This window comes from Micromonospora sp. PRAS1 (assembly GCF_059553435.1).
This window is the reverse complement of record NZ_JCANNB010000001.1, coordinates 225,677-338,914: the sequence shown is the minus strand read 5'-3', so window position 1 is coordinate 338,914 and position 113,238 is coordinate 225,677. Positions and strand designations below refer to the sequence as shown.

107 protein-coding genes, 2 pseudogenes and 1 riboswitch (2 of these 110 only partly in view) are annotated in these 113,238 nt (G+C 71.3%); of the genes and pseudogenes, 76 read left to right on the top strand and 33 right to left on the bottom strand.

The features are described 5' to 3' along the window. On the top strand, positions 1–20 hold the end of the coding sequence (locus AC507J_RS01590) for a helix-turn-helix transcriptional regulator (RefSeq protein WP_341718489.1). 181 nt of this gene lie to the left of the window's left edge; only the last 20 of its 201 coding nucleotides appear in the window; the start codon falls outside the window, past its left edge; its stop codon occupies positions 18–20. A gap of 93 nt (positions 21–113) precedes the next feature. On the opposite strand, the gene AC507J_RS01585 is transcribed toward AC507J_RS01590, so the two are convergent. Next, positions 114–656: a helix-turn-helix domain-containing protein gene (locus AC507J_RS01585; RefSeq protein WP_496287220.1), complete on the bottom strand. Its 543-nt coding sequence runs from the start codon at positions 654–656 to the stop codon at positions 114–116. A gap of 54 nt (positions 657–710) precedes the next feature. On the opposite strand from AC507J_RS01585, the gene AC507J_RS01580 reads away from it, so the two are divergent. Then, positions 711–1,967 carry a benzoate/H(+) symporter BenE family transporter gene (locus AC507J_RS01580; RefSeq protein ID WP_496287219.1) on the top strand — a complete coding sequence of 419 codons (1,257 nt, stop codon included), beginning with the start codon at positions 711–713 and terminating at the stop codon, positions 1,965–1,967. Between the two features lie 46 nt (positions 1,968–2,013). Here AC507J_RS01580 and AC507J_RS01575 read toward each other — a convergent pair whose 3' ends face one another. From AC507J_RS01575 to AC507J_RS01555, 5 genes are all read right to left on the bottom strand, one after another. Next, the gene (locus AC507J_RS01575; protein ID WP_496287218.1) at positions 2,014–2,550 is read right to left on the bottom strand and encodes a VOC family protein; all 537 of its coding nucleotides are present in this window, start codon (positions 2,548–2,550) and stop codon (positions 2,014–2,016) included. A 92-nt stretch (positions 2,551–2,642) separates the two neighbouring features. Further along, positions 2,643–3,002, bottom strand: a complete 360-nt coding sequence (locus AC507J_RS01570; RefSeq protein WP_496287367.1) for a hypothetical protein — start codon at positions 3,000–3,002, stop codon at positions 2,643–2,645. 139 nt (positions 3,003–3,141) lie between these two features. Further along, on the bottom strand, positions 3,142–3,378 hold the full coding sequence (locus AC507J_RS01565; protein ID WP_496287217.1) for a hypothetical protein: 237 nt from the start codon (positions 3,376–3,378) through the stop codon (positions 3,142–3,144). A gap of 82 nt (positions 3,379–3,460) precedes the next feature. Beyond that, the gene (mscL, locus tag AC507J_RS01560; protein WP_496287216.1) at positions 3,461–3,922 is read right to left on the bottom strand and encodes a large conductance mechanosensitive channel protein MscL; all 462 of its coding nucleotides are present in this window, start codon (positions 3,920–3,922) and stop codon (positions 3,461–3,463) included. Between the two features lie 39 nt (positions 3,923–3,961). Then, positions 3,962–4,675, bottom strand: coding sequence for a FadR/GntR family transcriptional regulator (locus tag AC507J_RS01555; protein ID WP_496287215.1), 714 nt, complete (start codon positions 4,673–4,675; stop codon positions 3,962–3,964). A 50-nt stretch (positions 4,676–4,725) separates the two neighbouring features. Between AC507J_RS01555 and AC507J_RS01550 the strand changes: the two genes are divergently transcribed. Next, complete coding sequence (locus tag AC507J_RS01550) at positions 4,726–6,027, top strand: MFS transporter (RefSeq protein WP_496287214.1); 1,302 nt, start codon at positions 4,726–4,728, stop codon at positions 6,025–6,027. A 31-nt stretch (positions 6,028–6,058) separates the two neighbouring features. Here the strand turns inward: AC507J_RS01550 and AC507J_RS01545 are convergent, their stop codons facing one another. Continuing rightward, positions 6,059–6,415 (bottom strand): STAS domain-containing protein, encoded by a 357-nt coding sequence (locus tag AC507J_RS01545; protein ID WP_496287213.1) that lies wholly within the window; start codon positions 6,413–6,415, stop codon positions 6,059–6,061. A 164-nt stretch (positions 6,416–6,579) separates the two neighbouring features. On the opposite strand from AC507J_RS01545, the gene AC507J_RS01540 reads away from it, so the two are divergent. From AC507J_RS01540 to AC507J_RS01510, 7 genes are all read left to right on the top strand, one after another. Further along, the gene (locus tag AC507J_RS01540; protein WP_496287212.1) at positions 6,580–7,437 is read left to right on the top strand and encodes an STAS domain-containing protein; all 858 of its coding nucleotides are present in this window, start codon (positions 6,580–6,582) and stop codon (positions 7,435–7,437) included. Further along, complete coding sequence (locus tag AC507J_RS01535; protein ID WP_496287211.1) at positions 7,437–7,850, top strand: STAS domain-containing protein; 414 nt, start codon at positions 7,437–7,439, stop codon at positions 7,848–7,850. Before AC507J_RS01540 ends, AC507J_RS01535 begins: the two co-directional genes overlap by 1 nt. Continuing rightward, positions 7,847–8,266, top strand: coding sequence for an anti-sigma regulatory factor (locus tag AC507J_RS01530; RefSeq protein ID WP_496287210.1), 420 nt, complete (start codon positions 7,847–7,849; stop codon positions 8,264–8,266). The genes AC507J_RS01535 and AC507J_RS01530 overlap by 4 nt, the downstream gene beginning before the upstream one ends. Further along, positions 8,254–9,276 carry a SpoIIE family protein phosphatase gene (locus tag AC507J_RS01525; RefSeq protein WP_496287209.1) on the top strand — a complete coding sequence of 341 codons (1,023 nt, stop codon included), beginning with the start codon at positions 8,254–8,256 and terminating at the stop codon, positions 9,274–9,276. The genes AC507J_RS01530 and AC507J_RS01525 overlap by 13 nt, the downstream gene beginning before the upstream one ends. Further along, on the top strand, positions 9,273–10,622 hold the full coding sequence (locus tag AC507J_RS01520) for a sensor histidine kinase (RefSeq protein WP_496287208.1): 1,350 nt from the start codon (positions 9,273–9,275) through the stop codon (positions 10,620–10,622). The genes AC507J_RS01525 and AC507J_RS01520 overlap by 4 nt, the downstream gene beginning before the upstream one ends. A gap of 1 nt (position 10,623) precedes the next feature. Then, the gene (locus AC507J_RS01515) at positions 10,624–12,159 is read left to right on the top strand and encodes a SpoIIE family protein phosphatase (RefSeq protein ID WP_496287207.1); all 1,536 of its coding nucleotides are present in this window, start codon (positions 10,624–10,626) and stop codon (positions 12,157–12,159) included. A 75-nt stretch (positions 12,160–12,234) separates the two neighbouring features. Beyond that, on the top strand, positions 12,235–13,437 hold the full coding sequence (locus tag AC507J_RS01510; RefSeq protein WP_496287206.1) for an MFS transporter: 1,203 nt from the start codon (positions 12,235–12,237) through the stop codon (positions 13,435–13,437). Positions 13,438–13,534: 97 nt separating this feature from the next. Here AC507J_RS01510 and AC507J_RS01505 read toward each other — a convergent pair whose 3' ends face one another. Continuing rightward, positions 13,535–14,347: a DUF6597 domain-containing transcriptional factor gene (locus AC507J_RS01505; protein ID WP_496287205.1), complete on the bottom strand. Its 813-nt coding sequence runs from the start codon at positions 14,345–14,347 to the stop codon at positions 13,535–13,537. A gap of 31 nt (positions 14,348–14,378) precedes the next feature. Here AC507J_RS01505 and AC507J_RS01500 point away from each other — a divergent pair, with 31 nt between their 5' ends. From AC507J_RS01500 to AC507J_RS01485, 4 genes are all read left to right on the top strand, one after another. Beyond that, on the top strand, positions 14,379–14,951 hold the full coding sequence (locus AC507J_RS01500; protein ID WP_496287204.1) for a TIGR03086 family metal-binding protein: 573 nt from the start codon (positions 14,379–14,381) through the stop codon (positions 14,949–14,951). A gap of 77 nt (positions 14,952–15,028) precedes the next feature. Beyond that, on the top strand, positions 15,029–15,565 hold the full coding sequence (locus AC507J_RS01495; RefSeq protein WP_496287203.1) for a PadR family transcriptional regulator: 537 nt from the start codon (positions 15,029–15,031) through the stop codon (positions 15,563–15,565). After that, positions 15,562–16,266: an ABC transporter ATP-binding protein gene (locus tag AC507J_RS01490; protein WP_496287202.1), complete on the top strand. Its 705-nt coding sequence runs from the start codon at positions 15,562–15,564 to the stop codon at positions 16,264–16,266. The genes AC507J_RS01495 and AC507J_RS01490 overlap by 4 nt, the downstream gene beginning before the upstream one ends. Next, positions 16,263–17,792: an ABC transporter permease gene (locus AC507J_RS01485; protein ID WP_496287201.1), complete on the top strand. Its 1,530-nt coding sequence runs from the start codon at positions 16,263–16,265 to the stop codon at positions 17,790–17,792. The genes AC507J_RS01490 and AC507J_RS01485 overlap by 4 nt, the downstream gene beginning before the upstream one ends. A gap of 10 nt (positions 17,793–17,802) precedes the next feature. On the opposite strand, the gene AC507J_RS01480 is transcribed toward AC507J_RS01485, so the two are convergent. Both AC507J_RS01480 and AC507J_RS01475 read right to left on the bottom strand, forming a co-directional pair. Continuing rightward, positions 17,803–18,456 carry a response regulator transcription factor gene (locus AC507J_RS01480; protein WP_496287200.1) on the bottom strand — a complete coding sequence of 218 codons (654 nt, stop codon included), beginning with the start codon at positions 18,454–18,456 and terminating at the stop codon, positions 17,803–17,805. Next, complete coding sequence (locus tag AC507J_RS01475) at positions 18,453–19,736, bottom strand: sensor histidine kinase (protein WP_496287199.1); 1,284 nt, start codon at positions 19,734–19,736, stop codon at positions 18,453–18,455. Before AC507J_RS01475 ends, AC507J_RS01480 begins: the two co-directional genes overlap by 4 nt. Positions 19,737–19,869: 133 nt before the next feature. Between AC507J_RS01475 and AC507J_RS01470 the strand changes: the two genes are divergently transcribed. Further along, a complete protein-coding gene (locus AC507J_RS01470) occupies positions 19,870–20,616 on the top strand; it encodes a DUF998 domain-containing protein (RefSeq protein WP_496287198.1) in 747 nt (248 codons plus the stop codon). 123 nt (positions 20,617–20,739) lie between these two features. On the opposite strand, the gene AC507J_RS01465 is transcribed toward AC507J_RS01470, so the two are convergent. Further along, positions 20,740–22,836, bottom strand: coding sequence for a S9 family peptidase (locus tag AC507J_RS01465; RefSeq protein ID WP_496287197.1), 2,097 nt, complete (start codon positions 22,834–22,836; stop codon positions 20,740–20,742). An 82-nt stretch (positions 22,837–22,918) separates the two neighbouring features. Here AC507J_RS01465 and AC507J_RS01460 point away from each other — a divergent pair, with 82 nt between their 5' ends. Then, on the top strand, positions 22,919–24,265 hold the full coding sequence (locus AC507J_RS01460) for an FAD-binding oxidoreductase (protein WP_496287196.1): 1,347 nt from the start codon (positions 22,919–22,921) through the stop codon (positions 24,263–24,265). Positions 24,266–24,457: 192 nt separating this feature from the next. Here the strand turns inward: AC507J_RS01460 and AC507J_RS01455 are convergent, their stop codons facing one another. Further along, the gene (locus AC507J_RS01455) at positions 24,458–26,563 is read right to left on the bottom strand and encodes a SpoIIE family protein phosphatase (protein WP_496287195.1); all 2,106 of its coding nucleotides are present in this window, start codon (positions 26,561–26,563) and stop codon (positions 24,458–24,460) included. A gap of 154 nt (positions 26,564–26,717) precedes the next feature. Between AC507J_RS01455 and AC507J_RS01450 the strand changes: the two genes are divergently transcribed. Both AC507J_RS01450 and AC507J_RS01445 read left to right on the top strand, forming a co-directional pair. After that, positions 26,718–31,088, top strand: a complete 4,371-nt coding sequence (locus AC507J_RS01450) for a hybrid sensor histidine kinase/response regulator (RefSeq protein WP_496287194.1) — start codon at positions 26,718–26,720, stop codon at positions 31,086–31,088. Continuing rightward, a complete protein-coding gene (locus tag AC507J_RS01445) occupies positions 31,085–31,645 on the top strand; it encodes a response regulator (RefSeq protein WP_496287193.1) in 561 nt (186 codons plus the stop codon). Before AC507J_RS01450 ends, AC507J_RS01445 begins: the two co-directional genes overlap by 4 nt. Positions 31,646–31,651: 6 nt before the next feature. Here the strand turns inward: AC507J_RS01445 and AC507J_RS01440 are convergent, their stop codons facing one another. Then, a complete protein-coding gene (locus tag AC507J_RS01440) occupies positions 31,652–31,987 on the bottom strand; it encodes an STAS domain-containing protein (RefSeq protein WP_496287192.1) in 336 nt (111 codons plus the stop codon). A 137-nt stretch (positions 31,988–32,124) separates the two neighbouring features. On the opposite strand from AC507J_RS01440, the gene hemL reads away from it, so the two are divergent. From hemL to AC507J_RS01405, 7 genes are all read left to right on the top strand, one after another. Further along, entirely contained in the window at positions 32,125–33,462 is a 1,338-nt protein-coding gene (gene hemL, locus AC507J_RS01435) for a glutamate-1-semialdehyde 2,1-aminomutase (RefSeq protein WP_496287191.1), read from the top strand. A 2-nt stretch (positions 33,463–33,464) separates the two neighbouring features. Beyond that, a complete protein-coding gene (locus AC507J_RS01430) occupies positions 33,465–34,112 on the top strand; it encodes a histidine phosphatase family protein (RefSeq protein WP_496287190.1) in 648 nt (215 codons plus the stop codon). Then, complete coding sequence (locus tag AC507J_RS01425) at positions 34,113–34,691, top strand: TlpA family protein disulfide reductase (protein WP_496287189.1); 579 nt, start codon at positions 34,113–34,115, stop codon at positions 34,689–34,691. Then, positions 34,691–35,707, top strand: a complete 1,017-nt coding sequence (locus AC507J_RS01420; RefSeq protein ID WP_496287188.1) for a cytochrome c biogenesis CcdA family protein — start codon at positions 34,691–34,693, stop codon at positions 35,705–35,707. The genes AC507J_RS01425 and AC507J_RS01420 overlap by 1 nt, the downstream gene beginning before the upstream one ends. Continuing rightward, positions 35,707–37,380 (top strand): cytochrome c biogenesis protein ResB, encoded by a 1,674-nt coding sequence (locus tag AC507J_RS01415; RefSeq protein ID WP_496287187.1) that lies wholly within the window; start codon positions 35,707–35,709, stop codon positions 37,378–37,380. Before AC507J_RS01420 ends, AC507J_RS01415 begins: the two co-directional genes overlap by 1 nt. After that, positions 37,380–38,402: a c-type cytochrome biogenesis protein CcsB gene (gene ccsB, locus AC507J_RS01410; RefSeq protein ID WP_496287186.1), complete on the top strand. Its 1,023-nt coding sequence runs from the start codon at positions 37,380–37,382 to the stop codon at positions 38,400–38,402. Before AC507J_RS01415 ends, ccsB begins: the two co-directional genes overlap by 1 nt. An 83-nt stretch (positions 38,403–38,485) precedes the next feature. Further along, positions 38,486–39,967, top strand: a complete 1,482-nt coding sequence (locus tag AC507J_RS01405; RefSeq protein WP_496287366.1) for an ATP-binding protein — start codon at positions 38,486–38,488, stop codon at positions 39,965–39,967. Between the two features lie 22 nt (positions 39,968–39,989). Here the strand turns inward: AC507J_RS01405 and AC507J_RS01400 are convergent, their stop codons facing one another. Further along, positions 39,990–40,478 carry a MarR family winged helix-turn-helix transcriptional regulator gene (locus tag AC507J_RS01400; protein ID WP_496287185.1) on the bottom strand — a complete coding sequence of 163 codons (489 nt, stop codon included), beginning with the start codon at positions 40,476–40,478 and terminating at the stop codon, positions 39,990–39,992. A 63-nt stretch (positions 40,479–40,541) separates the two neighbouring features. Here AC507J_RS01400 and AC507J_RS01395 point away from each other — a divergent pair, with 63 nt between their 5' ends. Then, a complete protein-coding gene (locus AC507J_RS01395; protein ID WP_496287184.1) occupies positions 40,542–41,102 on the top strand; it encodes a carboxymuconolactone decarboxylase family protein in 561 nt (186 codons plus the stop codon). Between the two features lie 3 nt (positions 41,103–41,105). Here the strand turns inward: AC507J_RS01395 and AC507J_RS01390 are convergent, their stop codons facing one another. Further along, the gene (locus tag AC507J_RS01390; RefSeq protein ID WP_496287183.1) at positions 41,106–41,990 is read right to left on the bottom strand and encodes an alpha/beta fold hydrolase; all 885 of its coding nucleotides are present in this window, start codon (positions 41,988–41,990) and stop codon (positions 41,106–41,108) included. 172 nt (positions 41,991–42,162) lie between these two features. On the opposite strand from AC507J_RS01390, the gene AC507J_RS01385 reads away from it, so the two are divergent. From AC507J_RS01385 to AC507J_RS01375, 3 genes and pseudogenes are all read left to right on the top strand, one after another. Beyond that, entirely contained in the window at positions 42,163–43,623 is a 1,461-nt protein-coding gene (locus AC507J_RS01385; protein ID WP_496287182.1) for a menaquinone biosynthesis decarboxylase, read from the top strand. Positions 43,624–43,748: 125 nt separating this feature from the next. Beyond that, positions 43,749–44,642, top strand: a pseudogene (gene mqnP, locus AC507J_RS01380) (menaquinone biosynthesis prenyltransferase MqnP); the annotation flags it as partial. Between the two features lie 15 nt (positions 44,643–44,657). Then, positions 44,658–45,287 carry a UbiX family flavin prenyltransferase gene (locus tag AC507J_RS01375; protein ID WP_496287181.1) on the top strand — a complete coding sequence of 210 codons (630 nt, stop codon included), beginning with the start codon at positions 44,658–44,660 and terminating at the stop codon, positions 45,285–45,287. 97 nt (positions 45,288–45,384) lie between these two features. Here the strand turns inward: AC507J_RS01375 and AC507J_RS01370 are convergent, their stop codons facing one another. Beyond that, positions 45,385–45,651 carry a BldC family transcriptional regulator gene (locus AC507J_RS01370; protein ID WP_111245928.1) on the bottom strand — a complete coding sequence of 89 codons (267 nt, stop codon included), beginning with the start codon at positions 45,649–45,651 and terminating at the stop codon, positions 45,385–45,387. Positions 45,652–45,920: 269 nt separating this feature from the next. Between AC507J_RS01370 and AC507J_RS01365 the strand changes: the two genes are divergently transcribed. Both AC507J_RS01365 and cds1 read left to right on the top strand, forming a co-directional pair. Then, positions 45,921–46,379: an Lrp/AsnC family transcriptional regulator gene (locus AC507J_RS01365; protein ID WP_496287180.1), complete on the top strand. Its 459-nt coding sequence runs from the start codon at positions 45,921–45,923 to the stop codon at positions 46,377–46,379. Positions 46,380–46,400: 21 nt separating this feature from the next. Further along, the gene (gene cds1 / locus AC507J_RS01360; protein WP_496287179.1) at positions 46,401–47,492 is read left to right on the top strand and encodes an L-cysteine desulfhydrase Cds1; all 1,092 of its coding nucleotides are present in this window, start codon (positions 46,401–46,403) and stop codon (positions 47,490–47,492) included. Positions 47,493–47,573: 81 nt separating this feature from the next. Here cds1 and AC507J_RS01355 read toward each other — a convergent pair whose 3' ends face one another. The 3 genes from AC507J_RS01355 to AC507J_RS01345 all read right to left on the bottom strand — a co-directional run bounded on the left by AC507J_RS01355 (position 47,574) and on the right by AC507J_RS01345 (position 50,448). Continuing rightward, on the bottom strand, positions 47,574–48,200 hold the full coding sequence (locus tag AC507J_RS01355; RefSeq protein WP_496287178.1) for a putative glycolipid-binding domain-containing protein: 627 nt from the start codon (positions 48,198–48,200) through the stop codon (positions 47,574–47,576). Positions 48,201–48,269: 69 nt separating this feature from the next. After that, positions 48,270–49,868 (bottom strand): DEAD/DEAH box helicase, encoded by a 1,599-nt coding sequence (locus AC507J_RS01350; protein WP_496287177.1) that lies wholly within the window; start codon positions 49,866–49,868, stop codon positions 48,270–48,272. A 223-nt stretch (positions 49,869–50,091) separates the two neighbouring features. After that, positions 50,092–50,448 carry a hypothetical protein gene (locus tag AC507J_RS01345; protein WP_496287176.1) on the bottom strand — a complete coding sequence of 119 codons (357 nt, stop codon included), beginning with the start codon at positions 50,446–50,448 and terminating at the stop codon, positions 50,092–50,094. Between the two features lie 25 nt (positions 50,449–50,473). On the opposite strand from AC507J_RS01345, the gene AC507J_RS01340 reads away from it, so the two are divergent. Continuing rightward, on the top strand, positions 50,474–50,914 hold the full coding sequence (locus tag AC507J_RS01340; protein ID WP_496287175.1) for a hypothetical protein: 441 nt from the start codon (positions 50,474–50,476) through the stop codon (positions 50,912–50,914). 748 nt (positions 50,915–51,662) lie between these two features. On the opposite strand, the gene AC507J_RS01335 is transcribed toward AC507J_RS01340, so the two are convergent. Further along, positions 51,663–53,192, bottom strand: coding sequence for a C40 family peptidase (locus AC507J_RS01335; protein ID WP_496287174.1), 1,530 nt, complete (start codon positions 53,190–53,192; stop codon positions 51,663–51,665). A 277-nt stretch (positions 53,193–53,469) separates the two neighbouring features. On the opposite strand from AC507J_RS01335, the gene mqnE reads away from it, so the two are divergent. The 8 genes from mqnE (at position 53,470) to AC507J_RS01295 (ending at position 61,600) form a co-directional block, all read left to right on the top strand. Beyond that, complete coding sequence (gene mqnE / locus AC507J_RS01330; protein ID WP_496287173.1) at positions 53,470–54,639, top strand: aminofutalosine synthase MqnE; 1,170 nt, start codon at positions 53,470–53,472, stop codon at positions 54,637–54,639. Between the two features lie 206 nt (positions 54,640–54,845). Continuing rightward, positions 54,846–55,319 (top strand): hypothetical protein, encoded by a 474-nt coding sequence (locus AC507J_RS01325; protein ID WP_496287172.1) that lies wholly within the window; start codon positions 54,846–54,848, stop codon positions 55,317–55,319. Between the two features lie 58 nt (positions 55,320–55,377). After that, the gene (locus AC507J_RS01320; RefSeq protein WP_496287171.1) at positions 55,378–55,803 is read left to right on the top strand and encodes a hypothetical protein; all 426 of its coding nucleotides are present in this window, start codon (positions 55,378–55,380) and stop codon (positions 55,801–55,803) included. Between the two features lie 110 nt (positions 55,804–55,913). Beyond that, complete coding sequence (locus AC507J_RS01315) at positions 55,914–56,240, top strand: DUF4229 domain-containing protein (RefSeq protein ID WP_496287170.1); 327 nt, start codon at positions 55,914–55,916, stop codon at positions 56,238–56,240. 197 nt (positions 56,241–56,437) lie between these two features. Next, positions 56,438–58,315 (top strand): M14 family metallopeptidase, encoded by a 1,878-nt coding sequence (locus tag AC507J_RS01310; RefSeq protein ID WP_496287169.1) that lies wholly within the window; start codon positions 56,438–56,440, stop codon positions 58,313–58,315. A gap of 216 nt (positions 58,316–58,531) precedes the next feature. Continuing rightward, positions 58,532–58,591, top strand: a riboswitch (cobalamin riboswitch). Between the two features lie 110 nt (positions 58,592–58,701). Continuing rightward, on the top strand, positions 58,702–59,637 hold the full coding sequence (locus tag AC507J_RS01305) for an ABC transporter substrate-binding protein (protein WP_496287168.1): 936 nt from the start codon (positions 58,702–58,704) through the stop codon (positions 59,635–59,637). A 74-nt stretch (positions 59,638–59,711) separates the two neighbouring features. Beyond that, entirely contained in the window at positions 59,712–60,806 is a 1,095-nt protein-coding gene (locus AC507J_RS01300; RefSeq protein ID WP_496287167.1) for a FecCD family ABC transporter permease, read from the top strand. After that, the gene (locus tag AC507J_RS01295) at positions 60,803–61,600 is read left to right on the top strand and encodes an ABC transporter ATP-binding protein (protein WP_496287166.1); all 798 of its coding nucleotides are present in this window, start codon (positions 60,803–60,805) and stop codon (positions 61,598–61,600) included. The genes AC507J_RS01300 and AC507J_RS01295 overlap by 4 nt, the downstream gene beginning before the upstream one ends. Before the next feature lie 83 nt (positions 61,601–61,683). Here the strand turns inward: AC507J_RS01295 and AC507J_RS01290 are convergent, their stop codons facing one another. The 4 genes from AC507J_RS01290 to AC507J_RS01275 all read right to left on the bottom strand — a co-directional run bounded on the left by AC507J_RS01290 (position 61,684) and on the right by AC507J_RS01275 (position 66,278). After that, positions 61,684–62,451, bottom strand: coding sequence for a VOC family protein (locus AC507J_RS01290; RefSeq protein WP_496287165.1), 768 nt, complete (start codon positions 62,449–62,451; stop codon positions 61,684–61,686). Positions 62,452–62,548: 97 nt separating this feature from the next. After that, a complete protein-coding gene (locus AC507J_RS01285) occupies positions 62,549–63,286 on the bottom strand; it encodes an ABC transporter permease (protein WP_496287164.1) in 738 nt (245 codons plus the stop codon). A gap of 13 nt (positions 63,287–63,299) precedes the next feature. Then, positions 63,300–64,190 carry an ABC transporter ATP-binding protein gene (locus tag AC507J_RS01280; RefSeq protein WP_496287163.1) on the bottom strand — a complete coding sequence of 297 codons (891 nt, stop codon included), beginning with the start codon at positions 64,188–64,190 and terminating at the stop codon, positions 63,300–63,302. Positions 64,191–64,250: 60 nt separating this feature from the next. Next, positions 64,251–66,278, bottom strand: a complete 2,028-nt coding sequence (locus tag AC507J_RS01275) for a HelD family protein (protein ID WP_496287162.1) — start codon at positions 66,276–66,278, stop codon at positions 64,251–64,253. Between the two features lie 181 nt (positions 66,279–66,459). On the opposite strand from AC507J_RS01275, the gene AC507J_RS01270 reads away from it, so the two are divergent. The 3 genes from AC507J_RS01270 (at position 66,460) to AC507J_RS01260 (ending at position 69,424) form a co-directional block, all read left to right on the top strand. Next, positions 66,460–67,041 carry a helix-turn-helix domain-containing protein gene (locus AC507J_RS01270; RefSeq protein ID WP_496287161.1) on the top strand — a complete coding sequence of 194 codons (582 nt, stop codon included), beginning with the start codon at positions 66,460–66,462 and terminating at the stop codon, positions 67,039–67,041. A 41-nt stretch (positions 67,042–67,082) separates the two neighbouring features. Next, on the top strand, positions 67,083–68,447 hold the full coding sequence (locus AC507J_RS01265) for an MFS transporter (RefSeq protein ID WP_496287160.1): 1,365 nt from the start codon (positions 67,083–67,085) through the stop codon (positions 68,445–68,447). Positions 68,448–68,572: 125 nt separating this feature from the next. Continuing rightward, positions 68,573–69,424, top strand: a complete 852-nt coding sequence (locus AC507J_RS01260; RefSeq protein WP_496287159.1) for a menaquinone biosynthetic enzyme MqnA/MqnD family protein — start codon at positions 68,573–68,575, stop codon at positions 69,422–69,424. A gap of 216 nt (positions 69,425–69,640) precedes the next feature. Here the strand turns inward: AC507J_RS01260 and AC507J_RS01255 are convergent, their stop codons facing one another. Continuing rightward, entirely contained in the window at positions 69,641–70,585 is a 945-nt protein-coding gene (locus AC507J_RS01255) for a serine hydrolase (protein ID WP_496287158.1), read from the bottom strand. Continuing rightward, positions 70,585–71,562 carry a hypothetical protein gene (locus AC507J_RS01250; RefSeq protein WP_496287157.1) on the bottom strand — a complete coding sequence of 326 codons (978 nt, stop codon included), beginning with the start codon at positions 71,560–71,562 and terminating at the stop codon, positions 70,585–70,587. The genes AC507J_RS01255 and AC507J_RS01250 overlap by 1 nt, the downstream gene beginning before the upstream one ends. 362 nt (positions 71,563–71,924) lie before the next feature. Between AC507J_RS01250 and paaA the strand changes: the two are divergent. The 28 genes and pseudogenes from paaA to AC507J_RS01110 all read left to right on the top strand — a co-directional run. Next, positions 71,925–72,968, top strand: a pseudogene (gene paaA / locus AC507J_RS01245) (1,2-phenylacetyl-CoA epoxidase subunit PaaA); the annotation flags it as partial. A 98-nt stretch (positions 72,969–73,066) separates the two neighbouring features. Beyond that, the gene (gene paaB, locus AC507J_RS01240) at positions 73,067–73,357 is read left to right on the top strand and encodes a 1,2-phenylacetyl-CoA epoxidase subunit PaaB (protein ID WP_496287156.1); all 291 of its coding nucleotides are present in this window, start codon (positions 73,067–73,069) and stop codon (positions 73,355–73,357) included. Between the two features lie 55 nt (positions 73,358–73,412). Then, complete coding sequence (gene paaC / locus AC507J_RS01235) at positions 73,413–74,138, top strand: 1,2-phenylacetyl-CoA epoxidase subunit PaaC (protein ID WP_496287155.1); 726 nt, start codon at positions 73,413–73,415, stop codon at positions 74,136–74,138. Positions 74,139–74,169: 31 nt separating this feature from the next. Continuing rightward, the gene (gene paaD / locus AC507J_RS01230; protein WP_496287365.1) at positions 74,170–74,640 is read left to right on the top strand and encodes a 1,2-phenylacetyl-CoA epoxidase subunit PaaD; all 471 of its coding nucleotides are present in this window, start codon (positions 74,170–74,172) and stop codon (positions 74,638–74,640) included. Beyond that, positions 74,637–75,752, top strand: a complete 1,116-nt coding sequence (gene paaE, locus AC507J_RS01225; RefSeq protein WP_496287154.1) for a 1,2-phenylacetyl-CoA epoxidase subunit PaaE — start codon at positions 74,637–74,639, stop codon at positions 75,750–75,752. Before paaD ends, paaE begins: the two co-directional genes overlap by 4 nt. 191 nt (positions 75,753–75,943) lie before the next feature. Beyond that, positions 75,944–76,744 carry an SGNH/GDSL hydrolase family protein gene (locus tag AC507J_RS01220; protein WP_496287153.1) on the top strand — a complete coding sequence of 267 codons (801 nt, stop codon included), beginning with the start codon at positions 75,944–75,946 and terminating at the stop codon, positions 76,742–76,744. A gap of 109 nt (positions 76,745–76,853) precedes the next feature. Further along, a complete protein-coding gene (locus tag AC507J_RS01215) occupies positions 76,854–77,306 on the top strand; it encodes a DUF5753 domain-containing protein (RefSeq protein WP_496287152.1) in 453 nt (150 codons plus the stop codon). 6 nt (positions 77,307–77,312) lie between these two features. Then, the gene (locus AC507J_RS01210; protein WP_496287151.1) at positions 77,313–77,582 is read left to right on the top strand and encodes a DUF397 domain-containing protein; all 270 of its coding nucleotides are present in this window, start codon (positions 77,313–77,315) and stop codon (positions 77,580–77,582) included. An 845-nt stretch (positions 77,583–78,427) separates the two neighbouring features. Beyond that, positions 78,428–79,621, top strand: a complete 1,194-nt coding sequence (gene mqnC / locus AC507J_RS01205; RefSeq protein ID WP_496287150.1) for a cyclic dehypoxanthinyl futalosine synthase — start codon at positions 78,428–78,430, stop codon at positions 79,619–79,621. A gap of 320 nt (positions 79,622–79,941) precedes the next feature. Further along, positions 79,942–81,102, top strand: a complete 1,161-nt coding sequence (locus AC507J_RS01200) for an LPXTG cell wall anchor domain-containing protein (RefSeq protein ID WP_496287149.1) — start codon at positions 79,942–79,944, stop codon at positions 81,100–81,102. Between the two features lie 150 nt (positions 81,103–81,252). After that, positions 81,253–81,963 carry a demethylmenaquinone methyltransferase gene (locus AC507J_RS01195; RefSeq protein ID WP_496287148.1) on the top strand — a complete coding sequence of 237 codons (711 nt, stop codon included), beginning with the start codon at positions 81,253–81,255 and terminating at the stop codon, positions 81,961–81,963. Positions 81,964–82,021: 58 nt separating this feature from the next. Further along, the gene (locus AC507J_RS01190) at positions 82,022–82,231 is read left to right on the top strand and encodes a hypothetical protein (RefSeq protein WP_496287147.1); all 210 of its coding nucleotides are present in this window, start codon (positions 82,022–82,024) and stop codon (positions 82,229–82,231) included. Between the two features lie 201 nt (positions 82,232–82,432). Further along, the gene (locus AC507J_RS01185; RefSeq protein ID WP_496287146.1) at positions 82,433–83,707 is read left to right on the top strand and encodes a geranylgeranyl reductase family protein; all 1,275 of its coding nucleotides are present in this window, start codon (positions 82,433–82,435) and stop codon (positions 83,705–83,707) included. Between the two features lie 99 nt (positions 83,708–83,806). Next, positions 83,807–84,172, top strand: coding sequence for an NADH-quinone oxidoreductase subunit A (locus AC507J_RS01180; protein WP_496287145.1), 366 nt, complete (start codon positions 83,807–83,809; stop codon positions 84,170–84,172). A gap of 13 nt (positions 84,173–84,185) precedes the next feature. Next, complete coding sequence (locus AC507J_RS01175) at positions 84,186–84,863, top strand: NuoB/complex I 20 kDa subunit family protein (protein ID WP_496287144.1); 678 nt, start codon at positions 84,186–84,188, stop codon at positions 84,861–84,863. Continuing rightward, complete coding sequence (locus tag AC507J_RS01170) at positions 84,860–85,591, top strand: NADH-quinone oxidoreductase subunit C (RefSeq protein ID WP_496287143.1); 732 nt, start codon at positions 84,860–84,862, stop codon at positions 85,589–85,591. The genes AC507J_RS01175 and AC507J_RS01170 overlap by 4 nt, the downstream gene beginning before the upstream one ends. After that, positions 85,588–86,913 carry an NADH-quinone oxidoreductase subunit D gene (locus AC507J_RS01165; protein WP_496287142.1) on the top strand — a complete coding sequence of 442 codons (1,326 nt, stop codon included), beginning with the start codon at positions 85,588–85,590 and terminating at the stop codon, positions 86,911–86,913. The genes AC507J_RS01170 and AC507J_RS01165 overlap by 4 nt, the downstream gene beginning before the upstream one ends. Continuing rightward, a complete protein-coding gene (gene nuoE, locus AC507J_RS01160) occupies positions 86,910–87,944 on the top strand; it encodes an NADH-quinone oxidoreductase subunit NuoE (protein WP_496287141.1) in 1,035 nt (344 codons plus the stop codon). Before AC507J_RS01165 ends, nuoE begins: the two co-directional genes overlap by 4 nt. After that, positions 87,941–89,257, top strand: a complete 1,317-nt coding sequence (nuoF, locus tag AC507J_RS01155; protein WP_496287140.1) for an NADH-quinone oxidoreductase subunit NuoF — start codon at positions 87,941–87,943, stop codon at positions 89,255–89,257. Before nuoE ends, nuoF begins: the two co-directional genes overlap by 4 nt. After that, positions 89,257–91,752 (top strand): NADH-quinone oxidoreductase subunit G, encoded by a 2,496-nt coding sequence (locus AC507J_RS01150; RefSeq protein WP_496287139.1) that lies wholly within the window; start codon positions 89,257–89,259, stop codon positions 91,750–91,752. The genes nuoF and AC507J_RS01150 overlap by 1 nt, the downstream gene beginning before the upstream one ends. Then, complete coding sequence (gene nuoH / locus AC507J_RS01145) at positions 91,749–93,095, top strand: NADH-quinone oxidoreductase subunit NuoH (RefSeq protein WP_496287138.1); 1,347 nt, start codon at positions 91,749–91,751, stop codon at positions 93,093–93,095. The genes AC507J_RS01150 and nuoH overlap by 4 nt, the downstream gene beginning before the upstream one ends. 1 nt (position 93,096) lies before the next feature. Next, positions 93,097–93,738 carry an NADH-quinone oxidoreductase subunit NuoI gene (gene nuoI, locus AC507J_RS01140; protein ID WP_496287137.1) on the top strand — a complete coding sequence of 214 codons (642 nt, stop codon included), beginning with the start codon at positions 93,097–93,099 and terminating at the stop codon, positions 93,736–93,738. After that, the gene (locus AC507J_RS01135) at positions 93,735–94,505 is read left to right on the top strand and encodes an NADH-quinone oxidoreductase subunit J (RefSeq protein ID WP_496287136.1); all 771 of its coding nucleotides are present in this window, start codon (positions 93,735–93,737) and stop codon (positions 94,503–94,505) included. The genes nuoI and AC507J_RS01135 overlap by 4 nt, the downstream gene beginning before the upstream one ends. Next, positions 94,502–94,819: an NADH-quinone oxidoreductase subunit NuoK gene (gene nuoK / locus AC507J_RS01130; protein ID WP_341718573.1), complete on the top strand. Its 318-nt coding sequence runs from the start codon at positions 94,502–94,504 to the stop codon at positions 94,817–94,819. The genes AC507J_RS01135 and nuoK overlap by 4 nt, the downstream gene beginning before the upstream one ends. Positions 94,820–94,831: 12 nt before the next feature. Beyond that, complete coding sequence (gene nuoL, locus AC507J_RS01125) at positions 94,832–96,790, top strand: NADH-quinone oxidoreductase subunit L (RefSeq protein WP_496287135.1); 1,959 nt, start codon at positions 94,832–94,834, stop codon at positions 96,788–96,790. Positions 96,791–96,869: 79 nt separating this feature from the next. Next, the gene (locus AC507J_RS01120) at positions 96,870–98,402 is read left to right on the top strand and encodes an NADH-quinone oxidoreductase subunit M (protein ID WP_496287134.1); all 1,533 of its coding nucleotides are present in this window, start codon (positions 96,870–96,872) and stop codon (positions 98,400–98,402) included. Between the two features lie 52 nt (positions 98,403–98,454). Beyond that, positions 98,455–100,005, top strand: coding sequence for an NADH-quinone oxidoreductase subunit NuoN (gene nuoN / locus AC507J_RS01115; RefSeq protein WP_496287133.1), 1,551 nt, complete (start codon positions 98,455–98,457; stop codon positions 100,003–100,005). 111 nt (positions 100,006–100,116) lie between these two features. Beyond that, positions 100,117–101,181 carry a polyprenyl synthetase family protein gene (locus AC507J_RS01110; RefSeq protein ID WP_496287364.1) on the top strand — a complete coding sequence of 355 codons (1,065 nt, stop codon included), beginning with the start codon at positions 100,117–100,119 and terminating at the stop codon, positions 101,179–101,181. 98 nt (positions 101,182–101,279) lie between these two features. On the opposite strand, the gene AC507J_RS01105 is transcribed toward AC507J_RS01110, so the two are convergent. Next, positions 101,280–102,482 carry an MFS transporter gene (locus AC507J_RS01105; RefSeq protein ID WP_496287132.1) on the bottom strand — a complete coding sequence of 401 codons (1,203 nt, stop codon included), beginning with the start codon at positions 102,480–102,482 and terminating at the stop codon, positions 101,280–101,282. 154 nt (positions 102,483–102,636) lie between these two features. On the opposite strand from AC507J_RS01105, the gene AC507J_RS01100 reads away from it, so the two are divergent. Beyond that, the gene (locus AC507J_RS01100; RefSeq protein ID WP_496287131.1) at positions 102,637–103,419 is read left to right on the top strand and encodes an IclR family transcriptional regulator; all 783 of its coding nucleotides are present in this window, start codon (positions 102,637–102,639) and stop codon (positions 103,417–103,419) included. 205 nt (positions 103,420–103,624) lie between these two features. On the opposite strand, the gene AC507J_RS01095 is transcribed toward AC507J_RS01100, so the two are convergent. Continuing rightward, on the bottom strand, positions 103,625–105,772 hold the full coding sequence (locus tag AC507J_RS01095; protein WP_496287130.1) for a PhoX family protein: 2,148 nt from the start codon (positions 105,770–105,772) through the stop codon (positions 103,625–103,627). A gap of 217 nt (positions 105,773–105,989) precedes the next feature. Between AC507J_RS01095 and AC507J_RS01090 the strand changes: the two genes are divergently transcribed. Then, positions 105,990–106,505, top strand: coding sequence for a sigma-70 family RNA polymerase sigma factor (locus AC507J_RS01090; RefSeq protein WP_111243615.1), 516 nt, complete (start codon positions 105,990–105,992; stop codon positions 106,503–106,505). Further along, the gene (locus tag AC507J_RS01085) at positions 106,502–107,200 is read left to right on the top strand and encodes a zf-HC2 domain-containing protein (RefSeq protein WP_496287129.1); all 699 of its coding nucleotides are present in this window, start codon (positions 106,502–106,504) and stop codon (positions 107,198–107,200) included. The genes AC507J_RS01090 and AC507J_RS01085 overlap by 4 nt, the downstream gene beginning before the upstream one ends. A 121-nt stretch (positions 107,201–107,321) precedes the next feature. Here the strand turns inward: AC507J_RS01085 and rarD are convergent, their stop codons facing one another. The 4 genes from rarD to eccE all read right to left on the bottom strand — a co-directional run bounded on the left by rarD (position 107,322) and on the right by eccE (position 111,225). Beyond that, a complete protein-coding gene (gene rarD / locus AC507J_RS01080) occupies positions 107,322–108,260 on the bottom strand; it encodes an EamA family transporter RarD (RefSeq protein ID WP_496287128.1) in 939 nt (312 codons plus the stop codon). Continuing rightward, positions 108,257–108,751 (bottom strand): GNAT family N-acetyltransferase, encoded by a 495-nt coding sequence (locus AC507J_RS01075; protein ID WP_496287127.1) that lies wholly within the window; start codon positions 108,749–108,751, stop codon positions 108,257–108,259. Before AC507J_RS01075 ends, rarD begins: the two co-directional genes overlap by 4 nt. Before the next feature lie 203 nt (positions 108,752–108,954). Further along, entirely contained in the window at positions 108,955–109,341 is a 387-nt protein-coding gene (locus tag AC507J_RS01070; protein WP_496287126.1) for a phage holin family protein, read from the bottom strand. A 54-nt stretch (positions 109,342–109,395) separates the two neighbouring features. Continuing rightward, positions 109,396–111,225 carry a type VII secretion protein EccE gene (gene eccE / locus AC507J_RS01065; RefSeq protein WP_496287125.1) on the bottom strand — a complete coding sequence of 610 codons (1,830 nt, stop codon included), beginning with the start codon at positions 111,223–111,225 and terminating at the stop codon, positions 109,396–109,398. A gap of 242 nt (positions 111,226–111,467) precedes the next feature. Between eccE and AC507J_RS01060 the strand changes: the two genes are divergently transcribed. Further along, positions 111,468–111,788, top strand: a complete 321-nt coding sequence (locus tag AC507J_RS01060; protein ID WP_496287124.1) for a WXG100 family type VII secretion target — start codon at positions 111,468–111,470, stop codon at positions 111,786–111,788. 25 nt (positions 111,789–111,813) lie between these two features. Then, on the top strand, positions 111,814–112,107 hold the full coding sequence (locus AC507J_RS01055) for a WXG100 family type VII secretion target (protein WP_496287123.1): 294 nt from the start codon (positions 111,814–111,816) through the stop codon (positions 112,105–112,107). A gap of 159 nt (positions 112,108–112,266) precedes the next feature. Here AC507J_RS01055 and mycP read toward each other — a convergent pair whose 3' ends face one another. Next, positions 112,267–113,238, bottom strand: partial view of a type VII secretion-associated serine protease mycosin gene (mycP, locus tag AC507J_RS01050; protein WP_496287122.1) — the 3' portion only. Its footprint extends 333 nt past the window's final position; only the last 972 of its 1,305 coding nucleotides appear in the window; its start codon lies beyond the right edge, outside the window; the stop codon is at positions 112,267–112,269.

Here is a 113,238-nt window from a genome sequence, read left to right as displayed (position 1 = left end):
CCGAGGAGCCGGAGGCGTAACCGGCCCGGCGGATCTTCCTGCCTGGCGCTGTTAACAAGGGGCCCTTTACCTACACCAGGCGTTAATAGGGGGCCCTTCCTTACATGCCTGCCTTACCGGCGGGGGTAGCGGAGGAGGAGGCTGGCGGCGACTTCGTCGTCGCCGACGGCGGCGTACACGTGTGGCACGTCGGAGGTCCAGCGGAGGTGGCCGCCGGCGGCGGCGGTCAGCGGTGCGTCGGCCGGTCCGGCCCGCAGTACCCCGGCGAAGACCGTCACGTGTTCGGTGACGCCGGGTTGATGTGCGGGGGAGAGCTGGCCGGGGCCGGGCGTGACCCGCATCCGATACAGCTCGTAGGTGGCGTCGGAGTCGTCGAAGACCTCAAGCAGGGTGGCGCTGACCGCCGCGCCGCGTACGGTCGGCTCGGCTCCGGGCTCGGAGAGCACTGCGGTCAGCGGTACGCCGAGCTGCGCGGTGACCGCGTACAGGGTCTCCAGGGTGGGGTTGCGGCTGCCGTTCTCCAGTCCGGAGAGGGTCGCCTTGCCCACCTGGGCCCGCCGGGCCAACGCGGAGAGTGAGATGCCCCGCGCCTCGCGCAGGGCGCGGACCCGGCGACCGACCGCAGTGGGGTCCGGTTCTGGTGATGGTTGGGGCATCCCGCTATCGTGCTACACGCTGCTGTTCCGTAAACGGAACGATCGAGGTGGGAGATGGCGGGACGGATGCAACCGGTGCTGGCCGGGGTGGTGACCGCGCTGGTCGGGTTCGCCAGCTCGTTCACCGTGGTGCTGGCCGGGCTGCGGGCGGTCGGGGCCACCGAGCGCCAGGCCGCCTCCGGGCTGCTCGTGCTCTGTGTCGCGTCCGGGCTCTGTGCCGCCTGGCTGGGGCTGCGGCACCGGCTGCCGTTGAGCGTGGCCTGGTCCACGCCGGGCGCGGCGCTGCTGGTCGCCACCGGGCCGGTTCCCGGTGGCTGGCCGGTCGCGGTCGGGGCGTTCCTCGTCTCGGGAGCGCTCATCGTGGCCGCCGGGCTCTTTCCGGTGCTGGGGCGGGCGGTCGCGGCGATCCCCAAACCGATTGCCGGCGCGATGCTCGCCGGAGTGCTGCTGCCGCTCTGCACCGCGCCGGTCCGCGCGCTTGTCGAGGTGCCTCTGCTGGCCGCGCCGGTAGTGCTCTCCTGGCTGCTGCTGCACCGCTTCGCCCGGCGCTGGGCGGTGCCCGGGGCGCTGGTGGTGGCGGTGGTCGCGATCGCGCTGACCGCCCCGGCGGGCGGCACCGGCGGACTCCGCCCGGTGGTCGAGGTGACCGCGCCGCAGTGGAGTCTGTCGGCCCTGGTCGGCCTGGCGCTACCGCTGTTCCTGGTGACCATGGCCGCGCAGAACGTGCCCGGCACCGCCCTGCTTGTCGGCTACGGCTACCGGCCGCCGTTCGGCTCGGTGCTGCGGACCACCGGGCTGGCCACCCTGGCCACCGCCCCGGCCGGCGGGCACGCGGTCAACCTGGCCGCCATCAGTGCCGCGCTCGCCGCCGGCCCGGACGCGCACCCCGATCCGGAGCGCCGCTGGATCGCCTCGGTCACCGCCGGGGCCGGACTGGCGCTGCTCGGGCTGGGAGCCGGCGCGGTGACCACCCTGGTCGGTTGGGCGCCGCCGGTGCTGATCGAGGCGGTCGCCGGCCTCGCCCTGCTCGGCGCGCTGGCCGGCGCGCTGACCTCGGCACTGGCCGAGCCCGAGGCCCGGGAGGCAGCGGTGGTCACCCTGGTGGTCACCGCCTCCGGTGTCTCGCTGGCCGGCATCGGTGGTGCCTTCTGGGGCCTGATCGCTGGCTGCCTGATGCTCCTGCTCTTCCGCTCCCGCGGCACCATCCGCCCAGCCGACACCCCGGCCAACGCTCCTACCCCCTCCACCGACACCCCTGCCGCCGCGCCCACCCCGCGTGAAGAGCGGGTCGATCATGGCGTTGATCGCTAGTGGCGTCGAGACCTGGCCGACGGTCAGGCCATCGGCGTCAGTGGCATCAGGCATGCCTCGCATTGTCGCCGGGACCGGCGTCCGGTGGCGTGATCCCGATGGCGGCAAGGTATCGCGCCTCCTGACTGGCCGGATCGAAGGGTTTTCCCGCAGTGAAGACGACCCGGGCGTTCTCGGGGGTGATCACTTCCACGTCGCGGGTGTTCCACGGCGTGTCCCGGGGGCCGTCGACCGAGTTCGGGAGCACCGCACGGCAGGCCTCGACCAGGGGATCGATCTGGTCGAGTACGCACGCGAAGCTGACGCTCATCTCCGGCGCCTGCGCCGGGACGTTCGTCGCCGAGACGAGGAGTACGTCCTGGAACGCCCAGCGGCGCAGATGCACGAGCGTGCCGGGGATGCTGAACAGCTCGAAGAACCCGAGCCCACGAATCCAGAAGTCCACCGACGCCGCCAGATCGCCGGTGGGAATCGTCACGAACGCGGGCATGCCATAGATGCCCCGGAACGGCTCCGGTGCCACCGCGTCCGGGCCGGGAGCGGGTACGGGACTCATCTCGAAAGCGTCGTAGTAGTTGCTCATGAACCCACCCTCCGGGCTCACGCCGCGTGAGGGTCAAGCCGGTACGGGAAGTGGCGTCGGTGAGCCCGTGGGTCGGGTCCGACCGGTGGGCGTCAGATCTCGGGGGGTAGGTCGGTGGTCAGGGCGTTGAGGAGGACCTCGCGGTCGGTGACGGTGGCGATCTGGTCGGCCGGCACGTAGACGGCGCCGGTGGGAACCAGTTCGGTGGAGACCTTGAGATAGCCGGTGCGCAGCAGCCGGGCGGCCAGGTCCGCCGGCACGTCCGGCTCCTCGGTGGCCGCGGATTCGATCAGCTCATCCAGGCTGCTGCCGGGGTCGGCGGTGGGCGCCTGCACGGTAACCGCGTTGGGGTCGCCGCGCTGGACGAGGTCCACCGTGCCCACGTCGATGCCGGCGGAGTCCACCACCCGCATCCCGGTGGTTACCTTCGATACGATCGCTCGCTGATCGATGCCCTGCTGCTCCATCCCCGCGCGGTTCCCCCTCCCGCCTCCCGCCAAACCCCACCCCGCCCACCCCCACCACCCCCACGCCGGTTGACCATGAAGTTGTTGTCACTGGGCTCGGCGTGTCGTGGCAACAACTTCATGATCAACTGGGGTGGGGCGGGCGGGGGGAGAGTTCGCGCCAGGGGTCGGCGGGCTGGAGCAGGGCGCGGATGGTCTCCTCGGCCTCGTCGAGGGTGTCGTACTCGTAGAACCGGGAGGCGCCCTCGGCGCCGCCGGCGCGTTGCTCGACGTACCACCGGTCGGCGTCCACGCGGAGAAAGACATCCCGCCGGGCCAGGCGCCCCCATTTGCCGTTCCACCAGTGCTTTCGCTGTTCCATGGCGGGACTCTATCGAACAGATGTTCGACTTCGGGCGGCCCCTGCGGGATTCCCGCAGGGGCCGCTGTGCAGGTGTCCCGGTTCAGCGCCGGGTGGGCGGTTCCTCCCGGCGGCCGAGCACGTCGTCCAGCGCGCCGCGCTGCTGGGCGGGGGTGGTCCGGCCGGCGGCGACGAGCGCGTCCCGGATCTCGGTGAGCAGCTTGACCTCCTCGCTCGGCGCGGCCGGCGGCGGCTCCTCGCCCCGCTTACGCCGCTCGGCGAGCCTGTTCATCGGGTACACCACCAGGAAGTAGAGCGCCGCCGCGGTGAGCAGGAACGTGATCAGCGCGTTGAGGAAGGCGCCCCAGGTGACCGGGTTGTTGGTCCCGAGCGAGAACTGGGCACCGTCGCCGGCGGGGCCCTGACCGATCAGGTTGATGATCGGCTGAAGGAACGAGCTGGTGAACGCCGTGACCAGGCCGGTGAAGGCGGCGCCGATGACGATGCCGACCGCGAGGTCGACGACGTTGCCGCGCATGATGAAGTCTTTGAAGCCCTTGAGCATCCGTACTCCTGAGGTCTCCGGTATTTCGTCGAGGACAACCTATGCCCCGGGTGGGGGCTCCAGGAAAACGCCGGCCTCCCGGGCGGCCCGCTCCTCGTCGCCGGCCCGGATCGCCGCCACCAGCCGGGCATGGTCGACGTGGCGCTCCGGGGTCAGCGCGTCGCCCATCGCCTCGGCGACGGTGCTGCGGATCGCGGTGCCGATCGAGGCGTACAGCTCGGCGAGCATGCTGTTGTGCGCCGCCGCGACCACCGCGGTGTGCAGCGCCGCGTCGGCCGCCACGAACTCGGTGACCCGGCCACCGCGCCAGGCCGCCTCGCGGGCGGCGAGCGCTTCGTCGAGCGCCGCCAGATCCTCGGCCGTACGCCGTCGCGCGGCCAGCCGTGCCGCCGCCACCTCGAAGGCGTGGCGCACCTCGATCACCTGCTGCTGTACGTGGTGCCGGTCGCCGTCCTCGGCGGTCCGCTCCGCGCTGAGCCGGCGGGCAACCACCGGGGCCAGCTCGTCGGTGGAGATGACGTAGGTGCCGGAGCCCTGTCGGCACTCCAGCACGCCGGCGTGCTGGAGTGCCCGCACCGCCTCGCGCACCGTGTTGCGGCCGACGCCGAGCGCCTCGACCAGTTGTGGCTCGGTCGGGATCCGGCTGCCCACGGGCCATTCACCAGCCATGATCCGCTGCCGCAACTGCGCGATCGTCTCCCGGATCCGCTGGCCCCGGGGCGGGACGGCGGCGGAATCAACCGGCGGTGGCACTGGTTACAACCTCTCGCAGGAATTCATCCCATGATTGTAGGTTCGAAGTCATGCCCCCGTTACCCGCCGGCACCCCCGCGTCCCCGACAACCACCGCCGAGCTCATCACGGTCGGGCGCGACCCGGCAGACGGCACCGCCACCACGGTCCGGGTCGGGACGCCACGGGCCAGCGGCGGGCTGCTGGTGCTGGCCGGGATGCTGCTTGTGGCGCTGAACCTGCGAGCCGCCGTGACCAGCCTCGGCGCCCTGCTCGACGAGGTACGCGTCGGACTCGCGCTCTCCGGCACGGTGGCCGGCTTCGTCACCACGCTGCCCACCATCGCCTTCGCCGGGCTCGGGGCGGCCACCCCGTGGCTGGTCCGCCGGTTCTCCCCGGCCCGGCTGCTGGTGTTCGGGATGCTCGCCCTCGCCACCGGTCAGTTGCTGCGGGTGCTCACCGGCTCAGCCGTGGTGTTCCTGCTCACCAGCGCGCTGGCACTGGCCGGCATCGCGGTGGCGAACATCCTGCTGCCGATGCTGGTCAAGCAGCACTTCCCGCACCGCACCGGACTGGTCACCGGGGCGTACACGATGGCGTTGACAGTCGGCACCACGGTGGCTGCCGCCGCCGCGGTGCCGGTGGCGCACGCCTTCGGTTCGTGGCGGGCCGGGTTGGGCGTCTGGGCGGGGCTCGCGGCGGTGGCCGTACTCCCGTGGCTGCCGGCGGCCCTGCGCGGCCGGGCCGCGGCGCGGCGGGCGACCCGGGGTACGGCGACCGCGGCCCGGCCGATGATCCGGCCGGGGCGCACCCGGCTCGGTTGGGCGATGGCGGTGTACTTCGGGGCGCAGTCGCTGAGCGGGTACGCGATCATGGGCTGGCTGGCCCAGCTCTTCCGGGACGCGGGTTTCCGCCCGCAGGACGCCGGGCTGCTGCTCGCCGGGGTGACCGCGCTCGGGGTGCCGATCGCGCTGCTGATGCCGGCGCTGGCCGGTCGGTTGGGCACCCTGCGTCCGCTGATCTTCGCGTTGACCGCCGCCTCCAGCCTGGCGTACCTGGGGCTGGCGTTCGCGCCGCGCGACGGCGCCGTGCTCTGGGTGGTGCTGCTGGCGTTCGGTCAGGGCGCGTTCCCGCTCATCCTGACCACCATCGGGCTGCGCGCCCGTACCGCCGACGGGACGGTGGCGCTGTCGGCCTTCGCGCAGAGCACCGGGTACGTCATCGCGGCGCTGGGGCCACTGCTGGTCGGGGTCCTCTACGAGACCACCGGCGGCTGGCTGGCGCCGGTCGGCTTCCTGCTGGTCGCCCTCGCCGTGCAGACCGGCGCGGGCATGCTGATCGCCCGCCCCCGTTACATCGAGGACGAGCGTTGAGCCGGTGGCGGCAGGGCGAGACGGGTAGGCGTCAGGAGGAGGTGGGCGTGGGGTCGCCGGTGACCGCCTGCTCGACGGTCGGGTACGTGTGCAGCACCTCGACCAGGCCGCTCACCTCAAGGATGCGCAGCACCCCCCGCTGAGGGGCGGCCAGGCGCACCACGCCACCGGCCTCGTCGGAGCTGTTCTTGGCGCGGACGAACACCGACAGCCCGGTGGAGTCGCAGAACGAGACGTCCGACAGGTCGAAGACGAGGCGATTGCGCCCCTTGTCGAGCAGGTCGGTGATCTGATCCTGCAACTGCGGCGCGGTGGCCATGTCCAACTCGCCCGCGACCGACACGACGACCACGTCACCGTGCTGTTCCGTGTGCACCGTCAAGGACATTTGCCAGACCTCCTGTTTATCTGTGGAACGGTATCCCACCCCGGTCGCGGTACGCAGAACGGGAGCGGGATCGGGTGGCGGCCGTCATTCGGTTGCTCTGCGGCAAGTAGTTTGCGGTCCTGCGGTGATAGAGTCCGGCCGGTCCAGGTCGAGGGGGTTTTGCGATGGCGCTGAGCGCTGACGAGAGCGGCCGACTGGCCGATCTGCTGTCCGGGCATGTCGACCAGATCACGCGGCGGTGGGCCGAGGTGGCTGCCGTGCAGTTGCGTGGCCGGCTCAGCCAGGCCGAACTGATCCGGCAGGTGCAGGATCTGCATCGCGCCCTGCTCGACGCGCTCAGCAAGGGCGTGACCGATCTGGCCGGCGAGGAGGCCGCCGAGCTGCGGGCGGTGCTCGCCGATCTGTCCCGGGGGCAGGCCCGGCAGGGCTTTTCGGCCACCGAGACCGCCACCGGCGTGTTCGCGCTCAAGGACGCCCTGCTGGCCGTGATGGAGACCGACGAGAACACCACGTTGCGTGACTTCGTCGCCTTCTCCGCCCTGGTTGACCAGATGGGCCTGTTCACCTTCGAGACCTACGTGCGGACCCGGGAAAGCCTGATCGCCGACCAGGCCGAGCAACTGCTGGAACTCTCCACCCCGGTGGTCAAGCTCTGGGAGGGCGTGGTGGCGGTGCCGCTTGTCGGCACCCTCGACTCGGCCCGCGCCCAGGTGGTGATGGAGCGGCTGCTGCAGACCCTGGTCGACACCGGATCGCCGTACGCGATCATCGACATCACCGGCGTACCGGCGGTGGACACCCAGGTCGCCCAGCACATCCTGAAGACCGTGGTGGCCGCCCGGCTGATGGGTGCCGACTGCATCATCTCCGGCATCCGGCCCCAGATCGCCCAGACCATCGTCGCGCTCGGCATCGAGTTCGGTGACATCGCGACCAAGGCCAGCCTCGCCGACGCGTTGCGACACGTGCTCCGGCTCAACGGGGTCGAGACCAGCCGCCGCCAGTCGCGCCGGGAGGCGTGATGGAGCGGGTGCCGATCCTCAAGATCGGCGACATCCTGCTGGTCTCCATCCAGGTCGACATGTCGGACCAGACGGCCGTCGCGCTCCAGGAGGACCTGGCCGAGCGGATCGTGGCCACCGGCTGCCACGGCGTGATCATCGACATCACCGCGCTGGACATCGTCGACTCCTTCGTCGGGCGGATGCTCTCCACAATCGCCTCGATCTCCCGGGTGCTGGACGCGGAGACGGTGGTCGTCGGGATGCGGCCGGCGGTCGCCATCACGCTTGTCGAGTTGGGGCTCTCGCTCAACGGCATCCGTACCGCGCTGAACGTCGAGCGGGGCATGGAACTCATCGCGGCCGAGCGCGCCGACGAGGGTCAGGACGATTTCGACGACGGCCCGGATCCCGAGCCGAGGGCGTCGCCGTGACCAGCGGGGTGGAACTGGGCCGCCCGCAGACGCAGACGGTGGGCAGCGACGAGGACGTGGTACGCGTCCGTCAACTGGTCCGTACGGTGGCGGTGGCGGCCAAGCTCTCCCTGGTCGACCAGACCAAGGTGGTCACCGCAGCCAGCGAGCTGGCCCGGAACACCCTGGTCTACGGCGGTGGCGGCACCATCGAGGTGAGCGCCGTCGACAACGGCCGCCGGCACGGCATCCAGATCCTCTTCGCCGACTCCGGTCCCGGCATCGCCGACCTTGACCTCGCCCTGACCGACGGCTACACCACCGGCGGTGGCCTCGGCCTCGGCCTCAGCGGCGCGCGGCGCCTGGTGGACGAGTTCGACATCCAGACCGCACCGGGCCAGGGCACCCGGATCACGATCACCAAGTGGTCCCGGTGACCGCCGAGCCGGTCTCCGACCGGGGCGCCTGGTTCCGGGTGGAGGACGGCAACACCGGCAGCGGGGTACGCCGGGCCGCCGAGCGCCTGGGTGACCGGCTGGGGCTGTCCGCCGGCCGGATCGCCGACCTGGCCATCGTCGCCGCCGAGTTGACCAGCAATCTGATCAAGCATGCCGATGAGGGCATGCTGCTGCTCCGCCCGGTGCGTCGGGAGCTGGACGCCGGCGTCGAGTTGATCGCGATCGACGCCGGGCCGGGCATGGTCGACCTCACCGACTCGGCCCGCGACGGCCACTCCACCACCGGCACCCTCGGCATCGGGCTGGGGGCGATCGTCCGCCAGGCGAGCTGGTTCGACGCGTACTCCCGGCCGGGCCGGGGCACGGTCATCGCCGTGCGGGTCTTTGCCGCCGCAGAGGTCGAGCGCCCCTGGGTCGGTGGGCTCACCCGACCGCTGACCGGGGAGCCGGTAAGCGGCGACGGCCAGGCCTGGCGGATCGTCGGCGACCGCCGGCAGGTGCTGGTCAGTGACGGCCTCGGGCACGGGCCGCTGGCCGCCGCCGCCAGCGACGCCGCGCTCACCGCCTTCCGGGGCGCACCGGCCGCCGGCCCCGCCGAGGTGGTCCGGCACCTGCACCGGTCGTTGTCCCACACCCGTGGCGCCGCGCTCGCCGTGGCCGAGCCGGATCCGGCGGCCGGGGTGCTGCGCTACGCGGGACTGGGCAACATCGGCGGCAACGTGGTCACCGGGGACGGCCGGCGGCGGGGCCTGGTGTCGCTGCCCGGCATCGCGGGACACCAGCGTCCCACGATCCGGGAGTACGACTATCCGTTCGACCCGGGCAGCCTGTTGGTCATGCACACCGACGGCGTGGTCGACCGCTGGCAACTCACCGACTACCCCGGCCTGGCCGGCCGGTCGCCGTTGGTGGTGGCGGCCACCCTGCTCCGCGACGCCGGTACCCGGCGGGACGACGCCGGAGTGTTGGTGGCGAGGTCCTGGTCATGAGTGCCGCGCCGCTGCTACAGATGCCGCTGCGGGTGGAGCGGGACATCTTCGTGCTCCGGCAGCGCGGCCGGGAAGTCGCCGCCGTGGTCGGGATGGAGCACCAGGACCAGGTCCGGATCGCCACCGCGCTGAGTGAGGTCGCCCGGGACCTGCTGCTCAGCGTCGGCGGCGCGGATGTGGTGTTCGCCGTCGCCGACACCCCGGACGGCCAGTGTCACCTGTGGATCGACCTCGCCCCGGTGGCCCCCCTGCCCGGCGGGCGGTACGAGCCACAATCCGGTGCGGTGGCGCGCCTGGTGGACATGTTGGGCGTGGTGACGGTCGAGAAGGATACGGTCGTGAGGATGTCGCGACGTGTCCCGGTCACCGCGCAGGCGCTCACCGCCGAGCGCCTGGCGGAACTGCACGCCCAGCTCGGCAAGAGCTCACCGGGCACCGTCGAGGAGGAACTGGCCACCCAGAATTCCCAACTCATCACCGCCCTGGACGAGGTACGCAGCCAGCGCGACGAGCTGGCCCGGCTGAACGAGGAGCTGGAGCAGACCAACCGGGGCGTGCTGGCGCTCTACCATCAGCTCACCGACGAGCTGGAGGAGACCAACCGGGGCGTGGTGGCCCTCTACGCCGAACTGGACGAGAAGTCGGCGCAGCTGCGTTCGGCGAGCGAGTCGAAGACACGGTTCCTGGCGAACGTCAGCCACGAGCTGCGGGCACCGGTCACCGCGATCATCGGGCTGGCCCGGCTGCTGGGCGACTCCGCGTCCGACCCGCTCACCGAAGAGCAGGAGCGTCAGGTCGGCCTGATCCGCTCCTCGGCGTCGGATCTGCTCGTCCTGGTCAACGAGTTGCTCGACCTGGCCAAGGCGGAATCGGGCCGGATCGAACCGGAGTGGGCCGAGGTGGACCTGCGTACCGTCTTCGGCCAGCTGCGCGGCACGCTCCGGGCACTGCGTACCGGCCCGGAGGTCGAGCTGGTGGTGGAGGATCCCACCCCGCCTGCCACGGTACGCACCGACGAGGTGCTCCTCGCCCAGGTGCTGCGCAACCTGCTGCACAACGGCCTGAAGTTCACCACCCGGGGCGAGGTCCGGCTGCGCGCCGAGCTGCGTGCGGATCGCTGGCTGCTCTGCGTGTCGGACACCGGCCCGGGCATCCCGAAGGACCTGCACGAGCGGGTGTTCGAGGAGTTCTACCAGGTGCCGGGCCCGACCCGGGTCGGCGGCACCGGTCTCGGCCTGCCGTACGCCCGGCGCCTGGTGACCCTGCTCGGCGGCTCCCTCGACCTGGCCAGCGAGCCGGGCCGGGGCAGCACCTTCACCGTCTCGCTGCCGGCAGACGGGACGTGACGTGGAGGGCGCGGCAACAGTGCTGGTGGTCGACGACAGTCGGACCAAGCGCTACCTCCTGGTGAACTGGTTGGCCCGGGCCGGGTTCACCGTGCTGGAGGCGGAGACCGGAGGCGAGGCCCTGAGCCGGGTCGAGGTGGATCCGATCGACCTGGTGGTGCTCGACGTCCGGCTGCCGGACCTGAGCGGCTTCGAGGTGTGTGAACGGATCAAATCGGCGCATCCCGCGCTGCCGGTGATCCACGTGTCCGCACACGCGGTCGACGTGGGGGATCGGACGCAGGGGCTCACCCGGGGCGCGGACGCGTACCTGGCCGAGCCGATCGAGCCGGAGGAACTGGTCGCCACCGCGCACGCGGTGCTGCGCTACTACCAGGCCCGGCAACGCGCCGAGTTGCTCGCCGAGCGGCTCACCGGGCTGGCGGACACCACCGTGGCGGTGCACGCCGCGCCGAACTTCGCCCGGCTTCTCGAACGGGCGGCCAGCGGTGCCGCGGAGATCTTCAAGAGCCCTGCGGCGGTGGTCGCGGAGACGTTCGACGGGCACTGCCTGGCCGGGATCTGCGCCGGTCCGGGTGCGGAGGCCGCGGTCGTGCCGTGGTCCGTCGACGACAGCGGAGTGCCGATCGGGGCCACCGCAAGGGTGCAGGCCCCGGCCGAGTGGGCGCTTGTCGACTGGCCGGCCGACGACACGGTCACGGTGGCCGCCGCCCGGCTGCGGGAGGACCGGGCGCCGCTCTACGTCGTGGTGCCCACCGCGACGCAGACCGCCGGTAGGCCGGTGCTGCGCCAGTTGGCGCAGGCGGTGGCCTCGGCGGTGGAGGCGCAGCGCTCCTTCGACGAGGAACACCGGATCGCCGTGACGCTACAGCGCAGCCTGTTGCCGCGCCGCATCCCGGAGATCGCCGGGCTCGACCTCGCGGTGCGTTACGAGCCGGCCAGCATGCAGACCGAGGTGGGCGGCGACTTCTACGAGCTGGTGATGCTCGACGGCCACCTGCTGCTGGCGATCGGTGACGTGGCGGGGCACTCTCTGCACGCCGCCACGGTGATGGCCGAGCTGCGACACGCGCTGCGGGCGTACGCGGTCGAAGGCCACCAGCCGGGCGAGATCCTGCACCGGGTCAACGAGCTGATGCGTACGCTGCTCCCCAACGAACTGGCGACCACCTGCGTGCTGCTGCTGGAACCGGCCACCGGCAAGGTCCGGCTGGCCAGCGCCGGCCACCTGCCGCCGTTGATCAGCCTGGACGGCAAGACCGAGTTCGTCCAGCACTCGGCCCCGCTGCTCGGAGTGCGCGCGCCGCGCCCGGCCGATCTGGAGTTCGTGCTACCCGCCGGGGCGACGATCGTCTTCTACACCGACGGCTTGATCGAACGGCGGGACACCAGCATCGACGAGGGCCTGAAGGCGCTGGCGGTGTCCGCCGCGCAGGTCGACGCCGACCTCGACCGCTTCTGCGAGCGGCTTCTCGTCGAACTCGCCCCCGCCGAGATCCAGGACGACGTCGCCGTGGTCGCCCTCCGCCGCCGGTGATGTGCAAGGAAGGGCCCCCTATTAACGTCTGGTGTAGAGGAAGGGCCCCTTATTAACACCGCCCGATCCGGCCGGGTGCCGTTTCGTGGCGATGCGCTGACCGTGATCGCCCTCGCGTACGCAATCTCGTCGATGGGTGATCAGGTCGCGCTGGTGGCGTTGACCCTGCGCTTCTACGAGCAGGGCGCCTCGGGCGTCCTGTTGAGCGCGCTGGTGGTGGCGGGGGTGCTGCCGATCGTGGTGATCGGCCCGCTCGCCGCGCCGCTTGTCGACCGGATGGAGAGCCGGCGCCTGATCACGCTCGTCTCGCTGGGCCAGGCCACCGTGGCGGTGCTCATCGCGGTCACCGATCACGTCGGCATCACCCTGCTGCTGGTAGTGATGCTGGGCGCGGGTCTCGCCATCGTCTCGCCGGCCTTGTTGCTGCTGGTGCCCGCGCTCGTCGGCCAGGAACGCGTCACGCATGGCTACGGCCGCCTGGAGGCCTTCCGGTCGGTCGGCAACGCCGTCGGGCCGGCCCTGGCCGGGATACTCGTGGCGGCGTCCGGCAGCCGGGCGGCGTTGCTCGTGGACGCGGCCACATTTTTGCTGCTGGCCGGGGTGCTGACCGCCGTCGCGGTCCGCCGGGAACCGGTAAGCGCCGCCCGCCGAAGCTGGTCGCGGCAGGTCCGCGAGGGCGTCGCCGTACTCGCGGGCAACCGCCTGCTGGCCACGGCGATCTCCGCGTTGGCCGCTGCTGTCGTCTTCACCGCCACGATGAGCGTCGCCAGGGTCTTCTTCGTCCGTGCGGATCTGGGTACCACGAACATCGGGTACGGCCTGGTGGTGACCGCCCACGCCGTCGGCATGGTGGCGGCGTCGATCCTCCTCGCACCGCGCGTGCCAGTGGCCGCCCAGCCGCGCGTACTCGCGGGCGCCGGGCTGCTCATGGGTGTGGCGCTGGCGGTGGTCGCCACGGTCCCGGTCCTCGCGGTGGCGCTCGTCGGCTTCACGCTCACCGGCGTCGCCAACGCCTTGCAGGTTCTCGCGATCCGGAACCTCATCCACGCCGAGGTGCCCGCCGAGGTCCGTGGCCGGGCCTTCGCCTCCTCGTCGGCGGTGCTCAACGGGGCGAACCTCTCCGGTACGGCGCTCGGCGGACCAGCGGTCGTCCTGCTCGGCGGCGCGACCAGCGTCCTGGTCGCCGGCCTCGGCACGATCGCCGCCACCCTCGCCGCGCTCCCGGTCCTACTCCGGCAGCGTCCCATCGGGAAACCGTCGACCCCGAACCGCCCTTGATCACGCTCGTTCCCGGAACGAGTGGCCTCAGGACGCTTCGGAAGCCACTCGTTCCGGGAACGAGCACGATCTTCCACGCGCCGCAGCGCGGGAGCCGTCAGTGCCGGCGGGCAGCGGCGTACGTGCCGGGGGAGCGGCCGGTGACGGTGGTGAAGTCGCGGACCAGGTGGGACTGGTCGCTGTAGCCGAGTTCGGCGGCGAGCGTGGCCCAGTCAGGCGGACCGTCGGTGGCCCGTTCGAGCGCCTCGTGCAAGCGGTAGCGGCGGATCACCCACTTCGGGCCGACGCCGACGCGGGTGAGGAAGAGGCGTTGCAGCCGCCGGACCGAGAGCCCGTGGTCCCGGGCGAACTCGTCGACCCGCCGTACGCTCCGGTCGGTCCGGATGGCCTCGACCAGCCGCATGGCCTCGTCGGTGGCCGGGTCGGGGCGGGGTGCCCAGCCGGTGAGCAGTTCGTCCAGGGCACGGCAGCGTGCGGCGTCCGTACCGGCGCAGATCGCCTGACGTGGCGCGGCGGCCGGCGGCCAGCTGGCGGCCAGCTCGGCGAAGTCACGGCGCCGGCCGGTCAGCTCGGCCACCGACCCGCGCCAGAAGGGATGGAAGCCGCCGGGCCGGAACTGCACGCCGCAGACCCGGCCGGTGCCGGCGAGCATGATCGAGAAGACCTCCAGCCCCACCCCGGCGACCTCGGCGCGCTCCGGCTCGTCGCCGTTGCGCTGGAAGACCACGTTCACCGCGGGATGCGGTACGACGCGCTGCTCGAACGGCTCGGTCAGCGCCCAGTCGATCAGCCAGTAGTGCTCGATCCAGCGTTGCAGCGGGGCGGCGGGCAGGTGCCGGCGGAACCGGACCCGACGCATCAGCCGGGCCGGATCGAGGATGCCCCGACTGTCCCCGCGCGGCTGTCGCATTTCTTCAAGACCACCTTCATACGCTGGCCCTATGGCTACCCAGACTAGTGATCTGCTGGCGGCGGCCGCGCCGCGAACCGTGTCGGTGGTCCAGGCGATCACCGACGACCAGCTCGACCTGCCCACCCCCTGCCGGGAGTACGCCGTCCGCGACCTGCTCAACCACCTGTACGAGGTGGTGGTCAACTTCCAGGCCCTCGCCGCCCGCGCGTCAGTGACCTGGGCCGACAAGCCCGATCATCTGGCCGAGGGCTGGCGGGAGCGGTTCGGGGCGGAAGCCCGTCAGCTGGTCGAGGCGTGGTCGGACCCGGCCAGCGAGGAGGGCGTCTCGCCCGGGATGGGCATGCCCCAGGCGGTGGTGGGCGGTATGGCGCTGCTCGACCTCACCGTGCACGGCTGGGACCTGGCGGTCGCCACCGGTCAGGCGTACGAGCCGGCGCCGGAGGTGCTGCCCACCCTGCACGAACTGGCCGGTCAGCTCGGTCCGCAGGCCCGGCAGATGGGCGTCTTCGCCGAGCCGGTGGCCGTCGAGGCCGCCCTGCCGGACCTGACCCGGCTGCTCGCCCTCACCGGCCGCGATCCGGCCTGGCCGGCAACTGCATGACGAGGTAGGGGGGACCCGGCCAACAAAGCAGAGCAGGGTGATTGACATCATCTATTCACTGAGTGAATAGTAGGCGGGTGTCCACCCCGCATGTGTTGCTGGGGCTGCTCGCCAGCGGCACCAAGCACGGCTATGAGCTGAAGCGGGCTCATGACGAACGGCTGCCGCAGGCCCGCCCGCTGGCGTACGGGCAGGTCTACTCGACGCTGGGCCGGTTGCAGCGGGATGGCCTGGTGGCACCGGCCGGGCAGGAACGTCTCGCCGGTCCCGACCGGACGGCCTACGCGCTGACCGAGGAGGGGCGCAGCGCGCTGGACCGGTGGCTGGGCACGGTGGAGCCGCCCATGCCCCACGTCAACAGCACGCTCTTCGCCAAGGTGATGGTGGCGCTGCTGGTCGCCGACGTGGATCAGGCCCGGTCCTACCTGATCGCCCAGCGCCGCGCGCACACCGACCGGCTGCGCGAGCTGACGGCACTCAAGACGGCACCCTCGGCCACCGTCGACGACGTGGTCGCGGCCGACTACGCCATCGCCCATCTCGACGCCGACCTGCGCTGGTTGCACACCACCCTGGACCGGGTCGCCGACTGGCACCGGGAGGTGCACTCATGACGCAACTACAGGCTCGTGGTCTGGTGAAGTCGTACGGGCCGACGCCCGCACTACGCGGCGTGACCATGGACGTCGCCGAGGGCGAGATCGTCGCGGTGACCGGGCCCAGCGGCTGCGGCAAGTCCACCCTGCTGCACTGCCTGGCGGGCATCCTGCGCCCGGACGCCGGTGAGGTGACCTGGCGCGGCCACCGGATCGACACCTGGTCGGAGGGGGCCCGGTCCCGGCTGCGGCGCACCGAGTTCGGGGTGTTGTTCCAGTTCGGTCAGCTCGTCGCCGAGCTGACCGCGGCGGAGAACGTCGCCCTTCCGTTGTTGCTCGCCGGCACGGGGCGGCGAGCGGCACGGACGGCGGCACTCACCTGGCTGGACCGCTTCGGCGTGGCGGAACTCGCCGACGTTCGGCCCGGCGAGATGTCCGGCGGTCAGCAGCAGCGCTGCGCCACCGCTCGGGCCCTGGTCACCGAGCCACGTGTGCTCTTCGCCGACGAGCCGACAGGTGCGCTCGACACGCTCACCGGCGAGCAGGTGCTCACCCAACTGGTCCGGCTCGCCCGGGAGCAGCGTACGACGGTGGTGCTGATCACCCACGAGCCCAGGATCGCCGCGTACGCCGATCGGGAGATCGTGCTGCGCGACGGCGTGATCGACCACACCGGCCTGGGCCTGGACACCGCCCCGCTGGCTGGCGGCTCCCGGTGAGACCCGGCACCTTCGCCCGGCTCGCCCTGGCCGGCAACCGCACCGACGCGGCCCGGGTGGCGCTGACCGCGCTCAGCGCGGCGCTGGCCGCTCTCGCCGGGCTGGCCGCGCTGAGCGTCCTGGCCATTCCGACACCGCCAGGCAGTCCGGGGCAGCAGTCCGAGCAGTACACCAGCGCCCTGCTGCGGGAGCCGGGACTGCGCGGCGGCACCGCGTTCGCGATGCTGCTGCTGACCATTCCGGTGCTGGCCCTGGCCGGTCAGTGCGCCCGGCTCGGTGCCCCGGCCCGGGATCGCCGGCTCGCTGCGATCCGGCTGGCCGGTGCCACTCCCGGTCAGGTGACCCGGATCGCGGTGCTGGAGACCGGCCTGGCCAGCCTGCTCGGCACCCTCGCCGGACTCGCCACCTATCTCGCCGGGCGGGCGCTGCTGCATCGGCCGGACGCCGACGGCCGGCTCGCCCTGCCCACCGACGTGCTGCCGGCCGTGCCGCAGCTGGCGCTGGTGGTGCTGGCTCTGCCGATGTTGGCTGCCGCGGCCAGCGCACTGATGCTGCGCCGGATCACCGCCACGCCACTCGGGGTGCTCCGGCGGGCGCGGCGGGTCGGGCCACCTCGCCCCTGGCCGGCCCTGCTGATCGCGCTCGGTGTGCTGGGTGCCGCCCTGTTCGAGCCGGTCCAGGAGGCGTCCGGTGACCGGCTGCCCGCCTGGCTGTTCGGGGCGGTTCTCGTGGGCACGTTCGCGGCTGTGCTCGGGGTCGTCCTGGGGACCGGTTGGATCGCGCACCGGGCCGGGCGGCTGCTGCACCGGTACGCGCGCAGCCCAGCCCAGCTACTGGCGGCCCGCCGGCTGACCGAGGATCCGTGGGCCGGCAGCCGGACCCTCGCCGCCCTGCTGGCGGCGCTGGCCATCGGCGCTGGTGCGGCGGCGTTCCGGGCCTGGATCCTGCTCAACGACCAGGTGCAGCGGGATCAGAACCGGCAGGCCGGCTACGACATCTACGACATCGGCGATCCGCACAACTCCTTCTACCTGCGCACCATGGACCTGGTCGACCTGGGGATCGCGGTGGCGATGACCATCGCTGCGGCCGGTCTGCTGGTCATGCTGATCGAGGGGATCACCGCGCGTCGCCGCACGTACGCCGCGCTGGTGGCGACCGGGGTGCCGCGCACCACCATTGGTGTCTCGATCCTCTGGCAGGTGTTGACACCCGTGGTGCCTGCCGCGCTGATCGCGCTCGGCACCGGCTACGGCCTCGGCCGGATGTTGAACGCTGACATCGTCACGGGCGGCGGGTGGGAGCCGGTGTGCCGGGCGACGGCTCAGGTCTGCGCCGATCCGGCCACCCGCGACGGCAACATCGAGATGACACTTGTCGACCGGGTGGTCCACTCGCCCGGCGTACCGCTGGAACAGCTGGCGTTGCTGGGTGCCGGCGCGGTGGCCGCGACCCTGCTCACGGTCGGGCTCGGGGTGCTCTTCCTGCCGGCGAACACGACAGTCGAGGAGCTTCGGGCCAGCTGAGCCACCGCGATCAGGTGGGATTGGCCCGCAGGTAGGTCAGCGCGGCCAGCACCCGGCGGTTGGTGTCGTCGTCCGGCGGCAGGCCGAGCTTGGCCAGGATGTTGCCGACGTGCTTGCCCACGGCGGCCTCGGTGACGTGCAGCCGGGCGGCGATCGCCGCGTTGGAGCGCCCCTCGGCGACCAGGACCAGCACCTCCCGCTCGCGGGCGGAGAGCGCGGCGAGCGGATCACGCGGGCGGTGCAGCAGCCGGCGGACCACGTCCGGGTCGACCACCGTGCCACCGGCGAGGACGGTACGCAGGTTGTCGACGAACTCGGTGACCTCGGCGACCCGGTCCTTGAGCAGGTAGCCGACCCGGCGACCGTCGGCGCTGTCCAGCAGCGCGGAGGCGTACTCCGGCTGCACGTGCTGGCTCAGCACGACCACGGCGAGGTCGGGCTGCTCGGCGCGCAGCTCCACCGCCGCGCGCAACCCGTCGTCGCGGTGCCCCGGCGGCATCCGGATGTCGGTCACCACCAGGTCGGGCCGGTGCGTCCGGACGGCCGCCCGCAGCGCCGGTGCGGTGCCGACGGCGTCGAGCACCTCGAAGCCGAACCGGGCGAGCAGGGCCGTCAGCCCCTCCCGCAGCAGCACCTCGTCCTCGGCGAGCACGACCCGGATCACGCCGACCACGGTAGTTCCACCCGCAGCACCGTCGGGCCACCCGGCGGGCTGGACAACAGCAGGCACCCGTCGGCGGCGGCGACCCGGTCGGCGAGCCCGGTCAGGCCGCTGCCGCGCGCCGGGTCCGCGCCGCCCTGGCCGTCGTCGGTGACCTCGACGGTCAGCCCGGTGCCGGTGTCGGTGAGCCGGACCTGGGCGCGGTCCGCCGCCGCGTGCCGGGCGACGTTGCCGAGCGCCTCCGACACCACGAAGTACGCAGTCGTCTCGGCCGTCTCCGGCAGCGGTCGCGGCAACTCGGCGTGCACCTCGACCGGTACGGGCGACTCGTCGGCGAGTTCCCGGACCGCCCCGGCCAACCCCAGGTCGACCAGGCTCTGCGGGCGGATGCCCCGGACGATCTGCCGGAGCAGCACCATCAGGCCCTTGGCCTGCTCGTGTGCCACATCCAGCGGCCGGGCAGCCGGGGAGTCGTCGGGTACGTCCAGCCGGGCCAAACCGATCTGAAGGCCGAGGTTTGTCAACCGGGGTTGGGCGGCGTCGTGCAGGTCCCGCTCGATGCGCCGGCGTTCGGCCTCGTACGCGTCGACCAGCCGGGCCCGCGACCGGGTCACCTCGCGCAGCTCGCCCTCCTCGGGGCTGAGCAGCCACCGCGCCACGGCGCCCTGGGTCGCCGCCAGCACGCCGACCGCGTACCAGAGCACCGGTAGCAGCAGTACGCCGACAATCGCGAACGGCACGGCCTGCCCGGGGGTCTCCGCGGTGGCCCAGATCAGCGCCACCTTGTCGCCGGGGCCGATCACGAACGGACTACCGATCAGCAGCAGCACCAGCATCACGAGCAGGGTGAACAGCCAGTAGACGGCAGGCACCACGGTACCGAGGAAGAACAGGTACGCCGCCTCCCGCCACGCCACGCCCGTGGTGTACCGGGCGGCGAAGCCGCGCCAGGGCACCGGGGGCAGCGGCCGGTCGTCGACCAGCCCGAGCCGGTACCGCTCGAAGGCCGCCACCGGCACGGCGAGCAGCGGTGCCAGCGCCAGCACGGTAAGCGCGCCGCCGGTCAGGAACACGGTGAGCGCCAGCGACACGGGCCGGCCCTGCCGCGCGGCGTTGGCGGCGGCGACGAGTGGCGCCAGCAATACGAGCGGCCCGAGCGAAAGCACGCCGGCCAGCGGCGCACTTGTCAGCAGGTAGGCCAGGGCGCGCCACGGCCAGCCGGTGCGCGGGTACCGGCGGTGGCGCAGGGCCCGGGCGAGATGGGTGGGTGCGGCCGATGTCATGCCGGGAACGCTAGTGACGCGGCCAGGCCCACCCCAGCCGACTGGATCCACTTTCCCGGGTATACCCAGCCCCACCTCTTCCCGGACACCAGTGGTAGGGCGCCGGCCCGGCGGATTCGGCTGGACTGGGCACATGCCTTCGTACCGTCTCGGTTCCTACGCCCTGCTGCTGGCCGCGCCGCTGTTCGCGGCCGGCAACGCGGTGACCACCCTGGCCTGGCGGCAGCCGCCATTCGACTGGCGTACCCACAACATCAGTGACCTGGGGAACGTCACCTGCGGCGGCTGGGACACCAGCCGGCCGCGAACGGTCTGCTCGCCGTGGCATCCGCTGATGAACGGCACCTTCATCGTCACCGGCGTGCTGATCATGGTCGGCCTGCTGCTCGCCTGGTCGGCGTTCGGCGGCGGGCTGGCGGTACGGGCGGCTCAACTCGCGGCCCTCGCGGGTGCCGGCGGGTACGTCCTGGCCGGCGTCTACCCGGCGGATGTCGACGAGAACCTGCACGTGCTCGGCGCGTTGCTGGTGTTCGGCGCGGGCAACCTGGCGTTGCTGCTGGCCGCGCTGCCGCGTCGAGCCGCAGTGCCGGTGCCGGCGCGCCGGTTCAGTCTCGCGCTCGGCCTGATCGGGGTGGCCGGGACGGTTCTCTTTCTGGCCCAGGTGGATCTCGGTTTCGGTGTCGGTGGGATGGAGCGGGTGGCCGTGATTCCGTTCCTGACCTGGACGGTCACGCTCGGCATCTGGTTGAGCCCGGTGCCGGACCGCCCGGTACGGAAGGCGCCGGTGCACACCGGCGGTCCCGGGCCGGCTCGGTGCGGCCGGTCAGTTCGGATGGAAGAGGCCGGCGGACCAGGCGATGACCAGACCGACAAGCGCTGAGCAGCAGCATGCCAGCATGGCCGCGGCGGCCAGGCCGAGGCTCAACCAGACCGGCCCGCGCCGGGGCACTGTCGGCTCCCGGCGCGGGCCTGGTTCGTCGATGCCAGCCATCGGTGGCGAAGCTCAGGCGCGGTCGAGGCGGTCCAGGACCCAGGCGTTGACGAACGCCTCCTCCCGCCAGGCGTCGTAACGCCCGCTGGGCCCGCCGTGCCCGGCCTCCATCTCGGTCTTGAGCAGGTACTCGCCCTGCGGGGCGACCTCGCGCAGGCGCGCGATCCACTTCGCCGGCTCGTGGTAGAGCACCCGGGTGTCGTTGAGGCTGGTCATGGCGAGGATCGCCGGGTAGTCCAGCGCGGCGACGTTCTCGTACGGGGTGTACGACTTCATGTACGCGTACACCTCCGGGTCGGCCAGCGGGTTGCCCCACTCCTCCCACTCGGTGACGGTCAGCGGCAGCGACGGGTCGAGGATCGTGTTGAGCGCGTCCACGAACGGCACCTGCGCGACGATGCCGGTGAAGGCGTCCGGCGCGAGGTTGGCCACCGCGCCCATCAGCAGCCCGCCGGCCGAGCCGCCCCGGGCGACCAGCCGGTCCGGCGCGGTCCAGCCGGCCTTCGCCAGATGCCGGGCACAGGCGACGAAGTCGGTGAAGGTGTTCTTCTTGGCCAGCAGCTTGCCCTGCTCGTACCAGCGGCGTCCCAACTCGCCGCCGCCCCGCACGTGGGCCACCGCGAAGACCACCCCACGGTCCAGTAGGGAGAGCCGTCCCACCGAGAACCACGGATCCATGCTCGCCTCGTACGAGCCGTAGCCGTAGATGACGCAGGGCGCGGAGCCGTCGCGGGGAGTGCCGCGGCGGCAGACCAGCGAGATGGGGACCCGGGTGCCGTCGTCCGCCAGCGCCCATTCCCGGTGCTGCTCGTACTCCTCCGGTTGGTAGGCCCGCCCGTCCGGCCCGGGCAGCACCGGCCGGCGGCGCAGCAGGGTCAGCTCGCGGGTCACCAGGTCGTAGTCGTACACCGAGTCCGGGATGACAAGCGAGGTGTAGCGCAGCCGCAGCCGCCCGGTGCGGTACTCGGGGTTGGCGTCCAGGCCGACGGTGTGCAGCGGCTCGGGGAACTCGATGTCGTGGGCGTCGCCACCGCCGACCGGCAGCACCCGCAACCCGGTCAGGCCGTTGCTGCGTACGCTGAGGATCAGGTGGTCGGCGAAGGCGTCCACCGCCTCCAGCCGGGTGCCGGGGGAGTGCTCGATAAGCGGCACCCAGTCGCCCGGCGCGTCCGCCGAGGTGTACGCCAGCGCGAAGTCCTCCGCGCCGTCGTTGTGCAGGATCAGGAACCGGTGCCCGTGGTGCTCCACCGAATACTCGACGCCCTGCCGCCGTGGGGCGATCACCGCCGGCTCGCCGGTCGGGTTGCCGGCCGGGATGACCCGTACCTCGCTGGTCACCTTGCTGGCGATGTCGATCAGGATGAACCGCTCCGAGCGGGTCAGCTCGACGCCGACCCAGAACCGCTCGTCGTCCTCGGAGTGCACCACCACGTCGTCGGCGGCGGCCGTGCCGAGCACGTGCCGCCAGACCCGGTGCGGGCGCCACGCCTCGTCGACGGTGACGTAGAAGAGCACCGAGGCGTCGGCGGACCAGGCGGTGCCGTAGAAGGTGCCGGGGATCTCGTCGGGCAGCAACTCGCCGGTGTCGAGGTCCTTGATCCGTAGGGTGAACCGTTCGTCACCCGAGAAGTCCGTGGAGTAGGCCAGGTAGCGCCCGTCCGGGCTGACGTCGAAGGCACCGAGCGAGAAGAAGTCGTGCCCCTCGGCGAGCCGGTTGCCGTCGAGCAGGATCTGCTCGCCGTCGAGCGGGCCGCCGTCGGAGCTGATCGGCGGGGTGGTCTCGCCCTCGCGTACGGCCCGGCGGCAGTGCACGCCGTACTGCTGGCCCGCCACGGTGCGGGTGTAGTACCAGTGCCCGCCCTTGCGGGTCGGCACCGACAGGTCGGTCTCCTGGGTCCGCCGCCGGATCTCCTCGAACAACTCCGTCCGCAGCCCGGACAGGTGTGCCGTTCGCGCCTCGGTCCACGCGTTCTCGGCGTTGAGGTAGTCGACGGTCTCCGGATCGTCCTTGGTGGCCAGCCAGGCGTACTCGTCGATGACGGTGTCGCCGTGGTGGACGCGTTCGGTCGGCAGCCGCCTGGCTGCGGGTGCGGTGGTCTCGGTGGTCACGGCGTCACGTTACCGGCCGTCCCCGCCCTACGGGCGGAGCAAATCCCTCCCCGACCATTCGAACACATGTACGATCACAGCCATGGTGCCAGCGCGTTCCACCGGCTCGGCCGGTGCCCTCGACATCGCCCGCCGGCTGACCGAGATCTGCGGTCCACGCTTCGCCCGGTTCGCCGGTGCGGCCGACGAGGTGGCCGGCCGCCCGGCGCGCTGGGTGGCGGTGCCGGGCGGCGCGCACGCGGCGGCACAGGTGCTGCGGCTGGCCGCGCAACACGACCTGGCGGTGGTGCCGCGCGGCGCCGGCACCAAAATCGACTGGGGTGCGCCGCCCGAGCGGGTCGACATCATGCTCGACACCGGGCGGCTCGCGGGCATCGGTCACCGACCACCCGACCAGGGCATCGCCGAGGTCGGCGCCGGCACGCCACTGCGCGCGGTGCAGGCCACCCTGGAACGCACCGGCCAGCGGCTCGCCGTGGACGCGCCGTCGCCCGGTGCGACCATCGGCGGCGTACTCGCCGCCGACGAGGCCGGCCCGTTGCGGCACCGGCACGGCACCGCCTGTGACCAGCTAGTCGGCCTGCGCTACCTGGCCGCCGACGGCGAGCTGACCGAGGCCGGCGGCGGGGCGGCCGGGCTGGCCCAGGCCCGACTGCTGTGTGGCTCCGAGGGGGCGCTCGGCGTGCTGATCAGCGCGACGCTGCGGGTGCAGGCGCTGCCGGCCAGCCGGATCTGGGTGACCCGGCCGGTGTGGACCCCGCTTGAGGTGCACGACCTGGTCCGGGCGGTGCTCGCCGCCCGCATCGAGCCCGCCGCGATCGAGCTGGACCTGCCGGCCGGCATGGGACCCCGGCCGCGGCCGGACCGCCGGGCCGAGGCGATGGCGCGTCATCCGTCGATGACGGGACGCACGTCGGCCGGCCCGGCGGGTTCCGGTTCGCTTGTGGTGCTCCTGGAGGGCGGGCCCGCCGAGGTGGCCGAGCGCGCCGACCGGCTGGTGTCGTTGTTCGGCAGCCGGGCGACGGTGGACGGGTCGGCCCCGCAGTGGTGGCGCAGCTATCCGTTCGCCCCCGGCGACACGGCGCTACGACTGGAGGCGCCGATCACCGACCTGCACGCCGCCGTCTACGCGCTGCGCGACGCGGCCGGCACGCCGGTGCCGGTGCGCGGTTCGGCCGGTCTCGGTGTGGCGCACGCCGCACTGCCCGGCGCGCTGCCACCCGAGCGGGTGGCGTCGATCCTGGCCGCGGTGCGCGGCGTGCTGCTCGCCCGACGGGGTCGGTGCCTGGTGCTCGCCGCCCCACCACCCGTCCGCGGGGCCGTCGACCTCTGGGGCGACCTGCCCGTCCCGCCCCAACTGCGCGCCGCCAAACAGCACCTAGACCCCGCCCACCGCCTGGCCCCCCGCCGCCTCCCCCGCAACCTCTGATCCCACCCTCCCCACCCCCACCCCCACTCCCACCCCCTCACCCCACCCCCCAGCCTCGCCGATCTTGCACTTTCGGTCGCTGGGATGCCCCTTTTGTGGCATTCGTGGGGGCAGTAAGTGCAAGATCGGCGAGGAAAGCGGGTGGGGGGAGAGGGGGAGGGGGGAGAGGGGGAGAGGAAGGAGAGGTAACGGTTAGACGGTGTCGTTGCGGAGGACGAGGATGGCGATGTCGTCGCGGGGCTCCTCCACCGAGAAGTTGATCGCGGTGGCCCGGAGCCGGGCCGCCACCACGTCCGCCGGGTAGCCGGCCAGCGGAGTGGTGGCGTCGCGTAGCCGGCCGGTGCCGAACAGCTCCCGGCCCCGCCGGCGCTCGGTCACCCCGTCGGTGTAGAAGACCAGGCAGTCGCCCGGGTCGAGGACGATGCCGGCGGTGGGCGCGGCGATGGCGTCGAGCAGGCCGAGCGCGGTTCCGCCGGTGCCGACGAAGTCGGCCCGACCGCCGCAGGAGCGCAGCAGCACCGGCCGGTCGTGCCCGGCCAGGTGCAGCTCGACGTCGAGTTGGCCGCCCTCGCCCGGCCGGACGGCGGCCAGGGCCAGCGTGCAGTAGCGGCCCGACCCCCGCTCGACAAGCGTCTCGTTGAGCCGGGCCAGCACCTCGGGCAGCGGCTTGCCGTCCCCGGCCAGCACCCGAATCACGTCCCGCACCAGCCCGGTCACCGCGGCGGCCTGCACCCCCTTGCCCGAGACGTCGCCGATCACCACCAGCCAGCGGCCGTCCGGCAGCGGCATCACGTCGTAGAAGTCGCCGCCGACATCGGCGTCCCCGCCGGTCGGCACGTACTCGGCGGCGAAGCCGATGCCCTCCACGACCGGGAGCACCGGCGGTAGCAGCGACTGTTGCAGCGTCTGCGCCACCCGCCGCCGCTCGGCGTGGATCCGAGCGTTCTCGATCGCCAGGGCCGCCCGCCGGGCCACGTCCTCCAGCACCGCGATCTCGTCGGGGTCGTGCCGGTGCCGCAGGTGCCGCCCCACGGCGAGCGTGCCGAGGCGTTGCCCCCGGGCGATCAACGGTACGGCGAAGCCCTCCATCGGCGCGCCCAGCGGCGTCTGGGTGCCGTTGCGGCTCGCCTCGCGCAGCCGGGCCTGGATCGAGTCGGGGCCGGTCTGACGCAGGGTGGCGTGCAGCTGGGGCAGCATCGACTCGTCCGCGTGGCTGGCTGCGGCGAGGCGGAGCCGGCCCCACTCGTCGGTGGTGTGCACCGCGCACCACTGGCCCAGACGGGGCACCACCAGCTGCGGGATCAGCGCCATGGTCAGCTCCACGTCGAGCGACTGGGCGAGCAGCTCACTGGCCTCGGCGAGGAAGGTCAGCCAGGCCTGCCGGCGGACGTCGGCGCGGCGCAGCCGGTCGTTCTCCAGGTGCAGCGAGAGCCGCTCGGCAGCCAGCACCGCCAGCGGCCGGGCGTACGCGGTTGGCGCGGCGTCCAGCTCCAGCTCCCCGGCGTACGGGCGGTGCACGGCAAGCGGCACCCGGATCAGGTCGTTGCCGGCCCGGGGCTGCCGGCCGTACCGGGCGAGCAGCTGCGTGCCCTGGCCGTCCCCACGGTCCAGCCGGATCACGCCCCCGGCGGCGCCGACCATCTCCGCCACCTGCGTGAGCAGGCTGGTGGCGAAGTCGGGCAGCGGATCGTCGACATACGAATCGGGAGTGGTCTGCAACAGCGCGCTCATCGCACCCGCGCTGGGACCGGCGGTGTGTCCGCTGTTGCCCGGTTCGCCGACCGGCGGTCTGAAGTCGTCACCGGGCGGGTCGGAGTCGTCCCCGTGCGGCCCGTCGTCGTCGCGCTGCCCGTCGCGGCGCCGGCGGTCCAGCCGGAACCAGACCCCCTTGCCGTTGGGCAGGTAGGTAGTCCCCCAGCGACTTGCGAAGTGGTCGACCAGCAGCAGCCCGCGCCCGCGTTCGGCCACCTCGACGATGTCGGTCGACACGTTGCGTACGCCCACGGTCAGCTCGTCGACCGGGCCGGCGGCGAAGTCCGAGACGGTCACGGTCAACCCGGCCGGGTCCGCGGTGACCTCGATGTCCAGTTCGGTGCCGGCGTGCTCGACGGCGTTGGTGGAGAGTTCCGTGGTCAGCAGCAGCGCCTCGTTGGCCAGCTCGTCCAGGTGCGCCTCGGTGAGTACGGAGCGGACGACCGCCCGCGCAGCGGCCGGCGTACGGCGGTCGGCGGGCAGCCGAACGCGCCGTACGTGCTCGTCTGGGCCCTTGGTCACGGCGGGCCCCGTCTCCGCCGACACCCTCGTATCCTCCACCGACACTCGCCCGGTGCCAAGCCGATCACCTGCCGGGTCGGCATCGCGAACGGCGGTGCGGCGTGGCGGTTTCCAGCTCACGGGGACAATGATGGGGTGACCGGCGCGAGCCGGTGGACCCTGAGGTGAGCGAGGAATGATGACCACGGCGAAACAGTCGGGGCTGGCGGAGAACTCCGCTGCCGACCACGATGCGGTCCTCACCGAGCTGGCGGAGGCGCTGCGGCAGGTTCGGCGCGGCGATCTCAAGGTCAGGCTGCCACGGCGGTCGGGCGCGGCCGGTGAGGTGGCGGACGCTTTCAACGACGTGGTGTCGCTCCAGGAGCGGCAGCATCTGGACCTGCGCCGGATCAGCCGGATCGTCGGTCGCGACGGTCGGCTGACCGAGCGGCTGGACGAGGAGGGGCTGGACGGCTCCTGGGCGGAGGGCCAGCGGGCGGTCAACTCGCTCATCGACGACCTGGGCCGGCCCACCACCGAGATCGCCCGGGTCATCGTCGCGGTCGCGGACGGCGATCTCTCCCAGCACATGGCGCTGGAGATGGACGGCCGCCCGCTGCGCGGCGAGTACCTGCGCATCGGGCGCACGGTCAACACCATGGTCGACCAGCTCTCGTCCTTCTCCAACGAGGTGACCCGGGTCGCGCGTGAGGTGGGCACCGAGGGCAAGCTCGGCGGCCAGGCCGATGTACGCGGCGTCGCGGGCACCTGGAAGGACCTCACCGACTCGGTGAACACCATGGCGTCGAACCTCACCGGCCAGGTGCGGTCGATCTCACAGGTGGCCACGGCGGTGGCCAAGGGCGACCTGAGTCAGAAGATCACGGTGAGCGCCCGGGGCGAGGTGGCCGAGCTGGCCGACACCATGAACTCGCTCACCGACACGCTGCGGCTCTTCGCCGAGCAGGTGACCCGGGTGGCCCGTGAGGTGGGCACCGAGGGCAAGCTCGGCGGCCAGGCCGAGGTGCCGAACGTGGCCGGCACCTGGAAGGACCTCACCGACAGCGTCAACTCGATGGCGTCGAACCTGACCGCCCAGGTGCGCAACATCGCCCAGGTCTCCACCGCGGTGGCCCGGGGCGACCTGTCGCAGAAGATCACCGTGGCCGCGCAGGGCGAGATCCTCGAACTCAAGGACACCGTCAACACGATGGTGGATCAGTTGTCGTCGTTCGCCGACGAGGTGACCCGGGTGGCCCGTGAGGTGGGTACCGAGGGCAAGCTCGGCGGCCAGGCCCAGGTCCGCGGGGTCTCCGGGACCTGGCGGGACCTGACCGAGAACGTGAACCAGCTCGCCGGAAACCTGACCAGCCAGGTCCGCAACATCTCCCAGGTCTCGACGGCGGTCGCGAAGGGCGACCTGAGCCAGAAGATCACCGTGGACGCCCGGGGCGAGATGCTGGAGCTGAAGAGCACCGTCAACACGATGGTGGACCAGTTGTCGTCGTTCGCCGATGAGGTGACCCGGGTGGCCCGTGAGGTGGGCACCGAGGGCAAGTTGGGCGGCCAGGCCCAGGTGACCGGGGTCTCCGGCACCTGGCGGGACCTGACCGACAACGTGAACTCGATGGCGTCGAACCTGACCAGCCAGGTACGCAACATCGCCTCGGTCACCACCGCCGTGGCGAAGGGCGATCTGTCGCAGAAGATCACGGTGGATGCCCGGGGTGAGATCCTGGAGCTGAAGTCGACGGTGAACACGATGGTGGATCAGCTGTCGTCGTTCGCCGATGAGGTGACCCGGGTGGCCCGTGAGGTGGGCACGGAGGGCAAGCTCGGCGGCCAGGCCCAGGTCCGCGGGGTGGCCGGGACCTGGCGGGATCTGACCGACAACGTGAACTCGATGGCGTCGAACCTCACCGCACAGGTACGCAACATCGCCCAGGTCTCCACGGCGGTGGCGAAGGGTGATCTGTCGCAGAAGATCACGGTGGATGCCCGGGGTGAGATCCTGGAGTTGAAGTCGACGGTGAACACGATGGTGGATCAGCTGTCGTCGTTCGCCGATGAGGTGACCCGGGTGGCCCGTGAGGTGGGCACCGAGGGGAAGCTGGGCGGTCAGGCGCAGGTCAAGGGGGTCTCCGGCACCTGGCGGGACCTGACCGACAACGTGAACTCGATGGCGTCGAACCTGACCAGCCAGGTCCGCAACATCGCCTCGGTAACCACCGCGGTCGCCAACGGCGACCTGTCACAGAAGATCACGGTGGACGCGCAGGGCGAGATCCTGGAGCTGAAGAACACCGTCAACACGATGGTGGACCAGTTGTCGTCGTTCGCCGATGAGGTGACCCGGGTGGCCCGTGAGGTGGGCACCGAGGGGAAGCTGGGCGGTCAGGCGCAGGTCAAGGGGGTCTCCGGCACCTGGCGGGACCTCACCGAGAACGTCAACCAGCTCGCCTCCACGCTGACCACTCAGCTGCGCGCGATCGCCCGGGTCTCGACGTCGGTGACCCGGGGCGACCTGACCCAGCGGATCGCGGTGAAGGCGCAGGGCGAGGTCGCCGAGCTGAAAGACAACATCAACCAGATGATCGTCACGCTGCGGGAGACCACCCACAAGAACGCCGAGCAGGGTTGGCTCGACTCCAACCTGGCCCGCATCGGCGGGCTGCTCCAGGGGCAGCGCGATCTCGGCGAGGTCTGCCGCATGATCATGATGGAGGTGACGCCGCTGGTCGACGCGCAGCTCGGCGCGTTCTTCCTGGCGGACAACTCCGAGGGAGTGATGCGGCTGCGGTTGACCGCCTCGTACGGCTACGTGTCCCGGGGCCACGACGTCACCTTCGGGCCGGGTGAGGGGTTGGTCGGGCAGACCGCACTCTCCCGGCGCACCATCCGGCTCGCCGCCGTACCGGACAGCCGGATCACGCTGCGCTCCGGCCTGGCCGACACTCCGCCGCAGGACCTGGTCGTGCTGCCCGTCCTCTTCGAGGGCGAGCTGCTCGGGGTGATCGAGTTCGCAAGCGTCACCCCCTTCTCGGAGTTGCACCTCTCCTTCCTGGAGCGGCTGGTCGCCACCATCGGCATCGCGGTAAACACCATCCAGGCCAACCGGCGTACCGAGGAGCTGCTCTCGCAGTCCCAGCGGCTGGCGCACGAGTTGCAGGAGCAGTCGGCGGAGTTGCAGCGCACCAACGCCGAACTGGAGGAGAAGGCCAAACTGCTCTCCGAGCAGAAGGCGAACATCGAGACCCAGAACCGGGAGATCGAACTGGCCCGGCTCGGCCTGGAGGACAAGGCCCAGCAGCTCACCCGGGCCTCGGCGTACAAGTCCGAGTTCCTGGCGAACATGAGCCACGAGCTGCGTACGCCGCTGAACTCCCTGCTGCTGCTGGCCCGGCTGCTCGCCGAGAACTCGGAGCGCAACCTGAGCCCGAAGCAGATCGAGTTCGCCCGGACGATCCACAGCGCCGGTTCCGACCTGCTCTCGCTGATCGACGACATCCTGGACCTGTCCAAGATCGAGGCGGGCCGGATGGACGTGGAGCCGACCGAGGTCCGGTTCACGGAGATCCGCAGCTACGTGGAGCAGGCGTTCGCCCCGCAGGCCGACGAGAAGGGGCTCGACTTCCAGGTACGCATCAGCAAGGAGCTGCCGCTGGCGGTGGTCACCGACGCCCAGCGCCTTCAGCAGATCCTGCGCAACCTGTTGTCGAACGCGGTCAAGTTCACCGACAACGGCGGGGTCACGCTGCGCATCTCCCGGGCACCGGAGCACGCGGTCTTCGACGTACCGGCGCTGACCAACTCCCGGCAGGTGATCGCGTTCACCGTGATCGACACCGGGATCGGCATCTCCGACGACAAGCTGTCCCTGATCTTCGAGGCGTTCCAGCAGGCCGACGGCACCACCAGCCGTCGCTACGGCGGCACCGGGCTGGGATTGTCGATCAGCCGGGATCTGGCCCGGCTGATCGGCGGCACGATCACCGTCAGCTCGGCGCCCGGCCAGGGCTCGACCTTCACGCTCTACCTGCCCGACGTACTGGCGCCGGACGCGGTGGTCGCGCCGGCACCCCCGTCACCGCAGCGGGCGGGCCTGCCGTCGTCGCTGCTGATGCCGCCGATGGAGCTGCTGCCGGAACGACCGGAGGCACCGAAGACCCGACAGCTGGACGGGGCCACCGTTTTGATCGTGGACGACGACGTGCGTAACGTCTTCGCTCTGACCAGCGCGCTGGAGCTGCACGGGATGACCGTGCTCTACGCGGACAACGGCAGCGACGGGGTGCGTCTGCTGGCGGAGCACCCGGAGGTGGACATCGTGCTGATGGACGCCATGATGCCCGACCAGGACGGGTACGAGACGACCCGGCAGATCCGGCGCAACCACCGCTTCGCGGAGCTGCCCATCGTCTTCCTGACCGCCAAGGCGATGCCCGGTGACCGGGAGTCGGCGATCGCGGCCGGGGCCAGCGACTACATCACCAAGCCGGTCGACCTGGACGAGCTGATCGAGTTGATGGGCTCCTGGATCAGCGGTGGCCGTACCGAGGAGGACTCGTGACGCAGGTGGCGAAGGCACTGCTGGTCGACGACCGCCGGGAGAACCTGATGGCCCTGGAGGCGATCCTCCAGGGGCTGCCGGTGCAGTCGGTCGCGGTGGAGAGCGGGGAGGCGGCGCTCAAGCAACTGCTGGTCGACGACTTCGCGGTGATCCTGCTGGACGCCCAGATGCCGGACATGGACGGCTTCGAGACGGCCAGCCACATCAAGCGGCGGGAGCGTACCCGGCACGTACCGATCATCTTTCTGACCGCCGCGGACCGGGACGCGCAGCTCGCCCTGCGGGGGTATGCGGTCGGGGCGGTGGACTATCTGACCAAGCCCTTCGACCCCTGGGTGCTGCGGGCCAAGGTCTCCGTCTTCGTCGAGCTGTGGACCAAGACCCGTCAGCTGGCCGCGCAGTCGGAGATGGTGCGGGAACGCGACGCCCAGTGGCGGCTGCTCACCGACGCCGTCGACGAGGCCACCACGCTCCTGCGCACCGCGGACGAGACCCCGGACGCCATTGCCCGCGCCCTGACCATCCTCGAACAGGCCCGCTGGGGCACGACCTCCTGACGGCGGTCAGGTGGTGGGGGCGTCGTTGCGGATCATCAGGGCGCTGCGGAGGCCGGTGATGTCCAGGACGCGCAGCAGGAAGTCGCCGACGTTGGTCAGCACGAGCAGGCTCTGCGCGTGGCTGGCCTTGCGGCTGAGCACCACAAGCGTGCCGAGCCCCTGTGAGTCGCAGAAGGTGACCCCGCCGAGATCGAGCACGATCCGGGGCGGCGCTTCGGCGAGGACTTCATTCACAATGGTCGACAGCTGGGCGGCCGTGAGCATGTCGATCTCACCGGCGAGGCGCAACACTGCTTCGTCGCCCGCCCGGTGTACGGTGATGGACAGTTCGGCACGATCCACCCGGCCAGCCTATCGCGATCTCGCACGCCTGGCCTGTTGAGGCGGGCGTCGTCGGCCAGCGCGCCGAGGTGAGCCCGGTAACCCTGATCCGGGGTGCCTGCTGATCCGCCGACCGGCGCTGACACAATGGCGACATCGTGACCGAGGTGTTTCCCGCCGGATCCGACCGCTACCCGGTCGACGCGCCGGCCTCAGCGGCCCTGTTCGACCGCGCTCGCGCCATCGTGCCGGGCGGGGTGAACTCCCCTGTGCGCGCCTTCCAGGCGGTCGGCGGCACACCACGCTTCATGGTCCGGGGCGAGGGTCCCTGGCTCCACGACGCCGACGGGCGACGCTACGTCGACCTGGTCTGCTCCTGGGGTCCGCTGATCCTCGGCCACGCGCACCCCGAGGTGGTGGCGGCCGTGCAGGACGCCGCTGCGCGGGGCACCAGCTTCGGTACGCCCACTCCCGGCGAGGTCGAGCTGGCCGCCGAGATCGTCGAGCGCACGCCGGTGGAGCAGGTTCGGCTGGTCAACTCGGGCACCGAGGCGACCATGTCGGCGATCCGGCTGGCCCGGGGGCACACCGGCCGCTCGAAGATCATCAAGTTCGCCGGCTGCTACCACGGCCACGTCGACGCGCTGCTCGCCTCGGCCGGCTCCGGCGTGGCCACCCTCGGCCTGCCGGACTCGCCCGGCGTCACCGGCGCGGCGGCCGGCGAGACCATCGTGCTGCCGTACAACGACATCGTCGCCGTCGAGGAGGCGTTCGCCGCCGAGGGCCAGCACATCGCCGCCGTGATCACCGAGGCGGCCCCGGGCAACATGGGCGTGGTGGCCCCCCGGAACGGGTTCAACGGCGAGCTGGCCCGGATCGCCCACGCGTACGGCGCGCTGCTCATCGTCGACGAGGTGATGACCGGGTTCCGGGTGTCCCGCTCGGGCTGGCACGGCCTCGATCCGGTCGACGCGGACCTGTGGACGTACGGCAAGGTCATGGGTGGCGGACTGCCCGCCGCGGCGTTCGGCGGGCGCGCGGAGATCATGTCGCGGCTGGCCCCGGCCGGCCCGGTCTACCAGGCCGGCACGCTCTCCGGAAACCCGCTGGCCTGCGCGGCCGGCCTGACCACCCTGCGGCTGGCCGACGACGCGCTCTACCGCCGGCTGGACGACACCGCCGCCGCCGTGGGCAAGCTCGCCACCGACGCGCTGGCCGCCGCCGGTGTCCCGCACCGGCTGTCGTACGCGGGAAACATGTTCTCGATCTTCTTCACGGATGCCGACGTGGTCGACTACGACAGCGCCCGCGCCCAGCAGGTGCCCGCGTTCAAGGCGTTCTTTCACGCGATGCTCGCCGCCGGGGTGTACCTTCCGCCGAGCGCGTTCGAGTCCTGGTTCGTTTCTGCGGCGATCGACGACGCCGCCCTGGAACAGATCGCCGCCGCCCTGCCGACGGCGGCCGAGGCAGCGGCAGCGGCAGGCACAGGGGGGTAGCGGTGAGCAAGACGGTGGTCCACGTGCTTCGGCACGGCGAGGTGCACAACCCGGACGGCATTCTCTACGGCCGGTTGCCCGGGTTCCGCCTCAGCGAGCTGGGTGTCCAGATGGCCAAGGCCGCCGCGCAGGGGCTCGCCGACCGCGAGGTCGTGCACGTGGTGGCCAGTCCCCTGGAACGCGCCCAGCAGACCGCCGAACCCATCGCCGCCCAGTTCGGGCTGCCCGTCGGGGTGGACGAACGACTGATCGAGAGCGCCAACTGGTTCGAGGGCAAAAAGGTCTCGCCCGGTGACGGCTCCTTCCGCGACCCGCGCAACTGGTGGGTGCTCCGCGACCCGGTCACCCCCTCCTGGGGCGAGGCGTACCTGGCGATCGCCGAGCGGATGTTCGCCGCCCTGCACGCCGCCCGGGTCGCCGCCGAGGGGCGCGAGGCGGTGCTCGTCTCCCACCAGCTGCCGATCTGGACACTGCGTCGGCACGTCGAGCGCAAGCGGCTCTGGCACGATCCGCGTCGCCGGCAGTGCGGGCTGGCCTCGCTCACCACCTTCCACTTCGACGGCGCCAAGGTCGTCGGCATCGGCTACTCGGAACCGGCCGCGCATCTGGTGGCGATGTCACCGACCGCCCGGACGGCCAAGGGGGCCTGAATGGGGCCCCGGAAGCTGGCCGCCGGGCTGTTCGCCGCCGCGACCGTGACCGCCCTGCTGACCGGCTGCCTGCCCGGCGACGGGAAGCCGGAGTGCGACAACGAGGGCGGCATCGTGCAGTGCGCCCCGGACCAGCGCTCCGCCGCTCCCGGGATCAGCGGTGAGCTGCTCAAGGGCGGCACGTACGACGTGGCCGACCAGCGCGGCCAGGTGGTCGTGGTCAACTTCTGGGGTTCGTGGTGCGCGCCCTGCCGGGCCGAGGCCGACGACCTGGAGAACACCTACCAGGCGACCAAGGACTCCGGGGTGACCTTCCTCGGCATCAACGTGCAGGACAGCCGGGACAAGGCGATCGCCTTCGAGGACGGGTACGGCATCAGCTACCCGAGCATCTTCGACCCGGGCAGCCGGCTCGCCCTGGACATGGACATCCCGCCGAACACCATCCCGGCCACCGTCGTCCTCGACCGGGAGGGCCGGATCGCCACGGTGATCCGGGCGGCGGTCCGGCAGGAGGGCCTGCAACCCATCGTCGAGCGGATCGCCGCGGAGTCGCCCGCGCCGTCCGGCCAGCGCTGATGGGCGAGACCTTCGGCCAGCTCGCCACCTCGGGCCCGCTGCTCCTGGCGGTGGGCGCCGCGGCCCTGGCCGGCCTGGTCAGCTTCCTCTCCCCGTGCGTGCTACCGCTGATGCCCGGTTATCTCTCCTACGTGACCGGCCTGGCCGGCGCCGACCTGGAAGGCCGAAGCGCAAGGAAGGGCCCCCTGTTAACGCCTGCGGTAGAGGAAGGGCCCCCTGTTAACACCGCAGCCGGCGCACCGACCGCAGCGGGCTCACCCACCGCACCCACCGCAGCCACCGCAGCCGGCGCAGCCACCGCAGCCGGCGCAGCCACCGCAGCTGGCGCAGGCGGCGCGCCCGAGGCGGCCGGCGCAGGCGGCGCGCCGGAACTGGTCGGTGCGGTCGGTGCCGGCGTCGGCACGGCGGTACGCGAGCGGACCCGGGCCCGCCGAGCGGTCAAGGGGCGGGTGCTCGCCGGCACGCTGCTCTTCATCGCCGGCTTCACCGTCGTCTTCACCGCCACCGCGATCCTGTTCAGCAGCATCGGCCGGGTCTTCTTCGACTACGAGCGGGCGCTGGAGATCGCCATCGGTGGTCTCGTCGTCGTGCTCGGGCTGGGCTACCTCGGCGTACTGCCCGGGTTCCAGCGCGAACTCCGGATCAATCGGCTGCCCGCGGCCGGCCTGGCCGGCGCCCCCGTGCTGGGCGCGGTCTTCGCGCTGAGCTGGATCCCGTGCACCGGGCCCACCCTGGCCGCCGTGCTCGGCATGGCCACCACCAGCGGTCAGTTGGACCGGGCGGTGGTGCTGGCCGTGGCGTACTGCCTCGGGCTGGGGATCCCGTTCATCATCTTCGGGCTGGGCTTCGAGCGTCTGCTCGGCGTCTTCCGGACGGTACGACGGCACAGTCGCTGGGTCACCCGGATCGGTGGCCTCCTGCTGATCGCGATCGGCCTGGCCCTGGTGACGGGCGGCTGGACGAACGTGGTGATCTGGCTGCAGACCACCTTCGGCACCGGCGAGGTGAGCATCTGATGACCGCCGTCGACGACCGGCCCACCGCGCCGGCCAGGGCACCCCGTCGCCCCAATCCGCTGCTGGCCCTGCTGCGCAACTCGTGGCGGCAGCTGACCAGCATGCGTACCGCGCTTGTGTTGCTCTTCCTGCTCGCGGTCGCCGCCATCCCCGGCTCGGTGCTGCCGCAGCGCGGCGTCAACCCGGAGGACGTCCGCGACTTCTTCACCGCGTACCCGGATCTGGCGCCGGTGCTCGACCGGGTCGGCGCGTTCGAGGCGTTCGGCTCGGTCTGGTTCTCCGCGATCTACCTGCTGCTCTTCACGTCGCTGATCGGGTGCATCACGCCCCGCCTGCGCGACCATGTCCGGGCGCTGCGGGCCAGGCCGCCGGCCGTACCGAAGCGGCTGGAGCGGCTGCCGCAACACGCGGTGGTGCCCGCGCCGGAGGGCGGCGTGGCGGCGATCGCCGAGACGCTGCGGGGCCGGCGGTGGCGGGTGGTGGTCCGGGGCGACGAGGTCTCCGCCGAGAAGGGCTACCTCAAGGAGACCGGGAACCTGATCTTCCACACCTCGATGGTGCTGGTGCTGGTCGGGGTCGCGCTCGGCTCCTGGTACGGCTGGCACGGCAACCGGCTGCTCGTCGCCGGCCCCGATCACGTCTTCTGCAACACGGGTCAGCAGTACGCCGAGTCCTCCTTCGGCCCGCGCGTCGGCGACGACCTGCCCCGGTTCTGCATGCAGTTGGACGAGTTCGACGCCCGGTTCCTGCCGACCGGTCAGCCCTCCTTCTACAACGCCAAGGTGACTGTGGACGAGGACGGCGAGGCGGCGCGCCCGGCAGAGTTCTCGGTCAACTCGCCCCTGCGGCTCGACGGCGCGAACGTCTACCTGCTCGGGCACGGGTACGCCCCGGTGATCCGCTACACCGACCGGTTCGGCAACAGCCAGCGCAGCGCCGTGCCCTTCCTCAACAACGGCGACATCGGGCTGACCAGTGAGGGGCTGGCCGCCTTCCCCGACGCCAACGTGAACCCGGAGACCGGCGCGCGGGACCCGAACCTTCAGGTGGCCTTCTCGGGTCTCTACCTGCCGACCGCACCGCAGCAGCCCCCGTTCACCCGGTCGGAGCATCCCGCCGAGCAGAATCCGCTGCTCGACCTGGTCGCCTACCGGGGCAACCTGGGCCTGGACGCCGGCATCCCCGGCTCGGTCTACCAGCTCGACCAGCGGCAGGTAAACAACGGTCGGCTCACCGAGGTCGGCACGCAGCAACTGCGGGTGGGGGAGAGTTGGACGCTTGACGACGGCAGCACTGTCGAGTTCCTGGGCACCGAGCCGTACATCGTGCTCTCCGTGCGGCACGATCCGGGCACGATGCTGCTGCTGGTCAGCTCGATCGGACTGGTGCTCGGGCTGATGGGCTCGCTCTTCGTCAAGCGTCGCCGGGTCTTCGTCCGGGTGCTGTCGGCCGGTGCCGGGGCCCCCGGGAATGGATCTCCGACGGACGGTAGTAGTTTGGTCGAGGTGGCTGGCCTGCCGCGTACCGAACATCCTGGGTTCGCCGACGAGTTCGCTCAACTGGTGGCCGCGGTCCGCGGCGATCGGCGGGCCGATGCCGGGACCGGGGCCGACGAGGCGCCGGCCGGCGCCGGAACCGGGGCGAGCACCGGGGCGCGAGAAGGAGCCGAGTGATGTCCGCACTCTCCGACCAGGTGGTGTCGATCACCACCATGGTGTACCTGCTGGCGATGATCAGCCACGCGGTCGAGTACGCCCTGGGCAACTCGCGGGCCAGGACGGTAGCGGCACCCGCCCGCGAACTGGTGGGCGCGGCGGTCGGTGGCGCGTCGGCGGGCTCGGTCGGTGGTTCGACGGTCGCGGTCGGCGACGGGGTGACGGCCGGGGAGGCGCTGCCGGCGACCGGTGGGGCAGCCGACCGGATCGGGCGTACGACGCACCGGGCCGAACTGGCCGGCCGGATCGCGGTCGGGCTGACCGCCCTCGGCGCGGCGCTGCACCTGGTCGCGCTGGTCACCCGAGGTCTCGCGGCGGACCGGATGCCGTGGGGCAACATGTACGAGTTCGTGCTCACGGTCTCGTTCATCGGGGTCGCCGCCTGGCTGGTGGTGCTGGTGAAGGTGCCGTCGCTGCGTCGCCTCGGGCTGTTCCTGACCCTGGTCATGGTGCTGCTGGTGGCCACCGCCGAGCTGGTGCTCTACACGCCGATCGTGCCGCTGGTGCCCGCGCTCAACTCGTACTGGTTCATCGTGCACGTGTCGACGATCGTCTTCGCTTCCGGGCTCTTCCTGCTCGGCGCGGTGCCGGCGGCGGCGTACCTGATGCGGGCCGGGTACGAGCAGGGCAGGCGGAGCTTCCCGTACACGCTGGCGAAGCGGCTGCCGGCGGCGGAGAGCCTGGAGCGGCTCACCTTCGTGCTGCACGCCTTCTCGTTCCCGATCTTCACCTTCGCGGTGATCGCCGGAGCGATCTGGGCCGAGGCCGCCTGGGGTCGGGCGTGGGGCTGGGACCCGAAGGAGACCTGGGCCTTCATCTCCTGGGTGGTGTACGCCGGCTACCTGCACGCTCGGGCGACACCGAGCGTGAAGCGGAACGTGGCCGCCTGGCTGGCGATCCTCGGCTTCCTCACCGTGATGATGAACCTGTTCGGGGTGAACATCTTCTTCGAGGGCCTGCACTCCTACGGCGGCCTCTGACCCGGATCGGGCAGCCCGCAGGCCGCCCGCAAGATGTATAACTACACTTATAAGAACTGTAGTTATATATCTTGCGGGTGACGATGGACCTGATCAAGCCTCCCGAGATCTTCGACCGGGATGCCGAGTGGGCCGAACTCGTCCGGTTCGCCGCCGACGAGCGCCCGGGTGCCACGCTGGGCGTGGTCAGCGGACGTCGTCGGCAGGGCAAGACCCTGCTGCTGTACGAGTTGGCCCGCGCCACCGGTGGCTTCTACTTCGGTGCCACTGAAGCGACACCGACCGAATCGTTGCGGCGGCTCGGTGAAGCGCTCGGCCGCTACACGAACGCCCCCGGCCCGGTGCACCTGGCGGACTGGTCGAGCGCCGTCGACGCGTTGCTCGCCCTAGGTCGGGAACGGTCGCTTCCGGTGGTGGTCGACGAGTTTCCCTACCTGGCCCGAGCAAGCCGCGACCTGCCGTCGGTGATCCAGCACGCGCTCACGCCCGGCCGCACCGAGCGCACCCACTCCCGGGCCCGTTTGCTGTTGTGCGGCTCGGCGCTCTCCTTCATGGGCGGGTTGCTGGCCGGTTCCGCTCCGCTGCGCGGGCGGGCCGGGCTCGAACTGCCCGTGGCGCCGTTCGACTACCGGACGGCGGCGGCATTCTGGGGAATCGAAGATCCATCGCTCGCCGCACGGGTCTTTGCCATCGTCGGTGGTACCCCCGCCTACCGGCGCGAGTACGTCCAGGACGACGCGCCCGAGGGGCCGGAAGACTTCGACGACTGGGTGGCTCGAGCCGTGCTGAACCCGGCCCGCCCGCTGTTCCGGGAGGCGCGCTATCTGCTCGCCGAGGATCCGGACCTGCGGGACACGGCGCTCTACCACTCCGTCCTCGCGGCGGTGGCCGAGGGAAATGGCACGCGAGGCGGGATCGCCAGCTTCATCGGACGCAAGACCACCGACCTGCATCACCCGCTGACCGTGCTCGAGGACGCCGGTCTCCTGATCCGAGAGCCCGATCCGCTCCGCACCGGCCGTAGCCGGTACCGCATCGCCGAGCCGCTCATCACGTTCTATCAGGCCATCATGCGGCCGGCGTGGACGGCGTTGGAGCAGCGGCGAGGAGCGGACGTCTGGCGAAGGTCCCAACGGCGGTACGCCAGCGCCGTGCTCGGTCCGTCGTTCGAGGAAATCGTCAGGCAGTGGACGGTTCGTTTCGCCGCTGTGGAGACGCTCGGCGGCATCGTCGCTGACGCGAGCCCCGCCGTCCTCACCGATCCGGGCAGCCGGACGAGTCTGGAACTCGACCTCGTCGCGCTCGGCGAGCCGCCACTCGGCGACGGACCCCGCCCACTGCTCGCCATCGGTGAGGTCAAGTGGGGTCGCACCCTCGGCGTCGCCGAGCTGGATCGGCTGGCCAGGGCACGGGAGTTGCTCGTCGCTCGTCCTGGCCTGGACGCCCGGCACACCCGGTTGCTGCTCGCCAGCGGCGCAGGCTTCTCCGATGACCTCCGTACGGCCAGCCGCGACCGGTCCGACGTGATTCTGGTCGACCCGACGCGCCTCTATTCCGGCGACTGACCGACTGTTGCACCGGAGCTGGTCAGCCGGCGAACCAGCCGGGTACGTCGAGCCGGAACCAGTTGGCGGGGGTGACGGCACGCAGGTCGTCCTCCATCGCGGCCACCCGTTCGGCGCCGAGCACCTCCACCCAGCGTTGCCGCAGCTCGTCGAAGATGGCCGCCGACCGGCGCAGGCCGTCGAGGCCGTGCGGGGTCGGCCGGACCAGCTTGCGCCGCGCGTCGCGCGGGTCGTCGGCGCGTTCCAGGTAGCCGAGGGCGACCAGCCGGTCCACCGTCTTGCCGGCGGCCTGCTTGGAGACTCCGAGCCGATGGCCCAGCTCGGAGGCGGTGATGCCGTCGACGCCGACGGCCTGGAGCACGAAGCCGTGCAGTGGACGCAGCTCCGCGTGGCCCTGCCGGGCCAGTTCGGCGTGCAGGTCGTCGATGAGCGTACGGAAACCGGCCAGCAGCAGTAGCGGCAGCAGGAAGCCGGGGGGCTGCGGAGCAGGCTGGGGCTCAGGCGTTGCCAATTTCGACAACCTCGTTTACCTTTTGGTCAACCACGTTGACCAATCTACGTCGAGGAGCACGTCTTGTCCAAGCACGTCTTCACCATCCACACCATCGACACCGCCCCGGAGGCCGCCCGGGCCACCATGAACGGCGTACGCCGCGCGCTCGGCCACCTGCCTGAGGCGGTCGGCCTGATGGCCGAGTCCCCGGAACTGCTCAAGGGGTTCCTGACCGCGAACGGTAGCTACGAGAGCTGCGGGCTCGACCCGGTCGAGCGGGAGGTCGTGGTGCTCACGGTCGCCGGTCGAAACGAGTGTCACCTCTGTGTCGCCATGCACACCGCCACCATGACCGGGCGCGGCGACGCACCGGAGCTGATCGACGCACTGCGCGCCGGTGCGCCCCTGCCCGACGAACGACTGGAGGCGCTGCGACGCTTCACCCTCGCCGTACTCGATCACCGGGGCGCGGTGCCCGACGCGGAGCTCTCCGCCTTCCTGGCAGCCGGCTACCAGCCCCGGCACGCGCTGGACGTGGTGCTCGGCGTCGGCACGTACACCATCTCCACCTTCGCCAACCGGCTGACCCGGGCGCCGCTGGATCCGCCCCTGGCCCCGTACGCCTGGCAGCCGGCCGCGTGACTGTCAGGAAGAGGTACTTCCGCTCAGGAAGGGGAGCAGCAGGGCGGTGAGTTCCGCCGGTTGCTCTTCGAAGAGCCAGTGGCCGCTGTCCTCGACGACCTCGCTGGTCACCACGTCGGCGTACCGGCTGACCTGCTCGGCCACCTGGCGGCCGAGGCTCGCCTGCGCGCCGATGGCGAGCACCGGCATGGCCAGCTTCGACTTCCGGTACTCGGCGTTGTCGGCGATGTCCTGCCTGAACGCACGGAAACACTCGAAGCTCGCCCGCCGGTGGGCCTCGTCGCGCAGGTGCCGGGCGTACTCCTCGATGTCCGCCGCGTCGAGGCTGCCCTTGCGGATCATCAGCGAGTCGGTGAACCGGTCGACCCAGAGCGCCTCGCGGCCGGCGACGAGTTGCTCCGGCAGGCCGTTGGTCAAGCTGAAGAAGCCGAAGTTCCACACCCCGGGGCCGGCGGCCGTCAGCGCCGGGAAGGTGTAGATGCTCTCGTCGGGGATCGGCGCCTCGCTGAGCACCAGCCGGCTCACCCGCTCTGGGTGGGCTGCGGCGTACGCGTACGCGACCATGGTCCCGACGTCGTGGCCGACCAGCCGGAGGTCGCGGTCCAGGCCCAGGCTGGTGAGCAGCCCGTGCAGGTCGGCGGCGAGGGTCTTCTTGTCGTAGCCGTCGGGCGGGGCGTCGCTGCCGCCGAAGCCCCGTAGGTGCGGCGCGATCACCTCGAATGACCGCCTGAGCTCCGGCAGTACGTGACGCCACATGTACCAGGACTGCGGATAACCATGCAGCAGCACCAGCGTGGGGCCGCTGCCGTCCCGGACGTGGTTGACGGCGACCTCGCCGACCTGTGTCCGCTGCTCGGAGAAGCCCGCCGGAACCCTGCCGTCGCCCATCGCTGTTCCTTCGCCCGGTTGGGCGCTCGACTACCCAGCCGACCTGCTTCCATGCCGCTGGGTGTTAAGAGGGGGCCCCTGCTCTACCGGAGGCGTTAAGAAGGGGCCCTTCCTTTCACGTCACAGCACCCGGCGTGGGCGGGGTGGTGGAGCGTGGGGGAGACTTGCTGGCATGGCGGCTCGTGGGTTCCCGTACACCGACCTCAAGGACTTCCTGGCGACGCTTGAGCGCGAGGGCGAACTACGCCGCGTCGGCGTGCCGGTCGACCCGACGCTGGAGATCAGCGAGATCGTCACCCGGACGGTCCGGGCCGACGGCCCGGCGCTGCTCTTCGAGCGGCCCACCCGGGGCGAGATGCCGGTGGCGATCAACCTCTTCGGCACCGAGAAGCGCACCGCGATGGCGCTCGGCGTCGAGTCGCTTGACGAGATCGGCAACCGGATCGGCGAGATGCTCAAACCGGAGCTGCCTGTGGGTTTCTCCGGCATGATGGGCGGCCTCGGCAAGGTGATGCAGCTCAAGTCGATGCCGCCCAAGAAGGTCAAGACCGCCCCGTGCCAGCAGGTGGTCTACCGGGGTGACGACGTCGACCTGAACCGGCTGCCCGGCCTCCAGGTGTGGCCCGGGGACGGCGGAATCTTCCACAATTTCGGGCTGACCCACACCAAGCACCCGGAGACCGGCAAGCGCAACCTCGGGCTGTACCGGCTCCAGCAGCACAGCCACAACACCCTCGGCATGCACTGGCAGATCCACAAGAACTCCACCGCGCACCACGCCGTGGCTGAGCGGCTCGGCCAGCGACTGCCGGTCGCCATCGCCATCGGCTGCGACCCGGTGGTCGGCTACGCGTCCAGCGCGCCGCTCCCGGCCGACATCGACGAATACCTGTTCGCCGGGTTCCTGCGCGGCGAGCGGGTGGAGATGGTCGACTGCCTGACCGTGCCGTTGCAGGTGCCGGCGCACGCCCAGGTGGTGCTGGAGGGCTACCTGGAGCCGGGCGAGCGACTGCCGGAGGGCCCGTTCGGCGACCACACCGGCTTCTACACCCCGGTTGAGCCGTTCCCGGTGCTGCACGTCGAGGCGATGACCATGCAGCGCGACCCGGTGTACCACTCGATCGTCACCTCGAAGCCGCCGCAGGAGGACCACGGCCTCGGCAAGGCCACCGAGCGGATCTTCGCGCCGCTGCTGCGCTTCCTCATCCCGGACATCGTCGACTACGACCTGCCCTCCGCCGGGGTCTTCCACAACTGCGCGATCGTCTCGATCCGGAAGCGCTACCCGAAGCACGCGCAGAAGGTGATGAACGCCATCTGGGGCGCGCACATGATGTCGCTTACCAAGCTGATCGTGATCGTCGACGAGGACTGCGACGTGCACGACTACCGCGAGGTCGCCTTCCGCGCCTTCGGCAACGTCGACTACGCCCGTGACCTGCTGCTCACCGAGGGGCCGGTGGATCACCTCGACCACTCGTCGTACCAGCAGTTCTGGGGTGGCAAGGCGGGCATCGACGCCACCCGCAAGCTGCCCAGCGAGGGCTACACCCGCGGCTGGCCGGAGGAGATGACGATGTCCCCCGAGGTCGTCTCCCTGGTCGACAAGCGCTGGAAGGAATACGGCCTCTAATGGCATCCCCCGCCGACAACTCCCGCGATCATGCCGACAGCTCCCGCGATCATGCCGACAGCTCCCGCGATCATGCACTTTCGGTCGCGGATTCGCCCGCTTCATCCGGCTCTGTCCCGACGGAGAGTGCAAGATCGCGGGGGCGGGTGGGGGCGTTCCTGAGGCTTGTGGCGATCGAGCACTCGGTGTTCGCGTTGCCGTTCGCGTACCTGTCGGCGTTGACCGCGATGTCGGTGAACGGGGGGCGGGTGCGCTGGGGCGACCTGCTGCTGATCACGGTGGCGATGGTGGGGGCGCGGACGTTCGCGATGGCCGCCAACCGGATCCTGGACCGGCGGATCGATGCGCGGAACCCGCGTACGGCCAACCGGGAGCTGGTCACCGGGGCGGTGAGCCTGCGCACGGCCTGGACCGGCGCGGGCGTCGCGCTGGCGGTCTTCCTGGCCGCCGCCGCCCTGCTCAACCCGCTCTGCCTGGCGCTCGCGCCGCTGGCCGTGGTGCCGCTGATCGTCTACCCGTACGGCAAGCGGTTCACCAACTGGCCGCACGCCATCCTGGCGATCGCCCAGATGGTCGGTCCGGTCGGCGCCTGGCTGGCGGTGACCGGCACGTTTGCCGGCTCCGGGCCGGCCTGGCTGCTCGGCGCCGCCGTCGGCCTCTGGATCGGCGGCTTCGACCTGATCTACGCCTGCCAGGACGCCGAGGTGGATCGGAAGATCGGCGTGCACAGCGTGCCGGCCCGGTACGGCCTGCCCTTCGCCCTGCACGCCTCGACCGTCGCGCACGTGGTGACCTTCGCGTTGTTCCTCTGGTTCGGTGTGCTGGTCGGCTTCGGCTGGCTCTGGTGGATCGGCCTGGCGCTTACCGCGGTCGCCTTCGGCTACCAGCACCTGGTGGTCACGCCGACCGACCTGAGCCGGGTCAACCGGGCGTTCTTCACCGCGAACGGCTTCGTCGGCATCGCACTGTTCCTCTTCGCCCTGTTCGACCTGGTCGTCCGGCTCGGCCTGCGACCGTAGAGGCAGACTGAGGCAATGCGCGAACCATGGGTGGTCGGGGTGTCCGGGGCCTCCGGCACGCCGTACGCGGCGGCCGTCGTCCGCGGCTTGCTCGACGCGGGTGCGGCGGTCGACCTGGTCGTCTCCCGGGCGGCCCGGTTGACCGTGCTCGACGAGACCGGACGGCCGTTCCGCGACGCGCACTGGGCCGAGGACCTGGCCGCCTGGCTCGGCCGCGACCTCGACGGCGCGGACGTACGACACTGGCCCGCCGGTGACCTGGCGGCCGGCCCGAGCAGCGGCTCCTATCCGGTACGCGGCATGGCGGTGGTACCGGCCAGCACGGCGGCCTGTGCCGGCATCGCCATCGGCCTGTCGAAGGACCTGCTCCAGCGGGCCGCCGAGGTGAACCTCAAGGAGCGCCGACGGGTGGTCGTGGTGCCCCGGGAGACGCCGGTTACCCGCAGCCACCTGGAGCATCTGATCGCGTTGCACGACGCCGGTGCGGTGGTGCTACCGGCCAGTCCCGGCTTCTACGGGGCGGGAGCCGCCGCCAGCGCGTCGCAGCTGGTGGACTTCGTGGCGGGCAAGGTGCTCGACGCGCTCGGCGTGCCGCACACCCTCTTCCAACGCTGGACCGGAACGTTGAACGCGGACCGGAGTTGACGGCCGGTAGTTGTCAGCCGCGGACCGGAGTTGACGGCCCGTCGACGTCGAACGCGGACCGGACCTGACGGCCGGTCCGCGTTCCGATCCGCACCACTCAGTACATGCCGGCGTTGGCCGGACCCGGGCCGGTCGAAGCGGCTGGACCCGCGTTTCGCGGCCGGCCCATCTCGTCCGCCTCTTCCAGCATGCCCTCCCCCTCGAGCAGGGCCCGCACCTCGGATTCCCGAAACCGGCGATGCCCTCCTGGAGTCCGGATGCTGCCGATCCGGCCCGCCGCCGCCCAGCGCGTCACAGTTTTCGGGTCTACCCGAAACAGCGCGGCGACCTCACCCGGTGTCAGCAGGCGATCTCCAGTGTCCACAGCCCCCTCCTCGCGTCGACGAAGCCCCCGGCTGAACACACTGCCCCCGGCCGGTGCGAGCCCAGAGCCGTCATGAGGGACGTATGGCAATTACAGCACCAGCGACCTGGCCTGTCCGCCAAACGCGAAAAACGCACTGAGTGGGAAGTTAGTAAATGGTACCGGCGCTCCGACCTCTCAACCCTGGGTATGCGAACTGTCACCCGCTGCCATGTTCAACGGATGCCGGAGTCCTGGTGTTACGCGGCGGCGACTAGGGTCTACAGTCCGTGGACGCCATCGACCTCACCCTCGTGGACCTGCTCCGCGGCAACGCCCGCCTCTCCTACGCCGAACTGGCCCGCCAGGTCGGTCTCTCCGCGCCGGCGGTGCACGAGCGGGTCGGCAAGTTGGAGGCCAGCGGAGTGATCCGCGCCTACCGGGCGGAGGTCGAGCCGGAGACGATCGGGCTGAACGTGACCGCCCTGATCAGCGTCGTGGAGGACTCCGGCGCGGACACCGACGACGTGCTGGAGGCGTTCCGCACGATCCCGGAGATCGAATCGTGCTACTTCATGGCCGGCGTCGAGTCGTTCCTGATCAAGGTCAGGGTGGGCACGATCGCCGAGTTGGAGCGGTTGATCGTACGGGTTAACCGCACGCCCGGCGTCGCCTCCACCCGGACCAGCATCGCCCTCTCCACCAAGTGGGAGAACCGGCCGCAGCCGGTGGCGCCGCCCTCCTCCTGAGCTGCTGCTACCTTCCTGAGCGTGACTCAGCTTGACCGCTTCGACGAGACCAGCCGACGGTGGGTGACCGAGGCCATCGCGGCCGTCGAGGCGGACGCGAACCGGTCGGCCGACACCCACCTGCTGCCGTTCCCGCTGCCCCGGCGGTGGGGCATCGACCTCTATCTGAAGGACGAGTCGGTCCACCCCACCGGCTCGCTGAAGCACCGGTTGGCCCGCTCGCTGTTCCTGTACGGGCTCTGCAACGGCTGGATCGGGCCGGACACCACTATCGTGGAGGCTTCCTCGGGGTCCACTGCGGTCTCCGAGGCGTACTTCGCCCGCATGCTGGGGCTGCCCTTCATCGCGGTGATGCCCGCCTCCACCTCGCCCGAGAAGATCGTCCAGATCGAGTTCCAGGGCGGCCGGTGCCACCTGGTGCAGGACCCGGCGAAGGTGGTGATCGAGGCCCGCTGGCTGGCCGAGGACACCGGTGGACACTTCATGGACCAGTTCACCTACGCCGAGCGGGCCACCGACTGGCGGGGCAACAACAACATCGCCGAGTCGATCTACGCGCAGCTCGCGCTGGAGCGCCATCCCGTACCGGCCTGGGTGGTGGTCGGCGCCGGCACCGGTGGCACCAGCGCCACCATCGGCAGGTACGTCCGCTACCGGCGGCTGCCCACCAAACTCTGCGTGGTTGACCCGGAGAACTCGGCGTTCTACCCCGCCTGGCAGGCGGCGGACTGGTCGGTGCGGACCGGCCAGGGCTCCCGGATTGAGGGGATCGGCCGCCCGGGTGTCGAGGCGTCGTTCCTGCCCTCGGTGGTGGACCGGATGGTGCAGGTGCCCGACGCCGCCTCGCTGGCCGCCATGCGGGCCGGCTCGGTGGTGCTGGGCCGGCGGGTGGGCGGGTCGACCGGCACCAACCTGTGGGGCGCGTTCGGGCTGATCGCCGAGTTGCTGGCCGCCGGCCGTACCGGCTCGGTGGTCACGTTGATCTGCGACGCGGGTGAGCGGTACGCCGACACGTACTTCGCCGACGAGTGGGTGGCCGCACAGGGTCTCGACCTCGACCCGTACCTGGCCACGATCGAGCGGTTCCTGGCCGACGGCAGCTGGCCGCTCTGATCCCGGCCGCTGTCGGCTGCTCGGCCGCCGTCGGCTACTCGTTCGCTGTCGCCCGCTCGTTCGCTGTCGGCCGCTCGTTTGCTATCGCCCTCGGGGCGCTGAGCGCTCCGCCAGGCCGGGGTAGTGGAGCACGTAACCGTCCGGGTCCACGTCGATGTCGGCGGTGAAGCTGCCGCTGGCGTACCGGAACCGGTGCGGCCCCAGCCCGGTGTAGACCTGCTCGGCGGGCAGCACCGTGAGGCTCGGCACCAGCACCCAGGCCACGTCGAGCCGGTGGCTGGTGTCGGCCGGCCCGGCGGTCAGGCCGAGCCGGCGCAGCGGCAACGTGTTGAACAGCGGCGAGCCACCCAGGTCCAGGTCGAGAGCGTCGGCCAGCCGGTCCGGGTCCTCGACGCCGGGCAACCCGGCCGGGGCGTGCCCGGCCGCGACCAGAGCGGCGTCCAGGTCGCCCTGCTCGGCGGCGGTCACCCGCCATCGCTGCGTCGCCCGTTCCAGGCGTACGCTGCGCCGCCACCCGGCTCCCTCGACCTCGACCTCCAACCGGACGCTTACCCACTGTGGGTCGGTCGCCAGGTGATAGCGGCAGGTGTAGGGAACCGGGTCGGCGGCCAACTGGGTGCCCTGCGCGATCAGCCCCTGGCCGTCGTCGACCAGGGCGTGTTCGGCGCCGGCGGTGTCGATCCGGGTCCACAGCAACGACTTCGGCATGAGCCGGACGTTACGCCACCCGGCCGGGGCGGACAGTGCATGCGAGCAAGGCCGCCCCGCAACGGGTGCTCAGTGGGTACGGGTACGCGGCCGTCCGCCGGCGCTGCGCCAGTCCTCGCGCGACCGGTCCTGCGGCCCCCGAGCGTCCGAGCGCTCGACCCGTTCTCCGTACCGCCGGTCGCCGCGGGCGTCCCCGTACCGGTCGCCGCGGGCGTGATCCCCGAACCGCCGTTCGCCGCGTGGCTGGTCGCCGTAGCGCCGTTCGCCGCGTGGCTGGTCGCCGTACCGTCGTTCGCCCCGAGGCTGGTCGCCGTACCGTCGTTCGCCGCTGGGCCGGTCTCCGCTGGGCCGGTCGCCGAAGCGACGCGGGCCACCCGGTCGGCCGGACCGGCGAGGCGCCTCAGGCTCCTCGCGTACCGGCACCCCGCTCGGCTCCCGCGCCCCGGTCAGCTCGGCCAGGGCCGGGTCGCCAGCGCGTACCCGAGCCTCCGCCGGCTGTACGCCGGCCTTCTCCAGCATGGCCAGGGTGGTGCGGCGCTGCTTCGGCAACACCAGGGTCGCCACCGCACCCGTCTCACCGGCGCGGGCGGTCCGGCCGGCCCGGTGCAGGTAGTCCTTCGGGTCCTTCGGCGGGTCGACGTGCAGCACCAGCGAGACCCCGTCGACGTGGATGCCCCGTGCCGCCACGTCGGTGGCGATCAGGACGTTGGTCCGTCCCTCACGGAACTCGGCCAGGGTGCGGGTACGCATCCGCTGGGTCTTGCCGCCGTGCAGCCCACCGGCACGTACGCCGACCGCGGCGAGCTGCGCGACGAGCCGGTCGACACCGAGCTGGGTACGGGCGAAGACGATGGTCCGGCCGGCGCGTGCGGCGATCGAGGCGGTCACCGGGAACTTGTCGCGCGGCGGGATGAGCAGCAGGTGGTGATCCATGGTGGACACCGCCGCGGTCGGCGGGGCGGTCGAGTGGGTGACCGGGTCGGTCATGAACCGCTGCACCAGCGCGTCCACGTCGGTGTCGAGAGTGGCCGAGAAGAGCAGCCGCTGCGCGTCCGCCGGGGTCTTGGCCAGCAGATCGGTGACCTCGGGCAGGAAGCCCATGTCGGCCATCTGGTCCGCCTCGTCGAGCACGGTGATCTCGACGTCGTCGAGGCGGCACACGCCCCGGGCGATCAGGTCGGCGAGCCGGCCCGGGGTCGCCACCACGATCTCCACACCGCGCCGTAGGGCATCGATCTGACGGTCGTACGGCACCCCGCCGACCGCGGTCTTCAGGAACACACCGACGGCCTTGCCCAGCGGCAACAGCGCGTCGTTCACCTGCATGGCGAGTTCCCGGGTGGGCACCAGGACGAGGGCCCGCGGATGCAGCGGCCGGGCTCGCTCGCCGTCGGCGATCCGGGCCAGCGTCGGCAGCCCGAAGGCGAGCGTCTTGCCGGAGCCGGTCTGCCCACGGCCCAGCACGTCCCGCCCCGCGAGGGCGTCCGGCACGGTGGCCCGCTGGATCTCGAACGGGGTGGTGATGCCCTGCCGGGCGAGCGCGCGGACCAGCGGCCGGGGCAGCCCAAGCGTCTCGAAGTTGATCGAGTCGTCGGCGGCAGTGGCGGCGGAGTCGTCGGTGCCGGCCGGCTGCGGGTCGGCGGGAAGGTCGAGGAGGAACGAGGGCATGCTGGATTCAGCGGAGGTGGTCAACAAATGCCTTTCGAGCGGGGCGCATCTTCGCGATGTCCCGCCACGGCATGGTGCCGTCGGATCTTCCGCAAGATCGCCCATGGGCGCACTTGGTCGCGCGCCGGGTCAGTGATCACCGACAAGTGTACGGCGATCTCCGCGCGCCCACCCGGGCCGCCCGGGGGTAGTGGGCGGACTCACCTCGTCCGGACACCTGCCGTCATCCGGGCAGAGCGCCGGCCACGCTGCTCAGCGCGTCCTTCGCGAGCAGCACGACCAGCACGCTGATGGTCACCAGCAGGCCGAGCGCGATGGCCATCACGATCATCACGCGAAGTGTGCTGGTGGAGCGCTCACTCGCGGTGTCCGCCCAACCCTGGGCCAGGATGTGACCGGTCAGTGACCCTGAGTTCTCCTCGCCGGCCGGAAAGGCCACGGTGGCGGAGCCCGCCACGTCGTCGTAGTACGCGCTCAGGTCGGACCCGCCGGGGCGCGATGCCGCCGGGCTGGCTCGGTCGCCCGGCGGCTGCCGCCGGTCACCCGGCTCCGGGGCCGATGCGGTTGCGGCCAGCCTCACATCGCCGGGCGAACCGGGCCCGGCGGTGACCGGTGCGCCTGCCGGCGGAAGCAGTCCCGGGCGGGACGACGGTCGGGGCACCGCCCCGGACGAGCTGGATGACGCCTGGTCGCGCCGCCCGGCGGAGGTGGTCGGCGGCGGCCAGACCGGCAACGCGGGCGCCGGTACGACCGGCGGCGCGCTGGCCGGCGGGGATACCGGTACGACCGGCGGCGCGCTGGCCGACGCGGGAACCTGTGCGACCGCAGCGCTGGCGCGGGGCGGAGCCGATCCGCCTGGTATCGCCCCAGCGGGCGGCGAGGTCGGTGCGCTGGCGGGTGGCGGAGGAAAGGGTGGCGCCGGCATCGGGCCGGGCGGTGGCGGCGGCGACGGCAGGGGTGGTCCCGGTGGCGGCGTGGGCGGACCCGGTACGGGGGGCGTGGGACGCGGGCCGGGTGGCGGCGCGGGCACCGGACCTGGCGGATAGGGCCCGGGTACCGGTGGCGTCGGTGCGGGCACCGGTGGTGTCGGTGCCGGTGGCGTCGGCCCGGGGACCGGCGGTGGTGCGGGTGTCGGTGCCGGCGGCGTCGGCCCGGGACCGGGTGGGGGTGGGGCGGGCGTGGGCTCCGGCTCGGGGGTGGAGGGCGTGGGCGGCTCGGTGGGCTCCGGCGGCGGGGTGGGCTCCGGCGGTTCCGGAGCGACCGGGGCCGACCGGTAGACGCCTGCCGGTTTACCGCCGGCCCCGGCGGCCTGCGCCTCGTCGACACTCACCCGACTCATCCCGGGCACCCGGACGCTGGCTCGAACGGCCTGTGCCGGGCCGTGGTCCCGCTCCCCGGGCGGCCCGGCCGCGCCACCGCTGCCCGACACCGTGGCCGACCCGACGCCCGTCGGGCGGACCTGGGCCCGCGCGGTAGTCGAATTGCTCCGCTCCGGGCCCTGCGGGGACGGAACAACCGGTGCGGCGGCCCGGTAGCGCGTCCCGGCCACGCCGGAAGTCGGGGTGGCAGCCGATCCAGGGTCGCCCGCCGGAGCCTCGTGCTCGGTCATTCTCGCCTCCGCGCCACGCTCGCACCCGGACCCGTACCGCCGGACCGGGAGTGCCTGAGTGACACCGTGCCACATTCCGATGGTGTCGCACACCCGGAGTGCCCACAGTGTCCCCGGGTGTATCCCGTCGGCGTCGGTCGGTGACCGATCAGCCCGCGAGGCGGACCCTGGGCCACGTGGGCCCGTCAGGGACCGCCGACAGTGGACGGGGTGGCCGACACGCTCTCCTCGGGAGTACGGCTGCTCGCCGCCGTGGTGGGGGCGGTGCTACTCGTGTCGTTGCTCGGCGACGAGCTGTCGGACGGGCTCGGCGGCGGCGTGGTGTGGGTCGGGCTCGGAGTGGGCGTGGGGGTGCGGGTCGGGCTCGGAGTGGGCGTCGGGGTGCGGGTCGGGCTCGGAGTCGGCGTCGTCGGCCGAGGGCTCGGAGTCGAAGTCGGCTTTGGCTTGGTGGTCGGCTTCGGAGTCGGCTTGGCCGTCGGCGACTGCGACGGGGTGGGCGAGGCCGACGGGGCCGGCACCGCACCGACCACCCGGGTCGCGGCGTAGAGCCGGGACCAGCTGGGGGTGGAGATCTTGACCACGTCACCACTGGTCGGAGCGTGGATCATCTTGCCGCCGCCGATGTACATCCCGACGTGGTGGATGCTCGTATGGCTGCTGCCCGAGGCGAAGAAGAGCAGGTCACCGGGGAGCAGGGCGGTCCGGGGCACGGTCCGGGAGCGGGTCGCCCAGTACTGGTCGCGGGAGACGCGCGGTAGCTGGTAGTAGCCCGCCGAGCGGTACGCCGCCAACATCAGCCCGGAGCAGTCGAACGAGTTGGGGCCTTCGGCTCCCCAGACGTACGGGTCGCCGAGCTGCTTACGGGCGTACGCGACCGCGGCCAGCGCCTTGGGATGCGCGGCGAGCCCGTTCGTCGTCGACTGGTCGAGGTATCCGGCACCGATCTGCTGCTCGGCACGCTCCTGCTGGCGGGCCAGCTCGACCAGCTGCGTGGAGTTCTCCTCGCGCAGCTTGAGCAGCTTCGCCTCTTCGTCCTTCAGCGCCTTCTGGGTGGCGGCGTACTGCTCCTGGACGCCCCGCAGTCGGGACTCGGCCGCCGCGTGCGCCTGGGTCGCCACCTGCTCGTCGGTGCGGGCACGGGCCAGTTCGCCGGCGGCCGGGCCGGTGGCGCCCTCGACCCGCTCGCCCAGATTGACCCGCCGCAGCAGATCCAGATGGCGCAGGTCGGCGGCGAAGCCGCCGGGCGGCAGGGCGGCGTCGACCTTGATGGCCTCGGCGGCGGCCTGGTCGGCGCGCTGCTGGGCCTGGGTGAGCGCGGCCTGGGCGAACTCCAGGTCACGCTCGGCGGTGCGGAGCTGGCTCTCCGCCTCGATGCGTTGCTGCTCCAGCTCGAGCAGGCGGGTGCCCAACTCACCGACCCGAGCCTCGGCGGCGAGGATCTGGGTCTCGAGGGCGCTGGCGCCGGTGGTGGTCGGCAGGGTCACCGTGCCCGGGGTGGCGGCGGGAGCGCCGCCGGGCAACTGGAGGGGGCCGGTAAGTACCGGGCGGGATCCGGTGTCGGGCACCGTGACGGGCACGCCCGGCTCGGCGTACGCCGGGGCGGCGAGGACGGCGCTGGCGACGGCGCTGACCAGGGCGGACCAGAGCATCGGTCGGAGCACCGGTGAGACCATCGGAGTCCTTCGCCGTCGTCGCCCGTGTCCGCTGTCGACCATTCCGCTCCCCGTCCGGCGAGTCGCACCGCGTCGTGGTGAACGCGGCTGTTCGGGCGCCGAGAGTGTCGTGCCCCACTCTGTTTACCGCACCCGCCCCCACGGTGTCGATGTCCGGAGGGGCAACAGCAGCTGAGAGTTGGCTGAGCCTCGCACACCGTTGACCTGACCTCGGCCCATCGGCTACGGACCGCGCTGTGAGCTGCCGCTGCGGTCGACGTAGGCTCGGGTGGCGACCGCGCTCCGGTCGCGACCGCAGTGGGAAGGGACGGGGCTTTCGATGGACGCCGGACTCAAGCGTGAGCTCGAAGCGAAGGTGTACGCGGGGGAGCGGTTGACCCGTGAGGACGGGATCGCCCTCTACGACAGCGACGACCTGACCTGGCTGGGCCGGCTGGCCCACCACAGGCGTACCGAGCTCAACGGCGACCGGGTCATGTTCAACGTCAACCGGCACCTCAACCTGACCAACGTGTGCAGCGCGAGCTGCGCGTACTGCTCGTTCCAGCGCAAGCCGGGCGAGAAGGACGCGTACACGATGCGCATCGACGAGGCGGTCCGCAAGGCCAAGGAGATGGAGGACGAGCAGCTAACCGAGCTGCACATCGTCAACGGCCTGCACCCCACGCTGCCCTGGCGCTACTACCCCAAGGTGCTGCGCGAGCTGAAGGCGGCGCTGCCGAAGGTCAAGCTCAAGGCGTTCACCGCGACCGAGGTGCAGTGGTTCGAGAAGATCAGCGGGCTCGGCGCCGACGAGATCCTCGACGAGTTGATGGACGCCGGCCTGGAATCGCTTACCGGCGGCGGCGCGGAGATCTTCGACTGGGAGGTCCGCCAGCACATCGTCGACCACGCCTGCCACTGGGAGGACTGGTCGCGCATCCACCGGCTGGCGCACAACAAGGGCATGAAGACCCCGTCGACCATGCTCTACGGCCACATCGAGGAGCCCCGGCACCGGGTCGACCACGTGCTGCGGCTGCGTGAGCTGCAGGACGAGACGGGCGGCTTCATGGTCTTCATCCCGCTGCGCTACCAGCACGACTTCGTCGACTCGGCGGACGGCAAGATCCGCAACCGGATCCAGGCCCGGACGACGATGGCCTCGCCGGCCGAGTCGTTGAAGACCTTCGCCGTCTCCCGGCTGCTGTTCGACAACGTGCCGCACGTCAAGTGCTTCTGGGTGATGCACGGGCTCTCGGTGGCCCAGTTGTCGCTCAACTTCGGCGTGGACGACCTGGACGGCTCGGTGGTGGAATACAAGATCACCCACGACGCCGACGCGTACGGGACGCCGAACACCATGCACCGGGACGACCTGCTGCACCTGATCTGGGACGCCGGTTTCCGTCCGGTCGAGCGGAACACCCGCTACGAGGTGGTGCGCGAGTACGACGCCGCGCCGAGCCTGGCGGAGCGCCGCGCCGAGCCGCAGCAGGTCTGGGCCTGAGCGTCGCCGCCGGCCGCCCGGGCGGATCTTGCCCGCCCTGACGGCCAGGTCGGGGGACCACCAGGCGATTGAGTTCGCCCGGTCCGCCCATCGCCTGCGCCGAAGATCGGCGGTACGGTGAGTGTCCGTTGATCTTCCTGGGTCCTGGTCGCGGCTGCTTCTGATCTCCGACGGTGGTCGTGACCCCGTAGGAGAGAAGGTTCGTGGTGCGCAGGACGCGGAACCGCAGTCGCGCGGCGGTGGTCGTCCCGGCAGCCGCAGCGCTTGCCGTCCTCTGGGTCGCGGGCGCCCAGGCGGCGACCGAACCCTCGTCGAGGGTGCCGGCCGCGATGACGCCCTCGGCGCCGTCCGACGCGGCATCGTCGAACCCGGGTTCGCTACGGATATCCGTCTCGATCGCCCCCACCCCGGCTCCCTCCGGCACCGCCGGGCCGACCACCTCGCCGTCGGCCACCGCCACACCGTCTCCGACCGTCTCGCCGTCTTCGACCGCCATACCGTCGGCAACCGCCGCGCCCACCGCCACCGGATCACCGCCGCCTCCCGTACCGTCGCCCGGGGGCGGGCTGCCGCGTACCGGAGTCGCATTCGGCGCCCTGGTGGCGGCCGGCGCGGCGCTCGTCGCTGCCGGCGCGGCGCTGCGGGCGATGGCGCGGCGGCGGGAGCTGCCGTCGGGGTGACCGGGGCGACCCGGCCGGCGAAGTGGTGCCGGCTGCGGTTCGCGTACCCTCGTCAGGGATGAACGAGCAGCGCAGCAGCACCTTTCCCCGCCGGGACGACGACGGCCGCATCCGGGCCCTGGGCGACCTGCTCGGCGTCGGGCTGGCCGGAGTGGTCATCGGGCTGCTGGTGCTGGTGCTCTTCGACGGGGTCTTCGCCTCGTTCGGGGCCGGTGACTTCGGTCAGGCCAACGGTTGGCTGGCGGTGATCCTGCCCGCCTGGATCTTCCTGGAGGAGTTCCGCGCCTGGGAGTTCGGTGCCGCCCGGCTGGTGGCCGGGCTGGTCGCCCTCGCGGTGGCGGTGGTCTCCGGGCTGTTGCTGGCCGGCGTGACCACCGGGCTGCCGCCGCTGTTGTCCGGCGGGGTGGCGGCGACGACGTTCACTGTGGTGTACGCGATGATCTGGTTCCCCGGGGTCCGCTGGCTGGTCAGCCGGACGGGCTGAGGCGGGACGGTCCGCCGGACGAGTCGGGCCCGGTGGGCTGGCACGGCAGGATGGAAAGGCCGTCGGCCGGACGGCGGAAAACGGAGTGACGACGTGAGCGAGGCGACGGCATGAGCGCGGCGGTCAAGTACACGCTGGGCCGGATCGGGCTGTTCGTGGTCGTGGTGGCCGCCCTCTGGCCGGTCGAGATGAACATCTTCCTGAAGCTGATGGTGGCGTTGCTGTTCTCCGCCGCTCTCTCGTTCTTCCTGCTCAAGCGCTGGCGTGACGAGATGGCCGAGGACATGGCCGCCGGTGCCGAGCGCCGCCGCTCGGAAAAGGAGCGGCTACGGGCCGCCCTGGCCGGTGACGACCAGGCCGTCGAAACCCCCGCCCCCGGCTCGGATGCCGACCAGCCCGGCAGCCGCTCCGGGCAGGAGCGCGGCCCCTCGGCGTGAGCCGCCCGGCAGCCGGTGTTCCGGCGCGGGCGCGCCCGCATCCGCGCCTGGCCGACCAGCGGGCCCGGAAACATGTCGCCGACGGGACGATCCGACTGGGATGAGCCCGGGAACGATCGATATTGATATGACCATGTGACCGGTGGTGGGCTGTCCACCACCGAGCGGGGGATCCCCGCGCCTCCAGGAGGTTGTCCATGGCCTTCCGTACCATCCCCGTCCGCCGCGCACTGGCGCTAATCGTCGCCGCCGGGCTCGGCCTGCTCGCCGTATCCGTACCACCGGTCTCCGCCCGCCCCGCCCCGGATCGGGACGAGCAGCCAGCCGCCGCGCCCTACCGGGTGCTCGGTCCGAGGACACTCGCCGACCGGACCGCGGTCGCCCGTACGGGCGCCGCGATCGACTACTCCGAGCACGGGGTGCTGCACGTCTCGGCCACCCGTGCCGAGGCCGCCGCCATCACCCGACTCGGGTTCCGGCTGGAGGAGATCGCCCCGCTGCCGACCGACCGGGGCCACGCCCACGGGGACGTCGGCACGTTGGCATTCCCGCCGGCCGACGCGAACTACCACGACTACGCCGAGATGATCGCCGTGGTCAACCAGGTGGTCGCGGACCATCCGGCGATCGCCCGCAAGATCAGCATCGGCAGCTCGTACGAGGGCCGGGACCTGGTGGCGGTGAAGATCTCCGACAACGTCGCCACCGACGAGAACGAACCGGAGATCCTCTTCAACTCGCAGCAGCACGCCCGCGAGCACCTGACCGTCGAGATGGCGATCTACCTGCTCAACCTCTTCACCGACAACTACGGCTCCGACTCCCGGATCACCAGCCTGGTCAACAACCGGGAGATCTGGATCGTGCCGACGGTCAACCCGGACGGCAGCGAGTACGACATCGCCACCGGCTCCTACCGGTCCTGGCGCAAGAACCGCCAACCCAACAGCGGATCCTCGTACGTCGGCACGGACCTGAACCGCAACTGGAGCTACAACTTCGGGTGCTGCGGCGGTTCGTCCGGCTCCACCTCCTCGGACACCTACCGGGGCCCGTCCGCCTTCTCGGCACCCGAGACGCAGGCGCTGCGCAACTTCGTGAACAGCCGGGTCGTCGGCGGCGTGCAGCAGATCAAGGCCAACATCGACTTCCACACCTACTCCGAGCTGGTGCTCTGGCCGTACGGCTACACCTACAACAACACCGCCCCCGGAATGACCGCCGACCAGTACAACACCTTCGCCACCCTCGGCCAGCAGATGGCGGCGACCAACGGCTTCACCCCGCAGCAGTCGAGCGACCTCTACATCACCGACGGCAGCAGCATCGACTGGATGTGGGCGACGCACGGCATCTGGGCGTACACCTTCGAGTTGTATCCGCGCTCGGCCTCCGGCGGCGGCTTCTACCCGCCCGACGAGGTGATCCCACAGCAGACCTCGCGCAACCGCGAGGCGGTGCTCATCCTCGCCGAGTACGCCGACTGCCCGTACCGGGCGATCGGCAAGCAGGCGCAGTACTGCGGCACCGGCGGTGGCACCACGGTCTGGTCCGACACCTTCGAGACCGCGACCGGCTGGACGATCAACCCCAACGGCACGGACACCGCGACCTCGGGTCAGTGGGAGCGGGGTGCCGCCCAGGCCACCAACTCCAGCGGCGCCAAGCAACTCGTCCCGTACGCCGGCAGCAACGACCTGGTGACCGGCCGGCTCGCCGGCAGCGCGGCGGGTGACTACGACGTGGACGGCGGGGTGACGAGCGCCAGGTCCCCGGCGATCACGCTGCCGTCGAGCGGCACGTTGACGCTCTCGCTGGCCTGGTACCTGGCGCACGGCTCGAACTCCTCGTCGGCCGACTACTTCCGGGTCAGCGTGGTGCACAGCGGCGGCACCACGGCACTGCTCACCCAGGCCGCTGCGGCCAGCAACCGCAACGGCGCGTGGACGGTGTCGAACCTCAACCTCACCCCGTACGCCGGACAGTCCGTCCGGATCCTGGTGGAGGCGGCCGACGCCTCGACGGCCAGCCTGGTCGAGGCGGCTGTGGACAACGTCACCATCACCGCATCCTGAGCCGACGGGGCCCCGTCACACCCCCTCGCGCGGGGCCCCGTCCCAGGAGCTAACCGGACAAAGAGCTGCTCCTCGGCTGCCACCCGGTGGCAGTCCCGCCCGCCTCCGGGTGGCAGCCGGGTCGCCGTCGAGGGGGTGCCGGCCGTCGACCGTGACCCTGCTCGCCGGGGCGTGGTCGAGGCGTGCGCTACGGTCTTACCGACCCGCCGCAGCGAAGCCGGTGTGAAACCGGCGCTGTCCCGCAACTGTGATGCCCCGCAACGGGGACGAGCCAGGTCGCCTGGGGCGCGGTCGCGAACCGCGCTCTCGAGGAAGGGCGCCTCGCGGACGGGTGCCCAGGCTCCCTGTCGGCGAAGCACCGCACTCCTCGACCGACAGGAGGACCGATGTTCAGACGTACCCCCCGGGTCTTCGCCGCCACTCTCGCGGTGGCCGCGCTCGCCCTCGGTGCCTGCGCCGAGAAGACAACCGAGACACCGGCCACCAGCGGCAGCCCGAGCGGTGCCGCCTTCCCCGTCACCGTCGGGTCGGTGACCCTGGAACAGCGCCCCGAGAAGATCGTCTCGCTCGCGCCGACCGCCACCGAGATGCTCTACGCGATCGGCGCCGGTCCGCAGGTCACCGCCGTCGACGACCAGTCCAACTTCCCGGCCGACGCCCCGCGCACCGAGCTTTCCGGGTACCAGCCGAACGCCGAGGCGGTCGCCGCGAAGGACCCCGACCTGGTGGTGCTCAGCGACGATCGCAACAAGATCGTCGACCAGCTCACCGCGCTGAAGATCCCGGTCTACGTGACCGCTGCGGCGCAGACGCTCGATGACTCGTACCGGCAGATCACCGAGCTGGGCACGCTCACCGGCAACGCCACCGAGGCGGCGGACCTCGTGCAGCGGATGAAGGACGACATCGCGAAGATCGTGGCCGAGGTGCCGCAGCGGGTCCAGGCGCCCACCTACTTCCACGAGCTGGGTCCGGAGCTGTACACCGCGACAAGCAAGACCTTCATCGGTTCGATCTACACCCTCGCCGGGCTGGAGAACATCGCCGACGCGGCCGACACCGACGGCAAGAGCGGTGGCTACCCGCAGCTCTCCCAGGAAGTGATCGTCAAGGCCGACCCGGACTTCATCTTCCTCGGCGACGTGCGGCAGGCCGGGCAGACCGCCGAGAAGGTCAAGGCCCGCAGCGGCTGGGCGGCACTCAGCGCGGTGAAGAACGACCAGATCGTGGAGCTCGACGACGACATCGCCTCCCGCTGGGGGCCGCGCGTGGTGGACCTGCTCAAGAGCATCGTGGACGCCACCAGCAAGGCATCCGAGTGACGGACCGCGAACGTCGTGCTCGGGGCGGCAGCTGGCGTGTTCCGGATGGCAGCCGTTAACAAGGGGCCCTTTCTATGCACCAGGCGTTAAAAGGGGGCCCGTCCTTCCCGCCGGCCGCGACGGTGCGGCCGGCGGGGCTGCGGATGAGCTGGCTCGCCGCCGGTGTGTTCGCCGTGCTCGTCGCGCTTGTCGCCGGCGTCTCGCTCGGCCCGGTCAGCCTGCCGCCGGGCAGCGTCGCGATCGAGCTGCTCAACCTGCTGCCCGGGGTACGCCTGGACAGCGGGCTGACCGAGCGGGAGATCGCCATCGTCACCGAGCTGCGGCTGCCCCGGGTGGTACTGGGCCTGCTTGTCGGTGGACTGCTCGCCCTGGCCGGTGCCGCGTACCAGGGGGTGTTCCGTAATCCGCTGGCCGACCCGTACCTGCTCGGGGTGGCTGCCGGTGCCGGGCTGGCGGTAACCGTCGTGTTGACCCTCGGCGTGGGGGCGGGCGGGACGATGAGCGGGCTGCCGGTGGCCGTTCCACTTGCCGCCTTCGCCGGCTCCCTCGGCGCGGTGGTGATGACGTACCTGCTCGGGGCGGCCGGCGGGCGCAGCCGCTCACCGGCCACGCTGATCCTGGCCGGGGTGGCCGTCTCCGCGTTCCTCTCCGCCGGGCAGACGTACCTGTTGCAACGGCACGCGGAGAGCATCCAGGCGGTCTACTCCTGGCTGCTCGGTCGGCTGGCCACCGCCGGTTGGCAGGACGTCCGGTTGGTCCTGCCGTACTTCCTGGTCACCGCCCTGGTCGTGCTGCTGTTCCGGCGTGAGCTGGACGTGCTCTCAGTCGGCGACGACGAGGCGGCCAGCCTGGGTCTGCACCCGCAGCGCTCGCGGTACCTGTTGATCGCCGCCGCCTCGCTGGGTACCGCCGCCGCCGTCTCGGCCTCCGGCCTGATCGGCTTCGTCGGCATCATCGTGCCGCACACCGTACGGCTGCTCGCCGGCTCGAGCTACCGGGTCATCCTCCCGCTGTCGCTGCTGTTCGGGGGGGCCTTTCTCGCCCTCACCGACGTGGTGGCCAGGACCGCAGCCGCACCGCAGGAGATCCCCATCGGGGTGGTCACCGCACTGCTCGGTGGTCCGTTCTTCGTCCTGGTGCTGCGCACCGCCCGGCGGGTACTGACATGACCCCGACCCCGCCCGCCCCCGCCGTCGAGGTACGTGACCTGCACGTTCGGCTGGACGGCGTACCGATTCTCACAGGTGTCGACCTGAGTGTGGCGGTCGGCGAGTGGGTCACCGTGATCGGCCCCAACGGTGCCGGCAAGTCGACCCTGCTGCGCGCCGTCGGCGGATTGCTCTCCGCGCCGGACGCCGTCCGGCTCTTCGGTACGCCCCTTGGCGAGCTGCGTCGTCGGGAACGGGCCCGGGTGGTGGCCACGGTCGCCCAGTCCCCGGTGGTGCCGCCCGGGATGGCGGTGCTGGACTACGTGCTGCTCGGCCGGAATCCGTACATTCCGCCGCTCGGTCGGGAATCTGCCGCTGACCTGGCGGTGGTGGACGAGGTGCTGGACCGGCTGGACCTGACCGGGTTCCGCACCCGCGAGCTGGCCACCCTCTCCGGCGGGGAACGGCAGCGGGTCTTCCTGGCGCGGGCGCTGGCGCAGGGCGCCACCCTGCTGCTGCTCGACGAGCCCACCAGCGCCCTGGATATCGGCCATCAACAGGAGGTTCTCGAACTTGTCGACCAGTTGCGCGGCGCGCACGGCCTGACGGTGCTGGCCACCATGCACGACCTCTCGATCGCCGGCGAGTACGCCGACCGGATGGTGCTGCTCGCGGAGGGCCGGGTGGCCGCCACCGGCACGCCCACCCAGGTCCTCACCGAGGATCTGCTCTCCCACCACTACCGCGCCCACGTGCAGGTCATCCCCACCCCGCACGGCCCGGTCATCCTCCCCACCCGCCCACCCCGCCCCTGAACCCCCGCGATCTTGCACTTTGCGTCGCGACAAAAGCTGCGATCCGGTCAAAACGCCGACCGAAAGCGCAAGGTCGACGGGGCTCAGGAGGGGGCCAGGGCGATGGCGGAGAAGAGGGCACCGTCCGGGTCGCGCAGGGCGGTGGTCCGGCCGGCGGGAATGCCGCGCGGTGGGACCAGGATGGTGCCGCCCAGTTCGGCGGCGCGGGCGGCGGTGGCGTCGGCGTCGGCGACGGAGAAGTAGACGGTCCAGTAGGCCGGTGAGTCGGCCGGGAACTCCTCGCCCAGCGGCGGCATCATCCCGGCCACCATCCGGTCGCCGAGCCGCCATCCGGTGTAGGCGAGCTGTCCCATCGGCTCCTCCTCGGGCTGCCATCCGAAGACCAGCTCGTAGAAGGCCCGCGCCCCCTCGGGATCGGGGGTGACCAGCTCGGTCCAGCTCATCGCGCCGGGAACGTCGAAGACCTCGGCACCGGCAAAGCTCATCGGCTGCCAGACGCTGAACGCGGCACCGGCCGGGTCGGAGAAGACCGCCATCCGGCCCCGGTCGAAGACCTCGAACGGCGGCACCACCACCTGTCCGCCCGCCCGCTGCACCCGGCCGGCGACCAGGTCGGCGTCGTCGGTGGCGACGTAGGTGGACCAGATCGGCACCTGCTCCGGTACGGCCGGTGGACCGACCCCGGCGACGGCCCGGCCGTCCAGCAGGAACGTGGTGTAACCGCCCGCCTCCGGTTCCGGGTCCACCCGACCGGTCCAGCCGAACAGCTCGGGGTAGAACCGCCGGGCCGCGTCCAGGCCGGGGGTGGCCAGGTCTGCCCAGCAGGGTGTGCCCGACGGGACGCTCGCCACGGCCACCCCTTCCGACCCTGGGGCGGCCACCGGCCGGCCACCCCTTCCGGCATCGTGGCACCGGCGGCCCGCCGCCCGGGGCGCAACGGGGCGAACGTCAACTGAACCGGCGACCCTCGTCCCGGCGGTACGCCCAGCCGGCGAGCGCGGCCAGCAACACCAGCCAGACACCGAGCATGACAAGCGACAACGGGTTCACCGAATAATCGCCGACCGCCGCCCACATCAGCTCCACCGCGCCCCGGGTGGGCAGGTACGGCGCGATCGCCTGGATGAAGCCGGGCGCCTGATCCGGTGCGGAGAGCAGCCCGCCGCCGAAGGCGAGCGGAAAGAAGATCAGCTGGGCCACCACGATCGCCGCCTTGCTCGGTAGCGCGTACCCGATGCTCAGCCCCATCAGCGTGAACGGCACCGAGATCACCCCCACGGTGGCCAACGCCAGCAGGAACGCCCCCGGGGTGATCCGGGCCTCGGTAAGCGTCGCCGCGATGACCACGACGGGGATCAGCGACAGGTAGGTGACGACCAGTCCGGCCGTGATCCGGCCGGCGAAGCGCGGTGCCGAACCGGCGGGCAGCGTACGGGTGAACGGGTCCCAGGGCTGCGCCCGGTCCTCGGCGACGCCGACCCCGTACTGGAAGATGTTGGAGCTCATCACCGAGAAGGTGACCATCGACGCGGTGGCGAAGGTGGCGCCCACCGGGTCCTTGCCGGCGAACGGCACCACGAAGAAGAGCATCGCGGCGGCCGGGAAGAATGCGCTGCCGAAGATCGCAATCGGGATGCGGACCGTCTCCAGCAGCTGGTAGCGCGCGTGAGTCAGGGCGAGTGGCACGGTGCTGGTCTCCTCAGACGGCTGTCGGCTCGGCGGCGACGTCGGCGGTGGTGATGGCGAGGAACGCCTCCTCCAGCGAGGTGGGTCGGACCTCCAGGTCGCGGAATTCGGCCCCGCTGGTGACCAGGTCCCGGACCAGCTGGTCGGCGTCGGGGGTGAAGAGGTGGGTACGACCGTCGACCCGCTCGGTGCGGGCCACGCCGGGCAGCGGCGGCAGGTCGTCGACGGTCAGGCTGACCCGGCGTACGCCGACGACCGCCCGGATCGCGTCGACGCTGTCGTCGGCCAGCACCCGACCGTGGCCGATCACCACCACCCGATGCGCGAGCGCCTCCACCTCCTCCAGGTAGTGGCTGCTCAGCAGCACCGTTCCGCCCTCGGCGTGGAACGCCCGGATCGCCTCCCACAGGGTGTGCCGGGCCTCCACGTCCAGGCCGGTGGTCGGCTCGTCGAGCACGACCAGCCGGGGCCGGCCGACGAAGGCGAGCGCCACCGCGAGCCGGCGCTTCTGCCCGCCGGAGAGCCCACCCGTCTGCCGCCGTACCAGCTCGCCGAGGCCGAACCGGTCGAGCAGTTCGCCGCGCGGGATCGGGTCGGGGTAGTGGGCGGAGACGAAATCGACCACCTCACCGACCCGCAACGTGGCCGGTAGACCGGTCTCCTGCGGGGTGACGCCGAGCCGGCGCCGGCTCGCCGGGTCGCGCGGGTCGCCGCCGAAGAGTTCCACCCGACCGGACGTCGGACGGCGCAGCCCGACCAGCAGGTTGATCAGCGTGCTCTTGCCGGCACCGTTCGGCCCCAGCAGGCCGACCAGCTCGCCCGCGGGCACGTCGAGGTCGACCTGATCCAGGGCGAGGGTGCTGCCGTAGCGGCGGCTGACCCGCTCAGCTCGGGCGAGGGTCACGGACGGCTCCTTCCAGGTGCTCGTGTTACCGGTCTATCTGGTGGGCGCAAGCGGGAGCGGTCACGCCAGCGGGTCGGGCAGCGGATCGGCGTGCAGCACCGACAGCCGGGACACGGCCCGGGTGAGCACCACGTACAGCCGGTGCAGTCCGCGTGGCTCGGCCGCCACGATGGCCGCCGGCTCGACGACTATGACCTGGTCGTACTCCAGGCCCTTGACGAGGGTGGCCGGCAGCACGGCGACCCGCGTCGCGGGCTGTGGGTCGTCGGCGGTCGCGGTCTCGACGCCCGCCGCCGCCAGCGCCGCCCGCAGCCCGGCCACCGCGCCGTCCTCGGCGATCACCCCGATCGAACCCTCGTGCGCCAGCGCCGCCCGGACCTCGGCCACCGTCGCCGCCGGAAGATCGGTGACGGTACGCAGATCGAGCGCGCCGTCGCGGCGGAGCGACTCGGCCGGCGGTACGTCGACGGCGAGCGCCGGCAGCAACCGGTTGGCGAAGGCGAGCACGGCTGCGGGCACCCGGAAGCCGACAGTCAACGGCACCACGGCCGCGTCCGGCTTGCCCAGGTGACGCAGGGTCTCCCGCCAGTCGGTGGCGGCCCACGCCGCGGTGCCCTGGGCCAGGTCACCGAGGAGCGTGAGCGAGCCGTGCTCGCTGCGCCGGGCAATCACCCGGCACTGCATCGGCGAGAGGTCCTGCGCCTCGTCGACCACGACGTGCCCGTAACCGGCGGGACGTTCGAGCAGGCCGGCCGCCTCGTCGATCAGGATCGCGTCGGCGGCGGTCCACCGGGTCGCCTTCGGCGTGCGGCCCAGCCTGCTGCCGCCGGTGAGCAGGTCCTGTTCCGCCGGGGAGAGCAGGCCGTCGGCGGCTGCGGCGAGCCGGACGGGGTCGGCGAGCAGCGCGTGCACCAGGCCGTCCGGGGTGAGCGCCGGCCAGACGGTGTCCAGGAAGGCGGTGACCGGCTTCGACCGGCCCATCCGGCGCAACCAGGCGTCGCTCGGCGACTCCGCCCGCCGCGCCTCGGCCTGCCGTTGTAGCAGACCGACCACCCGGGCCCGGACCCGGTCCCGACCCACGGCGTACGGCAGCTGCTCGGCGCGGGTCTCCTGCACCAGCCGGTGCAGCGGCTCCAACCCGATCCGCCAGCGGAACGAGCCGTCGGAGACGGTGATCGCCTCGGTCGGCTCGCCGACGTACGCGTCCACCGCCCGCCGCAGCACCTCGGCCATCCGCGCGTCGTGCTTGAGCGCGGCCACCGGCGCCGGATCCACTCCCCGTACCGGCACCCGGTCGACCAGGTCCTCGACGGTGGCCTGCGCGACCTCCACCTCGCCGAGGGCGGGCAGCACCGCCGCGATGTACGCCAGGAAGGCCCGGTTCGGGCCGACGACCAGCACCTTCGACCGGCGTAGCCGTTCCCGGTGCAGATAGAGCAGGTACGCGGCGCGGTGCAGCCCCACCGCGGTCTTCCCGGTGCCCGGCGCGCCCTGTACGCAGATCGAGGCGGTCAGGTCGGCGCGGACCAGCTCGTCCTGCTCGGGCTGGATGGTGGCGACGATGTCGCGCATCGGCCCGACCCGGGGCCGCTCGATCTCGGCGGTGAGGATCCGGCTGGCCGTGCCGAGTTCCTCGCCCCGGTCCAGTTGCTCGTCCTCGAAGCTGGTGAGCACCCCGTCGCTGAAGCCGAACCGGCGGCGTACCGCGAGGCCCTGCGGGTCGCGGGCGCTGGCCCGGTAGAACGACCGGGAGACCGGTGCCCGCCAGTCCAGCACCAGCGGTTCGCCCTGCTCGTCGGTGACGTGTCGGCGTCCGACGTGGTACCGCCGCCCGGCGTGGTCGGTCTCCGCGTCGCCGAAGTCGAGCCGGCCGAAGAAGAGCGGGGTACGCGGATCGTCGGCCAGCTCGGCCACCCGCCGCGCGAGATGTCGGCCGAGCTGTTCCGCGGTGTACGCGTCCCCAGCCACCTTGTCACCGGTGACGAAGAGTGCCTCGGCGCGTTCCCGCATCCGGCGTAGGGCCGTACGGGAGGTGTCCAGGTGTTCGCGTTCGGCCTTGAGGTCGGCGTCGAGGTCGGGTGCGGGCACGATGCGATTCCTCACGGAGGTTCCGGTTGCTCGCTCGCGTGTCCGGGGCGGATGGCCGGCGCCCGGCGCGGGGACGTCCGCTGCGGTGCGTGCTCACCGCGGCCGTCAAGCGAACGGAAAGCCTACTCCGGGCAGCAGCGCTGGCAACCGCATTCTCATCCTGGTCGGGGATCATGAGGGGATGACGGAGGCGCAACCCGAGCTGCCCCGGGTGACGATCAGCGACCCGCAGACGCTGCGGGCGCTCGCCCACCCGGCCCGGCTCGCGATCATGGAGCATCTCGCGACAACCGAGGGCGCGGTGACCGCCACCGAGTGTGCCGAGGTGGCGGGGCTCTCCCCGAGCGCGACCAGCTACCACCTCCGGGCGCTGGCCCGGTTCGGGCTGGTGGAGGCGGCACCGAGTCGGGGGGATGCCCGGGAACGGTTGTGGCGCAGCACGGTCCACTCCTGGACGATCGACGCCGGTCGGGCCGCCGACCCGTCGACGCGGGAGGCCGAGCAGAGCCTCGTCGAGGCATTCCTGGCCCGGGAGCTGGAGCGCAGCCGCGACTGGCTGCGCCGGGCACCCGACGAGTCGGAGGAGTGGTATCGGAACGCGATGCTCAGCGAGTCGTTGCTGCTGCTCACGGCCGAGGAGTTGGCCGAGGTGAACCGCGCGGTGCTGGCGGTGCTGCGGCCGTACCGGAAGCGGGGCCGGACCGATCCGCCGCCGGGCGCCCGTCGGGTGGCGATCCAGTACAAGGCGCTGCCGCTGGACTGAGGGGCTTGCGTGGGCCAGATGTGAAGCATTACTTTCGAAGTATGTCTTTCACATCTGGTGGCTCGCGCTGGCCTGACGTGGGCCTCGCCACCGCCGCCCGGGGCATCGCCACCTGCGGGGACTTCCTCGCCGCCACCACGCTGACGCTCACCCTCCAGTCGGCCGGGGCCGGTGGCACGGCCGTGGCCGGGGTGCTGCTGGCGGCCACCCTGCCGCTGGTGCTGCTCGCCCCGTTGACCGGGCGGCTCGCCGATCGGGTGGACAGCCGGACCCTGCTGATCGGGGCGGGACTGGCGCAGTCGGTGATCTGCCTCAACCTGGCGTACGCCCGGCACCCGCTGCTGGTCGTCTGCCTGATCGCGCTGCTCGCCACCGGCCTGGCGGTCACCCAGCCGGTGCTCTCCGCCCTGATCCCCGCGATGGTGCGCCCCGCCGACCTGCCCCGGGCGACCGCGCTCAACCAGACCGCCGGCATGCTGGGCGTACTCGCCGGCCCGGCCCTGGCCGGCTTCCTGGTCGGCTGGTTCGGCAGCCGGGTGCCGCTGCTGGTGGGTGCGGTGAGCTACCTCGCGCTCGTGGTCGCCGGGCTGCTCATCCGAACCCGTCGCGGCGGTGCCCGGTCCTCGACGCCGTCGGCTGCCGGTGCCGCCTCGACGCCGGGCGGTGCCGCGGCGGACTGGCGACTGCGCCGGGACCCGCTGCTGGTGGCGACGGTGGCCACCCTGGCCGGGGTGATCGCGGCGATCGGGGCGATCAACGTGATCGACGTCTTCTACATCCGGGAGACCCTCGGCGCCTCTGCCTCCGTCTACGGCCTGGTGAGCGGGACGTGGACGCTGGGCATGCTCTGCGGCGCCTGGATCTTCGCCCGGCTGGCCCGGCGGTTCACCGATGACGCCGCCCTGATCCAGGGCGGTCTGCTCCTGCTGGGCGGCTGCTGCCTGATGGTGCTGGTCTCGGCGACGGTGCCGGTGGCGTTGCTGATAGTGCCGATCTGGCTGGTCGGCGGCGTGTGCAACGGCGGCGACAACGTCTTCCACAACATGGTGGTGGCCCGGCGGGTGCCGGAGGCCGTACGCGGGCGGGCCTTCGCCGCGATCGGCGCGGCCGTGCAGGGGGCCGCGATGGTCGGCTACCTCATCGGCGGGCTGTTGCTTGAGGTGAGCGAGCCCCGGCCGCTGATCGTCGGCTGCGGGGTCGCCGGCTTGCTGATGCTGCTCGGCTTCGTCCGGCCGGTCCGGCGAGCGATCCGGGCCGAGCGCTCCCGCCTCGCCGAGCTCCCCCTCGTCGCCGAGCTCCCCCGCGTCGCCGAGCTCCCCCCGCCCGCAGGGCCGGCGAGCCCCAGACCCGCACCGCTCCAGCACGTCGATCATGAAGTTGTTGTCCGCCCTTCCGGCGTGTCGTGATAACAACTTCATGGTCAACACTGAATCGGGTGGCTCGGGGCGGGGAACGGGGGGCGGGTGCGGGGTTGGCCACTTCCGCGCCGGCCCGCTGAGCAGCTCGGCGGCGGCGGGGATACGGTCGGGACATGGTCGAGCGCGTCGCCCGCCCCCGGGTCGGGCACATCCAGTTCCTGAACTGCCTGCCGATCTACTGGGGGCTGATGCGCTCCGGCGCGCTGCTCGACGTCGACCTGCACAAGGACTCGCCGGACCGGCTGAACGCCGCGCTGGTCGCCGGTGACCTGGACATCGGTCCGATCTCCCTGGTCGAGTACCTGCGCCACGCCGACGAACTGCTGCTCCTGCCCGACCTTGCGGTCGGCAGCGACGGCCCGGTGCTCTCGGTCAACCTGGTCAGCACCCGGCCGCCGGCCGAACTCGACGGCGCCCGGGTGGCGCTGGGCTCCACCTCACGGACCGGGGTGCTGCTCGCCCAGTTGCTGCTCCGCGAGCGGTACGGCGTCCACCCGAACTACTTCCGCTGCCCGCCGGATCTGACCCAGATGCTGCTGGAGGCGGACGCCGGAGTGCTCATCGGCGACGTCGCCCTGCGCGCCCTCTACGAGGCGCCCCGCCGTGGGCTGGCCGTGACCGACCTGGGGCAGGCGTGGCGGGAGTGGACCGGCCTGCCGATGGTCTTCGCCGTCTGGGCGGTCCGCCGCGACTTCGCCGCCGCCCACCCCGGCCTGGTCAAGGAGGTGCACGAGGCGTTCCTGCGCTCGCGTGACCTGTGCCTGGCCGAACTCGACCAGGTCGCCGAGTCGGCGGCCCGCTGGGAGTCCTTCGACGCGGCCACCCTGGCCTCGTACTTCCGGGCGCTGGACTTCTCCCTCGGCGACCGTCAGATCGCCGGCCTGCGCGAGTTCGCCCGCCGCGCCGCCGCCCTGGGCGAAACCCCCGCCCTCCCCACCCCCGGCCCCACCTTCTTCCCCCACTGACCACCCCCCGCCGCCCTCGCCCCCGCCGCCCTCGCCCTCGCCCCCGCCCGCCCTCGCCCCCGCCCACCCTCGCCCCCGCCGATCTTGCACTTTCGGTCGCCGAAACGCGGCTTATGCCCGGAAATGCGGCGACGGAAAGTGCAAGATCGACGCAGCTGGGCGCGGCGAGGGTGGGGCGGGGGGCGTGGCGAGGGTGGGGCGGGGGGTGGGGTGGGGTTAGGGGGTGGTTAGGAGGGACTCGGTGATGGTTTGGCAGTTGTCCATGCCGTACTCGTAGCCCTTGTTGATGGGGTAGCGGAGCATCACGCCCATCGTCCAGGTGTCCCCGATGGCGAGGCAGTTGACGTGAATCTCCTGCTCGCGGGTGCGGTCGACCCAACCGTTCTTGATGGCGATCTTCTTGGCCTCGTCGGCCGGGAACGCCTTGCGGATGCCGAAGTCGCCGGCTCCGCGTACCAGGCGCATCTCTTTGAGTAGCCACTTGGTCCACTTGGGCCCGGCGGCGGTGCCGTCGGCGATGCAGTTGCCGAGCCGGGCGGTGTCCCGAGGCGACAGCTCGGTACGGCTCCAGCCGAGATCACTGGAAACCTTGCTGTCGGTGAGGTCGCAGGTCGACAGCAGCCGCTTGATCGAGGCGGACCGGCCGATCTGGGTGTAGAGCTGTTCGGTGCGCTCGTTGTCGCTGTCCCGGATGATCCTGGTCAGGTCACCGAGCTTGGCATCGCTCGGAGTCTGGCCGGCGTCGGCGGTACGACGCAGGTAGTCCGCGACGATCCAGGACTTGATCAGGGACGCGGTGGTGTTGGTCTCGTCCATGTTCTCCGAGCCGATGATCTCGCCCGAGCGCCGGTCCAGGACGCTCCAGCCGTACCAGCCGTCGATGTCCAGGTCGAGCTTCTTCGCCTCGAACGGCAGCGGCTCGGGCTCGGGTGACGGGCTCGGCGAGGGCGAGGGCCGGGTGCTGCGGTCGGTCAGGTTGCCGTTCCGCTCGCTCGGCGACGACTCGCCTCGCCCCCACTGGGCGGCGGCGGTGGACTCGAACGGCGAACCGGGCAGCAGGCGCAACGAGACCAGGACCAGTCCGATCAGTACGGAGGCGATGGCGATGAGACGTAACGGGGATGTCTCGCCCTTGCGGCCACCCCGGCGGCGGGCGGCCATCAGAGCTTCCCGATCGGCTGCTGCGGGACCTTGACGGCGCCGCCGGGCTGCGGCGTCACGAGCTGGGCCGCGACGCTGGCGCAGACGTCGGATCCGTAATCGAGCCCACTGCTCTGCGGGTAGCGCAGCATCACCGCGAGACTCCACTTCTCGGTCACGGCAAGGCAGTTGACGTGCCAGTTGCCGTCGTAGTTGAGGGGTGTCCAACCGTTCTTGATGCTGACCGGCCCCTGACTGGTGATCGATTCGGGCAGGCCGTCGATGATGCCCCACTTGCCACCACCGGAGCGGGGCTTCTGGTCCTTGGCCGCGGTGCTGCCGCGTACCTTGCTCATCTCGGTGAGCAGCCACTCGGTCCATTTGGGGCCGGCGGCCCGGCCGTCGGCGATGCAGTCGCCGAGCCGTACGGCGTCGCGTGCCGACATCCGGGTGAAGCTCCACCAACCCTCGTAGCCGGGGACATTGCCCCGCTTGGTGTCGGTGAGGTCGCAGATGCTGATCGCCCGCTTGATCACCGGCCCGGGCTGGCCGCCGGCCGGTACGGTGTACGAGCCGCCGGCATGGCGGTAGATGAGGTTCGCCGCGTCGTCGTCGCTGTCCCGGATGGCCAGGCTGGCGGCCTTCTTGAAGGTCGCCTGCGGCTCCTCGTCGCCGAGCTGGCGCAGGTAGTCGGCGACGATCCAGGCCTTGAGCATCGACTCGGTGGAGCTGGTGGCGGCCAGGTTCTTCGAGCCGGAGATCTCGCCCGACTCGCGGTCCATCAGCGCCCACGAGAAGAACTCGCCCTTGAAGTTGACCGAGACCTTGCCGGCGGCGAGGGTCGGTGGCGGCGGTGGCTCGGGGCTGGGCGCGGCGACGCTCTGCTGGCCGGGGTTCGCCTCGTCGCTGGAAAGCCGGGCGTACGCCGCCGGCACCAGCATGGCGCCGCCGAGCAGCACCGTCGTGACGGCGAACACCATGATCACGCGAGATCGCATGAGCGGGTGAGCTCCAGATGTCAGGGCCGGGGGGACCGGCTGTTGCCAGGACTGACCGGTCTGGATCGCCTCGGGGCCGGGGGTAGCGGCCCTGTTCAGCCGGCAATCGTCTGCAGCCGATCGGTATGACGTGGGAAGTCTACGTCCGGATTGCCGGTCCGCCAGGATTCGGCACCGGGCAACTCGCCGTGAAGACGGGATAACCAGCCGCTATGGGTCGGTTGCGAGGATTTGCCCGCTGCTGGTGACCTAAGTCATAGCCCGGCGAGGTTACAACCGGCAGTGAGCTGGTGACGATCGGATGCTTCGCATTTCTATGACACCCTCTGGCCAATTGCAGTGCGAGCTGTAACACTGAGGGCATGTATGGCAATGATTTCCCGGGCGAGGGCGGACCCGGCGGTCTGCTCGGTGAGGTCGAGGCCGCCGAGGCGGCACTGCGCAGCGCCGCGGCGCGGGATCGCGGCGTGGCCGGCCCGGGTGCGGACCTGGACGCCTACTTCACGGAGATCATCGCTGCCGATCAGAAGATCGAGCCGCGCGACTGGATGCCGGAGCCGTATCGCCGCACGCTGATCCGGCAGATCGCCCAGCACGCCCACTCGGAGATCATCGGCATGCAGCCGGAGGGGAACTGGATCAGCCGCGCCCCCTCGCTCAAACGCAAGGCGATCCTGCTGGCGAAGGTGCAGGACGAGGCGGGCCACGGCCTCTACCTCTACGCCGCCGCCGAGACCCTGGGCATCAGCCGCGACGAACTGGTCGAGCTGCTGCTGGACGGTCGGCAGAAGTACAGCTCGATCTTCAACTACCCCACTCTCACCTGGGCCGACGTCGGTGCCATCGGATGGCTGGTGGACGGCGCGGCGATCGTCAACCAGGTCCCGCTCTGCCGCTGCTCCTACGGCCCGTACGCCCGCGCCATGATCCGGGTCTGCAAGGAGGAGTCGTTCCACCAACGGCAGGGCTACGAGATTCTGCACACCCTGGCGCACGGCACCCCGGCGCAGCGGGCGATGGCGCAGGACGCGGTGGACCGCTGGTGGTACCCGTCGTTGGCCATGTTCGGCCCGCCGGACGGCGACTCCACCCACTCCGCCCGGTCGATGGCCTGGAAGATCAAGCGCTTCTCCAACGACGAGCTGCGCCAGCGCTTCGTGGACATGTGCGTCGGCCAGGCGGAGGTGCTCGGGCTGACCATCCCCGACCCGGACCTGCGCTGGAACGAGGAGCGCGGCGCGTACGACTTCACCCAGCCCGACTACGACGAGCTGATGCGGGTCATCTCCGGCGATGGGCCGTGCAACCGGCAGCGGCTGGCGCACCGCCGCCGCGCCCACACCGAGGGCGCCTGGGTACGCGAGGCCGCCGCGACGTACGCGGCGAAGCAGGCAAACAGGCAGCAGGCAAATAGGCCGCAGGCGAGCGGGCAACAGGCAAACAGGCCGCAGGCGAGCGGGCAACAGGCGAGCGGGCAGCAGGTAGGCAAGGAGCAGGTCGCGGCATGAGCAGCAAGGAATCCTCCCCGCTCTGGGAGGTCTTCGTCCGGGCCCGGCGAGGGCTGGCGCACAGCCACGTCGGCAGCCTGCACGCTCCCGACGCCGAGCTGGCCCTGCGCAATGCCCGGGACCTCTACACCCGCCGTCAGGAAGGGGTGTCGATCTGGGTGGTGCCGGCGAGCGCGATCACCGCCTCCAGCCCGGACGAGAAGGACGCCTTCTTCGACCCGGCGGCCGACAAGGTCTACCGACACCCCACCTTCTACGAGGTGCCAGAAGGGGCGGCACACCTGTGAGCGCGAGGAGTGAGCGGGGTTCGCGAGCCCCGCAGTCGCGAACGGAGACGGTCCTATGAAAGGTCCCTTCGCCTTCACGCTCGGTCTCGGTGACGACGCGCTGATCGCGGCGCAGCGGCTCGCCGAGTGGACCACCCGTGCGCCGGAGATGGAGGAGGACATCGCGCTGGCCAACATCGCGCTGGACCAGCTCGGCGCGGCGCGGCTGCTGCTGTCGTACGCGGGCGAGCTGGAGAGTGCCGGCCGGGACGAGGACGCGCTGGCCTTCCTCCGGGACGACCGGGAGTTCCGCAACTGTCTCCTGGTCGAGCTGCCCAACGGCGACTTCGCGGTGACCATGGCGAAGCTGCTCGTCCTGGCGGCGTACCAGCTTCCGCTCTACACCGCGCTTGCCGGTTGCGCCGACGAACGGCTGGCCGCGATCGGTGGCAAGGCGCGCAAGGAGTCCGCGTACCACCTCGACCATGCCGCGCTCTGGGTGAAGCGCCTGGGCGATGGGACCGAGGAGTCGCACCGGCGGATGCAGGCCGGCCTTGACCAGATCTGGCCGTACGCCCATGAGCTGTTCGCCGCCCAGCCGGAGGCACCGGTCGACCCGGCCACCCTGCGGGCCGACTTCGACGCGACCGTCTCGACGGTGGTCGCCGAGGCGACGTTGATCCTGCCGGAGTCCGGCTGGGCACCTGCCGGCGGGCGGGACGGGGTGCACACCGAACACCTGTCGTACCTGCTCGCGGAGATGCAGGTGCTGCACCGCGCCCATCCCGGGGCCCACTGGTGAGCGGTCGGGAGATGACGTGCCGGTGGCGACGGTGAACACCGCCCACGAGGCCGTGGCGGCGGTGGTGGATCCGGAGATCCGGGTGGTCACCATCGCCGACCTCGGCATCCTGCGCTCGGTCGAGGAGGACCCGGAGACCGGGCGGGTGGTGGTCACCATCACGCCCACCTACACCGGGTGCCCGGCGATGGACGTCATCCGCGCCGACATCCGGCGGGCGGTCGTCGCGGCCGGGCATCCGGAGGTCGAGGTACGCACGGTGCACAGCCCGGCCTGGAGCACCGACTGGATCACCGACGCCGGGCGGGCCAAGCTGGCCGCCGCCGGTATCGCCCCGCCGGCCCGGCGCGCCGGAGTCGTACCGTTGACCTTGGCCGTCCGTTGCCCGCGTTGCGGTTCGCCGGAGACCGAGCAGCTGAGCCGCTTCGGCTCCACCGCCTGCAAGGCACTCTGGCGCTGCCGCGCCTGCTCCGAACCCTTCGACCATGTGAAGGCGCTGTGACTGTCACCATCACCCGCCCGGTCCGTCGCCGGCCGGTGTTCCATCCGCTGCCCGTCACCGCCGTGGACCGGCTCACCGCCGACGCCGTCGCGATCACCTTCGCGGTGCCCGAGGAGCTGCGCGCGACGTTCGCGTTCCGCGCCGGCCAGCACCTCACGGTGCGCCTGCCCGGCGGGGAGGGTGCGGACGGCGCGGACGTGCGCCGGTCGTACTCCATCTGTTCCACCCCGCAGGAGTTGGCGCGGCACGGCCGGTTGCGGATCGGGGTGCGGGAGATCCCCGGCGGCGCCTTCTCGTCGTTCGCCTGCGCCGCGTTGCGCGCGGGCGACAGCGTCGAGGTGCTGCCGCCGCTGGGGCACTTCACCACGGCGTACGCGCCGGACCGGGTCCGCCGCTACGGCGCGGTGGTCGCCGGTTCCGGCATCACTCCGGTGCTGTCGCTTGTCGCCACCGTCCTGGCCGTCGAGCCGGCCAGCACCTTCACACTGGTGTACGGCAACCGCACGGCGAACAGCGTGATGTTCGCCGAGGAACTGGCCGACCTGAAGGACCGCTACCCGACCCGGCTGCACCTGGTGCACGTGCTCTCCCGTGAGCAGGGCGAGTCACCCCTGCTCTCCGGCCGGATCGACGCCGAGCGGCTGGCCCGGCTGCTGGAGACCATCGTGCCCGGCGAGGCGATCGAGGAATGGTTCCTCTGCGGCCCGTACGGGCTGGTGGTGGCGGCCCGTGAGGTGCTCACCGCACGGGGCGTGGCGGAGCCGGCGGTGCACACCGAGCTGTTCCACGTCGACGCGCCACCGGAGCCGGTCCGCCGCCCCGACGAGTCGGCCGGCGGCACGGAGGTGACGATCCTGCTCGACGGCCGTTCGTCGAGTTTCACCATGCGCCGCGACGAGCGGGTGCTGGACGCGGCGCTGAAGGTCCGCAGCGAGCTGCCGTACGCCTGCAAGGGCGGGGTCTGCTCGACCTGCCGGGCCAGGGTGGTCGCCGGCGAGGTCGAGATGGCCCGCAACTACGCCCTGGAGCCCGACGAGGTGGCCGCCGGGTACGTGCTGACCTGCCAGTCCAGCCCACTTACCGAAACCCTCACCGTCGACTACGACGCGTGACGGCCGGGGTGCTGATCGCGCCGATCGCCGAGTCGGGAAATTCTTCACCCCAGACGTGAACGTGGGTGGGCCTGCGGCCGTCAAGGTGTCGCGGGCGGAAGCGGAGTGCCCGGTGGCGGTGACCGCCGCCGTACTCCACATTGGACGATCAGGTCCGCCTCCCGCTTTGGGTCTCCGGTCGAAGGGAAGCTATGCGCAAGTTCACGTCGGTGCTCCTCGCTGCGGTCATGACGTCCGTGGCGATGAGCGCTGCGGCCACCGCCCCCGCCCAGGCTGCGGCCACCCAGGAGTACGTCGCGCTCGGCGACTCGTACGCCTCCGGGGTCGGGGCGTACCCGTACGACTCCGCCAGCGGCGCGTGTCTGCGCAGCCCGAAGAGCTACCCCAAGCTGTTCGCGTCCTCTGTCCCGGGGTACGCGCTGAAGGACGTCACCTGCAGCGGTGCCACCATCGAGGACGTCCGCAGCAAGCAGCTCTCCGCGCTGACCAGCAAGACCGCCCTGGTCAGCATCACGCTGGGTGGCAACGACGCCCAGTTCTCGTCGGTGGCAAGGGCCTGTCTCACCGAGAGCGAGTGGTACTGCGAGACGGCGACGATGTATTCGTCGTACTACGCCAGGAACCAGATGGTGGGCGAGCTGGCCGGCCTGTACGGCGAGATCAAGCGGCGCGCCCCCAAGGCGAAGGTGGTCGTGCTCGGCTACCCGAGGCTGGTCGCGCCGACTGGCTCGTGCGGTGCAATCAGCCCCAGCGCCACCAAGCGCACCTACATGAACGGCAACGCCGACGCGGTGGCCGAGGGCACCCGGGCGGCGGCGAGCCGGGCCGGGGTCACCTTCGTCGACATGCGTCCGGTGCTCGCCGGCTACGAGGCGTGCAGCCCCAAGCCGTTCCTCCACGGGGTCAACCTGACCCGCCTCACCGAGACCTTCCACCCGACGGTCGAGGGTCACGCGGCCTACACCTTCCTGTTGGCGGCGCACCGGGTCTGACGTTTCCGGGTCGGCGCTGTCCCGTGCCACCTGGGCAGGGGGCAGTGCCGCCGCAGCTCATCAATCAGATTCCTCCTGATCGTTGTCGGGCGTACCGGCCCATGCGCTCATGTGTGGCGGCGGGGCGCCGGAGGCCCAGGCGCAGTCCCGGGTGGCAGCCCGGCTCGGCCGGCAGGCCATCCTGAGCCGGTCCACCCCACCGACCCTGCACGCCCTGATCGACGAGGCGGTGTTGCGCCGGGCGCTCGGTGGCCCGGCGGTGATGGCCCGCCGACTGCGGCATCTGGTCGACGCCGTCGAGCGGCCGAACGTGACGCTGCGGGTGGTGCCGCTAGCGGTCGGCGCACACACCGGGCTGGACGGCTCGTTCGCGCTGCTCGACTTTCCCCGCAACCGATCCGTGGTTTATCTCGACCACAAACTGACCGGGCTGTTCCTCGAAGAGGTGCCGCAGGTGGCTCACTTCCGGGGCGAGGCGGATAGGCTTGCCACAGTGGCGCTGAGCCCCGCCGAATCGGTGCGGCTCGTTGCGCGGATCGCAACGGAGCACGAGCGGGAGTGAGCCGTCATGATCATCCTCGACCTGTCCGGCGCGGCCTGGTGCAAGTCCAGCCGTAGCGGCGCCAACGCCAACTGCGTGGAGGTGGCCGAGGTGCCGGCCACCGCTTGGCGTAAGTCCAACCGCAGCGGCTCGAACGCAAACTGCGTGGAGGTGGCCGAGCTGACCCGGGCGGTAGCCGTACGTGATTCCAAGGACCCCACCGGCCCGGTACTGGCCTTTGCGCGCCCGGCCTGGTCGTATTTTGTCGCTGGCCTCCGACAGTCGCGTCAGCCCTGATCCGAGACCGGCCGAAATGGTGTTCCGTCTCGGTCGTCGGGGTGTGGTCCGGAGCGCGGCGGTAGGTATGGCTACCAGGTGCAAACCATTCGCCGCGTCGGCGCATCGTCCGGCGATTGCCGTCGAGCCCGTTGGCAGTGGGCCTGTGGCATGTTGTGGGGCGGATGATGCCTGGGTCAGACGAATAGCTGGCTCCCGCTCGGGCGGCCGAGGAGGATGCTGGCTGCCAAACACGCCACCGACTCGGCGTAATCCGTAGTCTGTCAGGAAGTGAATGGCGGCTCCGTCGCAGGAGGATGGTGGTCGGTCTTGGGCCTGCTCAATCGGCTCGGCCTGCGCGGTCCGTTGGGCCCGTTCGCACTGCACGGCTCGTCCGCCCCACGCGGATTGCTCGGCTGCGGGCTGCCTGGTCTCGCTGGTTGCTGTGCGGGTGTTCGACCTGGTCCGGGCGTGGTGTAAACGCTCGGCGTGGCGGCGGGTCAGACCCCAGGTGCGGTGTCGTTCGTGAGTGCGGCGGAATTCGTCACGGCTGGGACAGTAGTTGCGGGATGCTTTCCTGTCCCGCATTCTGGCCAACTTGGCCGTGGTGAACAACTGTAGCTGCCGCATGAGAATATTATCGCTCAGCGAAAGGCTCCACGCCTGCCCGAACGAATGTTCGATTCAGATATTTTCAGTGTCGGCCACGTAAGCGAATTTCGCCGCGTGGCCGGTGTTGTTCTCGAGTCGCATTGCGCGTATGTCCCTATGGCTCTGGGGCAGCCATCGCCTCCAGGGGCTGTGTGGCCCAGGTCGCGGGATGGGCGCAGGTGGTCGGCGGGGAGGTCCGGCGTACGCTCGGAGGCGTGATGGTGAGTCGGGAGATCGAGGACATCCTGCAGCGTGGCGCGGACGGTGGGCGGATCACGCCCGAGGAGGCGCTGCTGCTCTACACCGAGGCGCCGTTCCACGCCCTCGGCGAGGCGGCCGACGCGGTACGGCGTCGCCGCTACCCGGACAACATCGTCACGTACCTGATCGACCGCAACATCAACTACACGAACGTCTGCGTGACGGCGTGCAAGTTCTGCGCCTTCTACCGGGCGCCGAAGCACAAGGAGGGGTGGACCCACCCGACCGAGGAGATCCTGCGCCGGTGCGGCGAGGCGGTCGAGCTGGGCGCCACCCAGGTGATGCTCCAGGGCGGCCACCACCCGGACTACGGCGTGGAGTACTACGAGGAGCTGTTCTCCTCGGTCAAGCAGGCGTACCCGCAGCTGGCCATCCACTCGATCGGGCCGAGCGAGATCCTGCACATGGCGAAGGTGTCCGGGGTGAGCCTGGACGAGGCCATCGCCCGGATCAAGGCCGCCGGGCTGGACTCGATCGCCGGTGCCGGTGCCGAGATGCTGCCGGAGCGCCCGCGCAAGGCGATCGCGCCGCTTAAGGAGTCGGGCGAGCGCTGGCTGGAGGTCATGGAGCTGGCGCACCGGCAGGGCATCGAGTCGACCGCGACGATGATGATGGGCACCGGTGAGACCGCCGCCGAGCGGATCGAGCACCTGCGGATGATCCGTGACGTGCAGGACCGGACCCGCGGCTTCCGGGCCTTCATCCCGTGGACGTACCAGCCGGAGAACAACCACCTCAAGGGTCGGACCCAGGCGACCACGCTTGAGTACCTGCGCCTGGTGGCGGTGGCCCGGCTCTTCTTCGAGACGGTGCCGCACCTGCAGGCGTCCTGGCTGACCACTGGCAAGGACGTCGGTCAGCTCGCGCTGCACCTCGGCGTCGACGACCTCGGCTCGATCATGCTGGAGGAGAACGTGATCTCCTCAGCCGGTGCGCGGCACCGGTCGAATCTGCACGAGCTGATCGGGATGATCCGCTCCGCCGACCGGATCCCCGCCCAGCGGGACACCCTCTACAACCGGTTGGCCGTGCACCACACGCCCGAGGACGATCCGACCGACGACCGGGTGGTCTCGCACTTCTCCTCGATCGCGCTGCCCGGTGGCGGGGCGGCGGCCCGGTCGCTGCCCCTGGTCGAGGCGAACTGACCCGGCGCGGCTGACTACCGCCCGTCATCACTGATCCGACACCGCGTCAGCGGTGCGGTTCATGCTGCGATCAACCGAACGGGCAGCCAAATCATCCATCCGGTTCAAAGCGTCGGGCCGCCTCGCCGTGCCGACGGGTGTGGCGGGGCAACAAGACCGATCAATCCGGACAATCCTTAAGTGGCCATTAGCTGAGCAGCTTGTAACGGTTGTGAAGCGGGGTGGCGGGAGTGATCGTGGACCGCTAACGTCCCCGCCCGTACGTTTCCATCCACCCCACGGGGGAGACCATCTCCATGATCTTCCGTACCCGCCGCGCCGTGAGTATGGCTGCGGCCGCGCTGCTCGCCTCGGGCGCCTTCACCGCCCTTGGCGCGCCGGCCCATGCCGCCGGCACCGAAACCGACCTGGCGGTCACCGCCGCCGGCACCCGGCTCGCCGCCGGTGCCGAGGGCAAGGTCGGTTGGGCCAAGATTGCCAACCAGGGTGAGGGCACGCCGAGCAAGGTGCTCTTCAAGATCGACACGTCCAAGGTGGACACCAGCAAGCTCGTGGTGGAGGCCTTCACCGGTGAGGGCGACCTGTGCCGTCCCACCGGCGACCGGACGCCCGGGCTCTTCACCTGCGAGCTCACCGCGATCCCCGGGCCGGGCGAGACCACCGAGGTGCCGCTCGTCCTGTTCAAGCCCACCGAGGCGGTCACCGGGCCGTACAGCGCCCCGGTGACGATCAGCATCGAGTCGGCGGACGACACCGACGACAGCAACAACAGCGTCGACGTCGACGTCGAGCTGACCGCGGAGAGCGGCGTCGACCTGGGCGTGATCGTCCCCGACGTGAAGACCCGCATCGACCTCGACACCTTCGAGGAAGAGGGCCCGCTGCGTCCCGGCGACTTCGGCATCCTCTGGAGTGAGGTCATCAACCAGGGCGACCGGATCGCCAAGGGCGTCAAGCTCACCTACCAGCTGCCGAAGGGGGTCTCCTTCCTCCCGGTCGACGGCTGCGACCTCAGCGCCAACGAGCGCACTCTCGTCTGCGAGGACAAGAGCTTCCCGTTCGAGCCGGACACGATCCTGCTGCTCCCGCTCGCCGTCGAGGTGAGCGAGAAGGTCGAGGCGCCGGTCACGCTGAAGGACGGCTCGCTGGCGGCCACCTCCTTCGGTGAACTGCCGGCCGAGGCTCGGGTGAGCGCCCAGAACCGCAAGCCGGGCTTTGCGAAGGCCGAGGTGCGCGACGCCGAGGACTCGGAGTTCGCCGACCTCGACCCGTCGGACAACTCCGACGGCTTCGCCGTGGTCGTCGCCGCCTCGGAGGGCGGTGGCGGTGGCGGCGGTGGCCTGCCGGTCACCGGCGTGCAGGCCGGTCTGATCGGTGCGGTCGGCGCGGGCGTGGTGCTCGCCGGCGCGGCGATGTTCCTGGTTGCCCGCCGTCGTCGGGTGGTCATGGTGACCCCGGGCGACGAGAAGACGACCAACTGAGGTTCGTCCTCCATCGGCTCGCGAGAGCCGTTCACATAACGCAGGGCAGTGCGGGCGGGATGGGTGACCATCCCGCCCGCACTGTGTCGTGGGTCGACCCCGGCGACCCTGGGCGCGCAGGGCGAGAAGGCGGGCTGGCAGAGTGGGGGAGTGAGTCGTAACCCCCAGGGCCAGCGCGCCAGCCTGGACAAGCAGCCGCACGAGGTCGCCGCGATGTTCGACGGCGTGGCGGCCCGCTACGACCTGACCAACACCGTGCTCTCCTTCGGCCAGGACCGGTTCTGGCGGCGGGCCACCCGGGCCGCGCTCGAACTGCGACCCGGTGACCGGGTGCTCGACGTGGGCGCGGGCACCGGCGTCTCCACCGAGGAACTGGCCCACTCCGGGGCGTACGCGGTCGGTGCCGACCTCTCCCTCGGCATGCTGAACGCCGGCAAGCGGGTCCGGCCACAGGTGCCGTTGCTGGCCGGGGACGCCCTACGGCTGCCCTTCGCCGACGGCAGCTTCGACGCGGTGACCATCTCCTTCGCGTTGCGCAACGTCAACGACACCGACGCGGCGCTGCGCGAGCTGGCCCGGGTGACCCGGCCGGGCGGGCGGCTGGTGGTCTGCGAGTTCAGCACGCCGGTCAACCCGGCCTTCCGCACCGTCTACCTGTCGTACCTGATGCGTTCGCTGCCGGCGGTGGCGCGGGCCGTCGCCAGCAACCCCGACGCGTACGTCTATCTCGCCGAGTCGATCCGGGCCTGGCCGGACCAGTCCGCCCTGGCGGCCCGGATCGGGGCGGCAGGTTGGCGGCGGGTGGCGTGGCGCAACCTGACCGGCGGGGTGGTGGCGCTGCATCGGGCGATCCGGGACTGAACCTGATACTTATAGCAATGTCCTGATTTGGGGGTAATGACCGCGTAGGCTGGCCGGCATGACGGATCCGAAGGACGTGGCCAGCGGCGATGCGGCGGAGCTGGTCGACCAGCTCCGCGAGTTGGCCGGCGCGGATCCCGCCGACGTCCGCCAGGTGGTCTCCGAGGTGCTCGCGGCCCTGGACCGCGCCGCCGGTGGCACGCTGCGCGAGCACCTTCCGGAAACCATCCGCGCTGGCTTGGACGCCGTCACCCCCACTCCCTCCTGACGCCCCCATTCACCGATATTGATCAAGGGGTTTGCGTCGGGAGCGGCGCGAACTCCGACGCAAGGCGCGGCCCGAAGAGGGTGTGGAGGGCGCTGAGGAGGGGTTAGGTTGCCCTAACAAGGCGAGCGTATGCCGTCGGTCATAGACTCGTCCCGGCTGGCTTGTGAAGCATTTCACGAGCAGGCGGGGAGGAGGCGCGAAATGACCGCGGTGGAGAACGACGCCGACGTGATCGTCGTGGGCGCCGGTCCCGGTGGCTCGGCGACCGCGTACCACCTGGCGCGGCACGGCGTACGCGTGCTGCTGCTGGAGAAGACCGAGTTTCCCCGGGAGAAGGTCTGCGGTGACGGGCTGACCCCGCGTGCGGTGCGGCAGCTGATCCGGATGGGCGTGGACACCTCGCCCGAGGCTGGCTGGCTGCACAACCGTGGCCTGCGGGTGATCGGCGGCGGGGTCCGGCTGGAGCTGGACTGGCCCGATCTGGCCAGCTTCCCGAACTACGGCCTGGTGCGTACCCGGCTGGACTTCGACGACCTGCTGGCCCGGCAGGCGGTGGGCGCGGGTGCCACGCTGCGGACCAGCGTCAACGTCATCGAGCCGGTGCTCGACGACAGCGGTCGGGTGATCGGGGTGCGGGCCGAGGAGGGCCCGGACAAGGCGCCGGCCACCTTCCACGCACCGCTGGTGGTCGCCGCCGACGGCGTCTCCGGGCGGTTCCCGCTCGCCCTCGGGCTGGCCAAGCGCGAGGACCGGCCGATCGGGGTGGCGGTGCGCCGCTACTACCGTTCCGAGGTCCGGCACAACGACGACTACCTGGAGTCGTGGCTGGAGCTGCGGGCCAAGGGCACAAACGAACTGCTGCCCGGCTACGGCTGGATCTTCGGCCTCGGTGACGGCCGGGTCAACGTCGGACTCGGCATCCTCAACTCGTCGTCGGCCTTCGGTAAGACCAACTACCGGCGGCTGCTCACCGACTGGTTGGCCAACACCCCGCCGGAGTGGGGGATGGCCGACGAGGCGAACGCCGAGGGTTCGATCCTCGGTGCGGCGCTGCCGATGGGCTTCAACCGGGTGCCGCACTACACCCGGGGAGTGCTGCTGGTCGGCGACTCCGGCGGGATGGTCAACCCCTTCAACGGCGAGGGCATCGCGTACGCGATGGAGTCGGGCGAACTGGCCGCGGAGGTCGCGGTGCAGGCCCTGGCGCGGCCGGCTGGCGCCGAGCGGGAGCGGGCGCTGATGGCGTACCCGCAGGAGCTGAAGACCCGGTTCGGCGGTTACTACCGGCTGGGCGGGATCTTCGTGAAGCTGATCGGCCGGCCGGAGATCATGCGCGTCGCGACGAAGCACGGCATGCCCCATCCGACGCTGATGCGCTTCGTGCTCAAGCTGCTGGCAAACCTCACCGACCCCCGGGGCGGTGACGCGATGGACCGGGTGATCAATGCGATGACCCGGGTCGCGCCGGCGGTCTAGGGCGCAAGTTCGACCCCCGCCGAAGGTCGCCGGGTGGGATGTGAATAGTGTGAATTTCGCCAACGAACGAGGGCAGGGAAGGACGAGCAGGAGAAGAAGATGTCGCTCTCGCCTTACGTACCCATCATCGGGCTGTTCGCCCTCGCCGCGGCCTTCGCGCTGTTCTCGATAGCCGCCGCCCGGTTCGCCGGCCCGCGTCGCTACAACAGGGCCAAGCTCGACGCCTACGAGTGTGGGATCGAGCCTAGCCCGGAACCGATCGGTGGAAACCGGTTCCCGGTCAAGTTCTACCTGACGGCGATGCTCTTCATCGTCTTCGACGTGGAAATGATCTTCCTTTACCCGTGGGCGGTCTCCTTCGACATGCTGCCGGTGTTCGGATTCGTCGCCATGTTGGTGTTCATCGGTGCGGTCTTCGTCGCGTACGCCTATGAGTGGCGTCGCGGCGGCCTGGACTGGGACTGAGGGAGGAACCGCAATGGGTATCGAGGAGAAACTTCCCGCCGGTGTCCTGCTCACCTCGGTGGAGAAGCTGGTCAACTGGTCGCGCAAGTCATCGGTCTGGGGTGCCACCTTCGGCCTGGCCTGCTGCGCCATCGAGATGATGGCCGCCGGTGGCCCGCACTACGACATGGGCCGGTGGGGCATGGAGGTCTTCCGGGCCTCGCCCCGGCAGGCCGACCTGATGATCGTCGCGGGCCGGGTGAGCCAGAAGATGGCCCCGGTCCTGCGCCAGATCTACGACCAGATGGCCGAGCCCCGCTGGGTGCTCTCCATGGGCGTCTGTGCCAGCAGCGGCGGCATGTTCAACAACTACGCCATCGTGCAGGGCGTCGACCACGTCGTGCCGGTCGACATGTACCTCCCCGGTTGCCCGCCCCGGCCGGAGATGCTCATCGACGCGATCCTCAAGCTGCGCGAGAAGATCGGCCACGAGCCGCTCGGGCCGAACGGTCGCAAGATGCTTGCCGCCCGCGAGGCGCGTGGTGACGTGCCGGTGGTGCCGTACGGCTCGATGCCGTCGTCGTACCGCAGCGACAAGGCCCGTCGTGCCGAGTGGACGAAGGCCGTCCGCGAGGGCCGCGAGGAGCAGCTGCGGATCGAGAACTGGATGAAGACCCAGAACCACCTCCAGCCGTACCGGGGGATCAAGTGACTGACTCCAAGCCCACCACCGGTGGCGTGCCGGTCCCGGTGACGCCGGCCGGTGCCACCAGCGGCGCGCCCGCCGAGCTGCCACCCTCCAGCCCGGCGGGCCGGGGCATGTTCGGCAACCAGGGCAGCGGTGACGTCTCTGGCTTCGGCGGCCTGGTCCGCCAGCACCAGCCGCTTGTGGACTCGCCCCGGCCGTACGGCGGCTACTTCGACGAGGTCCGCGACGCGCTGGAGGAGGCGTACCCGGCCTTCGGCGAGGCAATCGAGCACGTGGTGGTCGACCGGGGTGAGCTGACCCTGCACATCCGCCCGGAGCGGATCGCCGAGGTCTGCCAGGTGATGCGGGACGACCCGGCGCTGCGCTTCGAGCTCTGCTCCTCGGTCTCCGGTGTGGACTACCTGGGCGCGGACGAGCGCCGGTTGCACGTGGTCTACCAGCTCACCTCGATGACCTACCGGCGGCGGGTACGGCTGGAGGCTGCGGTCACCGCCGAGGATCCGCACCTGCCCAGCGTCACCTCCGTCTACCCGACGGCCGACTGGCAGGAGCGGGAGGCGTACGACATGTTCGGCGTCGTCTTCGACGGCCACCCGGCGCTGACCCGGATCCTGATGCCGGACGACTGGGAGGGTCACCCGCAGCGCAAGGACTACCCCCTCGGCGGCGTGCCCGTGGAGTACAAGGGCGCCGAGATCCCGCCGCCCGACAAGCGGAGGTCTTACCAGTGACTTCGTCGAACTACGCGACCGAACGGGAAACCACCGAGGGGCGGGTCTTCACCGTCACCGGCGGGGACTGGGACGACGTGGTGTCGGGCGTCGACCCGATCAACGAGGGTCGGATCGTCGTCAACATGGGCCCGCAGCACCCGTCCACGCACGGCGTGCTCCGGCTGGTGCTCGAACTGGAGGGCGAGACGGTCCGGGAGGCCCGCTCGGTCATCGGCTACCTGCACACCGGCATCGAGAAGAACCTGGAGTACCGCAACTGGGTCCAGGGTTCGACCTTCGTGACCCGGATGGACTACCTCTCCCCGATCTTCAACGAGACGGCGTACTCGCTGGCGGTGGAGAGGCTGCTCGGCATCGAAGACGACGTGACCGAGCGGGCCAACACCATCCGGGTGCTCATGATGGAGCTGAACCGGATCTCCTCCCACCTGGTCTGGGTGGCCACCACCGGCATGGAGCTGGGTGCCATCTCGATCATGCTCTACGGCTTCCGGGAACGCGAGTACATCCTGGAGATCTTCGAGCTGATCACCGGCCTGCGGATGAACCACGCGTACGTCCGGCCGGGCGGGGTCGCCCAGGACGTGCCGGATGAGGCGATCGTCAAGATCCGCGAGTTCCTCAAGATGATGCCGAAGCGGCTCAAGGAGTACGAGGACCTGCTCTCCGGCCAGCCGATCTGGCTGGAGCGGACGAAGAACGTCGCGGTGCTCGACGTGACCGGCTGCGTGGCGCTCGGCGTCACCGGGCCGGTGCTGCGTTCGGCGGGCCTGGCCTGGGACCTGCGCAAGACGATGCCGTACTGCGGCTACGAGACGTACGAGTTCGACGTGCCGACGCACCCCGACGGCGACGTCTGGGGCCGTTACCTGGTCCGGATGGCCGAGATGCGCGAGTCGCTCAAGATCGTTGAGCAGGCGCTCGACCGGCTCAAGCCCGGCCCGGTGATGGTCGCCGACAAGAAGATCGCCTGGCCGGCGCAGCTGGCCATCGGCGTGGACGGCATGGGCAACTCGCTGGAGCATGTCGCCAAGATCATGGGTCAGTCGATGGAGTCCCTGATCCACCACTTCAAGCTGGTGACGGAGGGCTTCCGGGTGCCGCCGGGCCAGGTGTACGTCGGCATCGAGTCGCCCCGCGGCGAGCTGGGCGTGCACGCGGTCTCCGACGGCGGGACCCGGCCGTACCGGGTGCACTACCGGGAGCCGAGCTTCGTCAACCTCCAGGCCCTGCCGGCGATGGCCGAGGGTGGCCTGATCGCCGACGTGATCGCCGGCGGCGCCTCGCTGGACCCGGTAATGGGAGGTTGTGACCGGTGACTGTCTTCACTGACGAGACGCGGGCCCGGGCTCGGGAGATCATCGCCCGTTACCCGGCCGACCGGTCCCGCTCGGCGCTGCTGCCCCTGCTGCACCTGGTGCAGTCCGAGGAGGGTTACGTCTCCCCGGCCGGCGTGGCGTTCTGCGCCGAGGTGCTCGGCCTGAACAAGGCCCAGGTCGGCGCGGTGGCCAGCTTCTACACCATGTACAAGCGCCGGCCCACCGGCGACTGGCTGGTGAGCGTCTGCACCAACACCATGTGCAACGTGCTCGGCGGGCAGGAGGTCTACGACGCCCTCACCGAGCACCTCGGCGTCGGGCACGACGAGACCACCGCCGACGGGAAGATCACTCTGGAGCACGCCGAGTGCCTGGCGGCCTGCGACTACGGCCCGGTCATGACCGTCAACTACGACTTCTTCGACGGGGTCGACCCGCAGACCGCGGTGGGCCTGGTCGACGAGTTGCGGGCCGGTAACCGGCCCACCCCGAGCCGGGGTGCCCGCCTCTGCACGCTCAAGGAGATGGCAGTCCAGCTCGCCGGTTTCGCCGACGAGCGGGAAGAGGCGGTCGCCGACGGCGTACCGGGCGAGCCCAGCCTGCGCGGGCTGCGGCTGGCCCAGCAGCACGGCATCTCGGCGCCGGGCTTCGACCCGAACACCCCGATCCGCAGCGGCCAGGCCGGCGAGAAGCCGGCCCCGGCCACCCCGGCGAAGGCGGCACCGACCGGCAGCACCGCGCCGGACGTGCCGGCCCCGGACCGCAAGTCGCCGCAGGTGCGTACGGCCGAGACGCGGCAGCCGGACGCGCAGACCGCGGTGCCGGACGCGCCCGGCACGAAGGCACCTGTCGACGGTGCGCCACCGGCGCCGCGCGACGCGCAGGCCGCGGCGGCTGCCGGTGCGGCGGCGAACGTGCCCGCCGGTGACGCCAAACCTGCCGGCGACGACGCCGAGGCGCAGGAGCGCAACCTCAGGGAAGCGGAGTCGAGCACCACCGGCTCCGCGAACGACAAGGGGGGTCAGCAGTGACCACGCCTCGGCCGGAAACCCTGGCCAAACTGACGCCGGTGCTCACCAAGCGCTGGCTGTCGCCCGATGCCTGGCGGCTCGGCACCTACGAGAAGCTGGACGGCTACGCGGCGCTGCGCAAGGCGGTCAAGGCGCACCCGGACGACCTGATCCAGCTGGTCAAGGACTCCGGGCTGCGCGGTCGCGGCGGCGCCGGCTTCCCGACCGGTCTCAAGTGGGGGTTCATCCCCCAGGGCGACGGCAAGCCGCACTACCTGGTGGTCAACGCCGACGAGGGCGAGCCGGGCACCTGCAAGGACCTGCCGCTGATGACCCACGACCCGCACTCGCTGGTCGAGGGCGTGATCATCGCGTCGTACGCGATCCGGGCCAACCGCGCCTACATCTACATCCGGGGCGAGGCGGTGCACGCCGCCCGCCGGCTGCGCAACGCGGTGAACGAGGCGTACGCCAAGGGTTACCTCGGGCGGAACATCCTCGGCTCCGGCTTCGACCTGGACCTGGTGGTGCACTCGGGTGCCGGGGCGTACATCTGCGGCGAGGAGACGGCGCTGCTCGACTCGCTGGAGGGCTTCCGGGGGCAGCCGCGGCTGCGTCCGCCGTTCCCGGCGACCCACGGCCTGTACGCCAGCCCGACGGTGGTCAACAACGTCGGCACCATCGCCAGCGTGCCGTACATCGTGCTGGGCGGCGCGGACTGGTGGAAGTCCATGGGTACCGAGAAGTCCGCCGGGCCGATGATCTACTCGCTCTCCGGCCGGATCGCCAACCCGGGCCAGTACGAGTGCGGCCTCGGCATCACGCTGCGGGAGCTGATCGAGCTCGCCGGTGGCATGCAGCCGGGCCACAACCTGAAGTTCTGGACGCCGGGCGGCTCGTCCACCCCGCTGCTCACCGCCGAGCACCTGGACGTGCCGCTGGACTTCGAGGGGGTGGCCGCCGCCGGTTCGATCCTCGGCACCACCGCCACCCAGATCTTCTCCGACCAGGACTGCCCGGTCTACGCGACCTACCGGTGGCTGGAGTTCTACCACCACGAGTCGTGCGGCAAGTGCACCCCGTGCCGGGAGGGCAACTACTGGATGGTCCGGGTCTACCGGCGGATCCTCGCCGGCCAGGGCACCCAGGCCGACCTGGACACCCTCCTCGACACCTGCGACAACATCCTCGGTCGCTCGTTCTGCGGCCTGGGTGACGGTGCCACCAGCCCGGTGACCTCGTCGCTTAAGTACTTCAAGCAGGACTACCTCGACTACATCGAGGGACGGACTGCGCCCAAACTGTCGGAGAAGACCCTCGTAGGGGCCCACTGATGACCGACGTTGCCAAGTCCACCGAGACGGTCACGCTCACCATCGACGGCGTCGAGGTCACCGCCCCCAAGGGAGCGCTGCTGATCCGCGTCGCCGAGCAGATCGGCACCGAGATCCCCCGGTTCTGCGACCACCCGCTGCTGGCGCCGGCCGGTGCCTGCCGGCAGTGCCTGGTGGAGGTGGAGGGGCAGCGTAAGCCCGTCGCCTCCTGCACCCAGACGGTCGCCGACGGCATGGTGGTCCGTACCCAGCTCACCTCTCCGGTCGCCAAGAAGGCGCAGGAGGGGATCATGGAGCTGCTGCTGGTGAACCACCCGCTCGACTGCCCGATGTGCGACAAGGGCGGCGAGTGCCCGCTGCAGAACCAGGCCATGTCGACCGGGCGCACCGACTCCCGGTTCCACGAGCACAAGCGGGAGTACCCGAAGCCGCTGCCGATCAGCACCCAGGTGCTGCTCGACCGCGAGCGCTGCGTGCTCTGCCAGCGCTGCACCCGGTTCTCCGAGGAGATCGCCGGCGACAAGTTCATCGACCTGATGAACCGCTCCTCGGCCGAGGAGATCAACATCTACCGGGACGAGGCGTACGGCGAGGAGGGCGACGAGGGCGACGTCCCGTTCAACTCGTACTTCTCCGGCAACACCGTGCAGATCTGCCCGGTCGGCGCGCTGACCGGCACCCAGTACCGGTTCCGCGCCCGCCCGTTCGACCTGGTCTCCAGCCCGAGCGTCTGCGAGCACTGCTCGGCCGGCTGCGCGCAGCGCACCGACTGGCGCCGGGGCAAGGTGCTGCGTCGGCTGGCCGGCGACGACCCGCAGGTCAACGAGGAGTGGAACTGCGACAAGGGTCGCTGGGCCTTCCAGTACACCCGCGCCGCCGACCGGCTCACCACCCCGCTGGTCCGCGACCAGCGCACCGGTGAGCTGCGCGAGGCCTCCTGGAGCGAGGCGCTCAGCGTCGCCGCCGAAGGGCTGCGCGCCGCCCGGGACGGCGGCCAGGGTGTCGGGGTGCTCACCGGTGGCCGGCTGACCGTCGAGGACGCCTACGCGTACGCCAAGTTCGCCCGGGTCGCGCTGCACACCAACGACATCGACTTCCGGGCCCGCCCGGTCTCCCGCGAGGAGGCCGACTTCCTGGCCAGCACGGTCGCCGGCAGCACCGACGTCACCTACGCCGACGTCGAGAAGGCGCCGGCCGTGGTGCTTGTCGGCCTGGAGCCAGAGGAGGAGTGCCCGATCCTCTTCCTGCGGCTGCGCAAGGCGTACCTGAAGAACAAGCTGAAGGTGTACGCGATCGCGCCGTTCGCCACCCGCGGCCTGGAGAAGCTCGGTGCCAAGCTGGCCCGGGTGGTGCCGGGCGAGGAGGCCGGCGTGCTCGCCGAGCACGCCACGGTCGCCGAGGCGCTCAGCGCCGAGGGCGCGATCCTGTTCGTGGGCGAGCGGCTGGCCAGCGTGCCGGGTGGGCTCTCCGCCGCCGCCGAGGTGGCCGCCCGGACCGGCGCCAAGCTGGCCTGGGTGCCGCGCCGCGCGGGTGACCGGGGTGCCGTGGACAGCGGCTGCCTGCCCAACCTGCTGCCCGGCGGGCGCCTGGTCACCGAGCCGACCGCCCGCGCCGAACTGGGCGAGGCGTGGGACATCCCGGCCGGGGTGATCCCGAGCCAGGCCGGTCGGGACACCGACGGCATCCTCTCCGCCGCGGCCTCGGGCCAGCTCGGCGCGCTGGTGGTGGCCGGGGTCGACCCGGCCGACCTGGCCGACCCGCGCCTGGCCGAGCAGGCCCTGGACGCGGTGCCGTTCCTGGTCAGCCTGGAGCTGCGGGCCAGCGCCGTGACCCGCCGGGCGGACGTGGTCCTGCCGGTCGCGCCGGTGGTCGAGAAGTCCGGCAGCTTCCTGGACTGGGAGGGCCGGCTGCGGCCGTTCGACGCGGTGCTGGAAACCGCCGCGATGACCGACGGCCGGGTGCTCGACGCGCTTGCCGCGCAGCTGGACGTGCGGCTGGGCACCGGAGACGTGCTGAGCGTCCGGCGCGAGCTGGGTGGCCTGCCGGTGACCCGGATGGAGCGCCCCACCGCACCGTCGATCGCACCGGGTCCGGTGCCGCAGCCGGCTGCCGGCGAGGCGGTCCTGTCGACCTGGCACCAGCTGATCGACCTGGGCAGCCTCACCGACGGCGACGAGTACCTGGGTGGCACCGCCCGCCCGCCGGTGGTCCGGCTGGGCAAGGGCACCGCGGAGGCGCTCGGCGTCGCCGACGGTGACCCGGTGACGGTGGGCACCGACCGGGGTGCGCTCACCCTGCCGGCGGCGATCACCGAGATGCCGGACGGCGTGGTCTGGCTGCCCACCAACTCGCCCGGCGCGACCGTGCGGCGCAGCCTGGGCGCGACCTCCGGCGCGCTGGTGCGGATCTCCGCGCCCGGCGCGACCGAGCCGGTCGCCGCCGACGCGGCGGACCGTCCGGGTCCGCTTCTCAACTCCTCCGGGGGTGTCGCATGAATCCGCTCGCCCAGGCGCCGTCGTTGACCGACTTCGGCCACGACCCGTGGTGGCTGGTCCTCGGCAAGATCGTCTTTGCCTTCGTCGTCGCCCTGCTCGGCACGCTGCTCGGTGTCTGGTTCGAGCGGCGGGTCGTCGGTTTCATGCAGGTGCGGCCCGGCCCGAACCAGCTCGGTCCGTTCGGTCTGCTCCAGACGCTCGCCGATGGCCTGAAGATGGCCTTCAAGGAGGACATCCTCCCGAGGGCGGCGGACAAGGTCATCTACTTCTTCGCCCCGGCGATCTCGGTGATCTGTGCGGTCACCGCGCTGTCGGTGATCCCGTTCGGCCCAATGGTGAGCATCTTCGGCCACCAGACCCCGTTGCAGGTCACCGACGTGCCGGTGTCGGTGCTGGTGGTGCTGGCGCTCTCGTCGCTTGCGGTGTACGGCATCGTGCTCGCCGGCTGGGCCTCCGGCTCGACCTACCCGCTACTGGGTGGGCTGCGCTCCACCGCCCAGCTGATCTCGTACGAGGTGGCCCTGGGGCTCTCCATCGTGGCGGTGTTCATGCTCGCCGGCACGATGTCGACGAGCGAGATCGTGGCCGCCCAGGGCAACGGCGTCACGCTGAGCCTGTTCGGCTTCGACATCCCGGGTCCGGGCTGGTACGCGCTGCTGCTCTTCCCGAGCTTCGTGGTCTTCTTCATCTCCATCGTCGGTGAGACCAACCGGCCGCCGTTCGATCTGCCGGAGGCGGAGTCGGAGCTGGTGGCCGGCTTCATGACGGAGTACAGCTCGCTGAAGTTCGCGCTGATCATGCTCAGCGAGTACGTGGCGATGGTGACCATGTCGGCCTTCACCGTGACGCTCTTCCTGGGCGGCTGGTACGCGCCGTGGCCGATCAGCATCTGGTCGGGCGCCAACTCCGGTTGGTGGCCGATGCTCTGGTTCTTCGGCAAGGTCATCCTGCTGGTCTTCGTCTTCGTCTGGCTGCGCGGCACGCTGCCCCGGCTGCGGTACGACCAGCTGATGCGTCTCGGCTGGAAGGTGCTGATCCCGATCAGTCTGGTCTGGGTCGTGGCCCTGGCCTGGCTGCGCACCATCGACGACTGGGAGACCCGGAGCCGGCTGCTCGCCATCGGCATCCCGGCCGGCCTGCTGCTGCTGGCCGCGCTGCTCTGGCCGACCCGCAAGCCGCAGCCGAAGCCGACCCTCGCCGAGCAGGTCGAGAATCGGCCGCCGGGCAGCTTCCCGCTGCCCCCGATGGATCTTCAGGTACCACCGAGCCCGCGCACCCGGCGCATGGTCGCCGAGCGGGAGCCGGCAAACGTTCCCGCCGGCCAGGACTCCGAGGAGGTGTGACGTGGGCGCGATCACCGGAACGTTCAAGGGCTTCGGGGTCACCTTCTCGCACATGTTCAGGAAGGTCGTCACCACCGACTACCCGTTCAAGCCGCCGACGCCGGCCCCCCGTTACCACGGGCGGCACATCCTCAACCGGCACCCGGACGGCCTGGAGAAGTGCATCGGCTGTGAGCTGTGCGCCTGGGCCTGCCCGGCGGACGCGATCTATGTCGAGGGTGGCGACAACACCGACGAGCAGCGGTTCTCGCCGGGCGAGCGATACGCCAGCATCTACCAGATCAACTACGCCCGCTGCATCTTCTGCGGGCTCTGCATCGAGGCCTGCCCGACCCGCTCGTTGACGATGAGCAACGAGTACGAGCTGGCCCGGGACAACCGGCAGGACCTGATCTTCACCAAGGAGCAACTGCTCGCGCCGCTGCTGCCCGGGATGGAGCAGCCGCCGCACCCGATGCGCCTGGGCGACAGCGAGAAGGACTACTACGTCGGCAGCCTGACCAACCCGGGCACTTCGGCCGGTGCCGAGCGCTCGCCGATGGGGCCGGGCCGCTACCAGGTGGACGAGCACCCGGGCGTCACCTTCCCCGGTGCCGAGCAGGCCGCCCAGCGCGCCGCAGCGGAAAAGGGAGAGACGGCATGACCACGTCGACGGTGCTCGCCGCTGCGGGGGCGGTCTCCGGCGGCGAGGCGGTGACCTTCTGGATCCTCGCCCCGCTGGCGCTGGCCGGCGGGATCGGCATGGTCGCCGCCCGCAACGCCGTGCACTCGGCGCTCTGGCTGGTGCTGACCATGCTCAGCCTGGGCGTGTTCTACGTGCTCCAGGCGGGGCCGTTCATCGGCATGGTGCAGATCATCGTCTACACCGGCGCGATCATGATGCTCTTCCTGTTTGTGCTGATGCTTGTGGGCCGGGACGCCTCGGACTCGTTGATCGAGGTGTTGCGCGGGCAGCGGATCGCCGCGATCGGCCTGGGGATCGGCTTCGCCGCCCTGCTCGGCAGCGGGGTCTACCGGGCCACCGAGGGCACCACCCCGGTCGGGCTGGAGCAGGCCAACGCGGGCGGCAACGTGCAGGGCATCGCCCGGCTGCTCTTCACCGACTACGTCTTCGCGTTCGAGCTCACCGCCGCGCTACTGATCACCGCGACCATCGGCGGCATGATCCTGGCGCACGTTGAGCGGCGCAAGGAGGACAAGCGCGACCAGGTCGCCACCATGAAGGCCCGCTTCGCGCCCGGCAACTACCCCGGTCCGAAGCCCGGTCCGGGTGTCTTCGCCACCTCCTCGTCGGTCGCCACCCCGGCCCGCCTGCCGGACGGCCGGCTCAGTGACCGGAGTACGCCGGACATCCTGCCGGTCCGCGAGCTGACCGCCGAGGAGAACACCTTGAAGGGCACTGAAAAGTGAGCGACTTCTTCTCGGTCGAGCCGAACTACTACCTGGTCCTCGCGGCGGCGCTGTTCACCATCGGGGCCGCCGGGGTGCTGGTCCGGCGCAACGCGATCGTGCTGTTCATGTGCGTGGAGCTGATGCTCAACGCGGCCAACCTGGCGCTCGTCACGTTCAGCCGGATGAACGGTGACCTGAACGGCCAGATCATGGCGTTCTTCGTGATGGTGGTGGCGGCGGCCGAGGTCGTGGTCGGGCTGGCCATCATCATGGCGATCTTCCGCTCCCGGCGCTCCGCCAGCGTCGACGACGCCAACCTGCTGAAGTACTAGAGGGGCCCACCGGTGGACGAAATCTTGACGTACGCCCAGGCTGCTCCGGCCGAGACGGTCTCGTACGCGACGGCCGACGGCCTGCTGAGCAGCGTCTGGCTGCTGGTGGCGATCCCGCTGGTCAGCGCGACGGTGCTGCTGCTGCTCGGCCGGCGGGCCGACCGTTGGGGGCACTGGCTCGGGGTGGCCGCCGTCGGTGCCGCGTTCGTGCTCGGGCTGAGCTACTTCCTCGGGCTGCGTGGCCTGGAGAACAGGTCGGTCGAGCTGAGTCTCTGGGACTTCATCGTGGTCGGCGGGCTGCACGTCGACTTCGGTCTGCTCTTCGACCCGCTGGCCGGGGTCTTCGTCCTGCTGATCACCGGCGTGGGCTTCCTGATTCACCTGTACGCGGTCGAGTACATGGCACACGACCCGGGCCGGCGGCGGTTCTTCGCCTACTTCAACCTCTTCATCGCGGCCATGCTGTTGCTGGTGCTCGGCAACAACTACGTGATGCTCTACTTCGGCTGGGAGGGCGTCGGCCTGGCGTCGTACCTGCTGATCTCCTTCTGGTACACCAAGCCGGCCGCGGCCACCGCCGGTAAGAAGGCGTTCCTGATGAACCGGGTCGGCGACGCCGGCCTGGCGATCGCCATCTTCATCATGTTCGCCACCCTGGGCACCACCCAGTACAGCGAGGTGTTCAACAACGTCGGCGCGCTGACCGGTGGCACCGTGCTGGTGCTCGGCCTGCTGCTGCTGCTCGGCGCGGCCGGCAAGTCCGGCCAGTTCCCGCTCCAGGCGTGGTTGCCGGACGCGATGGAGGGCCCGACCCCGGTGTCGGCGCTCATCCACGCCGCGACGATGGTCACCGCGGGCGTCTACCTGATTGCCCGCTCCAACCCGGTCTTCTCGGCCAACAGCACGCTGCAACTGGTGGTGGTAAGCGTCGGCGCGCTTACCCTGCTGCTCGGCGCGATCATCGGCTGCGCCAAGGACGACATCAAGCGGGTGCTGGCCTGGTCGACGGTGAGCCAGATCGGCTACATGTTCCTCGGTGTCGGGCTCGGCGGTGCGGCGTACGCGCTGGCCATCGTGCACCTGCTGGCGCACGGCTTCTTCAAGGCCAACATGTTCCTCGGTGCCGGCTCGGTCATGCACGGCATGAAGGACCAGGTGGACATCCGCCGCTTCGGCGGCCTGTCGAAGTACATGAAGATCACCTGGTTGACCTTCGGCGCCGGCTGGCTGGCCATCATCGGCATGTTCCCGTTCTCCGGTTACTTCTCCAAGGAGCCGATCATCGCCGCCGCCTTCGAGCGGGACGACTGGACGGCCTGGCTCTTCGGTGGGGCGGCGGTGCTCGGTGCCGGGCTGACCGCCTTCTACATGACCCGGCTCTTCGTGCTCACCTTCCACGGGCCGAAGCGGTGGACCACGGACATCGAGCACCCGCACGAGTCCCCGCCGCTGATGACCATCCCGCTGATCCTGCTCGGCATCGGCTCGCTCGGCGCAGGTTGGCTGCTGGCCACCTCGGTCCCCGACTGGCTGACCGCAACCGCCGGCCTCGGCGCGGTGGAGGCGCACCACGAGGCGGTGCTGCCGCACTGGGCGATCGTGGTGTTGTCGCTTGGCGTCACCGTGCTCGGCGCGGTGCTGGGCTGGTTCCTGTTCCGCAACGGCACGGCGATCACGCCGCAGCCGGCCGGGGTGCTGGTCACCGCGGCCCGCAAGAACCTCTACACCGACACGGTGAACGAGGCGGTCTTCGAGAAGCCGGGCATCTTCCTCACCCGGGCGCTTGTCTACCTGGACAACCGGGGCATCGACGGGCTGGTCAACGGCCTGGCCGCCGGGGTCGGCGGTGGCTCGGGTCGGCTCCGGCGACTCCAGACCGGTTTCGTCCGGTCGTACGCCACCTCGATCCTGACCGGCGCGCTGCTGGTGGTGGCCGCGTTCCTGGCGGTCCAGGCGGGGTGGTTGGCGTGATCGACCTGAACAGGCCGAGAGCTTCTCAGGCGGCCGTCGCCGGCGGACCGCGCATCGACGACGGAGGTAAGGCCGCATAATGTCCGACTTCCCGTTCCTCTCGGTGCTCACCGCGGCGCCGCTGGTCGGCGCAGTGGTGGTCGCCCTCCTGCCGCGCAGCCGGCCGACGCTTGCCAAGCAGGTCGCGCTCGGCTGGTCGCTGCTGGTGCTGGCGCTGTCGGTGGTCATGTGGTTCACCTGGCAGGTGAACGGCGACCGCTTCCAGTTCCGCGAGTCGTACCCGTGGATCCCCAACTGGGGCGTCAACTTCACCTTCGCCGCCGACGGCATCGCGCTTGTCATGCTGATGCTGATCGCGGTGCTGGTGCCGCTGGTGATCCTGGCCTCCTGGCACGACGCCGAGTCCTCGAAGCGTTCGGTGCCCGCCTACTTCGCGCTGCTGCTCGTCCTCGAGTGCACGATGCTCGGCGTCTTCGCCGCCGCCGACGTCTTCCTGTTCTACGTGTTCTTCGAGGTCATGCTGGTGCCGATGTACTTCCTCATCGGCAGCTACGGCGGCCACCAGCGGCAGTACGCGGCGGTCAAGTTCTTCCTCTACTCCCTGGTGGGCGGCCTGTTCATGCTGGCCGCGGTGATCGGCCTCTGGGTGGTCGGCGGGAAGACCTTCGACTGGGTGGCGCTGTCCCAGGTGGACATCTCCACCGGTGCCGAGCGCTGGCTGTTCCTCGGCTTCTTCGTCGCCTTCGCCATCAAGGCGCCGTTCTTCCCGTTCCACACCTGGCTGCCGGACGCCGGTGGCGCGGCCCCGGCCGGTGCCGCCGCGCTGCTGGTCGGCGTGCTGGACAAGGTCGGCACGTTCGGCATCATCCGCTACTGCCTGCCGCTCTTCCCGGACGCGGCCCAGTGGTTCGCGCCCTGGGCGCTGGGCCTCGCGGTGATCGGCATCATCTACGCCGCGCTGCTGGCGGTCGGGCAGAACGACCTGAAGCGGCTGGTGTCGTACACGTCGATCGCCCACTTCGGCTTCATCGGCGTGGGTATCTTCGCCTTCACCACCCAGGCCGGTACGGGCGCGGTGCTCTACATGGTCAACCACGGCCTCGCCACCGGCCTGCTCTTCCTGGTGGTGGGCATGCTCATCGCGCGCCGGGGTTCGGCCCTGGTGAGCGACTTCGGTGGTGCCGGCAAGCTGGTCCCGGTGTTGGCCGGGGTGCTCTTCTTCGCCGGTCTCGCCTCGCTGGCGCTGCCCGGCACCGCGCCGTTCGTCTCCGAGTTCCTGGTGCTGATCGGCACCTTCACGGTGAACAAGCCGGTCGCGGTGATCGCCACGCTCGGCATCATCCTGGCTGCCGCGTATGTGCTGTGGATGGTGCAGCGCACCACGCAGGGCACCCTGAACCCGGCGCTTACCGAGATCGACGGCATGAAGCGTGACCTCAACCTGCGGGAGAAGTTCGTCGTCGCCCCGCTGATCGCGCTGATCGTGCTCTTCGGGTTCTACCCGAAGCCGCTGACGGACGTGATCAACCCAGCCATTCAGGCGACCATGGAGGACGTCGGCCGCACCGACCCGGCCCCGTCGGTAGACAGCGTCCAGGAGGCAAGCCGGTGAGCGCGAGGAGTGAGCTTGCGAGCCCCGCAGTCGCGAACGGAAGGTTGGCACGGTGACCGACTTCGTACTGCCACCGATCGACTACGTGGCACTCGCACCAATTCTGATCATGATGGGCGCGGCGGTGCTCGGGGTGCTGATCGAGGCGTTCGTGCCCCGGCGGCTGCGGCACCCGATCCAGCTGCCGCTGGCGCTGCTGGCGGTGCTCGCCGCGCTGACCATGGTGGTGTTCAACGCCGACAAGCGCATGATCACCATCGGGGTGATCGCCATCGACGGTCCCACGCTGTTCCTGCAGGGCGCGATCCTGGCCCTCTCGGCGTTGGCGCTGCTGCTGGTCGGTGAGCGGGCGATCGAGCGGGGTGGCGCGTTCGTCGCTCAGGCGGCCATCACCGCCGACTCGCCGGACGACCGGCGGCAGGCCGCGAACGCGGGCGGGGCGGGCGAGGTCTACCCGCTGCTCACCTTCGCCGTCGGCGGCATGCTGATCTTCGTCTCGGCGAACGACCTGCTGACCATGTTCATCGCGTTGGAGGTCTTCTCGCTGCCGCTCTACCTGCTCTGCGCGCTGGCCCGTCGCCGGCGGCTGCTGAGCCAGGAGGCGGCGATGAAGTACTTCCTGCTCGGCGCGTACGCCTCGGCCTTCTTCCTGTTCGGTCTGGCGCTGCTCTACGGCTTCACCGCCGGTCTGGGCGACCGCCAGGCGGGGGTCGACTTCGCCACCATCCACGCGGCGGTGGCCAACTCGACGCAGAGCCCGGTGCTGCTCTTCGCCGGCATGGCGCTGGTCGCGATCGGTCTGCTCTTCAAGGCGGCCGCCGCGCCGTTCCACGTCTGGACGCCGGACGTCTACCAGGGTGCCCCGACGCCGATCACCGGTTTCATGGCGGCCTGCACCAAGGTCGCCGCGTTCGGTGCGCTGCTGCGGGTGTTCCACGTCGCCTTCGAGGGCGCGCGCTGGGACTTCACCCCGGTCATCGGTGCGGTGGCGGTGCTCACCATGCTTGTCGGTGCGGTGCTCGCGGTCACCCAGACCGACATCAAGCGGCTGCTGGCGTACTCCTCCATCGCGAACGCCGGGTACCTGCTGGTCGGGGTGCTCGCACCGGGCCGGGAGGGGCTCTCCGGCACCATGTTCTACCTGGTCGCGTACGGCTTCACCGTGCTGGCCGCGTTCGCCGTGGTGACCCTGGTACGCGACGCAGACGGGGAGGCCACCCACCTGTCCCGCTGGGCCGGGCTCGGCCGGCGCTCGCCGCTCTACGCCTCGGTCTTCACCTTCATCCTGCTGGCCTTCGCCGGCATCCCGCTTACCAGCGGCTTCATCAGCAAGTTCGCGGTGTTCGCGCCGGCCCTGGACGGTGGGCACGCCTGGCTTGTGATCATCGGCGTGCTGACCAGCATGGTGCTGGCCTTCCCGTACCTGCGGGTCGTGGTGATGATGTGGCTCTCGGAGCCGGGTGAGGCGACTCCGACCGTCACCGTTCCCGGCGGGCTGACCTCGGCGGCGCTGGTGATCGGGGTGATCGCCACCCTGGTGCTCGGCGTCGTTCCGGGGCCGCTGCTCGAACTGGCCAGCGGCGCTGCGGACTTCGTCCGGTAGCGCCAGGTACCGATTCCGGCCGAGGGCCGGTCCACGCCTGTGGGCCGGCCCTCGCCGCGTATCCCCGGTCCGGTGCAGGTAGAGCCCGTGTGGCATGGTGGAGACGTGGTGATTCGGGGTGACGAGCGTTCAGGTGCCACCGGTCCCGGCGGTCGCCGGGACAGGCTCGGCGCGGGTCAGTTCGGCGCGCTCGGCCTTCATCTCGCCGACGCCCGCAGCGAGGATTCCGTGCTGGGGCTGCTGGAGGACGTCGAGGCGGAGCTGCGGGAGACCGTGGCCAGCGCCGATCCGTTCGTGACCGAGGCGGCCCGCCATCTGGTGGAGGCCGGCGGCAAGCGGTTCCGCCCGCTGCTGGTGGCGCTGGGTGCCCAGTTCGGCGATCCGGCCCGCGCGGAGGTCGTCTCGGCCGCCGTGGTGGTGGAGCTGACCCACCTCGCCACGCTCTACCACGACGACGTGATGGACGAGGCGTCGGTGCGTCGAGGTGCCCCGAGCGCCAACTCCCGCTGGACCAACTCGGTCGCCATCCTCGTCGGTGACTACCTCTTCGCCCGCGCTGCGGACGTCGCCGCCGAGCTGGGCCCCGAGGCGGTACGCCTCCAGGCGCGTACCTTCGCCCGGCTGGTGCACGGTCAGATCGCCGAGACCGTCGGTCCGCGCGCCGACGACCCGGTGGCGCACTACCTGCGGGTGATCGCGGAGAAGACCGGCTCGCTGATCGCCACAAGCGCACACTTCGGCGGCCTGTTCAGCGGGGCTACGCCGGAGCACGTGGCGGCGCTGGCCGGCTACGGCGAGACCATCGGGGTGGCGTTCCAGCTCTCCGACGACCTGCTCGACATCGCCAGCGAGTCGGCGGAGTCCGGCAAGACGCCCGGCACGGATCTGCGCGAGGGCGTGCCGACCCTTCCGGTGCTCTACGCCCTCGGGTCGGACGACGCGGATGCCGCGTCGGTGCGGCTGCGGGAGATCCTGGCCACCGGCGCACTGACCGACGACACCCTGCACGCCGAGGCGCTCGGCCTGCTTCGCGAGAGCCCGGCGCTCAAGCGCGCCCGCGAGACCGTCCGCAGCTACGCCGAGGACGCCCGCGCGCAACTCGCCCCGCTGCCGGACACTCCCGCCCGACGCGCCCTCGAATCCCTCTGCAACCACATCGCCGACCGCACCAACTAACCCCCCCACCCCCCCCACCCAGCGCAGCCCGCCCACCCAGCGCAGCGCGCTGATCATGAAGTTATTGCCGCGACACGCCGGCGACAGTGGTGACAACTTCATGATCGACCAGGGTGGATGAGGGGTTTGGCGGTGGGCAGGAGGCGGGTGGCGGTGAGCATCAGGGCGGCGGCCAGGAGCATGGCCACGGCCGCCGTGAGCCACATGGCGGGGTAGCCGGTGGTGGCGGCCAGGGGCCCCAGGGTGAGCGGGCCGAGGCAGCCGCCCGCGTACACCCCGGTCTGGGTGATCGAGGTGGCGGCGGCCGGGACCTGCGGATGCAGCCGGACCACGGCGAAGTTCATCAGCCCCGGCCAGGACCAGCCCAGGCCGAAGCCGAGCAGTACGCCGACCACCAGTGCCCCCGGGCCGGCCAGCGCGAGCAGGCCCAGGCCCCCGGCGCCGACGACCAGCATGCCGGCGATCACCGACACCTGCCCGCCGGAACGGCGGTCCGCCAACCAGCCGGCGCCGACCCGGGCGGCGACGCAGACCGCGCTGCCGAGGGTCAGGATGAGCCCGGCGAGAGCCGGTCCGAGGCCCCGGTCGACCGAGGCGTCCACCACGAAGGTGCCGAGCGCGTTCGCCGCCCCGGCGGCGAGCGTCGCGGCCACCCCGAGGACGACAAGCCCCGGCGTGACGCTGCCCGCCCGGCCGTCCGTCCGCCGCGGCGGCATCGGCCCCTGAGCCGGTACCGCGGGCAGGGTGGCCAGCGCGGCGACGGCGGCGGCCACGAACGCCCACCGCCAGCCGACGGTGAGCGCGAGGCCGGGCACTGCCGCGCCGGCCAGCAGGGTGGAGAACGGGATGGCGGCCTGTTTGACGCCGAACGACAGACCCTGCCGCCGGGTCGGGACCTGGCGGGCCAGCAGCGCGTTGCTGGCGAGCTGGCCGAGCGCGTTGGCGGTGCCGGCCACCGCCAGCAGGCCCACCAGCACCGGGTACGACCGGGCCAGCGTCGCCACGGCGAGCAGCGAGCCGGCCGCCACCAGGATGCCGGCGCGGGCCACCACGGCGCCGCCCCAGCGTTCGACCAGCGCTCCGGAGGGGACCGAGGCGAGTGCACCGACGCCGAAGTAGACCGCCACGACGACGCCGAGCCCGGCGGGGGAGAAGCCCAGCTCCTCGCGCATCTGGACGGCGAGACCACCGACCAGGAAGACCGGCAGTACGCAGGCGATGGTGACGGCGACGGCGACTGCGACCGCGCGTACGGGAGGTGCGACGGACGGGCCGGGGCGGATCGGGGCGGTGCGGGTCATGGTGTGGCCAACCTATGCCAGCCACCTTCCGGCAACGGAAAGTGCGGCCGAAATCACCTCGCGTATTCGATGATCTTGGATGCTCCACCCGATCAGGGATTTCGCGATGGACCGCTTTTTCATATGGTGTAAGTCCCCGGTGGCGGAGGTGGTTGTGCGTGACCCCCTGGCGGAACCTTCGGACCTGATCCGGAGCGTCTCCCGCGCACTGCGAGTGCTTGAGTCGGTCGGTCGTGCCCCGCGCGGCCTGACGGTGAAGCAGATCGCCCGACGCTGCGAGCTGACCGTGGCGACCACCTACCACCTCGTCCGCACCCTCGCGTACGAGGGTTACGTGATCCGCCGGGAGGACGGCACGTACATCGTGGGGTTGGAGGTCGCCGACCGCTACCGCGAACTGGTCGCCGCGTTCCGCGGTTCGCCAGCGGTCGGGGAGAACCTGCGCCGGACCGCCCTGGAGACCGGGTGGAGTCACTATCTCGGCCGGTTCGTGGGCGGTCAGGTGGCGGTCACCGCCGTGGCGGAGGGAAACCGCTCGCCGCACCTGGAGGAACTCATCCCGGGGTTCGACGAGGGGGCGCACGCCACCGCGCTCGGCAAGGCGCTGCTCGCCACGCTCACCGCCGAGCAGCGGCACCGTTACCTGCGCGAGTACGGCATGCGCCCGTTCACCAGCGCCACGCTGACCAGTCCCGAGGCGTTCGAGGCCGATCTGGCCGCCGGGGAGCGGCGCGGCATGCAGTTGGAGATGGGCCAGTACCGGCAAGGGGTGGCCTGTGCGGCGGTGCTGATCAGCCCGGACAAGGACATGGAGCGGCGCACGGTACTGGCCTGCGCGCTGCCGGCCAGCGAGATGATGACCTCCGCCCGGGTGGTCCGGACGAAGCTGCTCGCCGCCGCCCGTACGCTCGCCGACTGTCTGGCCGCCGAGACCTGATCCCGAGGCTGGAACTGAGACCTGATCCCGAGATGGGGTTGACGCGACCTGATCCCGAGGCCGGGTCACCGAGACCTGATCCAGGCGCCGGTGGCGTCGTCGGTCAGCACGCCGCGACGGCCCTCTCCCTGGTGGGAAGAGGGCCGTCGACCAGCGGTGGACGCCGGATGGGTCGGCTACCCGGTCCGCCGCCGGGCCTGCCGGGTCAGCTGCCGATGGGGCCGCCGTCGAGCCGCCAGGTGACCACCACGCCCGGCTTGGCGTAGTCGCCGTCGGGCCAGGTGGAGGCCGGGTTCTCGACCGTCGCGCCGGTGACCTCGCCGGGGTGCTGCACGGCCACGAAGACCGAACGGTTGTCGCCGGTGATGAACGGCCCGCAGGTCTCCGCGCCGTACGGCACGGTCAGGAACTGCTTCAGGTGGCCCCGCTCCGGCCCCTCCAGTGCGGTGGCGAAGAGGCCGTCGTTACTGCCGAGTGCGTTGCCGTCGGTGGAGATCCAGAGGTTGCCGGTGGCGTCGAAGGCCACGTTGTCCGGGCAGGAGATCGGCGAGACCTTGCTCTTGTCGTACCCGGCGAAGTAGGTCGACTCGTCCGCGGGGTCGCCGCAGACGATCGGCAGCGACCAGGCGAAGGTCTCGGCGGTGTTGTCTCCCCGGTCCTCGACCAGTTCGAGGATCTGCCCGTGCCGGTTGCCGGTACGCGGGTTGGCCTCGTCCGGCTTCGGGTTGCTGCCGACCCCCCGGTTGGTGTTGTTCGTCAACGCCACGTACACCTTGCCGGTGAGCAGGTTCGGCTCGACGTCCTCCGGTCGGTCCATCTTGGTCGCGCCGACCTGGTCCCCGGCGAACCGGGTGAAGGTGAGCACCTCGGCCGCACTCATCCCGGCCACGAACGACCGGTTGCCGCTGACCAGCTTGATCCAGCGGCCCCGGCCGTTGAACGCGCCGTCGCTGGGCAGCCGGCCGGAACCGTCGATCTCGTCGGCGCTGGTCTGCTCCAGCCTGGCGACGTAGAGCGTGCCGGATTCGAGCAGGGTCAGGTTGTGCCGGCGGGCGACCGGGGAGTTGCCCTTCATGAACTTCTGGTCCGAGACGAACTTGTAGAGGTAGTCGAAGCGCTCGTCGTCGCCCAGGTACGCGACCACGTGCCCGCTGCGGGCCACGATGACGTTCGCGCCCTCGTGCTTGAACCGGCCCAGCGCGGTGTGCTTGCGCGGGCGGCTCTGCGGGTCGTGCGGATCGATCTCCACGATCCAGCCGTGCCGGTTCGCCTCGTTCGGGTGCTTCGCCAGGTCGAAGCGGTCGGCGGCGCGGTCCCACCGGCGGCTGCCGCTCGGGTAGCGGGTGGTGGTGTTGATGCCGTAGCGGGCCAGCCTGGGCTTGTCCGCCTCCGGCGCGCCGTCGCCGCCGACGAAGTACTGGTTGAAGTTCTCCTCGCCGGAGAGCACGGTGCCCCAGGGGGTCACCCCACCGGCGCAGTTGTTCAGCGTGCCGATGACGGTGCGGCCCTTCGGGTCGGCGGCCGTCTTCAGGAAGGCCGAGCCGGCGGCCGGGCCGGTCAACTCGAACGGGCTGCTCAGCGCGTCGACCCGGCGGTTGTACGGGCGGCGGCCCGAGGCGACCGGTCGCCACTGGCCGGTGCCGGCCACCCGCTCGATCTCCAGCACGGACATGCCGTGCGCGGCCATCGCCACCCGAACCTGCTCGACGGTGAGCGCCTCCTGGCTGGTGAAGCCGGGGAACATCAGGTCCTCGTTTGTGTACTCGTGGTTGACCACGAGCAGCGCCCGGTTGCCGCCCTTGTCCAGCGGCAGCACGCCGACGAAGTCGTTGTTGTAGCCGAACTGCCGGGCCTGCGCCGCGGCCGTCTGCCGGCGCAGGTCGAACTTTGGCGCGCCGGGCACCACCGGGTCGCCCCAGCGGATCACCACGGCGTGGTCGTACCCGTTGGGCACCACGAAGCTGTCCAGGGTGTTCGGCGGGATCGGCTTGAAGGTCAGCGCGCCGCTGCCGATGCCCTTACCACCGCCACCGCCACCGCCACCGGCACCGACGCCGACGCCGGCACCGGCGGGCGGCAGCGGCGAGTTCGGTGCCGCACCGGCGGCACCCGCACCGGCCACCGCACCGGCCGTACCGCCGAGACCGAGCACCAGGGCGCCGACCGCGCCGGCGCGGACCACGCCTCGGCGGGAGACCTCGGCGCCGACCAGGTCACCGAGGTACGCGTTGTCGGAGGTGTTGGGTACCGGATGGTCACAGGCGTTGCCGCAGCGGTACAGGCAGGTCATGGCGTCGCGGCTGCCGTGGCGGGGGGTGGTCAGCAGCGGCAGCAGTCGGGGACGGTCGCTCATCGGCGGAACCTCCTGGGGTTGGGCGCACCGGCGCAGCTCACCGGCGTACCCGCCGGACGCTAGGAGGGCGTGGTGAGCGCGGGTCAGCCTCGGCCTGAACCGGCGATGAACTCCGCTGGGAATCCCATCTTGAGCTGGGGCTGAACCGATCGGCGTGACCGCACGTATCTCCCGTCGTAACGCCGCGCCCGCTCGTGACGAGAGCGAGGAGAGGACCATCAGCGACCACGACGCCCACCTGCTGCGCGCCCTGCACGACGAGCATGGCGAGGCGCTGTACACGCACGCCCTGCGGCTGGTCAACGGCGACCGGCAGCGGGCCGAGGACCTCGTACAGGAGACGCTGCTGCGGGCCTGGCGACATCCTGAGTCGCTCGATCCCCGTCGCGGCTCGGTGCGCGCCTGGCTCTTCACCACCGCGCGCAACCTGGCCATCGACGCCTGGCGGCGGCGCTCGACCCGGGTCGGCGAGGTCTACACCGACGAACTGCCCGAGCCGCCGGAGGTGGTCGACGAGACCGAACGCGCCGTCGAGGCGTGGACCGTGGCCGAGGCACTGAACCGGCTCAGCCCGTCCCACCGGGACGTCCTTGTCGAGTGCTTCTACCAGGGGCGATCGGTGGCCGAGGCGGCTTCCCGGCTCGGTGTTCCGCCGGGCACGGTGAAGTCCCGGACGCACTACGCCCTGCGCTCACTACGGTTGGTCCTGGCCGAGATGGGGGTGACCGGATGAGCCGCTGCGACTTCGCCTACGACGACGGGGCGTACGTGCTGGGCGCCCTCTCGCCCGCCGACCGAGCGGCCTACGAACGGCACCTGGTCGACTGTCCGGCCTGTCAGCAGTCGGTCTCCGAGATCGCGGTACTGCCCGGCCTGCTCGGCCGGTTGGACCCGGCCAGCCTGGAACAGTTCCTCCCGCCGCCGGAGAACCCCCGGGTGCCCGAACTGCTCAGCGCGGCCCGGGAGCGTCGCCGCCGCGAGCGGCAGGCAAACCGCCTCCGGTACGCGGTCACCGGCCTGGCGGCGGCCGCGTTCGCCCTGATCGTCGGCTTCGGCGTGGCGACGGTGCTGCCCGGTGAACAGCCGGCCGCCCCGCCGTCGGTGGCCCAGCCGCGGATGGTCGAGATGGAGCCGGTGGCCGGCGTGGTGCCGGTGCACGCCGAGATCGGCTTCCGGGGCACCGACTGGGGTACCGAGGTGACAATGCACTGCGGGTACGACGAGCGGACCGGCTACGGCAAGGCGCACGCCTTCCGGCTGGTGGCGCACGCCGCGGACGGCAGGACGGAGCAGATCGGCTCGTGGCGGGCCGCTCCCGGCGACGACCTGCGGATCACCGGCTCGACCCAGTTCACAAACGCCGAGCTGGTACGGCTGGAACTGATCCGCGCCGACGGCACCCCCGTCCTCGCCTACGACGTGCCCTGATCTCCGGTCCCGGTCCGGCGGCTGTCCTGGCGTCGCGGTGCCGTGGTGTCGTCGTGTCGTGGTGTCGCGGTGTCGTGGTGTCGTGGCGTCGCGGTGTGCCGCGTTGACGGCGCCCGCCGGGTCAGCGCGGGCTGGGCAGCGCGTCCGGAGAGGTGACGACGGCGGCGGCCAGGTGGGCGCGCCGGGTGCGCCGGGCCTGCCGCACCGCGTCGCTGGTGAAGACGATCAGCGCTACCCAGACCAGGGCGAAGCCGGCCAGGCGGGCCGGTGGCATCGGCTCGTGGAAGATCAACACGCCGCAGCCGAGCTGGAGGATCGGTGCGACGTACTGGAGCATGCCCAGGGCACTCAGCGGCAGCCGGTTGGCGGCACCGGCGAAGAGCAGCAGCGGGATGGCGGTCAACGCGCCGGCCAGCACCAGCAGCGCGGTGTGCCCGGCGGAGACGCGACCGAAGGCCACCTCGCCGGTGGTCGAGAGCCAGCCCAGGTACGCCAGCGCGGGCAGGGCCAGCACGGCCGACTCGACGAAGAGCCCCTCCGCAGCGGGCAACCCGAGCCGCTTCTTCACCAGGCTGTAGCCACCGAAGCTGAACGCCAGAGTCAGCGCGAGGTACGGCAGCCGGCCGTAGTCGATGGTCAGCACGGCCACTGCCAGCGCCCCGATGCCCAGTGCCACCCACTGCGCCCGGCGCAGTCGCTCGCGCAGCACCAGCACCCCGAGCAGGACCACCACCAGCGGGTTGATGAAGTACCCGAGCGCCGTCTCCACCACCCGGTCGGAGTTGACGCCGTAAATGTAGGTGAACCAGTTGACCCCGATCAGGGCGGCGGCGATGCCGATCCCGGCCAGCGCCCGCGGCCGGCGCCCCAGCGCCCGCAGGAAACCGATGTTGCGCATCGCCCCGAGCAGCAACGCGACGAACACCATGGACCAGACCACCCGGTGGGCCAGGATCTCCAGCGGACCGGCCGGGCGCAGCAGCTTGAAGTAGAGCGGGAAGAAGCCCCAGAGCAGGTACGCACCGAGGCCGTAGAGGTATCCGAGGCGGAGCGGTGTCACGGCTTCACGGTAAGGCCCGCGGCCGCAGGCTGATCCTTGCCGGTGAGCGGGCTCACGGCCGGAGTGCGCCGGTCAAGCTCCATCCAGTGCTCGGGTCGCACCGGCCCGAAGCCGATCTTCTCGTACACCCCGTGCGCGTCGACGGTGGCCAGCAGCAGCCGGCGTACGCCCAACTCGGCCAGGTGGTCGCGAACCGCGCCGGCCAACCAGGTGCCCAGCCCGCGACCGCGCTCGGCCCGGTCGACGTAGACGTCACAGAGGTAGCCGAAGGTGACGCCGTCGGTGATCACCCGGGCGACGGCGACCTGCCGCCCGTCACCGGGCCGGTAGACGCCGAAGCCGATCGAGCCGGCGAACGAGCGCGCCACCGTGTCGCGGTCCCGCCCCTTCGCCCAGTACGAGTCGGTGGCCAGCCAGGTGTGCACCCGGTCCAGGTCGAGCAGATCCGGGTCGGTGCTGATCGTGTAACCGTCGTCGCGCGTAGTAACCACACCGGTGACCCTAACCCAACCTCACCCGCCCCCCTCCACCCGCGCGATCATGCACCTTCGGTCGCTGATATGCACCACTTGTCCGCTTTGTTGCGACGAAGAGTGCAAGATCGGCGAGGGGATGCGTGGGGGTGGGGGAGGGGGGCGTGGGTGGTTGCCGTTCGGGGAGCGGCAACCACCTCACGGGGCGGGATGTTGCGCTGTCAGTCGCGGTCGAGGATGGCGCCGAGGATCCAGGTCACGACACCGACGAAGAGCGCGCCGAGCACGGCGGCCGGCCAGAAGCCGTCCACATCGAAGGGCAGCCCCACCTGGTCGGCGATCCAGCCGGTGAGCAGGAAGAGCAGACCGTTGACCACAAGCGCGATCAGACCCAGCGTGAGCAGGTAGAAGCCGCAGCCGACGGTCTTGATGATCGGCTGGAGCACCCCGTTGACCACGCCGAAGATGATCGCGACAAGGACCAGCGTCAGCACCGTTTCGCTTACCGACTCGGTATCCAGCGAGATGCCGGGAATGAGCAGTGTGGCCAGCCAGAAGGCCACCGCTGTGGCGCCGATCCGGATCAATAGACCTTTCATGAAACCCATGGCGGGCATGGTGCCATGGCCGACCAACGGGCGGAACCCGCGAGATCAAGGAGGTCAGGCCCGGGACGGGCGGCCGACCAACCGGGCCTCGATCGGCGTGCCGGCGAGCACCGCCCAGCGCAGGGCGCGCCGATTCACCACGGCCACCATGTCGTGCCGGATCCGGGTCAGCCACTGCGCGGACTCGCCGAGGCCCAGCGCGGCCCCGGCGACAGCCGCCTCCGCCTGACTCAACGGCTGGAGAACCGCCAGGTCGGCCCGGCCCAGCGCGTCCGCGTCGGTTGCGGTGAGCTCGTCCCGTACCAGCAGCGTGGTCTGCCACGCCACGCCCGGTCGTGGGCCGGTGGGCGGCGGCGCGTCCAGCACCACGAGCACCGGAGCCAACGGCCTCGCCGGCTCACCCGGCACCGGCCGTCCCGGCGGGATCAGTGGGATCGCCGTGCCCGGCAGACTCATCGCACGGACGAACGGTTCCCAGGCGCGCGGCCGGATGGTCTGGACGACCAGCCGGGCGCCGAGCGCCAACGCGCGCATGGCGAGCAGTTGAGCGGCGGGTAGCCCGCCGACCAGCATCACCCGCGTGCCCGTCGGCCGGAACAGCCGGACGGTCACGGCGTCCCCGTGCCGGTTGGCGCCCACCATCAGCCCGGCTGATCCGTACGGCAGCACCAGTTCCGCCGGGCCACGGATCGGGCTCGCCCCGGGGGACGCCAGCGGCAGGGTGGCCGCCAGACCGGCCAACTGCGCGCCGTCGAGCCGCTCCACCACGCCGCCGCCCGCGGCCACCACGCGGCGCAACGCCTGCGCGGCAGCGGACAGCTCCGCCGCGGTGACCGCGCTGAGGCGTACGGTCAGCCCGGTCGCCGTGGGCCGGCCGGCCTCGGCGTGCAGCGACACCGTGGTCGCGGTAGCCGGCAACGTCAGCAACTGGGGTACCAGCCGGGATGCGGCTTCCGCCGTCGGCCACCTGACCAGCCGGAAGCTGGTCTGCAACAGCCCGCCGGACCGGACGGCCTGCCAGGATTCGTGCACTCCTCGCCCGTCGTGCTGGGCGAACTCGGCGAGTATCCGCAGCGCCGGCTCCTCGCCGAGCGGCCGGACCGCCACCGGTGCCAGCCGTCGGACCAGGCGGCGCACCGTGCCGGTGAGGACGTGTCGCAGCGCCTCCTCCGGCCAGCCCTGCACCCGGGACACGCGTACGGCCAGCACCGCCTGTTCCCAGCCGGCCAGGCGTCCGTCGGTGAGCTGCCGGTACGAGGTGGCCGCCGGGCCGCCACCGATGCCGACCGCCGGGGCCGCCGCACCGGCCAGCACCAACTGGACCCGCACTACCGGAACCGGTTCGGCGCTCGCCGCCAGCAGGGACGCCGGGGACGGTAGTTGCGCTGCGCCGTCACCGAGCAGGTCGGCCGGATCACCGATCGCCAGCAGCGCCACCAGTCCATCCGAGTCGGCCAGCAGGACCGCCGGGGTACCGGCCAACTCGACGGGGCAGAGCGTGCTGCCCGGGTGCACCAGGTCGAGCAGCGCGGTCCTGCCGGCATCCGGGGTGATCGCGCGTCGACGGGCCAGATAACCCAGGCCGATGCCCAGCCACTCGTAGAGCCACCGGTGCCGGACCCGGTACCAGGCGAGGACGAGCAGCGTCGCCGCGAACAGCACCACCGCCAACGTCGGCAGCGCACCCCGGCCGAGTACGGCGACGAGCGCGGCGATCGCCACCTGGGCGGTCGCGACCTGCCCGGCCCTCGGCAGGCGGGCTGGCCGGCGATCGCCCGGACGCCACTGCGTTTCCCGGATGCGGCGCTCAGCCACCGGCGGCAGAGCGTGCGGTGGCGTGGGCGGGGCGGTTGCCGGGCGGGTCGGCGTGCCGGTCGTCGTCACCGCTCCTCCTCGCCCCGATCACCCGCCGCGACTGCGCTGCGGCACATGGTAGCGGCCTGTCCCGGGAACGCGTTGTCCACAGGGGAGTACGGAGGGGTAGCAGAAACGCGATTGCGCCGCTACCGTCAGCGACGAGTTTCTCGTTGGCCCGTCCCACGTCGCGCGCACATCCTCCGGCGTCGTGGGTGGTGCATCCCCCACCGCAGGGCCAGCCACGACCGAGGAGACGAGGTGACGTCGGGGTGTCCCAGACCCAGGCAGAGGCTGCGGTGATGCAGCAGACCGCGGTGAAGTTCGAGCAGGCGGACCAGTCGTTGCAGTCGATGCTCAGCGGATTGCTGGCCCAGCTGGAGGTCCTCCAGCAGGCCTGGCGCGGAGCGGGCGGCCGATCGTTCGCTCAGGTCAAACAGCAGTGGGCGCAGGACCAGGCCAGCCTTCAGCAGGCGCTGCGGGAGACCGCTGGCGCGATCCGGACCGCCGGCACCCACTACGACGCGTCGGACAGCGAGGCGGCCAGCCGGGTGTCCGCCACCAACCGCGGCGGCATTCAGCTGCCGCTCTAGACCACGACTGAGGGGGAGACATCCGATGGAGCACGGTGTGCTGGTCGTCAACTTCGCCGCGTTGCAGCAGGCCAGCGCGGACATCCAGCGGGCGTTGAACACGCTCGACTCACAACTTGGCCAGTTGGAGCGCGATGCCGCTCCGCTGGTGGCCTCCTGGTCCGGCGAGGCGCAGCAGGCGTACGAGCAGCGGCAGGCCCGCTGGCGCAACGCGTCGCAGGATCTCCAGACGATGCTGCGCGACATCAAGCTGGCGGTGGACGAGTCCGCAGCCGACTACCTCGACACCGAGAAGAAGAACGTCGGCCTGTTCCAGTGAGCTGACGCCGGCCGCCCCCGGCCGGCGTCAGTCCACCACCGATCGAACCGGTGACCTGGCCGGCGTACTCAGCACCGGTCTCTCAGCACCGGTCTCTCGGCGCCGGTCTGCTCTAGCGCCGGTCTGCTCTAGTGCGGGTCTGCTCAGCCCGGGTCTGCTCTAGTGCGGGTCGGCGGGACGCCAGCGGCGGCGAGCACCGGCGGGCACCACCACGGCCGCCATCGCGATGCCGGCCGCCACCAGCACACCGGCGACTGCCAGCCAGACCGCTCGCTGCCGGGCGTCGACCCGCCGGGCCTGCTGCGCGAGCAGCGCCGGATCGACCCGCTCGTCGGCGAGCGCGCCGGCCGGTCCGGCCGGCTTCGGCACGCCACTGGACTCGGTGACCGCCCGGTACGGGTTGAGCACGCCCGCGCCGTACCCGCCCTCGGGCGCCGGGTCGGTGGTCGCGACGATCCGGGCGGCGACCTCGGCGGCGGTCAGCTCCGGACGGTACTGGCGCAGCAGCGCCGCGGTGGCGGAGACGAAGGGCGCGGCATAGCTGGTCCCCTCGGCCCGGTGGTGCCCCCGACCCGGAGCCGCGATCAGCACGTCGGTGCCGGGGGCGACCAGGTCGAGATAGGAACCGGCCTGGGAGAAGTCGGCTCGCATCCCGTCCGCGCCCACAGCGCCAACCCCGAGCACCCCGTCGTACGCGGCTGGATAGGGGCGCGGGTCCCCGCTGCCGTGCAGGTTGCCGGCGGCGGCGACCACCACCACGTCCTGCGCGACCGCGTCGGCGATCGCCGCCCGTACCGCCGGATGGTCGGCGTACAGCACGACGGAAAGGTTGAGCACGTCGGCACCGTTCTCCACCGCCCAGCGGATCGCCTGGGCGAGATCGTCCGGGCCGACCGTACGCCCCGAACCCCGGCCGTCCACGACCTGCTGCTCACTGACGCGTACCGGCAGGATCCGGGCGTCCGGTGCCAACCCACGGAAGGCGATGCCGTCGCGCGGTACGGCGGCGATGATGCTCGCCACGCCGGTGCCGTGGCCGACACAGTCCAGGGTCCCGTCGCCGCCCCTGTCGAGCAGGTCGGTGCCGGTCAGCACCCGCCCGGCGAGCTGCGGGTGTCGCCGGTCCACGCC

Coding starts and splice junctions, on each gene's coding strand:
- paaC (WP_496287155.1), top strand. CDS start 73,413: ATGAAAGGTCCCTTCGCCTTCACGCTCGGTCTCGGTGACGACGCGCTG.
- AC507J_RS01120 (WP_496287134.1), top strand. CDS start 96,870: ATGTCCGACTTCCCGTTCCTCTCGGTGCTCACCGCGGCGCCGCTGGTC.
- AC507J_RS01335 (WP_496287174.1), bottom strand. CDS start 53,192: ATGGTCGACAGCGGACACGGGCGACGACGGCGAAGGACTCCGATGGTC.
- AC507J_RS01385 (WP_496287182.1), top strand. CDS start 42,163: ATGGCGGCTCGTGGGTTCCCGTACACCGACCTCAAGGACTTCCTGGCG.
- AC507J_RS01265 (WP_496287160.1), top strand. CDS start 67,083: ATGTCTTTCACATCTGGTGGCTCGCGCTGGCCTGACGTGGGCCTCGCC.
- AC507J_RS01470 (WP_496287198.1), top strand. CDS start 19,870: ATGCCTTCGTACCGTCTCGGTTCCTACGCCCTGCTGCTGGCCGCGCCG.
- AC507J_RS01055 (WP_496287123.1), top strand. CDS start 111,814: ATGGAGCACGGTGTGCTGGTCGTCAACTTCGCCGCGTTGCAGCAGGCC.
- AC507J_RS01255 (WP_496287158.1), bottom strand. CDS start 70,585: ATGGCCGCCCGCCGCCGGGGTGGCCGCAAGGGCGAGACATCCCCGTTA.
- AC507J_RS01135 (WP_496287136.1), top strand. CDS start 93,735: ATGACCACGTCGACGGTGCTCGCCGCTGCGGGGGCGGTCTCCGGCGGC.
- AC507J_RS01315 (WP_496287170.1), top strand. CDS start 55,914: ATGAGCGCGGCGGTCAAGTACACGCTGGGCCGGATCGGGCTGTTCGTG.
- AC507J_RS01350 (WP_496287177.1), bottom strand. CDS start 49,868: ATGCCCTCGTTCCTCCTCGACCTTCCCGCCGACCCGCAGCCGGCCGGC.
- AC507J_RS01180 (WP_496287145.1), top strand. CDS start 83,807: ATGTCGCTCTCGCCTTACGTACCCATCATCGGGCTGTTCGCCCTCGCC.
- AC507J_RS01535 (WP_496287211.1), top strand. CDS start 7,437: ATGGAGCGGGTGCCGATCCTCAAGATCGGCGACATCCTGCTGGTCTCC.
- AC507J_RS01300 (WP_496287167.1), top strand. CDS start 59,712: ATGCACCAGGCGTTAAAAGGGGGCCCGTCCTTCCCGCCGGCCGCGACG.
- AC507J_RS01460 (WP_496287196.1), top strand. CDS start 22,919: ATGGTGCCAGCGCGTTCCACCGGCTCGGCCGGTGCCCTCGACATCGCC.
- AC507J_RS01185 (WP_496287146.1), top strand. CDS start 82,433: ATGACCGCGGTGGAGAACGACGCCGACGTGATCGTCGTGGGCGCCGGT.
- AC507J_RS01420 (WP_496287188.1), top strand. CDS start 34,691: ATGGGCGAGACCTTCGGCCAGCTCGCCACCTCGGGCCCGCTGCTCCTG.
- AC507J_RS01305 (WP_496287168.1), top strand. CDS start 58,702: ATGTTCAGACGTACCCCCCGGGTCTTCGCCGCCACTCTCGCGGTGGCC.
- AC507J_RS01320 (WP_496287171.1), top strand. CDS start 55,378: ATGAACGAGCAGCGCAGCAGCACCTTTCCCCGCCGGGACGACGACGGC.
- AC507J_RS01580 (WP_496287219.1), top strand. CDS start 711: ATGGCGGGACGGATGCAACCGGTGCTGGCCGGGGTGGTGACCGCGCTG.
- AC507J_RS01210 (WP_496287151.1), top strand. CDS start 77,313: ATGATCATCCTCGACCTGTCCGGCGCGGCCTGGTGCAAGTCCAGCCGT.
- mqnE (WP_496287173.1), top strand. CDS start 53,470: ATGGACGCCGGACTCAAGCGTGAGCTCGAAGCGAAGGTGTACGCGGGG.
- AC507J_RS01085 (WP_496287129.1), top strand. CDS start 106,502: ATGAGCCGCTGCGACTTCGCCTACGACGACGGGGCGTACGTGCTGGGC.
- AC507J_RS01490 (WP_496287202.1), top strand. CDS start 15,562: ATGACGCAACTACAGGCTCGTGGTCTGGTGAAGTCGTACGGGCCGACG.
- AC507J_RS01270 (WP_496287161.1), top strand. CDS start 66,460: ATGACGGAGGCGCAACCCGAGCTGCCCCGGGTGACGATCAGCGACCCG.
- AC507J_RS01190 (WP_496287147.1), top strand. CDS start 82,022: ATGACGGATCCGAAGGACGTGGCCAGCGGCGATGCGGCGGAGCTGGTC.
- AC507J_RS01475 (WP_496287199.1), bottom strand. CDS start 19,736: ATGACATCGGCCGCACCCACCCATCTCGCCCGGGCCCTGCGCCACCGC.
- AC507J_RS01415 (WP_496287187.1), top strand. CDS start 35,707: ATGACCGCCGTCGACGACCGGCCCACCGCGCCGGCCAGGGCACCCCGT.
- AC507J_RS01250 (WP_496287157.1), bottom strand. CDS start 71,562: ATGCGATCTCGCGTGATCATGGTGTTCGCCGTCACGACGGTGCTGCTC.
- AC507J_RS01550 (WP_496287214.1), top strand. CDS start 4,726: ATGCCCCCGTTACCCGCCGGCACCCCCGCGTCCCCGACAACCACCGCC.
- AC507J_RS01175 (WP_496287144.1), top strand. CDS start 84,186: ATGGGTATCGAGGAGAAACTTCCCGCCGGTGTCCTGCTCACCTCGGTG.
- AC507J_RS01310 (WP_496287169.1), top strand. CDS start 56,438: ATGGCCTTCCGTACCATCCCCGTCCGCCGCGCACTGGCGCTAATCGTC.
- AC507J_RS01390 (WP_496287183.1), bottom strand. CDS start 41,990: ATGGGCGACGGCAGGGTTCCGGCGGGCTTCTCCGAGCAGCGGACACAG.
- nuoH (WP_496287138.1), top strand. CDS start 91,749: ATGAATCCGCTCGCCCAGGCGCCGTCGTTGACCGACTTCGGCCACGAC.
- AC507J_RS01425 (WP_496287189.1), top strand. CDS start 34,113: ATGGGGCCCCGGAAGCTGGCCGCCGGGCTGTTCGCCGCCGCGACCGTG.
- AC507J_RS01150 (WP_496287139.1), top strand. CDS start 89,257: ATGACCGACGTTGCCAAGTCCACCGAGACGGTCACGCTCACCATCGAC.
- AC507J_RS01450 (WP_496287194.1), top strand. CDS start 26,718: ATGACCACGGCGAAACAGTCGGGGCTGGCGGAGAACTCCGCTGCCGAC.
- AC507J_RS01405 (WP_496287366.1), top strand. CDS start 38,486: ATGGACCTGATCAAGCCTCCCGAGATCTTCGACCGGGATGCCGAGTGG.
- mscL (WP_496287216.1), bottom strand. CDS start 3,922: ATGCTCAAGGGCTTCAAAGACTTCATCATGCGCGGCAACGTCGTCGAC.
- paaB (WP_496287156.1), top strand. CDS start 73,067: ATGAGCAGCAAGGAATCCTCCCCGCTCTGGGAGGTCTTCGTCCGGGCC.
- AC507J_RS01375 (WP_496287181.1), top strand. CDS start 44,658: ATGCGCGAACCATGGGTGGTCGGGGTGTCCGGGGCCTCCGGCACGCCG.
- AC507J_RS01220 (WP_496287153.1), top strand. CDS start 75,944: ATGCGCAAGTTCACGTCGGTGCTCCTCGCTGCGGTCATGACGTCCGTG.
- AC507J_RS01070 (WP_496287126.1), bottom strand. CDS start 109,341: ATGGGTTTCATGAAAGGTCTATTGATCCGGATCGGCGCCACAGCGGTG.
- AC507J_RS01105 (WP_496287132.1), bottom strand. CDS start 102,482: ATGACCCGCACCGCCCCGATCCGCCCCGGCCCGTCCGTCGCACCTCCC.
- AC507J_RS01540 (WP_496287212.1), top strand. CDS start 6,580: ATGGCGCTGAGCGCTGACGAGAGCGGCCGACTGGCCGATCTGCTGTCC.
- AC507J_RS01355 (WP_496287178.1), bottom strand. CDS start 48,200: ATGCCGAAGTCGTTGCTGTGGACCCGGATCGACACCGCCGGCGCCGAA.
- AC507J_RS01520 (WP_496287208.1), top strand. CDS start 9,273: ATGAGTGCCGCGCCGCTGCTACAGATGCCGCTGCGGGTGGAGCGGGAC.
- AC507J_RS01505 (WP_496287205.1), bottom strand. CDS start 14,347: ATGCGACAGCCGCGCGGGGACAGTCGGGGCATCCTCGATCCGGCCCGG.
- AC507J_RS01095 (WP_496287130.1), bottom strand. CDS start 105,772: ATGAGCGACCGTCCCCGACTGCTGCCGCTGCTGACCACCCCCCGCCAC.
- ccsB (WP_496287186.1), top strand. CDS start 37,380: ATGTCCGCACTCTCCGACCAGGTGGTGTCGATCACCACCATGGTGTAC.
- AC507J_RS01215 (WP_496287152.1), top strand. CDS start 76,854: ATGTGTGGCGGCGGGGCGCCGGAGGCCCAGGCGCAGTCCCGGGTGGCA.
- AC507J_RS01565 (WP_496287217.1), bottom strand. CDS start 3,378: ATGGAACAGCGAAAGCACTGGTGGAACGGCAAATGGGGGCGCCTGGCC.
- AC507J_RS01260 (WP_496287159.1), top strand. CDS start 68,573: ATGGTCGAGCGCGTCGCCCGCCCCCGGGTCGGGCACATCCAGTTCCTG.
- AC507J_RS01500 (WP_496287204.1), top strand. CDS start 14,379: ATGGCTACCCAGACTAGTGATCTGCTGGCGGCGGCCGCGCCGCGAACC.
- AC507J_RS01295 (WP_496287166.1), top strand. CDS start 60,803: ATGACCCCGACCCCGCCCGCCCCCGCCGTCGAGGTACGTGACCTGCAC.
- AC507J_RS01575 (WP_496287218.1), bottom strand. CDS start 2,550: ATGAGCAACTACTACGACGCTTTCGAGATGAGTCCCGTACCCGCTCCC.
- AC507J_RS01585 (WP_496287220.1), bottom strand. CDS start 656: ATGCCCCAACCATCACCAGAACCGGACCCCACTGCGGTCGGTCGCCGG.
- AC507J_RS01545 (WP_496287213.1), bottom strand. CDS start 6,415: ATGTCCTTGACGGTGCACACGGAACAGCACGGTGACGTGGTCGTCGTG.